At 32.0% G+C, this 115,343-nt stretch carries 122 protein-coding genes, 2 tRNA genes and 1 pseudogene (1 of these 125 running past the window's edge); 66 read left to right on the top strand and 59 right to left on the bottom strand.

Going from position 1 to position 115,343, the window contains the following annotated elements; all coding sequences use genetic code 11:
- Positions 1-414: the final stretch of a protochlorophyllide reductase gene (locus tag EV02_RS05630; protein WP_032519376.1), read on the top strand. 591 nt of this gene lie to the left of the window's left edge; the window shows 414 of its 1,005 coding nt (coding positions 592-1,005); its start codon lies beyond the left edge, outside the window; it ends in the stop codon at positions 412-414.
- A 6-nt stretch (positions 415-420) separates the two neighbouring features.
- Here EV02_RS05630 and bchL read toward each other — a convergent pair whose 3' ends face one another.
- The 4 genes from bchL to EV02_RS05650 form a co-directional block, all read right to left on the bottom strand.
- The gene (gene bchL / locus EV02_RS05635) at positions 421-1,308 is read right to left on the bottom strand and encodes a ferredoxin:protochlorophyllide reductase (ATP-dependent) iron-sulfur ATP-binding protein (protein ID WP_032519374.1); all 888 of its coding nucleotides are present in this window, start codon (positions 1,306-1,308) and stop codon (positions 421-423) included.
- A gap of 189 nt (positions 1,309-1,497) precedes the next feature.
- Positions 1,498-3,069, bottom strand: coding sequence for a ferredoxin:protochlorophyllide reductase (ATP-dependent) subunit B (locus EV02_RS05640; protein WP_032519371.1), 1,572 nt, complete (start codon positions 3,067-3,069; stop codon positions 1,498-1,500).
- A gap of 5 nt (positions 3,070-3,074) precedes the next feature.
- Positions 3,075-4,331, bottom strand: coding sequence for a ferredoxin:protochlorophyllide reductase (ATP-dependent) subunit N (locus EV02_RS05645; protein WP_032519368.1), 1,257 nt, complete (start codon positions 4,329-4,331; stop codon positions 3,075-3,077).
- A gap of 157 nt (positions 4,332-4,488) precedes the next feature.
- Positions 4,489-4,857, bottom strand: a complete 369-nt coding sequence (locus EV02_RS05650; protein ID WP_032519366.1) for a hypothetical protein — start codon at positions 4,855-4,857, stop codon at positions 4,489-4,491.
- A gap of 97 nt (positions 4,858-4,954) precedes the next feature.
- Between EV02_RS05650 and EV02_RS05655 the strand changes: the two genes are divergently transcribed.
- The gene (locus tag EV02_RS05655; RefSeq protein ID WP_025914364.1) at positions 4,955-5,725 is read left to right on the top strand and encodes a microcompartment protein; all 771 of its coding nucleotides are present in this window, start codon (positions 4,955-4,957) and stop codon (positions 5,723-5,725) included.
- Positions 5,726-5,731: 6 nt separating this feature from the next.
- On the opposite strand, the gene rdgB is transcribed toward EV02_RS05655, so the two are convergent.
- Positions 5,732-6,316, bottom strand: coding sequence for an RdgB/HAM1 family non-canonical purine NTP pyrophosphatase (gene rdgB, locus EV02_RS05660; RefSeq protein WP_025924291.1), 585 nt, complete (start codon positions 6,314-6,316; stop codon positions 5,732-5,734).
- Positions 6,317-6,643: 327 nt separating this feature from the next.
- On the opposite strand from rdgB, the gene EV02_RS05665 reads away from it, so the two are divergent.
- The 8 genes from EV02_RS05665 (at position 6,644) to EV02_RS05695 (ending at position 13,628) form a co-directional block, all read left to right on the top strand.
- Positions 6,644-6,955, top strand: a complete 312-nt coding sequence (locus EV02_RS05665; protein ID WP_002807869.1) for a BMC domain-containing protein — start codon at positions 6,644-6,646, stop codon at positions 6,953-6,955.
- A gap of 69 nt (positions 6,956-7,024) precedes the next feature.
- Positions 7,025-8,440 carry a form I ribulose bisphosphate carboxylase large subunit gene (locus EV02_RS05670; protein ID WP_011862567.1) on the top strand — a complete coding sequence of 472 codons (1,416 nt, stop codon included), beginning with the start codon at positions 7,025-7,027 and terminating at the stop codon, positions 8,438-8,440.
- Positions 8,441-8,529: 89 nt separating this feature from the next.
- Positions 8,530-8,871, top strand: a complete 342-nt coding sequence (locus tag EV02_RS0108690) for a ribulose bisphosphate carboxylase small subunit (protein ID WP_011862568.1) — start codon at positions 8,530-8,532, stop codon at positions 8,869-8,871.
- A 90-nt stretch (positions 8,872-8,961) separates the two neighbouring features.
- Positions 8,962-11,256, top strand: coding sequence for a CsoS2 family carboxysome shell protein (locus EV02_RS05675; protein ID WP_032519364.1), 2,295 nt, complete (start codon positions 8,962-8,964; stop codon positions 11,254-11,256).
- 7 nt (positions 11,257-11,263) lie between these two features.
- Positions 11,264-12,793, top strand: coding sequence for a carboxysome shell carbonic anhydrase (locus EV02_RS05680; RefSeq protein WP_032519363.1), 1,530 nt, complete (start codon positions 11,264-11,266; stop codon positions 12,791-12,793).
- A gap of 2 nt (positions 12,794-12,795) precedes the next feature.
- Positions 12,796-13,053: a carboxysome peptide A gene (locus EV02_RS05685; protein ID WP_032519361.1), complete on the top strand. Its 258-nt coding sequence runs from the start codon at positions 12,796-12,798 to the stop codon at positions 13,051-13,053.
- Positions 13,054-13,066: 13 nt separating this feature from the next.
- The gene (locus EV02_RS05690; protein ID WP_011376112.1) at positions 13,067-13,315 is read left to right on the top strand and encodes a carboxysome peptide B; all 249 of its coding nucleotides are present in this window, start codon (positions 13,067-13,069) and stop codon (positions 13,313-13,315) included.
- Between the two features lie 73 nt (positions 13,316-13,388).
- On the top strand, positions 13,389-13,628 hold the full coding sequence (locus EV02_RS05695) for a 4a-hydroxytetrahydrobiopterin dehydratase (protein ID WP_032519359.1): 240 nt from the start codon (positions 13,389-13,391) through the stop codon (positions 13,626-13,628).
- A gap of 6 nt (positions 13,629-13,634) precedes the next feature.
- Here EV02_RS05695 and EV02_RS05700 read toward each other — a convergent pair whose 3' ends face one another.
- The 3 genes from EV02_RS05700 to gloB form a co-directional block, all read right to left on the bottom strand.
- Positions 13,635-13,862: a DUF3136 domain-containing protein gene (locus EV02_RS05700; RefSeq protein ID WP_032519358.1), complete on the bottom strand. Its 228-nt coding sequence runs from the start codon at positions 13,860-13,862 to the stop codon at positions 13,635-13,637.
- An 85-nt stretch (positions 13,863-13,947) separates the two neighbouring features.
- Positions 13,948-14,340, bottom strand: coding sequence for a Rid family detoxifying hydrolase (locus EV02_RS05705; protein ID WP_032519357.1), 393 nt, complete (start codon positions 14,338-14,340; stop codon positions 13,948-13,950).
- Positions 14,341-14,364: 24 nt separating this feature from the next.
- On the bottom strand, positions 14,365-15,105 hold the full coding sequence (gene gloB, locus EV02_RS05710) for a hydroxyacylglutathione hydrolase (protein WP_032519356.1): 741 nt from the start codon (positions 15,103-15,105) through the stop codon (positions 14,365-14,367).
- A 40-nt stretch (positions 15,106-15,145) separates the two neighbouring features.
- Between gloB and hisG the strand changes: the two genes are divergently transcribed.
- Genes hisG through EV02_RS05725 form a run of 3 tightly spaced genes read left to right on the top strand, consistent with a single transcriptional unit; the run spans position 15,146 to position 18,123 of the window.
- The gene (gene hisG / locus EV02_RS05715; protein ID WP_032519354.1) at positions 15,146-15,784 is read left to right on the top strand and encodes an ATP phosphoribosyltransferase; all 639 of its coding nucleotides are present in this window, start codon (positions 15,146-15,148) and stop codon (positions 15,782-15,784) included.
- Positions 15,785-15,796: 12 nt separating this feature from the next.
- Entirely contained in the window at positions 15,797-17,593 is a 1,797-nt protein-coding gene (locus EV02_RS05720) for an ABC transporter ATP-binding protein (protein ID WP_032519353.1), read from the top strand.
- A complete protein-coding gene (locus tag EV02_RS05725) occupies positions 17,593-18,123 on the top strand; it encodes a GNAT family N-acetyltransferase (RefSeq protein WP_032519351.1) in 531 nt (176 codons plus the stop codon). Before EV02_RS05720 ends, EV02_RS05725 begins: the two co-directional genes overlap by 1 nt.
- Here the strand turns inward: EV02_RS05725 and EV02_RS05730 are convergent, their stop codons facing one another.
- Both EV02_RS05730 and EV02_RS05735 read right to left on the bottom strand, forming a co-directional pair.
- A complete protein-coding gene (locus tag EV02_RS05730; RefSeq protein ID WP_032519350.1) occupies positions 18,124-18,807 on the bottom strand; it encodes a TIGR04283 family arsenosugar biosynthesis glycosyltransferase in 684 nt (227 codons plus the stop codon).
- A 5-nt stretch (positions 18,808-18,812) separates the two neighbouring features.
- Positions 18,813-19,424, bottom strand: a complete 612-nt coding sequence (locus EV02_RS05735; protein ID WP_032520436.1) for a TIGR04282 family arsenosugar biosynthesis glycosyltransferase — start codon at positions 19,422-19,424, stop codon at positions 18,813-18,815.
- 189 nt (positions 19,425-19,613) lie between these two features.
- On the opposite strand from EV02_RS05735, the gene dnaA reads away from it, so the two are divergent.
- Complete coding sequence (dnaA, locus tag EV02_RS05740) at positions 19,614-21,008, top strand: chromosomal replication initiator protein DnaA (protein ID WP_032519349.1); 1,395 nt, start codon at positions 19,614-19,616, stop codon at positions 21,006-21,008.
- Positions 21,009-21,016: 8 nt separating this feature from the next.
- On the opposite strand, the gene EV02_RS05745 is transcribed toward dnaA, so the two are convergent.
- Entirely contained in the window at positions 21,017-22,246 is a 1,230-nt protein-coding gene (locus tag EV02_RS05745; RefSeq protein WP_032519348.1) for a glutathione S-transferase, read from the bottom strand.
- 51 nt (positions 22,247-22,297) lie between these two features.
- Between EV02_RS05745 and gorA the strand changes: the two genes are divergently transcribed.
- Complete coding sequence (gorA, locus tag EV02_RS05750; RefSeq protein WP_193742617.1) at positions 22,298-23,662, top strand: glutathione-disulfide reductase; 1,365 nt, start codon at positions 22,298-22,300, stop codon at positions 23,660-23,662.
- Positions 23,663-23,664: 2 nt separating this feature from the next.
- Here the strand turns inward: gorA and EV02_RS05755 are convergent, their stop codons facing one another.
- On the bottom strand, positions 23,665-24,744 hold the full coding sequence (locus tag EV02_RS05755) for a calcium/sodium antiporter (protein ID WP_032519346.1): 1,080 nt from the start codon (positions 24,742-24,744) through the stop codon (positions 23,665-23,667).
- A 118-nt stretch (positions 24,745-24,862) separates the two neighbouring features.
- On the opposite strand from EV02_RS05755, the gene pyrC reads away from it, so the two are divergent.
- From pyrC to trpA, 5 genes are all read left to right on the top strand, one after another.
- Positions 24,863-25,912 (top strand): dihydroorotase, encoded by a 1,050-nt coding sequence (gene pyrC / locus EV02_RS05760; RefSeq protein WP_080724844.1) that lies wholly within the window; start codon positions 24,863-24,865, stop codon positions 25,910-25,912.
- A 99-nt stretch (positions 25,913-26,011) separates the two neighbouring features.
- Positions 26,012-26,097, top strand: a tRNA-Leu gene (locus EV02_RS05765).
- A 78-nt stretch (positions 26,098-26,175) separates the two neighbouring features.
- Positions 26,176-26,409 (top strand): NAD(P)H-quinone oxidoreductase subunit L, encoded by a 234-nt coding sequence (gene ndhL / locus EV02_RS0108685; protein ID WP_032519343.1) that lies wholly within the window; start codon positions 26,176-26,178, stop codon positions 26,407-26,409.
- Between the two features lie 4 nt (positions 26,410-26,413).
- Positions 26,414-26,734 carry a DUF3007 family protein gene (locus EV02_RS05770; protein ID WP_032519342.1) on the top strand — a complete coding sequence of 107 codons (321 nt, stop codon included), beginning with the start codon at positions 26,414-26,416 and terminating at the stop codon, positions 26,732-26,734.
- 27 nt (positions 26,735-26,761) lie between these two features.
- Entirely contained in the window at positions 26,762-27,601 is an 840-nt protein-coding gene (gene trpA / locus EV02_RS05775) for a tryptophan synthase subunit alpha (RefSeq protein ID WP_032519340.1), read from the top strand.
- Positions 27,602-27,689: 88 nt separating this feature from the next.
- On the opposite strand, the gene EV02_RS05780 is transcribed toward trpA, so the two are convergent.
- Complete coding sequence (locus EV02_RS05780; RefSeq protein WP_032519338.1) at positions 27,690-28,046, bottom strand: AbrB family transcriptional regulator; 357 nt, start codon at positions 28,044-28,046, stop codon at positions 27,690-27,692.
- 97 nt (positions 28,047-28,143) lie between these two features.
- On the opposite strand from EV02_RS05780, the gene EV02_RS05785 reads away from it, so the two are divergent.
- A complete protein-coding gene (locus EV02_RS05785; RefSeq protein WP_032519337.1) occupies positions 28,144-28,413 on the top strand; it encodes a YciI family protein in 270 nt (89 codons plus the stop codon).
- Positions 28,414-28,607: 194 nt separating this feature from the next.
- On the opposite strand, the gene EV02_RS05790 is transcribed toward EV02_RS05785, so the two are convergent.
- The 4 genes from EV02_RS05790 to hisIE form a co-directional block, all read right to left on the bottom strand.
- The gene (locus EV02_RS05790) at positions 28,608-28,928 is read right to left on the bottom strand and encodes a hypothetical protein (RefSeq protein ID WP_032519335.1); all 321 of its coding nucleotides are present in this window, start codon (positions 28,926-28,928) and stop codon (positions 28,608-28,610) included.
- Positions 28,929-29,297, bottom strand: a complete 369-nt coding sequence (locus tag EV02_RS05795) for a YkvA family protein (protein WP_032519333.1) — start codon at positions 29,295-29,297, stop codon at positions 28,929-28,931.
- Positions 29,298-29,334: 37 nt separating this feature from the next.
- Positions 29,335-30,258 (bottom strand): sigma-70 family RNA polymerase sigma factor, encoded by a 924-nt coding sequence (locus tag EV02_RS05800; protein ID WP_032519332.1) that lies wholly within the window; start codon positions 30,256-30,258, stop codon positions 29,335-29,337.
- Between the two features lie 156 nt (positions 30,259-30,414).
- Complete coding sequence (hisIE, locus tag EV02_RS05805; RefSeq protein WP_032519331.1) at positions 30,415-31,077, bottom strand: bifunctional phosphoribosyl-AMP cyclohydrolase/phosphoribosyl-ATP diphosphatase HisIE; 663 nt, start codon at positions 31,075-31,077, stop codon at positions 30,415-30,417.
- Positions 31,078-31,140: 63 nt separating this feature from the next.
- Between hisIE and EV02_RS0108680 the strand changes: the two genes are divergently transcribed.
- Positions 31,141-31,611: a 6-carboxytetrahydropterin synthase gene (locus EV02_RS0108680; RefSeq protein ID WP_032519330.1), complete on the top strand. Its 471-nt coding sequence runs from the start codon at positions 31,141-31,143 to the stop codon at positions 31,609-31,611.
- A 48-nt stretch (positions 31,612-31,659) separates the two neighbouring features.
- On the opposite strand, the gene EV02_RS05810 is transcribed toward EV02_RS0108680, so the two are convergent.
- From EV02_RS05810 to EV02_RS05845, 9 genes are all read right to left on the bottom strand, one after another.
- A complete protein-coding gene (locus tag EV02_RS05810; RefSeq protein ID WP_241433723.1) occupies positions 31,660-34,194 on the bottom strand; it encodes an ATP-dependent Clp protease ATP-binding subunit in 2,535 nt (844 codons plus the stop codon).
- Positions 34,195-34,309: 115 nt separating this feature from the next.
- Complete coding sequence (gene petE, locus EV02_RS05815) at positions 34,310-34,660, bottom strand: plastocyanin (RefSeq protein WP_025894221.1); 351 nt, start codon at positions 34,658-34,660, stop codon at positions 34,310-34,312.
- 60 nt (positions 34,661-34,720) lie between these two features.
- Positions 34,721-35,704, bottom strand: coding sequence for an NAD-dependent epimerase/dehydratase family protein (locus EV02_RS05820; protein WP_032519329.1), 984 nt, complete (start codon positions 35,702-35,704; stop codon positions 34,721-34,723).
- Between the two features lie 8 nt (positions 35,705-35,712).
- Positions 35,713-36,753, bottom strand: a complete 1,041-nt coding sequence (hemE, locus tag EV02_RS05825) for a uroporphyrinogen decarboxylase (protein WP_032519328.1) — start codon at positions 36,751-36,753, stop codon at positions 35,713-35,715.
- A gap of 115 nt (positions 36,754-36,868) precedes the next feature.
- Positions 36,869-39,133 carry a 1,4-alpha-glucan branching protein GlgB gene (glgB, locus tag EV02_RS05830; RefSeq protein ID WP_032519327.1) on the bottom strand — a complete coding sequence of 755 codons (2,265 nt, stop codon included), beginning with the start codon at positions 39,131-39,133 and terminating at the stop codon, positions 36,869-36,871.
- 52 nt (positions 39,134-39,185) lie between these two features.
- Positions 39,186-40,766 (bottom strand): CocE/NonD family hydrolase, encoded by a 1,581-nt coding sequence (locus EV02_RS05835; protein WP_032519325.1) that lies wholly within the window; start codon positions 40,764-40,766, stop codon positions 39,186-39,188.
- 7 nt (positions 40,767-40,773) lie between these two features.
- The gene (locus EV02_RS09735) at positions 40,774-41,040 is read right to left on the bottom strand and encodes a hypothetical protein (protein WP_032519323.1); all 267 of its coding nucleotides are present in this window, start codon (positions 41,038-41,040) and stop codon (positions 40,774-40,776) included.
- Positions 41,041-41,092: 52 nt separating this feature from the next.
- Positions 41,093-41,500 carry a DUF4332 domain-containing protein gene (locus tag EV02_RS05840; RefSeq protein WP_032519322.1) on the bottom strand — a complete coding sequence of 136 codons (408 nt, stop codon included), beginning with the start codon at positions 41,498-41,500 and terminating at the stop codon, positions 41,093-41,095.
- An 11-nt stretch (positions 41,501-41,511) separates the two neighbouring features.
- Complete coding sequence (locus tag EV02_RS05845; protein WP_032519320.1) at positions 41,512-41,955, bottom strand: DUF2518 family protein; 444 nt, start codon at positions 41,953-41,955, stop codon at positions 41,512-41,514.
- A 115-nt stretch (positions 41,956-42,070) separates the two neighbouring features.
- Here EV02_RS05845 and EV02_RS05850 point away from each other — a divergent pair, with 115 nt between their 5' ends.
- The 4 genes from EV02_RS05850 (at position 42,071) to EV02_RS05865 (ending at position 48,317) form a co-directional block, all read left to right on the top strand.
- The gene (locus EV02_RS05850) at positions 42,071-45,967 is read left to right on the top strand and encodes a translocation/assembly module TamB domain-containing protein (protein WP_032520435.1); all 3,897 of its coding nucleotides are present in this window, start codon (positions 42,071-42,073) and stop codon (positions 45,965-45,967) included.
- A 66-nt stretch (positions 45,968-46,033) separates the two neighbouring features.
- Positions 46,034-47,344 (top strand): glutamate-5-semialdehyde dehydrogenase, encoded by a 1,311-nt coding sequence (locus EV02_RS05855; protein ID WP_032519319.1) that lies wholly within the window; start codon positions 46,034-46,036, stop codon positions 47,342-47,344.
- A gap of 11 nt (positions 47,345-47,355) precedes the next feature.
- On the top strand, positions 47,356-47,715 hold the full coding sequence (gene folB / locus EV02_RS05860; protein ID WP_032519318.1) for a dihydroneopterin aldolase: 360 nt from the start codon (positions 47,356-47,358) through the stop codon (positions 47,713-47,715).
- Positions 47,716-47,723: 8 nt separating this feature from the next.
- A complete protein-coding gene (locus EV02_RS05865) occupies positions 47,724-48,317 on the top strand; it encodes an esterase/lipase family protein (RefSeq protein ID WP_032519317.1) in 594 nt (197 codons plus the stop codon).
- Here EV02_RS05865 and EV02_RS05870 read toward each other — a convergent pair.
- From EV02_RS05870 to EV02_RS05900, 7 genes are all read right to left on the bottom strand, one after another.
- Positions 48,310-50,397, bottom strand: a complete 2,088-nt coding sequence (locus EV02_RS05870; protein WP_032519314.1) for a M3 family metallopeptidase — start codon at positions 50,395-50,397, stop codon at positions 48,310-48,312. The two genes, EV02_RS05865 and EV02_RS05870, sit on opposite strands and share 8 nt — an antisense overlap.
- A 13-nt stretch (positions 50,398-50,410) precedes the next feature.
- Positions 50,411-51,952 carry an NAD(P)H-quinone oxidoreductase subunit 4 gene (locus EV02_RS05875; RefSeq protein ID WP_032519312.1) on the bottom strand — a complete coding sequence of 514 codons (1,542 nt, stop codon included), beginning with the start codon at positions 51,950-51,952 and terminating at the stop codon, positions 50,411-50,413.
- Between the two features lie 79 nt (positions 51,953-52,031).
- The gene (gene thrB, locus EV02_RS05880; RefSeq protein ID WP_032519311.1) at positions 52,032-52,979 is read right to left on the bottom strand and encodes a homoserine kinase; all 948 of its coding nucleotides are present in this window, start codon (positions 52,977-52,979) and stop codon (positions 52,032-52,034) included.
- Between the two features lie 9 nt (positions 52,980-52,988).
- Positions 52,989-54,023 (bottom strand): glucokinase, encoded by a 1,035-nt coding sequence (locus EV02_RS05885; RefSeq protein WP_032519310.1) that lies wholly within the window; start codon positions 54,021-54,023, stop codon positions 52,989-52,991.
- 10 nt (positions 54,024-54,033) lie between these two features.
- Positions 54,034-55,950: a threonine--tRNA ligase gene (gene thrS / locus EV02_RS05890; RefSeq protein WP_032519309.1), complete on the bottom strand. Its 1,917-nt coding sequence runs from the start codon at positions 55,948-55,950 to the stop codon at positions 54,034-54,036.
- Between the two features lie 3 nt (positions 55,951-55,953).
- Positions 55,954-56,970, bottom strand: coding sequence for a tryptophan--tRNA ligase (gene trpS / locus EV02_RS05895; protein ID WP_032519308.1), 1,017 nt, complete (start codon positions 56,968-56,970; stop codon positions 55,954-55,956).
- Entirely contained in the window at positions 56,960-57,382 is a 423-nt protein-coding gene (locus EV02_RS05900; protein ID WP_032519307.1) for a hypothetical protein, read from the bottom strand. The genes trpS and EV02_RS05900 overlap by 11 nt, the downstream gene beginning before the upstream one ends.
- A 165-nt stretch (positions 57,383-57,547) precedes the next feature.
- Here EV02_RS05900 and EV02_RS05905 point away from each other — a divergent pair, with 165 nt between their 5' ends.
- From EV02_RS05905 to EV02_RS05925, 5 genes are read left to right on the top strand one after another with little or no spacing between them, the layout of a single operon-like run.
- Complete coding sequence (locus tag EV02_RS05905; protein WP_032519306.1) at positions 57,548-58,882, top strand: YcjF family protein; 1,335 nt, start codon at positions 57,548-57,550, stop codon at positions 58,880-58,882.
- Between the two features lie 20 nt (positions 58,883-58,902).
- The gene (locus tag EV02_RS05910; protein ID WP_032520434.1) at positions 58,903-59,802 is read left to right on the top strand and encodes a metal ABC transporter substrate-binding protein; all 900 of its coding nucleotides are present in this window, start codon (positions 58,903-58,905) and stop codon (positions 59,800-59,802) included.
- A gap of 3 nt (positions 59,803-59,805) precedes the next feature.
- On the top strand, positions 59,806-60,570 hold the full coding sequence (locus EV02_RS05915; protein ID WP_032519305.1) for a metal ABC transporter ATP-binding protein: 765 nt from the start codon (positions 59,806-59,808) through the stop codon (positions 60,568-60,570).
- Positions 60,571-60,582: 12 nt separating this feature from the next.
- A complete protein-coding gene (locus EV02_RS05920; protein WP_032519304.1) occupies positions 60,583-61,455 on the top strand; it encodes a metal ABC transporter permease in 873 nt (290 codons plus the stop codon).
- Positions 61,452-62,624 (top strand): DUF4336 domain-containing protein, encoded by a 1,173-nt coding sequence (locus tag EV02_RS05925; RefSeq protein WP_032519303.1) that lies wholly within the window; start codon positions 61,452-61,454, stop codon positions 62,622-62,624. Before EV02_RS05920 ends, EV02_RS05925 begins: the two co-directional genes overlap by 4 nt.
- A 6-nt stretch (positions 62,625-62,630) precedes the next feature.
- On the opposite strand, the gene EV02_RS05930 is transcribed toward EV02_RS05925, so the two are convergent.
- Both EV02_RS05930 and lepB read right to left on the bottom strand, forming a co-directional pair.
- Positions 62,631-62,966 carry a DUF760 domain-containing protein gene (locus EV02_RS05930; protein WP_012007422.1) on the bottom strand — a complete coding sequence of 112 codons (336 nt, stop codon included), beginning with the start codon at positions 62,964-62,966 and terminating at the stop codon, positions 62,631-62,633.
- Between the two features lie 45 nt (positions 62,967-63,011).
- Complete coding sequence (gene lepB, locus EV02_RS05935) at positions 63,012-63,596, bottom strand: signal peptidase I (RefSeq protein ID WP_032519301.1); 585 nt, start codon at positions 63,594-63,596, stop codon at positions 63,012-63,014.
- Positions 63,597-63,646: 50 nt separating this feature from the next.
- On the opposite strand from lepB, the gene menD reads away from it, so the two are divergent.
- Genes menD through EV02_RS05955 form a run of 4 tightly spaced genes read left to right on the top strand, consistent with a single transcriptional unit; the run spans position 63,647 to position 69,177 of the window.
- On the top strand, positions 63,647-65,410 hold the full coding sequence (gene menD / locus EV02_RS05940) for a 2-succinyl-5-enolpyruvyl-6-hydroxy-3-cyclohexene-1-carboxylic-acid synthase (protein WP_032519298.1): 1,764 nt from the start codon (positions 63,647-63,649) through the stop codon (positions 65,408-65,410).
- Positions 65,411-65,445: 35 nt separating this feature from the next.
- Positions 65,446-66,303: a 1,4-dihydroxy-2-naphthoyl-CoA synthase gene (menB, locus tag EV02_RS05945; protein ID WP_032519296.1), complete on the top strand. Its 858-nt coding sequence runs from the start codon at positions 65,446-65,448 to the stop codon at positions 66,301-66,303.
- Positions 66,304-66,339: 36 nt separating this feature from the next.
- Positions 66,340-67,791, top strand: coding sequence for a glycogen synthase GlgA (gene glgA / locus EV02_RS05950; protein ID WP_032519293.1), 1,452 nt, complete (start codon positions 66,340-66,342; stop codon positions 67,789-67,791).
- A 12-nt stretch (positions 67,792-67,803) separates the two neighbouring features.
- On the top strand, positions 67,804-69,177 hold the full coding sequence (locus tag EV02_RS05955; protein WP_032519290.1) for a UDP-N-acetylmuramoyl-tripeptide--D-alanyl-D-alanine ligase: 1,374 nt from the start codon (positions 67,804-67,806) through the stop codon (positions 69,175-69,177).
- On the opposite strand, the gene glmU is transcribed toward EV02_RS05955, so the two are convergent.
- The 3 genes from glmU to aroA are packed head-to-tail and all read right to left on the bottom strand — an operon-like array spanning position 69,166 to position 72,787.
- Positions 69,166-70,527: a bifunctional UDP-N-acetylglucosamine diphosphorylase/glucosamine-1-phosphate N-acetyltransferase GlmU gene (glmU, locus tag EV02_RS05960; RefSeq protein WP_032519286.1), complete on the bottom strand. Its 1,362-nt coding sequence runs from the start codon at positions 70,525-70,527 to the stop codon at positions 69,166-69,168. The two genes, EV02_RS05955 and glmU, sit on opposite strands and share 12 nt — an antisense overlap.
- A 25-nt stretch (positions 70,528-70,552) precedes the next feature.
- The gene (locus EV02_RS05965) at positions 70,553-71,458 is read right to left on the bottom strand and encodes a tRNA (5-methylaminomethyl-2-thiouridine)(34)-methyltransferase MnmD (protein ID WP_032519283.1); all 906 of its coding nucleotides are present in this window, start codon (positions 71,456-71,458) and stop codon (positions 70,553-70,555) included.
- Between the two features lie 12 nt (positions 71,459-71,470).
- The gene (gene aroA, locus EV02_RS05970) at positions 71,471-72,787 is read right to left on the bottom strand and encodes a 3-phosphoshikimate 1-carboxyvinyltransferase (RefSeq protein ID WP_193742616.1); all 1,317 of its coding nucleotides are present in this window, start codon (positions 72,785-72,787) and stop codon (positions 71,471-71,473) included.
- Between the two features lie 129 nt (positions 72,788-72,916).
- Here aroA and EV02_RS05975 point away from each other — a divergent pair, with 129 nt between their 5' ends.
- The 6 genes from EV02_RS05975 (at position 72,917) to acs (ending at position 79,455) form a co-directional block, all read left to right on the top strand.
- Entirely contained in the window at positions 72,917-73,645 is a 729-nt protein-coding gene (locus EV02_RS05975) for a 2-phosphosulfolactate phosphatase family protein (RefSeq protein WP_032519276.1), read from the top strand.
- Positions 73,646-73,675: 30 nt separating this feature from the next.
- A complete protein-coding gene (locus EV02_RS05980) occupies positions 73,676-74,503 on the top strand; it encodes a carbon-nitrogen hydrolase family protein (protein WP_032519273.1) in 828 nt (275 codons plus the stop codon).
- The gene (locus tag EV02_RS05985) at positions 74,503-75,588 is read left to right on the top strand and encodes an N-acetylmuramoyl-L-alanine amidase (protein ID WP_032519270.1); all 1,086 of its coding nucleotides are present in this window, start codon (positions 74,503-74,505) and stop codon (positions 75,586-75,588) included. The genes EV02_RS05980 and EV02_RS05985 overlap by 1 nt, the downstream gene beginning before the upstream one ends.
- Positions 75,585-76,379, top strand: a complete 795-nt coding sequence (murI, locus tag EV02_RS05990; RefSeq protein WP_032519269.1) for a glutamate racemase — start codon at positions 75,585-75,587, stop codon at positions 76,377-76,379. The genes EV02_RS05985 and murI overlap by 4 nt, the downstream gene beginning before the upstream one ends.
- 27 nt (positions 76,380-76,406) lie before the next feature.
- Positions 76,407-77,378: a solanesyl diphosphate synthase gene (gene sds, locus EV02_RS05995; protein WP_032519268.1), complete on the top strand. Its 972-nt coding sequence runs from the start codon at positions 76,407-76,409 to the stop codon at positions 77,376-77,378.
- A 94-nt stretch (positions 77,379-77,472) separates the two neighbouring features.
- A complete protein-coding gene (gene acs / locus EV02_RS06000; RefSeq protein WP_032519265.1) occupies positions 77,473-79,455 on the top strand; it encodes an acetate--CoA ligase in 1,983 nt (660 codons plus the stop codon).
- Here the strand turns inward: acs and EV02_RS06005 are convergent.
- Complete coding sequence (locus EV02_RS06005; RefSeq protein WP_032519263.1) at positions 79,452-80,174, bottom strand: DUF1350 family protein; 723 nt, start codon at positions 80,172-80,174, stop codon at positions 79,452-79,454. The two genes, acs and EV02_RS06005, sit on opposite strands and share 4 nt — an antisense overlap.
- Positions 80,175-80,292: 118 nt before the next feature.
- Here EV02_RS06005 and EV02_RS06010 point away from each other — a divergent pair, with 118 nt between their 5' ends.
- Complete coding sequence (locus tag EV02_RS06010; protein ID WP_032519262.1) at positions 80,293-81,072, top strand: 3'-5' exonuclease; 780 nt, start codon at positions 80,293-80,295, stop codon at positions 81,070-81,072.
- A 29-nt stretch (positions 81,073-81,101) separates the two neighbouring features.
- Here the strand turns inward: EV02_RS06010 and EV02_RS06015 are convergent, their stop codons facing one another.
- On the bottom strand, positions 81,102-81,524 hold the full coding sequence (locus EV02_RS06015) for a GLTT repeat protein (protein ID WP_032519260.1): 423 nt from the start codon (positions 81,522-81,524) through the stop codon (positions 81,102-81,104).
- A 98-nt stretch (positions 81,525-81,622) separates the two neighbouring features.
- Between EV02_RS06015 and hisS the strand changes: the two genes are divergently transcribed.
- The 4 genes from hisS to EV02_RS06035 all read left to right on the top strand — a co-directional run bounded on the left by hisS (position 81,623) and on the right by EV02_RS06035 (position 83,862).
- Positions 81,623-82,900 (top strand): histidine--tRNA ligase, encoded by a 1,278-nt coding sequence (gene hisS, locus EV02_RS06020; RefSeq protein ID WP_032519258.1) that lies wholly within the window; start codon positions 81,623-81,625, stop codon positions 82,898-82,900.
- An 89-nt stretch (positions 82,901-82,989) separates the two neighbouring features.
- A complete protein-coding gene (locus EV02_RS06025; RefSeq protein WP_241433703.1) occupies positions 82,990-83,190 on the top strand; it encodes a glycoprotein in 201 nt (66 codons plus the stop codon).
- A gap of 2 nt (positions 83,191-83,192) precedes the next feature.
- On the top strand, positions 83,193-83,492 hold the full coding sequence (locus EV02_RS06030) for a TIGR02450 family Trp-rich protein (protein ID WP_032519256.1): 300 nt from the start codon (positions 83,193-83,195) through the stop codon (positions 83,490-83,492).
- A gap of 136 nt (positions 83,493-83,628) precedes the next feature.
- Complete coding sequence (locus tag EV02_RS06035) at positions 83,629-83,862, top strand: hypothetical protein (RefSeq protein WP_032519255.1); 234 nt, start codon at positions 83,629-83,631, stop codon at positions 83,860-83,862.
- Between the two features lie 46 nt (positions 83,863-83,908).
- On the opposite strand, the gene EV02_RS09480 is transcribed toward EV02_RS06035, so the two are convergent.
- Positions 83,909-84,085: a hypothetical protein gene (locus EV02_RS09480; protein ID WP_167315821.1), complete on the bottom strand. Its 177-nt coding sequence runs from the start codon at positions 84,083-84,085 to the stop codon at positions 83,909-83,911.
- A 327-nt stretch (positions 84,086-84,412) separates the two neighbouring features.
- Here EV02_RS09480 and EV02_RS06040 point away from each other — a divergent pair, with 327 nt between their 5' ends.
- The 3 genes from EV02_RS06040 to EV02_RS06050 all read left to right on the top strand — a co-directional run bounded on the left by EV02_RS06040 (position 84,413) and on the right by EV02_RS06050 (position 87,242).
- Positions 84,413-85,471, top strand: a complete 1,059-nt coding sequence (locus EV02_RS06040) for a chlorophyll a/b binding light-harvesting protein (RefSeq protein ID WP_025924339.1) — start codon at positions 84,413-84,415, stop codon at positions 85,469-85,471.
- Positions 85,472-85,559: 88 nt separating this feature from the next.
- Positions 85,560-86,951, top strand: coding sequence for a sodium:solute symporter (locus EV02_RS06045; protein WP_032519254.1), 1,392 nt, complete (start codon positions 85,560-85,562; stop codon positions 86,949-86,951).
- A 33-nt stretch (positions 86,952-86,984) separates the two neighbouring features.
- Complete coding sequence (locus EV02_RS06050) at positions 86,985-87,242, top strand: hypothetical protein (protein WP_032519253.1); 258 nt, start codon at positions 86,985-86,987, stop codon at positions 87,240-87,242.
- Here the strand turns inward: EV02_RS06050 and EV02_RS06055 are convergent.
- A complete protein-coding gene (locus tag EV02_RS06055) occupies positions 87,239-87,898 on the bottom strand; it encodes a glutathione S-transferase (protein ID WP_032519249.1) in 660 nt (219 codons plus the stop codon). The genes EV02_RS06050 and EV02_RS06055 overlap by 4 nt on opposite strands.
- A 74-nt stretch (positions 87,899-87,972) precedes the next feature.
- Between EV02_RS06055 and EV02_RS06060 the strand changes: the two genes are divergently transcribed.
- The gene (locus EV02_RS06060) at positions 87,973-88,515 is read left to right on the top strand and encodes a GIY-YIG nuclease family protein (protein ID WP_032519246.1); all 543 of its coding nucleotides are present in this window, start codon (positions 87,973-87,975) and stop codon (positions 88,513-88,515) included.
- Here EV02_RS06060 and EV02_RS06065 read toward each other — a convergent pair.
- On the bottom strand, positions 88,512-89,219 hold the full coding sequence (locus EV02_RS06065) for an SDR family NAD(P)-dependent oxidoreductase (protein WP_032519244.1): 708 nt from the start codon (positions 89,217-89,219) through the stop codon (positions 88,512-88,514). The genes EV02_RS06060 and EV02_RS06065 overlap by 4 nt on opposite strands.
- Before the next feature lie 7 nt (positions 89,220-89,226).
- Positions 89,227-90,510, bottom strand: a complete 1,284-nt coding sequence (gene crtL / locus EV02_RS06070; protein ID WP_032519242.1) for a lycopene beta cyclase — start codon at positions 90,508-90,510, stop codon at positions 89,227-89,229.
- Between the two features lie 222 nt (positions 90,511-90,732).
- Between crtL and EV02_RS06075 the strand changes: the two genes are divergently transcribed.
- Positions 90,733-91,734: an SDR family NAD(P)-dependent oxidoreductase gene (locus tag EV02_RS06075; RefSeq protein WP_032519241.1), complete on the top strand. Its 1,002-nt coding sequence runs from the start codon at positions 90,733-90,735 to the stop codon at positions 91,732-91,734.
- On the opposite strand, the gene EV02_RS06080 is transcribed toward EV02_RS06075, so the two are convergent.
- Together EV02_RS06080 and EV02_RS06085 are read right to left on the bottom strand one after the other, a co-directional pair.
- Positions 91,705-92,736 (bottom strand): mechanosensitive ion channel family protein, encoded by a 1,032-nt coding sequence (locus EV02_RS06080; RefSeq protein ID WP_032519237.1) that lies wholly within the window; start codon positions 92,734-92,736, stop codon positions 91,705-91,707. The two genes, EV02_RS06075 and EV02_RS06080, sit on opposite strands and share 30 nt — an antisense overlap.
- Positions 92,737-92,813: 77 nt before the next feature.
- Entirely contained in the window at positions 92,814-93,380 is a 567-nt protein-coding gene (locus EV02_RS06085) for an isochorismatase family protein (RefSeq protein WP_032519236.1), read from the bottom strand.
- Between the two features lie 120 nt (positions 93,381-93,500).
- Here EV02_RS06085 and EV02_RS06090 point away from each other — a divergent pair, with 120 nt between their 5' ends.
- Positions 93,501-93,953, top strand: a complete 453-nt coding sequence (locus tag EV02_RS06090; protein WP_032519235.1) for a Fur family transcriptional regulator — start codon at positions 93,501-93,503, stop codon at positions 93,951-93,953.
- Between the two features lie 6 nt (positions 93,954-93,959).
- Here the strand turns inward: EV02_RS06090 and arsS are convergent, their stop codons facing one another.
- Positions 93,960-94,892 carry an arsenosugar biosynthesis radical SAM (seleno)protein ArsS gene (gene arsS / locus EV02_RS06095; protein ID WP_032519233.1) on the bottom strand — a complete coding sequence of 311 codons (933 nt, stop codon included), beginning with the start codon at positions 94,890-94,892 and terminating at the stop codon, positions 93,960-93,962.
- A gap of 39 nt (positions 94,893-94,931) precedes the next feature.
- The gene (gene stpA, locus EV02_RS06100; protein WP_032519231.1) at positions 94,932-96,152 is read right to left on the bottom strand and encodes a glucosylglycerol 3-phosphatase; all 1,221 of its coding nucleotides are present in this window, start codon (positions 96,150-96,152) and stop codon (positions 94,932-94,934) included.
- Between the two features lie 167 nt (positions 96,153-96,319).
- On the opposite strand from stpA, the gene EV02_RS06105 reads away from it, so the two are divergent.
- The 4 genes from EV02_RS06105 (at position 96,320) to EV02_RS06120 (ending at position 100,885) form a co-directional block, all read left to right on the top strand.
- Positions 96,320-97,828, top strand: coding sequence for a hypothetical protein (locus tag EV02_RS06105; protein ID WP_032519230.1), 1,509 nt, complete (start codon positions 96,320-96,322; stop codon positions 97,826-97,828).
- A gap of 92 nt (positions 97,829-97,920) precedes the next feature.
- Positions 97,921-98,580 (top strand): hypothetical protein, encoded by a 660-nt coding sequence (locus EV02_RS06110; RefSeq protein ID WP_032520433.1) that lies wholly within the window; start codon positions 97,921-97,923, stop codon positions 98,578-98,580.
- 72 nt (positions 98,581-98,652) lie between these two features.
- On the top strand, positions 98,653-99,981 hold the full coding sequence (locus EV02_RS06115; protein ID WP_032519228.1) for an O-acetylhomoserine aminocarboxypropyltransferase/cysteine synthase family protein: 1,329 nt from the start codon (positions 98,653-98,655) through the stop codon (positions 99,979-99,981).
- Between the two features lie 13 nt (positions 99,982-99,994).
- Positions 99,995-100,885 carry a homoserine O-succinyltransferase gene (locus EV02_RS06120; RefSeq protein WP_025955465.1) on the top strand — a complete coding sequence of 297 codons (891 nt, stop codon included), beginning with the start codon at positions 99,995-99,997 and terminating at the stop codon, positions 100,883-100,885.
- A gap of 5 nt (positions 100,886-100,890) precedes the next feature.
- On the opposite strand, the gene EV02_RS06125 is transcribed toward EV02_RS06120, so the two are convergent.
- A complete protein-coding gene (locus EV02_RS06125; RefSeq protein ID WP_032519226.1) occupies positions 100,891-102,456 on the bottom strand; it encodes a SulP family inorganic anion transporter in 1,566 nt (521 codons plus the stop codon).
- A gap of 30 nt (positions 102,457-102,486) precedes the next feature.
- Entirely contained in the window at positions 102,487-103,767 is a 1,281-nt protein-coding gene (locus EV02_RS06130) for an FAD-binding oxidoreductase (RefSeq protein WP_032519224.1), read from the bottom strand.
- Between EV02_RS06130 and EV02_RS0108670 the strand changes: the two genes are divergently transcribed.
- Both EV02_RS0108670 and EV02_RS06135 read left to right on the top strand, forming a co-directional pair.
- Positions 103,734-104,939 (top strand): sirohydrochlorin chelatase, encoded by a 1,206-nt coding sequence (locus EV02_RS0108670; RefSeq protein WP_032519223.1) that lies wholly within the window; start codon positions 103,734-103,736, stop codon positions 104,937-104,939. The two genes, EV02_RS06130 and EV02_RS0108670, sit on opposite strands and share 34 nt — an antisense overlap.
- Positions 104,940-105,320: 381 nt before the next feature.
- Positions 105,321-105,578: a DUF2811 domain-containing protein gene (locus tag EV02_RS06135; protein ID WP_032519221.1), complete on the top strand. Its 258-nt coding sequence runs from the start codon at positions 105,321-105,323 to the stop codon at positions 105,576-105,578.
- On the opposite strand, the gene EV02_RS06140 is transcribed toward EV02_RS06135, so the two are convergent.
- Positions 105,565-107,205 carry a GMC oxidoreductase gene (locus EV02_RS06140; protein ID WP_032519220.1) on the bottom strand — a complete coding sequence of 547 codons (1,641 nt, stop codon included), beginning with the start codon at positions 107,203-107,205 and terminating at the stop codon, positions 105,565-105,567. The two genes, EV02_RS06135 and EV02_RS06140, sit on opposite strands and share 14 nt — an antisense overlap.
- A 107-nt stretch (positions 107,206-107,312) precedes the next feature.
- Between EV02_RS06140 and EV02_RS06145 the strand changes: the two genes are divergently transcribed.
- Positions 107,313-107,780: a pentapeptide repeat-containing protein gene (locus EV02_RS06145; RefSeq protein WP_032519218.1), complete on the top strand. Its 468-nt coding sequence runs from the start codon at positions 107,313-107,315 to the stop codon at positions 107,778-107,780.
- 8 nt (positions 107,781-107,788) lie between these two features.
- Here the strand turns inward: EV02_RS06145 and EV02_RS06150 are convergent, their stop codons facing one another.
- The 3 genes from EV02_RS06150 to gloA form a co-directional block, all read right to left on the bottom strand.
- Positions 107,789-108,181 (bottom strand): hypothetical protein, encoded by a 393-nt coding sequence (locus tag EV02_RS06150; RefSeq protein WP_032519217.1) that lies wholly within the window; start codon positions 108,179-108,181, stop codon positions 107,789-107,791.
- A gap of 2 nt (positions 108,182-108,183) precedes the next feature.
- Entirely contained in the window at positions 108,184-108,681 is a 498-nt protein-coding gene (locus EV02_RS06155) for a VHS domain-containing protein (protein WP_032519214.1), read from the bottom strand.
- Positions 108,682-108,946: 265 nt separating this feature from the next.
- Positions 108,947-109,336 carry a lactoylglutathione lyase gene (gene gloA, locus EV02_RS06160; RefSeq protein ID WP_032519212.1) on the bottom strand — a complete coding sequence of 130 codons (390 nt, stop codon included), beginning with the start codon at positions 109,334-109,336 and terminating at the stop codon, positions 108,947-108,949.
- Positions 109,337-109,469: 133 nt separating this feature from the next.
- Here gloA and EV02_RS06165 point away from each other — a divergent pair, with 133 nt between their 5' ends.
- Positions 109,470-109,904: a Tic20 family protein gene (locus tag EV02_RS06165; RefSeq protein WP_032519210.1), complete on the top strand. Its 435-nt coding sequence runs from the start codon at positions 109,470-109,472 to the stop codon at positions 109,902-109,904.
- 27 nt (positions 109,905-109,931) lie between these two features.
- On the opposite strand, the gene EV02_RS06170 is transcribed toward EV02_RS06165, so the two are convergent.
- The 4 genes from EV02_RS06170 to EV02_RS06185 all read right to left on the bottom strand — a co-directional run bounded on the left by EV02_RS06170 (position 109,932) and on the right by EV02_RS06185 (position 111,281).
- Entirely contained in the window at positions 109,932-110,261 is a 330-nt protein-coding gene (locus tag EV02_RS06170; RefSeq protein WP_032520431.1) for a hypothetical protein, read from the bottom strand.
- Between the two features lie 7 nt (positions 110,262-110,268).
- Positions 110,269-110,853: a hypothetical protein gene (locus tag EV02_RS06175; RefSeq protein WP_032519208.1), complete on the bottom strand. Its 585-nt coding sequence runs from the start codon at positions 110,851-110,853 to the stop codon at positions 110,269-110,271.
- Between the two features lie 55 nt (positions 110,854-110,908).
- Positions 110,909-111,109, bottom strand: a complete 201-nt coding sequence (locus EV02_RS06180) for a hypothetical protein (protein WP_032519206.1) — start codon at positions 111,107-111,109, stop codon at positions 110,909-110,911.
- Between the two features lie 85 nt (positions 111,110-111,194).
- A tRNA-Ser gene (locus EV02_RS06185) sits at positions 111,195-111,281 on the bottom strand.
- 210 nt (positions 111,282-111,491) lie between these two features.
- Between EV02_RS06185 and EV02_RS06190 the strand changes: the two genes are divergently transcribed.
- From EV02_RS06190 to EV02_RS06210, 6 genes are all read left to right on the top strand, one after another.
- Positions 111,492-112,667, top strand: a complete 1,176-nt coding sequence (locus tag EV02_RS06190; RefSeq protein ID WP_032519205.1) for a hypothetical protein — start codon at positions 111,492-111,494, stop codon at positions 112,665-112,667.
- Between the two features lie 52 nt (positions 112,668-112,719).
- The gene (locus EV02_RS06195) at positions 112,720-113,025 is read left to right on the top strand and encodes a DUF3764 family protein (protein WP_032519204.1); all 306 of its coding nucleotides are present in this window, start codon (positions 112,720-112,722) and stop codon (positions 113,023-113,025) included.
- 3 nt (positions 113,026-113,028) lie between these two features.
- Complete coding sequence (locus tag EV02_RS06200; RefSeq protein WP_032519203.1) at positions 113,029-113,592, top strand: S41 family peptidase; 564 nt, start codon at positions 113,029-113,031, stop codon at positions 113,590-113,592.
- Between the two features lie 8 nt (positions 113,593-113,600).
- Complete coding sequence (locus EV02_RS09475) at positions 113,601-113,777, top strand: hypothetical protein (RefSeq protein WP_193742615.1); 177 nt, start codon at positions 113,601-113,603, stop codon at positions 113,775-113,777.
- A 49-nt stretch (positions 113,778-113,826) separates the two neighbouring features.
- The gene (locus EV02_RS06205; protein WP_032519202.1) at positions 113,827-114,246 is read left to right on the top strand and encodes a hypothetical protein; all 420 of its coding nucleotides are present in this window, start codon (positions 113,827-113,829) and stop codon (positions 114,244-114,246) included.
- A gap of 164 nt (positions 114,247-114,410) precedes the next feature.
- Positions 114,411-114,773 (top strand): hypothetical protein, encoded by a 363-nt coding sequence (locus EV02_RS06210; protein ID WP_032519201.1) that lies wholly within the window; start codon positions 114,411-114,413, stop codon positions 114,771-114,773.
- A 198-nt stretch (positions 114,774-114,971) separates the two neighbouring features.
- Here EV02_RS06210 and EV02_RS09470 read toward each other — a convergent pair.
- Positions 114,972-115,343 (bottom strand): annotated as a pseudogene (locus tag EV02_RS09470) (hypothetical protein); the annotation flags it as partial.

Genomic DNA, 115,343 nt, shown 5'->3' with positions numbered 1-115,343 from the left:
AAGAAATTTAAACCTGGTAAGGCTTATAAGGATAGTAAACTTTGCAATATGGTGACCGTTCAGGAATTATCAAAAAGATATCCTGCAGATAAAATTACTGTAAATTCTCTATATCCTGGATGTGTTGCTGATACAAAACTTTTTAGAGATACACCTTGGTTATTTAGATTCCTTTTCCCGATATTTCAAAAATTTATAACAAAAGGATATGTTTCACAAAGACTGGCAGGAGAGAGGGTCGCTCAAGTGGCAACTTATAAGGAATTTGCTAAACCATCAGTCCATTGGAGCTGGGGAAATCGTCAGAAAACTGGCAGAAAAGCTTTCTCTCAAAAATTGTCAAAAAGAATAATTGATACTAAGACCTCTCAACAAACTTATGATTTAACAAGCCAATTGGTTGGATTAGATTAATTTAGACTAATCAAATCCTAATAAATCAAAAATTTCTCTATCTTTAAGTGGATTTCCTTCTAAAGGTTCTACTTTTTCAAGCATATTTTTGGCAAGAGATAAATATTCATTCTGAACTTCAATAACATCTTCAGTTGGTTCCATTTCAAAAATGGTACATTTTTTTAGTCTTGATCTTCTAATGGCGTCGACATCTTTAAAATGGGCCATAGTTTTTAAACCTGTTCTTTCATTGAATTTATCAATTTGATCTGTTTCTTTTGATCTATTTGCTACTACCCCTCCTAATCTGACTTTATAATTTTTTGCTTTTGCTTTGATTGCAGAGACAATTCTATTCATAGCGAATATTGAATCGAAGTCATTAGCAGTAACAATTAGACAGTAATTAGCATGTTGCAATGGAGCTGCAAATCCTCCGCAAACGACGTCTCCTAGGACATCAAAAATAACAACGTCAGTATCTTCTAATAAGTGATGTTCTTTTAATAGTTTAACTGTCTGACCGGTTACATATCCACCGCACCCTGTCCCAGCAGGAGGGCCTCCACTTTCGACGCACATTACGCCATTAAAACCTTCAAACATGAAATCGGTTGGCCTCAATTCTTCGCTATGAAAATCCACTTCTTCGAGAATATCTATAACTGTAGGAACCATTTTGTGCGTCAAAGTGAAAGTGCTATCGTGTTTCGGATCACATCCAATTTGTAGAACCTTTTTACCTAATTTTGAGAATGCTGCAGAAAGGTTTGATGATGTAGTTGATTTTCCGATGCCACCCTTCCCATAGACGGCAATAACTAAAGCCCCTTCTTCAATATTTATTTTTGGATCTTGCTTTACTTGAACACTTCCTTCTCCATCAAGAGGTCTATTTATAGTACTTGTCATTTAAAACTTAAAACACATTATTATTTATATTCTTGCAGCGCAAATACACATGAAATATGTTTCTAAACAAATATGTATTTAATTGTATTAAAAGTGTGAAATATGTTCTTATAACTGAATTTTTAGGATTAAATCTATTAGACTATGAGTGAAAATACTCATGACTTAATTATATTTTATTAGTAAAAGTTAACTGAAATATGCTTTGGCATCGTAAAGAGTTTCATCACTTATCTCTGGAATTCCTCTCAAGATTGCGTATTTTTCAGTATTTGTTTTAACTTTACCTCTTACAAAAAATGGAACTTTTGTTAATTCAGCTCTACCAGATTCAGTCCAGATAATTCCCTCTTCACTATTTTTTTCTTTTTTCTTGTCAGAATTTAAAGTGTTATTTGTGTTTGTCGCTGTATGTCCTAAATGGCTTTGATGACCATCAACAAACTCAAAGTCATGTTTGAACATATCAATAAGATGCTCTTCCAAACCCATCATTAGGGGATGTACCCAGTCATCAAAAATCACATTTGCTCCTTCCCATCCCATTTGAGGGCTATATCTTGCAGGAACATCTTGAACATGCATTGGAGTACTAATTACTGAGCATGGAATGCCGAGTCTTTTTGCACTATGCCTTTCCATTTGGGTCCCTAAAACTAGTTCAGGGGCAGCCTTTTTCATGGCATCTTCCACTTCTAGATAATTGTTAGTTATCAGAGCTTCTACATTAAGATCTTTTGCAGTAGCTCTTACTTGCCTAGCCATTTCCCTGCTGTATGTTCCAAGACCCACTACTTCAAAACCCAATTCTTCCTTAGCAATTTTGGCTGCTGCAATTGCATGAGTTCCATCACCAAAAATAAAAACTCTTTTACCAGTTAGATAATTAGAGTCAACTGATTTTGAGTACCAAGGAAGTTTTGATTTATTTTCTAATTCTTCTTTATTCGTTAAAGGAAGATCTAATTTCTCATGAACTTCATTTATAAATTCAATTGTATTTTTTATTCCAATAGGAATAGTATTCGTATATTCCATTCCAAAGTTCCGTTTAAGCCACTCACATGAAGCTTCAGCAATTTCTTGATAAAGACAGATATTTATTTCAGCATCAATTAGTCTTTCAATATCATCAGGACTAGCACCTAAAGGGGCAACTACGTTTGTATCTATACCTTGTTCCGAAAGTATGCGTTGGATTTCGATTACATCATCTCTGCATCTAAATCCTAGTAATGAAGGGCCAAGTATATTAACTTTTGGCCTCCTGCCTAATTCCCTCCACCTAAGGGGATTTATTTTGTCTGAAGAACTTACTTTTTCTTTTAAAAGGGTTCTTATTAGTTGATAAAAGGTTTCTGAGGCCCCCCAATTTTCTTTCTTGCTATAAGCAGGTAATTCAAGATTAACAATCGGCATATCAAACCCCATCCCTTTCGCAAGTGCTCCAGGTTGGTCTTGGATAAGTTCTGCTGTACAACTTTCTCCGACTAAAAGAGTTTTGGGTTTGAATCGTTCAACCGCTTCCTTAATATTTTTCTTCACTAATTCTGCTGTATCGCCTCCAAGGTCTCTAGCCTGAAAAGTTGTATAAGTTACTGGAGGCCTTTGCCCCCTCCTCTCGATCATGGTAAAGAGAAGATCTGCATATGTATCTCCTTGGGGGGCATGAAGCACATAATGAATGTCTTTCATTGATGAGGCAATTCTCATAGCACCAACATGTGGTGGTCCTTCATACGTCCAAAGAGTTAATTCCATAGTTTTTAATGCGTTACTAAAGTTTTTGAAGTTAGTATTTGATTTCTTTTTAAAGGTTTGGAGAAGAGACCAGCTAAATCTGCGGCTTGATCAATTCCATGAATTGGACTGAATACCATTTCTATTGACCACTTAGTACTAATCCCCTCTGCCTCAAGTGGGTTAGCTAAACCCATGCCACAAACTACTAAGTCTGGATTAGATTCTCTCACTCGATCTAATTGTTTCTCTACATGTTGCCCTTCAACAATTTTTGTATTATCAGGTAATAAATTAATCTCCTCTTTCATTAAATCCTTATTTAGGTAAGGAGTGCCTACCTCTATAAGATCCATTTCGCATTCATTATGCAAAAATCTTGCCAAAGATATCTCTAGTTGCGATTCAGGAAGAAGAAATAATCTTTTCCCCCTAAGTATTTCTTTGTGTGAATCAAGAGCAAGTTTTGCTCTATTGATTAAAGGCGAAATAATTTCATGAACTTTAAGTTCACTAATTTTGAAAGCTTTAGCAGCAGCTAAAAACCATTTTGTACTGCCTTCGATACCTAGAGGAAATGGAGCTGAAATTATTTCACAACCCCGATGTTTGAGGTCTCGTACCGTATCACTTAAATAAGGCTGAGTTAATAATACTTTTGTATTTTTGCCAATCTTTGGTAATTCTGTTGATTGCCGTGGTGGAAAGCTCTCAATATTTGAAATTCCTAAATTTCTAAAAATCTTTTTAAACCTATCCTCTACATTATTTGCGAGAGTCCCAACTAATAATAATTTTTCCTCATTTGATGACTCCATTAATGGAATTAAAGCTTTTAAGGCGCCATCCTCTCCTTGGGTAAAAGTTGTTTCTATCCCACTGCCAGAGTAATTAACGAATCTTACTTGACCTGAAAATCTTTTATTTAATTTCTCCGCGACAGTTGCAAGATCTAATTTAATTACTTCACTTGGACAAGATCCAACTAGAAAAAGAGTTTTTATTTCGGGTCTTCTTGCAATAAGATCATTAACTACTCGATCTAATTCTTCATGAGCGTCAGCAAGACCAGCTAGATCTTTTTCTTCAAGAATAGCTGTCCCAAATCTTGGCTCAGCAAAAATCATAACTCCAGCGGCGCTTTGAATTAAATGAGCACATGTCCTCGAACCTACTACCAGAAAAAACGCATCAGGCATTCTTCTGTGGAGCCAAACTATTGAAGTTAAACCGCAAAAAACTTCCCTAGGTCCAGTTTCCTTATTAAATTCAACTTTACTCATTAAAAATTTTCAAGAGCTTATATTTCAAGCTTGCATAAACTTTTTAATTTAAGAAAGTAATTAATAAGTTCTCTTACAAAATGAACACATTTAAAAAACTTATATGAATGTTTAAATACTTAAATGGGAATTATGAAAAAAACTTTTTGGGCGTATTTTAATTCCTGTAGAAGGAATTTCCTTGACTTGTTTTTGAGATTTTCCATACATTTCTAGCTATTTTCGTTGCTAATAATCCTGCTCTTTCTAACTTAGATTTTCCGGGCTTTGCCCCAATTAAAGCTGTCACTTCTGAAGTAGTTAAAGGTGCTCCAGTATTTATAGCTAATTGGGTTAACTCCAATCTATCTCTAAGGTTCTTAAGATTTACTTTCTCAATTTTATCTTCTTCTAACCAGCTAAAAGATGGGTCTTTCTGAGATAGTTTTTGCATCAGGCTTAGGCTAACTAATCCAAGAGTTTGATCAGGAGTTAATTCTTTTTCAGTACCAGAAACAGTTGGTTCTTTTTTTTGAGAAGTTCCCATAAAAATGCATATCTTTTACTTGAAGTTATCGTTTTGTGGTAAGCATGCAAGTAAATTTAATAGAAAAAATGAACCATTATCCGTTATAGTCGCCTCAATGGAACCAACTTCTAGCTTAAACAGAGGGGAACGAAAAAAGGGGAGTTCTCTTGTCACAGGATCTGAGGTGCAATCTCAGGCCAGTGGTGCTAGCTGTTTTATTACTACTGATTCAGAAAAGTCCTTGGTATCCAGACAAGCAAGTCAAGTTGAGCAAATTGAGTTAAGAACTTATGTTTTTTTAGATTCTCTGCAACCTCAATTAGCCGCATATATGGGAACTGTTAGTAGAGGTTTTTTACCTATTCCTGGTGATTCATGTCTTTGGATGGAAGTTTCACCCGGGATGGCTGTTCATAGAGTTACTGATATTGCCCTAAAAGCAAGTAATGTGAGACTTGGTCAGATGATTGTTGAAAGGGCATTTGGATCTCTTGCTCTTTACCATAAAGATCAAAGCACCGTTTTACATTCTGGAGATGTTGTTCTAGATGCTATTGGGAGTGAAGTTAGAAAAAGAACAAAACCTGCTACGAGTTGGACTGAAGTTATTCGAGCAATTACTCCAGATCATGCAGTTTTAATAAATAGACAAAACAGAAGTGGATCAATGATTCAATCTGGAATGAGCATGTTTATTTTAGAAACTGAACCAGCTGGTTATGTTTTAAAAGCAGCTAATGAAGCTGAAAAGGCATCTAATATAACTGTTGTTGATGTTAAGGCAGTTGGGGCTTTTGGTAGATTAACTCTTGCAGGGAAAGAAGGGGATGTAGAAGAGGCTGCAGCTGCTGCCATAAGAGCAATTGAAGAAATTTCAAATTATTGAGAATTTTTAATTTAAACCAATTTCTTTTTTGAGGTAAGGTGACATAATTTTGGCGGCTTTACCTCTACTACCTAATTTATTTAGTTGTGATTGTGATAGCTCACCGTAAACACAGTTAGCCTCTTTTACCCAAAAAATAGATTCGAATTCACCATTTGGATATTTGGGGTTCTTAAGAATTTCTCCCCAGCATATTCCTGTTGTATCTTTTACTAAATTTCCTGAGGGATCGCACAAAACCATGCAACTTATAAATCTTGCACTCCTGTAAGGACTATCAGAAAGTTCATTAATTAATTTTTTAATTTTCTCATCATTATTTTTGGCATATCGAGCAGAATAAATTCCTGGTCGACCATCTAAAACATCTACTTCAAGTCCCGAGTCATCAGCTAACGCCCAAGTTTTAGTCTCTAAAGCCGCTGCTTTTGCTTTTAGAAGTGCATTCTCAAAATATGTGTTTCCAGTCTCTTCGACATTTAAATATTTTGGTTGTTTCTGAACCTTTAAAGACAAAACATCCAGCATCTCTGAAATTTCAGATACTTTTCTTTGATTGCCACTAGCAATAGTTAGAACTGGAAGGTTCAAAATAACAAATAAATTTATTGTGAATATTATCTTACTTCAAAGCTTGATACGGAGACAGGAAAGGTTGAACATTCCACACCTGTGTAGACAGGGCCTGTCTCGTACGGAAATAACATAATGTAAATTTTTTCTTAACACAACTGTATGTTTTGATGCACTAACTAATTTGCATAAGTATTGACATATCAATAGTACCAAGGGTGATAAGTTTAACTTATGAATGATAGAAAAAACATTAATGGAGATTTTGTCGAAAACGCTTGACTTATAAGTACTTAATGAAGCATTCTTCGAATTGAACATTCCACATTTAGTATTTAGTAGACAATGGCTACAGAAACAATGGGTATCGCTCTCGGCATGATCGAGACACGCGGACTTGTACCTGCAATCGAAGCAGCAGACGCAATGACAAAGGCAGCAGAAGTTCGCCTGATTGGTCGTGAATTCGTTGGTGGCGGTTATGTCACAGTATTAGTTAGAGGAGAGACAGGAGCAGTTAACGCAGCTGTAAGAGCTGGTGCTGACGCTTGTGAAAGAGTTGGTGACGGTTTAGTTGCAGCTCACATTATTGCTCGTCCTCATAGAGAAGTTGAACCTGCTCTAGGTAACGGTGAATTTCTTGGTCAAAAGGACTAATTAAGTAAAGCAAGATTTATAAATTTTGCACAATAATTATTTTCCCTACACAGACCTAAATTTATCCTTATGAGTAAGAAGTATGACGCAGGGGTAAAGGAGTACAGAGATACCTACTGGACTCCAGAATATGTACCCCTAGACACCGATTTACTAGCCTGTTTTAAATGTACAGGTCAGGAAGGTGTTCCAAGAGAAGAAGTTGCAGCAGCTGTTGCAGCTGAATCTTCAACAGGTACTTGGTCAACAGTTTGGTCCGAGTTACTTACAGACTTAGAATTTTATAAAGGACGTTGTTATCGAATCGAAGACGTTCCTGGAGATCCTGAAGCTTTCTATGCTTTTATTGCATATCCTTTAGATCTTTTTGAAGAAGGCTCAATTACAAACGTATTAACATCTCTTGTAGGAAACGTTTTTGGATTTAAAGCTCTAAGACATCTACGTCTGGAAGATATTAGATTCCCAATTGCTTTCATTAAAACTTGCGGTGGTCCACCAAACGGAATCGTAGTTGAAAGAGATCGACTTAACAAATACGGAAGACCTCTACTTGGTTGTACCATCAAACCTAAATTAGGATTATCTGGTAAAAACTATGGTCGAGTTGTATATGAATGTCTTAGAGGCGGTCTTGATTTAACGAAGGATGATGAGAATATTAATTCTCAACCATTCCAACGTTGGAGAGAAAGATTTGAGTTTGTTGCAGAAGCAGTTAAGCTTGCTCAGCGGGAAACTGGAGAAGTTAAAGGTCATTATCTAAATTGTACTGCTAACACTCCTGAAGAACTCTACGAAAGAGCTGAATTTGCAAAAGAGCTAGATATGCCAATCATCATGCATGATTATATAACTGGTGGTTTTACTGCAAATACTGGATTAGCTAATTGGTGTCGTAAAAATGGCATGCTTCTGCATATTCACAGAGCAATGCATGCTGTTATTGATAGACATCCAAAGCATGGTATTCACTTCAGAGTTCTTGCAAAATGTTTGAGACTTTCTGGAGGAGACCAATTACATACTGGAACCGTTGTTGGAAAACTAGAAGGTGATCGTCAAACAACTCTTGGTTATATTGACAACTTAAGAGAGTCATTTGTTCCTGAAGATAGATCAAGAGGTAACTTCTTTGATCAAGATTGGGGTTCAATGCCTGGAGTATTTGCAGTCGCATCAGGTGGTATCCACGTTTGGCATATGCCTGCACTTCTAGCGATCTTTGGGGATGATTCCTGCCTTCAGTTCGGTGGAGGAACACATGGTCACCCATGGGGTTCAGCTGCTGGAGCTGCAGCTAACAGAGTTGCATTAGAAGCTTGTGTAAAAGCTCGTAATGCTGGTCGCGAAATCGAAAAAGAGAGTAGAGACATTCTCATGGAAGCTGCTAAGCATAGTCCTGAATTAGCTATTGCTCTAGAAACTTGGAAGGAAATTAAGTTTGAGTTTGACACTGTCGACAAACTTGATGTTCAGGGTTAACTCAAGTTTCGAAATTGAGGAGATTTATTCTCCTCAGACTTATTAAAATCTCGTTTTTACGAGTACTTTCATTCACATTTTGATTAATTATGCCTTTCCAGAGCACAGTAAGCGACTATCAAACAGTTGCAACCCTGGAAACATTCGGTTTTTTACCACCGATGACCCAGGAAGAAATATATGACCAAATTGCGTACATAATTGCTCAAGGTTGGAGTCCAGTTATTGAGCATGTTCATCCAAGTGGATGTATGCAAACTTATTGGTCTTATTGGAAACTCCCATTCTTTGGGGAAAAAGATCTTAACTTGATCGTGAGCGAATTAGAGGCATGCCATAGAGCATACCCTGATCATCATGTAAGAATCATCGGATACGATGCTTACACTCAAAGTCAAGGAACAGCTTTTGTAGTTTTCCAGGGACGTTAAAGCTACTTTTCGTAGTTAATATCTTTCTCCAAAAATTTTTTTGGAGAAAGTTTTTCAAAAGTCTTTTTAAAGAATTTAAACTTGAAGATCATGTCAAAAAAAACCAGTAGAGAGATTGCACTTGAAAGAAGAAAGGCGATGAGTGATAGCGGTAAAAAAGCTGCTGCTTATTCTTCAACTACCAAAGATAGAGTTCGATCTTCTCAAGATATACAGATTTCTGGGACTCAGTCTTCTCCTAATAATCATAATATTTCTAAACCAGCTACAAAACATATTCCAAAAACTCAGGTAAACATAAATTCTTCAACAACTTTATCTAGTAAAGAGTTAGTAATAGAGAGAAGAAAAGCAATGTCTACCCATGGGAAATCAGCTATAACTACATCCGATAGAACCCGCACTGATGTTAAAAAAGAAAGTCCTGTAAACACAGTTAAATCAACTATAAGTAAAAATCAAGAAATTCATGATTCAACTAGTACAGAATCTAAGTCCCTAAAACCCAACGTTAAGAGAAGAATTAATCAGAAGAGAAAGCCTATTACTAATACAAGTAGAGATATTGTTTTGGCGAGAAGAGAAGCTCAATCTAAACATGGTAAATCTGCTACTAAACAAAATACTAGTGCCGCTTCATTAGCTAGAAGGGGAGACCCAGATTTAAGTAGTAGAGAAATTTCTCAGAGAGTGAGAGAGCTAAGAAGTAAAACTGGTGCTACAGGCAAAAAAGGTAATGGTAAATGTAGACCATGTGGTCCAAACAAAAATGGTGCCAAACAAAATATTGCAGATGCTAGCTGGAAAGTTGGTAAAAGTGAAACTGATTCAGGTCAAATAGTTACTGGAACTCAAGCTAATAGATCTGTAAAAACTACAGGTAATGAAGCAAGTACATGCAGAACTGTAACTGGTACCCAATATATGGGAACAGAAGTTACTGATCAATTTTGTCAAGATAGACCAAGTTACAAACAGCCACTTAGATCTACTGTTACCTCTACAACATCAGGTAATAAAGTAACTGGAAATGAAGTTGGTAGATCTGATAGGGTCACAGGCGATGAGCCAGGGACTTGTAAAAACCTTACGGGTACTGAATATGTATCTTCTAATCAATCGCAGAAGTATTGTGGTGATGTCCCAAGAAATCCTTCAAAGATTAAACACAGCACTACAACCGATGGATTAAAAGTATCTGGATCACTACCTGGTAGATCAACCCTAGTTACTGGAGATGAATCAGGTGCTGGACGTCAATTAACTGGAGATCAATATCTTGGCTCTGAGCCAAATCCAAAAGGTAAAGCATTTGAAAAAGTAGGCAGTTACAACACTCTTAATGGGAATAATGTAACTGGTACAGGGGTTGGGAGATCAGACCATATGACAGGTAATGAACATGGGAGTTGTAAGAATGTAACTGGCGATGAGTACATAGGATCTCAACAATATGAGAAGTTTTGCGGTTCAAAACCAAAACCAGAAGCTAGAAAAGTAGGTTTAAGCCTTTCTTCAAAGTCAAATTTAATAAGCGGTACTATGACAGGAAGATCAGAAATAGTAACTGGAGATGAACCAGGTTCATGCAAAGTGTTAACAGGAACACCATACGCAGGCTTAGATCAGATTAATGAAAATTGTAGTACTGAGATTTCAGAAGATATGAAATCCCGAGCAACAGTTAATTCTGGAAATAATTCAAATGCCAGACTTACAGGACAGCAACCAGGAATTGGAGGAGTAATGACAGGTGCTAAGAAAGGTGCTTGTAAAAATCTAACAGGGACTCCCTATGTTGGTGGAGATCAGCTCTCACAAGCTTGTGATAATCCTGCACATGATGCGGCTTATGCTAATCCGGAAAAGTCGGCAGGTAACTCTTGGAAGGAATTCTCTGTTAAATCACCATCAAGAGATAAATATTCTGAAAAAAATACTCAAGGTGTTACAGGTAATGAATATGAAAATGGTTCAAAGGTAACAGGACCTTTTGATATGGCAGTTGATAAGGTCACTGGCACTGAAAAATTTAGATTTGAACCGAATAAAAATATTACTTATAAACAAAAAATGGAAATTGAAGAGGTAGACCGTGCTGCAAAGACACCAGAAAAAAGAGTCGCATCAAGAATTACTGGAGAAGGCCAATCAGTTGGAAACGTAACTGGTGATGATTGGGATCGCGGTGATAAGGTAACAGGTACAGAAGGAGCTTCTTCTAGAAAACGAAATCCATCAAGAGCAGGATTCATGAGTGCAATGCCTCCTATGGAAGTTAAAAGGAATGAGGAAACAGAAAAACCAGATTTCTTGATAACTGGATCTAGTGGTAATACTCGTGAAGGACAACTTGTTACCTTTTCAGGTGGTGCAAGAGGTTAAGTAAATAATGCCTTTAAGAGGACTGGCTAAAGCCAAGAACTTCACATTGGGGCCAACAGCTCCAATGAAAACTTTTACTGAAAATATCCACATACAAACTAAAGAATCAAATAACCTCCGAAATTCTGGAAAGTCTCATATATTAACCAATAATATTCAAAATGAAAATCTGTTTAGGTATGAAAGCAAAATAAAAAGTGATTTTGACGAAATTGTTCCAACTCTCAAGGAAATTGCTCGAATTCAACATCACGAAGATTTTATAAATAAGGCTCAGAAAATATCAAGAAAAAATTTGGGAATAGATTTACCTCTCCATATATTAGATAAATCTTGGGTTAAACCTCTTGATATGAGAGCTTTATATGCATGGTGTGCTTTTAAACAGCATGATAAACTTAGCGGCAATTTTTTTAACAATGATCCACTTGAAGGTGCTGCTGGAAGTAGGGATGCGGAAGACTTTGAAAAATTTCTCTTAGATTGTGGAATACATTTACTTGATATAACTCCTTGTTCAGATGGAAGATTAGCTCATTCAGTTGCTTATGTGATGAGAATACCTTTTAGTTCAGTAAGAAGAAGATCTCATGCTGGAGCACTGTTTGATATTGAAAATACAGTTAATCGATGGGTAAAAACTGAACATAAAAGATATAGAGAGAATGTTCCTAATGAAGCGCATAAAGATACAAGGTACTTAAAAGTTGTAACTTATCATTTTAGTTCAGTAGATCCTTTGCATCAGGGATGCGCAGCTCATGGGAGTAATGACGAGTTAGCTGCAGCAGAAGGTAGAAATAAATTATATGCTTTCAAAGAGGCTGTAGAGAATAGCTTTTGCTGCGGAGCTTCTGTGGATTTAATGTTAATTGGACTTGATACAGACACTGATTCATTAAAAATACATTTATCAACTAGCGATGGCGGAATAGATTTAGAAAAAACTATTTCTACTTTAGAAATTTATAATTCAACAATGAATTTTTCAAAAGAGGATGCGGAAAGAGAAATTTGCCAGACAATTTCTAAGCAATCTTCAAAAGATAAACTAAATGGACTGGAAAAATTTACGTACAAATTAATTGTCAATAATATTTCTCAAATTGATTATGTTAAGAGTTTTCATAATGGTTCTTACAAAGATATTGGACATGCAGAGAGGTTTATTGGAGTAGGAATAGGTTTTAAAGAAGTACATCTCAGAAATTTAACTTATTTTGCTCATTTAGATACAGTCGAAGAAGGGGCTCCAGATTTAGATGTAGGAGTAAAGATTTTTACTGGATTAAATGTTTCTCAAGATCTACCTATTCCGGTAGTAATAAGATTTGATTACTCTGGGAAAGTCCCAGGCGCAAAAGAGAGGGCAATAAATGATTGTGAAAGAGTTAATAATGCGATATCAATTAGATATAAAAATTTAGTTGATCAAGGGTTGTTACACACTTGCTCTACTATTAGAGATAGGGACAACATTCATTCCGCCCAAATTATTGGAATGTCTTTAGATAAAAAAACAGAGGAGGCTCACTAGTTATGTTAATTTGTAAGGTTGTAAAACCACTTGTATCAACTAATAGGATCCCTGGTTTTGAACACAAACATCTTCAGGTTGTATTGGATGGTTCGTCAAAAAAAGTTGCTGTAGATGCTGTTGGCTGTAAACCAGGAGATTGGGTTATTTGTGTTGGAAGTTCTGCTGCTAGGGAAGCTGCAGGAAGCAAATCTTATCCAAGCGATTTAACGATTGTTGGAATAATAGATCATTGGGATCCTGATAACCCAAAAATCTAGGAGAATAGAAATTATGGAAATAATGAAGGTTCTGGGAAGGATGGTATGTACTCAAAGAGTCGCAGGCTTAGGTCACATGAATTTAAGAATTTTAGAAAATAATAAAGGAAAGAAATTAGTCGCTGTTGATCCTGTTGGTGCTAGAGAAGGGAACTGGGTTTTTACTGCTAGTGGCTCTGCGGCTCGATTTGCATGCCCTAATCCAGAAGTTCAAACCGATTTAACAATTGGCGGTATTATTGATTATTGGGAGAGTGATTAAAAATTTAACTTCAAAAATTTATTGAGAAACTTTGTTGAATGTATAGTGTAATTAGTGTTGTATAAGGAATTTAATGTGGAATGAAAGAGAATCACCTTTGAGGATTGAAAAAAGATTTGAATTTGAGCAATACTCAAAAATTAGTAAATTTATGGAGAAAATTGAGAAATTATGCAAAGAAAAGGATATTTATCCTAATATCAGCTTCGGTAAGAATTTTGTAAGTCTTTCAATATTTTTAGATAATAAAGAAATATCAGAGAGGGAAAAAGACTTTTCAAAGGATATTGATAAGTTTTATTTAGAAGATTAGTTCTTTTTAATAACTATTTGGCTTCGCAATATCTCTTTTGATTAAGGCCATTAAATATGTGGGGGCTTTATATCTACTAGGTAAACATCTATTTAAAGTTTCAAGATGACTCCAACACACTGTCTTTTCAATATCTTTAACTGAGTTACCTTTTAAAATTAATAGTCTAAGAGCTTTGCAAAATAAAGGATAACCTGCCTCTAGTTCATCTATATTAAGCTTTGCTGCTGACATAGATCAATGATGAATTGTCAACTAATAATCTATACAAATATGGTGCACAATTGGTTCATATTTCAAATTTCTCAATAATTAGAAATTAATCTAGAAATGCGACGCAATCTATCTCAACTAAAACTCCTTTTGGTAAAGATGAAACTTCCACACAGGCCCTTGCGGGAGGATTTTCAATATTAAAAAAATCACTATATATTTTATTTACAATTTGAAAATTATTTAAGTCAGTTAAGTAAATAGTTGTTTTTATTACATCCTCTTTTTTCGCTCCACCAGCTTCAAGAACTGCTGCGAGATTTTTTAAAACTTGAATAGTTTCCTTCTCTATATCACCTAAACATGTTATTTCATTTAAAGCTGGGTCCATAGCAATTTGACCAGAACAATAGATAAAATCCCCAGCTTTTATTGCTTGATTATAAGGTCCGACAGGGTCTGGAGCATTTGATGTTTTAATTACTTGTTTGGAGGACATTTGTTTATGGAGATACCTATCTATTTAAACCCATATATCTTTATTTGCTCTTAAAAAAGTAAATTCTTCTAAATTTTTTGCTCTTAAGAAAAGGTTTATTTTCATCTCTTCATCAAGTAAAAATGGAATTGTCAATTCATTAAGAGAGAGTTTTTTTTCAACTTCCGAAAGTTTATTTTTTATATCTTGATCTTTTGGCTTGAGATTCAATGCCCACAATATATTTCCCTTTGTATATTCATGTGCACAATATATGAGAGTATTTTTTGGTAAGGATTTGATTCTTTCTAGTGAAGAATACATTTGTTGATAAGTTCCCTCAAAAATTCTTCCACAGCCTCCAGAAAATAATGTGTCACCAATAAAAAGAACAGGATTTTCCCCATTCAAAAAGAAGGCAATATGTGAGCTTGTATGACCTAATACTTCAATTATTTTTACCTCTTCCCCTAAAATGTTTAAAGTTTCTCCATCTTCAACAGATACATTTTGAAAAGGGATTCGCTTTTTTTCTTTGGAGGAAGCAATCACCTTTACATTTGGCCATTTTTCAATAAGAGACTTCGTCCCTCCAATATGGTCTGAATGATGATGAGTTTGCAAAATAGCTTCTAAGTGAAAATTGTTTTCATTTATATATCTAATAACTGGTTCGTGAACAGATGGATCTACAACTACAACGGATTTATCTTTTACCAACAACCAAATGACGTTATCACTTAAAACTCTAAGTCCGATGATATTTCGAGCTTTATTAAATTCCATTGTTAAATTAGAATGAAGAATCCTAGGAAGAAATTGACCTATGATTACTATAGCTTTACCAAAAGGAGCTCTGTTAAAAGATTCAATTTCAACTTTTAAAAAAGCTGGGTTAGATTTCTCTAATGCGTTGGAAGAAAATAATAGATCATTAACCTTTGAATCAAATTGCAAACGGGCAAAAGCTCTATTAGTAAGAAATGGAGATGTGCCTGTTTATGTAAGTTATGGTCAGGCTGATTTGGGTATTGTTGGGTATGACGTTTTACGAGAATCTGAATTAAAAGTCGCAAAATTATTAGATTTAGGATTTGGAGGTTGTCATATGTCGTTGGCGGTTAAGAAAAATAGCAATTATTTTAAACCAACTGATCTTCCAGCGAATTGTAAAGTAGCAAGTAAATTTATAAAAACAGCAAGATCATATTTTGAAGAATTAAATATTCCTGTAGAAATAGTTCATTTGACAGGATCAGTCGAGCTTGGTCCAATTACAGGTATGGCAGAGGCAATAGTTGATTTGGTGGCAACCGGCAAGACTCTCAAAGAGAATGGTTTAATTAAAATAGATGATCTTTATTACTCGACTGCAAGGCTAATTGGAAATCCTTTATCTATGAGGTTAGATGATAATCATCTCAGAGATACAATTTTATCAATAGAATCAACTAATGCTTTGTAGAAGATTAGCTAAATGTTTTTTAAAGATTTTAGAAGGATTAAAAAGTTAGGTAAATATTTAACTAAAGATAAAAAAACAATCTATCTAATATTGATAGTTTTATTACCTGTTTCTTTCTCTGGAGCTATTCAACCATTATTAGTTGGTCAAGCAATTACTATTCTAAAAAAAGAAACTACAGATGTTTGGCTAAGTAAAACTTTCTTTGGACAGTCGATAAATGCCATTATCGTAACTTTATTTATAACTGTTTTATTTAGATTACTTCTGCAGGGATACCAAACTTACAATATCCAAGCAGTGGGACAACGTTTGACAGCAAGAATAAGAAAAGAACTTTTTGATCATTCAATATCTTTATCTCTTAAGTATCACGATAAAATGCCTGTGGGGAAGTTATTAACAAGATTAACAAATGATGTTGATGCTTTAGCCGAGGTTTTTGGTAGTGGGGCAGTTGGAGTAATTGCTGACTTCGTTAGTCTGATAGTAATTTCTTTGACAATGCTTTCAATTGATCGGGGGCTTGCCATTTTATTACTTTTGACTCAAATCCCAGTTTCATATTTTATTATCTGGCTTCAAAAACGTTACAGAAGAGCCAATTATCAAGTAAGGGAAGAATTGTCTCAACTAAACTCTGATTTTCAAGAGAATCTTCAAGGTTTAGAAGTCGTTCAGATGTTTAGAAGAGAGGCTTTTAATAGCAAGAAATTTTCCAAAACTGGAGTTGCTTATAAGAAAGCAGTTAATGGAACAATATTTTATGACAGTAGTATTTCGGCTTTTATAGAATGGATTTCTCTTGCTGCAGTTTCCTTGGTTTTGGCAGTTGGAGGATATCTTGTTACTTCTGGAAATATTGGTTTAGGAACATTAACAACTTTTATTTTATATTCTCAAAGACTTTTTGAGCCTTTGAGGCAACTTGCAGAAAGATTTACTCAAATACAAGGAGGTTTAACAGCTGTAGAAAGAATTAACGAATTATTGGATGAAGAAATACAGATTAAGGACTCTACATCCGCAAAACAGTTTTTAGAAAATGCTACAAATGTAAATAAAAAATTTAATGGCAAAATTGAGTTCAAGAATGTTAATTTTTTCTACAACGCAGGAGAACATATTATAAAGAATTTATCTTTCAAGATTAATCCAGGTGAGCATGTGGCTTTTGTAGGTCCAACTGGTTCAGGTAAGACAACAATAATAAGACTTTTGTGTAGATTGTATGAACCTCAATCGGGTCAAATTTTAATCGATGATATAGATATTAAAGATCTTCCTATTGCAACTCTTAGAAATATGTTGGGAGTAGTTTTGCAAGATACCTTTATCTTTAGTGGAAATGTTGCAGATAATTTAAAACTGAATTCGAATCTAGACAATCTTGAATTAGAAAATCTTTGTTATGAATTAGGGTTAGATAATTTGTTAAAAAAATTACCAAAAGGTTTGAATACTTCACTAAGAGAAAGAGGGGGAAATCTCTCTTCTGGAGAGAGACAACTTCTTTCCGTAGCTCGAGTAGCGATTAGAAATCCTGTTGTTTTAATAATGGACGAAGCAACAGCGTTTATGGATCCCTCTACAGAGGCTACTTTGCAGAAGGATCTGGAGAGAATTCTTTCAAAAAGAACAGCATTAGTAATAGCTCACAGATTAGCAACTATAGAAAGTTCTGATAAGATTTTAGTCTTGAAAGGGGGATCATTAGTTGAGGAGGGAACACATAGTGAGTTAAGACTGAAAAAGGGTTTATATTTTCAGCTCTCTGAGCTTCAACGAAAGGGATTCGTGAATTTTTAATGATTTTTAGAAACCAAGGATCGTTAATAAAAAAATCAAACAGTATATCAAAGGATGAGCTGATAGATCTCTATGGTTTAAATTCTTATGAGTTCACTCAAACAACTAAAGAAGAAATATTTGTATGTAGTAAAAATAAAGATTTAGATCTAATAGAACTAGATCAACTTTTGCAAACTGTTGGTTGGAGCAGAAGACCTATAAGGAGGGTAAAAAGAGCTTTAGATTTCAGTATTTTGGTGGTTGGGTTATGGCGTCATGATGATAAATTTCCCAGACTAGTTGGATTTGCAAGATGCACTGGCGATGGAATTCTAGAAGCAACAGTTTGGGATGTGGCTATTAACCCTGTCTATCAAGGACTTGGATTGGGGAAAGAGATAATGAGATATGTCCTAAAAGAATTGAAAAATATTGGTATTTCTAAAGTAACCCTTTTTGCTGATGCTGACGTGGTTTCATTTTACAAAAGACAAGGTTGGAGTTTAGAACCTAGAGGAACGAAATGTGCTTTTTGGTATGCAAATTAATCATTTTTTGTAGTAGTCAGAATATATTGATTTTAACGATTCGCCTTTTAACCATCTTCTTCTAAAGTGCCAGTTCTTAATTGCTTGGAGAAAAATATTAGTTCTTTCCCATTTCCTTGAACTTATAAAAATAGGAAAATTTAATTGTTTTAAATCTTTTTTTTTGTTTAATCTCATTAAAAAATCTACATCTTCCATCAAAGGTATATTTCTAAATCCATTATTCTTAAAATAGATTTTTCTATGAATTATTAAACCTTGATCACCATACGGTTGTTTAAAAAATTTACTTCTAATATTCACGAGAATTTCGAGGACTCTATAAATTATCTTTTTGTGATTAATTTTGAATTCAAAATAGTAAATAATATTCTTGTTTCCCTTTAAAAATGAGTTTATTTTTTTAAACCAATCATAAGTTAATCTTGTGTCTGCATGTAAAAATATGAGCCACTCTCCTTTTGAATTTTTAGCTCCAATATCTAATTGTAGTCCTCGATTCCTTTCTTTGGATATAAATACTTTTGCCCCATAAATATTTGCTATATCAATAGTTTTATCTTCACTTCCACAATCAACAATTATGATTTCGCCCTCTTTCTGAATACTTGACAAGTCTGAAAGCAATAATGGCAAATTATTAGCTTCATTAATAGTTGGAATAATAATTGAGATTTTTGACAAGTCGATTACTTTCTATTTTCAATATCAATAAGTGTATCTATATCAATTTTTTTATCTAAAAACTTATATCTTAATTTTGTTGAAGCAAAATTATCAATTGTATTTTGAAGAACATTTTCTGTCCCCCACTTTATGTTTATAAAAGGTAAATATATATGCGATGACATTATTTTTTCTGATAAACCAATAAGCCAATATCCTCCATCATTAGATGGTCCTAAAATAAGATCATTTTGTTGAAGTTCTTTTAGAGTATTCAATAAATCTTGATGGCATAAATCTGGAAGGTCAGTACCAATAAAAATAATATTTTTGATCTTATGTCTTGCACAAAATTTTTTGTTGATAATTATTTGCCTTTTCATTTTTTCTCCCAAGCAGCCTTTCCCCTGTAAATTAAATTTTTTGATGCCTAATTCTCTAGTCCATCTTTTACAGTTACCTACCCCCAAACCAGATATAGCAATAGAAATATCAATTAGTTTATTTTCTTGGAGAAATTTTGCAACTGAAATAGTGTGATTGGTCATTACACTTTGAACCTTCGCAGAATTACTTTTACCTATATCTTTAGATAATCTTGTTTTGCATCTTCCAAAAGCATGCCATTTTGCCATGATAATAAGTAATGCTTTATCCAAAAATTTATTGCGATTTAAAATAATTATATGCCTATAAAAAATAAAATTTTTCTTTTAAATTAACATGATGGTTTGTTAAGTAATTTTAAATTTGTCGTGATCTTGTGATTTCCTAATGGCCAATTATTAAATTCCAACTAGATTAATAATCTAGAGAATAAAATTTTGCAAGCAATTAATCCTATTTGGACGGAAGTCCAACAATCACTTCAGAAAACTTTAAGTAAGCCTTCATTTGAGACATGGATAAGGCCTGCTAAATTTAATTGTTTTGAAAATGGCTTATTAACTTTAATTGCTCCAAATACATTTTCCAGTGATTGGTTAAGAAAGAATTATTGTCAAACTATCGAAAAGGCTGCAACAGAAATATGCGGCCATGATGTAAAAGTTGTTTTTAAATCTGAAACAAATATAAGCAGCGATTCGACAAATAAAGAGAACCTAGATGAACAGATTGTGAATCATAAAACAAAATCATTTCCTAATAATAGTCAAGATATCTCTTCAAAAAATCGATCCAAAAATCCCAACGGTCTAAATTTACGCTACGTCTTTAAAAGATTTGTTGTAGGTCCAAATAGTAGGTTAGCTCATGCAGCGGCTCTAGCAGTTGCCGAATCACCCGGGAGAGAATTTAATCCATTATTTATTTGTGGTGGAGTAGGTCTCGGTAAAACTCATTTAATGCAAGCAATAGGCCATTATCGAGTAGAAATAGATCCAGAAGCAAAAGTTAAATATGTATCTACAGAAACTTTTACTAATGATGTTATTAGTGGTATTCGAAGAGATGGAATGACAGCTATTCGAGATAAATACAGAAATGTAGATTTGATTTTAATAGACGATATACAATTCTTAGAAGGTAAAGAGTATACACAGGAAGAATTTTTTCATACTTTTAATGCTCTTCACGAATCAGGAAGTCAAATAGTTATTGCAAGTGATAGGCCACCAAATCAATTGTCGGGAATTCAAGAAAGATTAATTTCTAGGTTCTCAATGGGCATGACGGCAGATATTCAACCACCTGATCTTGAGACGAGGACAGCCATCCTTCAAAAAAAAGCAGAACAAGAGAGGATGAGTCTTCCAAGAGATTTAATTCAATTTATAGCAGGTAGATTCACTTCGAATATTCGAGAATTGGAAGGAGCATTTACTAGAGCTGTTGCATTTGCATCAATAACAGGCTTGCCAATGACAGTCCAATCAATTGCTCCAATGCTTGATCCGAATAGTGTTGGAGTAGTTGTTACTCCAAAACAAGTTATTAATAAAGTGTCAGATTTCTTTAAAGTTTCTACTGATGAATTGATCAGTTCAAGTAGGAGAAAACCAGTAAGTCAAGCTAGACAAATAGGTATGTATCTTATGAGGCATGGGACGGATCTAAGCTTACCAAGAATTGGAGATGAGTTTGGGGGCAAGGACCATACAACAGTAATGTATGCTATTGAACAAGTTGAAAAAAAATTATCTATTGATCCAAATATTGCAAGTCAAGTTCAAAAAATAAGAGATTTACTTCAAATAGATTCAAGAAAAAATTTATAGTTTTACTATTAACTAGAAATGAAATTTATAGGATCTTGATCATATCTATGCCTTAAAGGTAACTTATCTATTTCATTGATATCACTGAGCGATTCAATTCTATTTAATGATTGCCTTAATAACCTTGCTGAAATGATTGGCATATCTCTTGGAACTGAGATTCTATTTTTTAAGTATCTTAAAGAGATTCCTGAAAGTTTTTTAGGGACTAATACTTCACCTGTGATCATATGGCTCAAAGCTGATCTCAATGATTCGTCAAAGGATTCTTTATTGTATGGGTTTACTTTTAGTAAATTGTCTTTATGCTTTATCACTCTTTTAAGAGCAATTGTTGCATAATATTTTGACTCATAATTTTGGTTATATTCATAATTACCTAAACCCTCCCCAGTATCTATTAGCTTTGAGAAAGTAATCTGTTGTTCATTTCTTTCTTTATAGCATCCTCCCATTTGTGGGGGTAAATCATGAGAATGAGTATGAAAATCTCCTTGAGTGCCTCTATAAGCACTTGTTCCCTCAAAAAGGGTAAGCCAGTTATCTACATGACGATAATTAGATCTTAAATTAAACCCTTTATAATAAATAAGTGATGCATTCATTCTCTCCATATAGGGAATAAAAATTATATCTCCAACACCAGGCTCTATATCACCCGTGTTAGAAACTGATGGATCAACAAACCCTGATTTTGAGCTATGTAAGATTTCATCGAGTTTAGAAATGGATTCTTTAAATCTTTTTTTTCTAAAAGAGTTATCTATAAAATTAAAGCTTTCTCGGCAGAGCCAATCACACCAGGATCTGAAAATTTCTCTTTCTAACTCTCGAATTTTGATAAGGTGAGAAGATGTAATAAAAGATCCAAGTGCTCCAAATTCATTTTCTAAAAAAGCTATGATATCGTCGCTTTCAGTTATAAATTGTCCTTTAAATTCAATTGCAGGTAATTTCCCCGATCTGACTTTTTCAAGGAACCAACTTTCTTTTTGGCCGTAACAAAACATATTTATTTTCTTGACTCTGTATGGAATTTTTCTAAATTCAAGCCATAACCATATCTTCTGACAGTAAGGACACCAAGAATGCCTATCCCTATAGAGGGTAACTAATACATCATTTTCACTATGTCCAAATAATCTTAAATTTGTGTAGGAATTATTTATACCATGGACTCTATCAAGATCTTCAACTTCAAATTTATTTAAATCATCCCATGTCAAAATCTCATTCATTATTTGAATTAAAGCTATAAACTAACGTTATAATAATTGATTAAAAAAGTCTTGGAATTTGAATTTGATTTAATTGTTGTTGGAGCTGGATCTGGAGGACTCGCGGCGGCTAAACGTGCGGCTAGTTATGGAGCAAAAGTCGCAATCATAGAAGCAAATCAAATAGGAGGAACTTGTGTGATAAGGGGATGTGTGCCTAAGAAATTAATGGTTTATGCAGCTAAAAGTAAAAAAAATATGGATTCTTCTGAAGGATATGGATTAAAAAATGAAGCTATTAATTTTGAATCAAATATTTTGTTGAAGAATATTAGAGAGGAGGTTTCTAGACTAAGTAATTTACATAGAAATTCTTTAAAAAAGTTGAACATAACTATTTTTGAAGGCTTAGGAAGATTTATTACTCAAAATGAATTAGAAATTATTTGTTCAAACACAAAGAAAATTAAAAACAAAATAAGTTCAAAAAAAATTCTTATTTCAGTTGGAGGTAAACCAAAGAAATTAAATATTCCTGGGGTAGATTTGGCATGGACTAGTGATGATATTTTTGAATTAGAAAAGTTTCCTAAATCAATATTAATAGTAGGAGGCGGATATATTGCTTGTGAATTTGCTTCTATTTTCAGAAATTTAGGTACTGAAGTAACTCAATTAATTAGAGGTCAACATTTACTTAATGGTTTTGATGAGGATCTTTCTTCATGCCTAGAGGAATCACCTACTTTTACTGAAATCAATATAATCCCCAATACTCAATTAAAATCTATCAAAAAAGTAAGTGGAAATCTGGAATCTACCCTAGACTCGGGAGATAAACTCCTAACTAATAATATTCTTATTGCTACAGGAAGAGAACCAAATCTTTTGCCTTTAAATTTAGATTTTTTAAATCTAAAGATGGATGGCCAATATTTAGATGTCGATGAACTTAATCAAACAAGCAACGCAAATATTTTTGCAGTTGGCGATATCATAAATAAGCCAAACTTAACTCCAGTAGCAATAGAACAAGGGAGAGTTTTTTCGGATAATTTTTTTAATGACCAAAAAAGAAAAGTAAATTATGAATATATCCCTAAGGCCGTTTTTACTATTCCAGAAATTTCAACAGTTGGCTTAAGTGAGAAAAGAGCTAAAGAGATTTACTCTGAAAAAAATATAAAAATTTTCAAATGCAAATTTACCCCAATGTCTAATACCTTTAAAAAGAATAAATCAAAATGTATGTTGAAGATTGTAGTTCATAAGCTAACTGGCAAAGTCCTAGGATGTCATATGTTTGGAGAAACATCTTCTGAGATTATTCAAATGGTATCAATTTCATTAAACGCAGGGATAACAAAAAAAGACTTTGATATTACTATGGCTTTGCACCCAACTATCTCAGAAGAATTTGTGACTATGTATGGATAAAATTATGAATTAGAAAATTTTAATTTTTCTTGAACAATCAGAAATACTATAAGTAATGCAAAGTAAATTAATAATCCTATCCTAAATTCAAAAAGGAAGTTGAATTCATTCAGGAAAAGTATCTTATCGAGAATGTAGAAAATATAAAGATTAAGCAAAATAAATCCTTCAATTCTTGTGATTTTCCCTTTGCTCCAGAAAATTGGTAAGCATGCAAAGGTAGTTAAAACCATAAAAGGTAAGTCAACTTTTATTAGACTCTGTTCGATTACTAAACCTTTAAATCCCGAAAAAATACTGCAACTTCCAAGGATTAAAAGTTGATTGAGTAAATTACTTCCTATTACATTCCCAATCGCAAGATCAGTTTTGCCTTTAAATGCAGCAATTATTGAAGTTACTAATTCTGGTAAAGATGTTCCAGTAGCGACGATAGTTAAACCAATAACAATTTCATTTACACCCAAAAGAGTAGCGAGCGTTTGAGAACCATTTACTAAAGTATTTGAACCAAAGCTTAAAAGAAATATTCCCAATACTAACTTTAGTAAAATATTCATTTTCCCTTTATAGTTATCTTTTAATTCTTCTATCTCTGGTTCAGCATCTTTTGTCTCCTCTCCTTTTTCATTGATGGTATTGATTTCCCACATTGTATTTAAGATTAAACAAAATATTAGAAATACCCCTGCTTGCAATGTTAGTAAGCCTGTTGATGACATGGCCCAAACTGCACAAGAAATTGCCATTAAAAGAGGCACATCTCTTCTGACTATTCTGCTTTTTACTTTAAGAGGTGTTATTAATGAGCTTATGCCTAAAACAACGAGAACATTAAAAATATTGCTTCCAATTACATTGCTTGCCGCTAGCGAATCACTGCCTTTTAAAATTGAACTCAAACTTACCAACAACTCAGGAGAGCTTGTTCCAAGTGAAACAACTGTCAAACCAATTACTATTTGAGGTATTCCTAAAATTAAAGATAAAAATATGGCTCCTTGAATAAAGAACTCTCCTCCAGCAAAAAGTAGAATTATGCCAAAAAATATTTCTATTATTGGAAATAAAAAATCACTCATATTTAGGATTTAATTTAGATAATAAAAATTTTCATAATTGGTTAATAACTATCCTCGAATATCTATAATTTATTGTCAATTTTAATTTGCTGTTAAAATTGATTAAATAGAAAAAATTTTGAAGACTTTAAACATAATAAAACCTGATGATTGGCATTTACATTTAAGAGAAGGTCTTGTATTAAAAAATATCATTCAGTTTACTTCGGAATTTTTTGGAAGAGCCATTGTTATGCCAAATACTAAAAGTCCCATAACATCAATCAATAGCGCTATTTCTTATAGGAAATCTATTGTTGAAGCGCTACCAGAAAGTTCTAAGTTTGAACCATTAATGACAATCTATCTTACAGATGACACTGATAAATGGGAACTAATTAATGGTTTTAAAAATAATGTTTTTTTTGCAGCAAAGTTATATCCTGCTAATGCCACAACAAATTCCAGTCATGGAGTTAGGAAAATAGAAAATCTATATAAGATCTTTGAATTAATGCAAGATTCTGGAATGCCTCTTTTAATTCATGGGGAAGTAACTGATTCTGAAGTAGATGTATTCGATAGAGAAGAAGTTTTTATAGATAAAGAACTTTCTCAAATAACCAAAAGATTTCCAAAATTAAAGATCGTTCTAGAACATATAACCACCTCTTACGCAGTGGATTTTGTGCAAGAAAATAATATTGGGGCTACTATTACTCCGCATCATTTGCATATAAATAGAAATGCAATGTTTTTTGGAGGCTTAAATAGTGATTTTTACTGCTTACCAGTTGCTAAGAGGGAAAGTAATAGAATCGCTTTAAGGAGAGCGGCAACAAGTGGGAAAAAATGTTTTTTCTTGGGGACTGACTCTGCTCCACACCTTAGGAAATGGAAGGCTTTTTGTGGATGTGCGGGCATTTTTAATTCGCCAGTAGCAATAGAAAGCTACTTAACAGTTTTCGAAGAGGAGGATGCTCTAGCTAATTTTGAAAAGTTTGCAAGTTTGAATGGCCCTAGTTTTTATAATGTCCCACCAAATAAAGAAAAATTAAAATTAGTTTCTAGACCTAACAAAATTAAAGAATATATTGATGTTTTTGAAGAAAAAAATATTGTCGGGCAAATAAAACCATTTCATGCAGGTGAAACTTTACAATGGCAAGTAGAAGGAGTAGTAAATTAAAAAATTAGATTTAATCTGACAATTAAAAGTGTAAATATTCCAATTTTTCTTGGTTAAATGGGTTACTTTCAGCTACGATTAGAAAGCGCAAATTCCTCTGGGAGTGTGGCGGAATTGGTAGACGCGCCGGACTTAAAATCCGTCGAGCGATTTAGCTCGTGGGGGTTCAAGTCCCCCCACTCCCATTATTTAATTATTTATTTTTAGTTCTGACGATAACTTCCAATAGTTGTTATGTTTTAACTAAGCAACCATAAATTAAAATGGAAAGTTTTTTCAATAATTCATTCGCTACTTTCATAGCTTATATCGGATTTATTTCTACCTATTTATTGGTTATCCCATTGTTACTATTTTACTGGATGAATAATAGATGGAATATTATGGGTAAATTTGAAAGATTAGGAATTTATGGCCTCGTATTTCTTTTCTTTCCAGGTTTAATTTTATTTTCTCCATTTTTAAATCTCAGACTAAAAGGAAGTGGTAAAGGGTAAATAATTGACTAAAGGAAAAGTTATACAAATAGGTTTATTTATTTCATTAATAGGATTAATTAGTTATAAATTTGCACCGCAAATTGGTATCGATAATTTTACAGCATCTATTCTATCAAGTTGCATCTTGATTTTGATTGTTATTACTTGGGTAACATCTTATGTTTATAGAGTTGTAAATGGCAAAATGACTTTTATGGAACAAAGGAAGCGTTATAGAAAAGAGTATGAAAAAGTTGTTAATGATAAACTAGAAACCAAATTCAACTCATTGTCAAAGGAAGAGCAGCAAAAACTTATGGAAGATTTAGAGAAAAATCCATAAATTTTTATAGAAAAATATCTACAAATTATGAAAGATAACAAAATGCAAATTACTAAAAATGAATCTTTATCAAAGGTAGATGAGATGTTTTGTGAGTTAAAAAATAAAAAAAAATTTGCTTTAATGCCTTTTATAATGGCTGGGGATCCCAATATTGAAATAACGTATGAGATCTTATTAAAGTTACAAGAAAATGGAGCTGACCTTATTGAATTAGGTATCCCGTATAGTGACCCACTTGCAGATGGACCTGTTATTCAAGTGGCGGCCTCTCGCGCCTTAAAGTCAGGTACTAGCTTAAAAAAAGTAATTAAACTTTTAGAGTCTTTAAAAGGTAAATTAAATATCCCCATCATCCTTTTTTCTTACTTGAATCCATTACTATGTTTTGGCTTTGAAAGGTTTTGTGAGATGGCATCTGATGCAGGAGTTTCTGGACTAATAGTTCCTGACCTCCCTTTGGAGGAAGCTTATAAATTTTCTAAAATAGTTAGTAACCATTCTATGGACTTAATTTTATTGGTAGCGCCAACCACCCCTTTTGAAAGAATGAAACAAATATCAAATCATACAAAAGGCTTTACTTATTTAGTAAGTGTTACAGGTGTCACTGGTGAGAGAAACAAAATGGAAAATAGAGTAGAAAATCTTATTGCTAAATTAAAAGATGTAAATAGCAATCCAATTGCTGTTGGTTTTGGAATATCAACTCCAGAACATGTTAATAAAGTTCGTGAGTGGGGAGCAGATGGAGTAATTATTGGCAGTGCATTTGTAAAGCGAATCTCGAGCTCATGTGAAAAAGATGTCGTCGATCAAGTTGGTGAGTTTTGTAAAGAAATGCGTTTAGCTGCTGATAAAAAATAAATACAAACATAATTTATTAATTAAAATAATTATTTATAGATATAGAAAATTAATTAAAAATGTTACGACCAATTTATTTTTGTTGTCTTTAAGATTCTTCTGTAGGTAATAATCTGATTTGTTTTCTTCCGAGCTTAATTTCGAATTCATCACCTGCTTTTAAATCAAGAAGTGCTGTATATGCTTTCCCAATAAGAAGATTTCCATTGCCTTGAACTGTAGCAATATAACTAAGTTTTCTTCCACCTTTTCCAATACCTGCAACTCCAGAATCACCAAGATTAACCCCTTTTGCTTCTAAAAGTGCTTCATAAAATGCGGTAAAGTTTAAGCGTTCAGCTCCGTTTTTTTTAGTGGAAACATATCCACAGGCGCGGACTAGGTCAGATTTGCTAACATCACCAAGTTCTTTAACTTTTGCAAGGAGATCGCTACCAGTTAGCATAATTAATTAAAAGAAAGTTGTATTAAATAACATAGCAATCTGCGTGTAATATATGCAATTATTAAGTATCTATTCATTCTTTTATTTATATTTAAAAATGGAAAAGTTTGTAGTTTTTGGACGGTACTGTAAAGATGCAATTATTAAAAGGGAACCATTTCGGGAACAACATCTTAAGAGACTTAAAAACTTAAAAGATAGTGATATTTTAGTTACATTAGGGCCAACAAAATGTACTAAATATTTGTTTGGAATTTTTAATGCTAATGATATAAACGAGTTGAAAGATCTTATTGAGGAGGATATATATTGGGAAAAAGGTATATGGATTAATTATGAAATTTATCCCTGGATTCAAGCATTTTAAATATGATTTAAGAAAAAATTTAGTAATTATTAATTATTTATTAAAAGAATTAACTTTACTTAAAAATACATATTATTTTTGCTTTAATAATTTAATTATTTATCTTATTTAGGAGTTAAAACGATATTTATTTAAACGTTAGTTTTAAAAGGTTATATCATTTTTAATTAAAAATATATTATTTTAAATAATATTTATTTACTAGTATCCTGATTTATCTGGTTTACTAATGAGTCGATATCTAATTGATTATAAGGTGGTATTTGTTTTGTTTCTAAATAATCGTTCTTGATATTGTTTAACCATTTTTGCTCAATCTTTATAAGATTTTTTGCAATATTGAACATGCCGCCTTTTTTATAAAATTCTTTCATTTTGAGAATAATCTCTGAGGTTCTACTCGATTTGATATTTAATTCATTTGCTAAGTCTTTTTGGGTAAATCCATGCGTTTTTAACCAATCTTTAATGAAGGAGACTAGTTCTTTTTCTTCCTGTATAGATAATTTACTCATTCAATAAAAAGGAAATAATTTATTAAGCTTATTCTCTGCTCTTGTTCTTATTGAAGGAGTCATGTATTTGCTCCATATACTGAGTACTGCTGTGAGGGCTACAAAATCATCACTAAAACCAACTAAAGGCATAAAGTCAGGGAAAAGATCAAATGGCATAATCAAATATGCTAGAGCAGCCATTAATGAAACTCTCACTTGTGCAGGAGTATAAGGATCTAATGCCATCTCCAAAACTTCTAAGGCAGGCTTGGCAATTGTTCTTCCCGCTTTAATGAGAATCTTGATAATGATATTTTCATCAAATGTTGAACTTTCTAAAACCTCAGCATCATAGATTTTTTCTTTAGTTTTGTAATTCTCTTTCATCCTTATAAATGAAATTTAAATATTTTTAATGGAATTTTTAGCTAATACTATCAACTAATCCATTCTGTATTCCTGCTTTTCTAAGTTTTCTTAAAGCACGTTGAACAACTTGTCGGCAATATTCCCTGCTACAACTCATATGTCTTGCAACTTCAGCTAAAGTTCTCCATTCATTTGAGCCATCTAAACCAAATCTTAAGCTTACTATCTTTCTTTCTTTATCAGTTAAATTTGCTTTATCTAATAACTTCCAAGCCGAGGCTGTCCTTTCGGCTAATTCGGCTAATTCCATTGGGGGAGTTTGATCACTTGGAAGAATATCAACTAACTCGGAAGGATCTGATTTTGATTTAACAGTACCTTGGAGACTAACAGTGATGCTTCTCAATTCACAAGAAAGGAGTTCGTCAATTTCCTCTTTGGTTATTTTCATTTCTTCAGCTAGCTCATCACTAGTAGGTGGAATACCCTTAAGTTGCATAAGCTTTGATTTTGCTGATCTTAGTTTTGTAAGTTTTTCATTAATGTTAACAGGGATCCTTATCGTTCTACTTTGAGTTGACAATGCTCTATTTAAACCTTGCCTAATCCACCAATAAGCATAGGTGGAAAATCTATGTCCTCTAGACGGATCATATTTTTCTACGGCCCTTGTAAGACCTAATGTACCCTCCTGAATTAAGTCCAGTAATTCTAATCCTTTCCCTTGGTATCTCTTGGCGAGGTTGACAACTAGTCTTAGGTTGGCTGTTATCATCTCGTTTTTAGCTTTTTCACCAATTTTTATCTTTTTTCTCTCAGCTTCGGAGTATTCACAAGCGGGGCCTTTACCTCCTGCCTCTTGACATCTATTAACAAGTACTACCATTTCTTGGACTTTTCTGCCCATTGTGAGTTCTCTTTCGGGAGTCAAAAGTTGATGACGACCTATTTCACCAAGAAAATCGCTTAATGAACTCACGATTTACCTCATTGTTGATATATTTAACTTATAGTTAATTCAGTAATAAGCCATACATGTAATAATTAATTAATAATTAATTAATAATTATTAATTGATTAATCAACATTATTTTAAAATTTTTAGGTAAAAAAAATTAAAAATTATATATTTTAATTATTTATTTTTTCTTCTTGACTCTAGAACAGCAAGTACATCTCTCCACTCAACCCCATTATGCATAAGGGCTACTTGCAGATGATAAATTAAATCAGCAGCTTCATTTGAGATTGAATTTTTATCATTATCTTTGCAAGCCATTATAAATTCTGCAGATTCCTCTCCTATTTTTTTCAAAATAGTATTACTACCTTTTGTTAATAAATGATTTGTGTAACTTTTTTCTGATGGATTTATTGATCTTTCGTTAATTGTATTGAATAATTCAGAACATATATTTGAGAAGGGAGTTGTTTTTTTCTCTTTTTTATCACTTTGATTAATTTTGATTTCGTTGAAAAAACAACTTTTTTCCCCAGTGTGACATGCTCCTGAACCATTTTGTTCAATCAAAAGTATTAGTGCATCATTATCGCAGTCGAATCTTATCTCCTTAAGTATTTGGGTACTTCCACTTGTAGCTCCTTTTCTCCAAATTTCGGATCTCGATCTACTCCAATAATGCACGTTTTTGGTTTCAAGTGTCATTGTCAAAGATTCTTTGTTCATCCAAGCAAGCATAAGAATTGATCCGTCAAGCCAATCTTGTGCTATTGCAGGGATTAATCCATAATTATCAAAGCGTAGATCCTCTATCGAAAAATTAGTTGAATAAGTCATTATGTTCGTTATGTTAAATCCTACTCAATGTGTTTTATTAAAAATTATCCTAACAGTTAATTGATGTATATTCATTCTCTGAAATTTTCATGCAGCAAAAGTTACGAGGATTTTCCCTGTTCACATAGGCAATGGCGCCATGAAGGCCACTGCAGATTTGTGCATGGATATTCAAGATCATTCACCTTTTGGTTCACTGCAAAAAAATTAGACCTAAATGGTTTTGTTGTCGATTTTTCAAGTCTAAAGCCCCTAGAAAATAGATTAAAGGAGCAATTTGACCATACTTTTCTAATAAATAAAGATGACCCTTTGCTGAATTACTGGGAAAAATTAAATGACTTAGATGCTTTAGATCTGAGAATTATGGACAATGTGGGAATGGAGTTCACCTCTGAATTAATTTGGAGATGGGCTAATGAATACTTACAGGATAAGGATAAGGGCAGAACATGTTGTTGGAAAACAGAATCAAAAGAAAATAAATCGAATAAAGCAAGTTATGAGGAAATTCCTGATTGGTTCAAATCTTAGATTAAAGTTGTTAGTTTTAAAGTCATATAGGATTCTTTAATAAGATTTTTAATCAACATTTATCTCTCCATTAACCAGATAAATATTAATCTCATCTTTATTTAGGTAATGATTATTCAATATATTATTTGAAATTTTGGTTTCAATTTGTTTTTGAATAATTCTTTTTAAAGGCCTTGCACCATAGTCATGATCGAAACTATTTTCGACAAGTTGGTTAACTGCTTCATCCGTAATTTTGAATTTTAAGTTTTTTTTGTTGAGTCTTTTTTCTAAATGTTGAAGCTGTATTTTTGCAATTTCCTTTATGTCATTTAATTCTAAATTATTAAAAATAACTATTTCATCAAGTCGATTTAAAAACTCAGGCTTGAAAAATTTTTTAATTTCATTATCTACAACTTTTTTAATTTCATTTGTATCTTCTTTTCTAACTGATAAATCATTTATTGATTGACTTCCTAAATTACTTGTGAGAACAATGATTGAATTTTTGAAATTGATTGTACGACCTTGACCATCAGTAATGATTCCATCATCAAGAACCTGTAAGAGAATATCTAAAATATCTTTGTGAGCTTTCTCTATTTCATCTAGGAGTATTAATGAATAAGGATTTTTGCGTACAGCTTCAGTTAGTTGACCGCCTGATTCGAAACCTAAATACCCAGGAGGCGCGCCTATAATTTTGCTCACTGAATGCTTTTCCATATATTCAGACATATCCAGTCTTGTAATTGAAGAATTTGAATCGAATATTATTTTGGCTGTTACTTTACTTAGCTCTGTTTTCCCAACACCAGTTGGACCTAAAAAGAGAAAACTGGCTAATGGCTTGCTTGGATCATTTAGACCAGTCCTTGATCTCTTAATGGAATCTGCAACAGCCCTTATTGCACTATCTTGACCAATAATTTTTTCTTTAAGAATTGACTCGAGGCTCAAGAGTTTATCTTTTTCTGACTGGTTTAAGTTCTGTACTGGAATAGAGGTCCACTTGGAGACAACTTCTGCAATATCATCAAAAGTCACCTCTTGTCTTAAAAGACTCGTATCTCCATTTTTTTGGGAATTTACTAGAGACTCATTTTTTTCTTTCAATTTTTTTTGCAAAGAATTTAAAGTTCCAAATTCTAATTCTGCTGCTTTGTTGAGGTCAAAACTCCTTTTGGCTTGATCTATTTGCAATTGAACAGATTCAATTTCTTCTTTTATGGTGCTAATCTCGTCAATTTCATCTTTTTCTTTTTTCCATTGAGCGCCTAATTCTGCCTGTTTATCTTTAAGGGATATAAGTTCATTATTGATTTTTTTTAATCTTTCTATAGAAAAATCATCCGTTTCTCTTTTTAAAGATAATTTTTCCATCTCAAACTGTAGAACTTTTCGATCAATTTCATCAATTTCTTCAGGTTTGGAAGTTATGACCATATTTAATCTTGAGGCTGCTTCATCGATTAGATCTATTGCTTTGTCAGGAAGAAATCTATCGTTAATATATCTTTCGCTAAGGGTTGCAGCAGCAACTAAAGCATTATCAGAAATTCTCACACCATGATGAACTTCGTATCTCTCTCTCAATCCTCTTAAAATTGATACAGTATCATTTATTGAAGGAGCATCAACTTTTATCTTTTGAAATCTTCGTTCTAAAGCAGGATCTTTTTCTATATTTTGTTTATGTTCATTAATAGTTGTAGCACCAATACATCTAAGTTCTCCTCTCGCAAGCATTGGTTTTAATAGGTTGCTTGCATCTAAAGAACCCCCACTAGCGCCTGCACCAACTACTGTATGAATTTCATCAATAAAAAGAATAATTTTACCGTCTGATTTTTTCACTTTCTTTAGAATATTTTTTATCCTTTCTTCAAATTCTCCACGGTATTTTGCTCCAGCTAAAAGTGAACCCATATCTAATGAAATTAGTTTCCTATCTTGTAGCGCAGAAGGTACATCGCCATTAATAATTCTTTGAGCTAACCCTTCTACAATGGCTGTTTTGCCAACACCAGGTTCTCCAATAAGAACGGGATTATTTTTTGTTCTTCTACTCAATATTTGAATTGTTCTTCTAATCTCTTCATCCCTACCAATAACTGGGTCTAAAATTCCATCTCGTGCAGATTTAGTTAAATCAATACCATATTTTTCCAAAGACTCATTAGAACTATTAAATTCATTTTTTACTGCCGGATCTGATTTCATTTTGTTTATAATTTCAAGAAATTCTGGAATACTTTTTTGATTTAAAATTTGAAATCCATAATTATCATCATAAGTGAAAGCGTAAATTAAGTGTTCTGTTGATATCACTACATCATTTAAAGTATTTTTAATATCATTCGACTTCAAAAATATTGTGTGAAGAGTCTCACCAATATATAAATTATTTTGTTTATTTTTCATTTTTGCCTTCGCATTTAATGAAGAAATTATTTCCCTCTCAAGATCTTTTAGATTTACATTATTTTTTTTTAAAATAATTTTTGCAATTTTGTCCTTTTTTATGAGAGCTAATAATAAATTATCAGAGTCTACGTTTTGTTGATAATTTTTATAAGCAATTTCTTTGGCAAAAATAAAAGAGTTCCAAGCGAATTCTCAAATTCTGCTTGGAACTATTTTCATCAATCAAAATTTGAATATGACCGTAATTAATATTAATTCAAAAAGGTTCTCTAACTATTTAGAAGATTTATTCAACAATAACTTTACCTACCATTCCAGCGCCTCTGTGTGGTTCGCAATAGTAATCATAAGTTCCAGCAGTATCAAATGTTTCTTCCCAAGACTCTCCTGGAGCAAAAGCTAGGTCCGCATGACTTAATTCCTCATGCCCATCAAAAACTGCGTTGTGAGGGGCAAGTTTATTATTGACGAATTTAACTGTATCACCAGCACTGATGGTTACTGTACTTGGTTCAAATGCAAGCATTCCAGCATCCGTTCCGAGTTTTACTTCAACAGTCTTAGCTGAAACTGATGAAATACCTAAACCTAGAGTTAAAACTATTGCAAATAACCCTGCAAAGATTGAACGTAACATAATAAAAATTTTGCTTATCTATATATATTACAAGGCTTTGGTAACCTAACTGCGAGAATTTTAATTGTTATTACAGCTTGGTAACTTTGATAACCTTAAAATATCATTCAGTGACTTAGCATAACTTTTAAGTTTGAAAGTCTCAGGATTAGTGATGGGGACATGATTAAAGTCATATTTTTTGATACTGAAGCTATCCCAAGGAGTAGTTTGGATGGGGAGAATTCTTAATAATATTTTTAGAATTTTTTTTGTAAGCGGTATCGCAAAAAACCTTCTCATATTATGTCTTTTTAAAAGTGTAATTATGGCATCATCAATTGAAATGAATTTTTGACCTAGCACAAATTTTCTAAAGCCTTTGTATTGCTCTTCTTTATGATTTTTAATTAGAAACCCGCAAATCTGGGCAATATCATTTGCGTGTATAAAGTGAAATTTAGAATCGAGTTTTAAAAATCTTGCTAACCAAAGCCATTTCCCAATTTCTATCAATCCACTAGTTAAATAACTCACAGGATATTTACTTTTTTTTCCAAGATTTCCTCCAAAAACCAGAGTAGGGAAAACAGCGAATGTTTTTTCTGCAAATGTGCTTTCTCTAAGTCTCTGGAAACATTTATATTTTGTTTGAATGTACTCTGTTCCATAAATCAATGATTCCCTCATTAATTCTGTTTGGGTATCAAGAATACTAGCTGTTGAAAAATAAATAATCTTTTCTAACTTTTCAATATCAAGCATTTCTAGTAACTCTTCAAAAGCTTTAATATTTACTTCATATGCTCTTTTTGGATCTCCCCAAGCTGTAGCAGTATGTATTAGGTAATTAATTTGACTAATTTCCTTTTTATATCTATTTGATTCCCTGATATCGCACACCATTAACTTGACTTTTTTATTTTCTTGAACAGAATTTGGTAACTTACTTTTGTCTCTTACCATGAGATAAAGCCTGAATTTTGTGTTTTTCAAAAACCAATCAACTAAATATTGGCCAACACATCCATTAGCGCCTGTTATTAATAAGTTTTTATATGCCAAGACTTTGACTAGTAAGTGAGTTTTTTCCCATGTTCAAAAAATGTTTGAGCATTTTCTTCTGGAGTCCCAGGTAAAATCCCATGACCTAAATTAAGAATATATTTCCTGTCTTTAATTTTATTAAAAGTATTATCTATCCTTTCTTTTATTGATTCTTTGTTTCCGAATAAAATGCCAGGGTCAACATTACCTTGAACTCCAATCTCCCTTGGGATTCTTTTACAGGCCTCTTCAATATCTACTGTCCAATCTAATGAAATTATATCTACTCCAGTTTTTGCCATTCTTTCCAGTACCCCAGCACTTCCTGAAATGTATAGAATCATTGGTGTTTCAGGGTATTCCGCTTTTACAATTTCAACAACTTTTTTTTGATACGGCCCAGCAAAGATATCATAATCTTGTGGGCTTAGTTGGCCTGCCCATGAATCAAAAATTTGTACTACTTGCGCTCCAGATTTTATTTGATATTTAAGATATTCACCTATAGATTTTGCAAAATGATCAAGAAGTTTATGAAGTAAATCTGGTTTATTAAAAGCCATTGATTTTATTAAGGAATAATTTTTACTGCTTTTACCTTCAACTACATATGCAGCAAGAGTCCAAGGTGCGCCAACAAAACCTAAAACAGTTGCCTCATTATTTACATCTTTTTTTAGTGAAGAAAGAACTTGCCCAACAAAGCTTAAACTCTCGCTTGGATTTAATTCTCTTAAATTTTCTACCTGATTAAGAGTTCTTATTGGGTCCTCAATAATTGGACCTTTACTTTCTATTATTTCAAAATTTATGCCCATCCCTGGAAGAGGTGTGAGAATATCTGAAAAAAGTATTACACCATCCGGTTTGAAAGCATGAAATGGCTGCATTGAAATCTCATATGATAATTCTGGATTTTCAGACCTCTCTCTAAAGCTTGGGTAACGTTCCCTTAAATCTCTATAGATTTTCATATATCTTCCTGCTTGCCTCATCATCCATACTGGAGGCCTATTTACTTTTTTACCTAATGCGGCAGAAAGTAGTAGTGGTAAATCTTGACCCATTTTTAAATTCGATATTTAAAAAAAATTAAAATCCAACTTAAAAATCTTACAATGTAAAGCAGAACAAAAGCGTTATATGAACATTTATATGAAGCACTAAGTTAAATGATCCTTCTTATTTTTTTGATTGATGTTTGAATATACTCACGCTTAATGGGGGCAAAGCAAGTTCTAGAGCATTTTGATAATCATGAATATTGTAATTTATAGTTTCTTTACCCCCCATATTTCCTTTGTTACTGCCCCCGTATCTAGAGCCATCTGAATTAAATATTTCTTTATAGAATCCTTCCACAGGAACTCCTACTTTGTATAACCCATGAGTATTAGGTGTAAAGTTAGCAACAACAACAAGCCACTCATTGGTATCGTTTTCTCTTCTCATGAAACTTATAACCGAATTAGATTTGTCATTACAATCAATCCATTGGAATCCATAAGGATCAAAGTCATTTTTCCATAATGCAGGTTCATTTTTATAAAGAACGTTTAGGTCATCAATCAAGTTTCTGATACCCTTATGGGGCTCAAATTCTAGTAACTCCCATTGCAGATCATCCCAAACATTCCATTCTTGTCTTTGCCCAAATTCCATTCCCATAAATATTGTTTTTTTACCAGGGTGGGTCCACATATAAGTTAGTAATGCACGAGTATTTGCATATTTCTTCCAGTCATCGCCAGGCATTTTATGCAAAAGATGACTTTTACCATGGACAACCTCATCATGACTAAGTGCAAGCATAAAGTTCTCTGTATAGTTATATGTAATTGAGAAAGTCACACTATTTTGATGGAATTGCCTAAACCAAGGATCTATTTCAAAATAATCAAGCATATCGTGCATCCATCCCATATTCCATTTCAAGTTAAACCCTAACCCTCCCATGTCAGTTGGTTTGGTTACCATTGGCCAAGTTGTTGATTCTTCAGCGATAGAAAGTGCACCTGGGAAGTGTTGGAAGAGTACATGATTAGCCTGTTGAAGAAATTTAACGGCTTCTATATTTTCATTCCCACCATTTTCATTGGGTATCCATTCTCCATCAGGACGTAGATAATCTCTGTAAAGCATAGAAGCTACAGCATCTACTCTTATGCCATCAATATGAAACTCTTCAAACCAATAAACGAGATTTGCTACTAAGAAATTTCTTACTTCGTTTCTGCTGTAATTAAATATTAGGGTTCCCCATTCTTTGTGTTCACCTATTCGTGAATCTCCATGCTCATAAAGATGGCAGCCATCAAAAAATGCTAAACCATGCTTATCTTTTGGAAAATGACCGGGCACCCAATCAAGAATTACGCCTATGCCCTCTTCATGACATTTATTTACAAACTCTCTAAATTCATTTGGAGTGCCAAATCTACTTGTTGGTGCATACCAGCCTGTAACTTGGTATCCCCATGAACCATCGAAAGGATGTTCAGATATTGGCATTAGTTCAATATGAGTGAATCCTCTTTCTTTTACGTAAGGGATTAGTTTCTTGGTTAATTCTGGATAAGTTAATAATCGTGTTCCAGGTTTTAAATCGGCTGCAGGTACTGGGTCTCTTGGTTCACCATTATCCTCCAGATATTTATTATCTGTTGATTCATGGAGCCAACTCCCTAAATGCATTTCATAAACTGAAATTGGCTTATTAATTTGACTTGAAGAATCTCTGTTTGAAATCCAAGAGCTATCATTCCAATTAAAGTTTTTCAACTTTGAAACAATTGAACCATTTTGAGGTCTAATTTCATGAAGGAATCCATATGGATCAGCTTTCTCATAAATATGACCTTGTTGTGTTCTTATTTCGTATTTATATGTGTCGCCCTCTTGCATTGATGGCATGAATAGTTCCCAAATTCCCCCTAATCTTTTTTGCATTGGATGATGTCTTCCATCCCAAGAATTTATATCTCCAATTATCGAGATTGATTTTGCATTTGGAGCCCAAATGCAAAACATGACCCCTTTTTGATTCTTTTCTTCAATGAGATGTGCTCCCATTTTTTTCCAAATATGATGATGATTACCTTCTGCAAAAAGATGTCTATCAACTTCTCCCATCCACTCTTCTTTATATGACCAAGGGTCATGTTGTGTATGTGTGATCCCTCCTCGTGAAATATTTATTTCGTAATTTTGATTTGGGTTTTCAGGCAGGATAGCTTCAAAAAGCCATTTATGGTTTATGCTTTCCGCCTTATAGGTATTGTTTTTAAAATTTATTTTAACTTCTTCGGCTTCAGGCATCCATACCCTAATTACCCATTGTTCTTCATAAAAATGAGGACCTAATATTTTTAATGGATTATCATTGCAACAATTTTCTAGGTTGATAGCTTCTGATTTAATCCAGTCTGCTTGAATTGTCTCGATCATGACTGGTAGATATTAACGATTAATAATATCAAATGATTAACCAAAAAATTAATTATTTATAAAAAAAAGGGGTCATTTTCATAAATGTTTTATCAAGGCAAAAACTTAAAGTAATAACTCTATGATTTGCCGAAGGAGATCCAATATTCCCCTCCCCAAATCCAGGATTAACTCCAATAGCGGGATAAGCTGCTGCAGATATAGATAAGCGAAGCTTGCTATCTTTAATTAAACAAATATTTGTTGGTTGCATTGTAATTTGATAAATGCATTCTTCATTTATTTTGGAGTTTTTAACCCTCAAGAATCCGGTTGAAAATTGATTCACCTTTTCACTACCTTCTTCAACTAGAGATAAAGCAAGGCAGATGTCAAAATTGGGCTGATCACTTTTTACTTGGATTTCTAATATGGGGACTCCTGTTAAATATTGATCTTCTTCAAAAGAATTGGTTTGAAAAACACCTACATCAAGTCGTTTATCAATAATGCTTCTGTTAAATTTTCCTGGATTTGGACCTAAATGTCCACCGTCAGATGGAGTAGGTCTCCATGGGTCATGAACAATTGTGAACCATCCTGATCCTTTTGAATTTATGGTCAGACTTCCATCTTCAACCTCTATATTTGCTGTACCATCGCTTTTGAGTCCATAAATAAATTCAGGATTAAATTTGTTATCTAAATCTTCCCATTTATTTAATGAAATATTCCATATTTTTTTCTCGTCTTTTAAATTTTTAGAATTAAAATCCTCATCTAATTTTAAATGTTTATCAAAAAAATTTAATAAAGATTCTTGTGATCCCTCCCACCAATTTAGATGTGTTGCATTCCCAATAATAATCTCTGGGCTCCCACCAGCTTCTTTAGATTTTTTATAAAGATCAAAGGCACCTTTTAAATGTGGATCCCATAGTCCTCCAATAATTAACATAGGTTGTTTAATCCATGTTGAGATTGGTTTAAATTCTTCAAATGGGCGAGCATTATTTAAATTTTTAAGCCATTCCAAAACAAAGCTATTAGGATCATATTTTTTTAAAATTTCAATTCCTTCAGTTAAATAACTTTTATTTTCTAAGGCTAATCTTATTTTTTCCCACTCAAACAAATTATTTTCTTTTTTCATTTTTAGTGCTGCGATTTGAAGACCCCATGCAATATTGTTATGCCACCAATATGCTCCTCCATCTGAGCACCAATGATCCTTAATATTCATCCCAGTCATTGCTGGAGATAAACAATCGGGCGGCTTTGAATTTAATTCACCGGTTAGTTGAGTAAATCCTTGATAAGAAAAACCATATAAGCCAAGTTTCCCATTACATTCTTTTAGAGACCTTACCCATTCATGAGTTTCTGAAGTATCGCTAGCTTCTTGAGAAAAACCATTAAAGACTCCTTCAGAAGAACCCATACCTCTAACGTCTTGAATTATGACCATATACCCTTTGGAAGCCCACCATTCAGGATGAGAATAGGTAATAGTTGAAGCAATTTCCCTGCCATAAGGTTGTCTCATTAATAATGCAGGCCATGGCCCATTACTATTAGGTAACCAAATCCTTGATATAAGTTTTACTCCATCTCTAAGTATTAGAGACTTGTCAAACCATCTTGAACCAGACATTTAGGCTTTAGATAATGTCTGGACAGTGCAGCCCAATGACGTAAATAGAAAAGATCTCTGCGTTAACGGGGGTTAACTTTTTTTTATTTGATACATACTGTATAGCTTTATCTGAACTAGCTGAGATACCTTTTGAATTAAACTCTCTAAACTTTTGACATAAATTCCTAGCTTCGTTTGGATTTTTTTTTACATTTTCCAGTAGGTTAGATTGACTAAAAACAGGGTATAAAGAGTTGGAAAACAAAAATAATAAAAATAGCAGAGGTTTCATTTTCACTAACTTTTCCTAAATTCTACATTAAAAAATTTTTTTAACCAAGATTTTAAATAGATTTGTAGATTTGACTAGCTTTTTTAATCCATTCTTTTAAGAGAGTAAAAGTTGTATCTGTTTCAGTTTTTACTCTAAGAATTCTTTCTAATCTACCAATTTTGCTCTCTAATTCGTAAGGAGTAGATCGTGATAATGATTTAATAGAAGATATGCCGCAATGTAAAAGAAGATATGCTTGCGGAGGAGAAATTCCAATTTCTTTTTTAAAAATAGCTATAGCTCTTATTTTCTTTAGATTATTCAATGTGCATAGTGAATATGTTCTTTGAATCTCATTTATTTCTAGGTCAGAAAGATTACTTAATTTTTCAATGTCAGTTAAATTATTTTGAACAAAAAAAGATTTCTCATGTCTAAAATTATTTGGCAAAATGTCTAAAAAGGTTTTACTTTCCATTGTTTAAGAGACTAATTCATTTTGACATTTTTCTGAACTTCTCCTATGACCACTGGTTTACTTACACCATCTGAAATTTTTTCAAGTTTTCTTATCTTTATTTTTACATTCGCACCAGATCTGCTACCTTTCATTAAGTTTTCCGATAATTGTTCTAAAGTTGGGTCAATAGATTCTTCTGGAAAGTTATCATCTGCTTTAGCAATAATCAAATCGAACCCATTGTCATAAACAATCGGAACATATTTTGCACCCTCTATCATAACCTTTTCGGAGTAACTTTGTATAAATGCCCAACTACTCAAAGAAAGCAATAATGAAAAGATAGTTGCTCCAATTATTCGAAATTTAAAACCAAAATTAAATATAAAAGCTGCTATTGTGCAAATGAAAAGAAATATTCCAAAGAATCCAAAAATTTTGGGTGTGTTCTCTAATAGTTCAAAAAAAGACATTTAGTGGCTTTGACCTGATTAATTTCTTATATTTTGTAAGCCTACTCTATTTTTGGGCTCTAACTTGAAAAAAATTAGATCTCTAAATTTAAATACTAAGATTCTTTTGGTAGGGATGCTCTTACCTTTAGGTTTTTTAGGCACTTTTTTATTAAATAATTTTTTAAAAGAAACTTATAGTTCTAGGAAATTAGAACTAGAAAAAAGTATTGAAAATCTTTTAGATAAAAATGTTGATTTAGGTGATTATGTTGGGATTAGATTTCTAGGTATTTCTTTGGGTAATTCAAAAATTAATGATAAAAACAATATAAATTCTGAAATTACAGCCAAAAATGTATATGTAGGCATTATGCCTTTTAGATCTTTTTTAAAACAAAAATGGATTGTGAAAATAAGTCCTAAGGAAGCTGCCATAAATATAGATAGAGATTTTTTTAAAAGGGACGAATCTTATAAAGATGATCGAATTGCAAAAAAATCAAAATCTAAGTATGAGTTGAACTTTAACTTAAATAAATATTCACATCTGGAGTTTAATAATGCAGGATTAAAAACAAAAGTAAAAGGTAGTGTTATTTACAAGTCAAGAAATAAACAAATCATTGCAAATGTAAAATCAAATTTTGATGAAAAGGGTTTTTTAAAATTTAAATTTAATACAAAATTAAATCAAGACTTTTTAAAACTGGATTTATTTTCTAAGGGTTTAGATCTTGATAATTCTGAATATATTATTGGTAATAGAAAAATTAGCTTTAAAAAGGGTACCTTTAAATCTAACTTTAAATTTAATAAATCATCAAAGCGCACATTTTGTGAAGGAAGATTTTCTTTTACTAATTTAAAAATAAAACCAGAAGATTTAGCAGAGAATATAAATTCAGATTTAACTAGGTTTTCTTGTAAAGATAATAATTTAATTGGTAATACAGAAAAATTAAATTATGGAACTTTGACTTCTCATTTTAATCTCAATGTACCATTTAATAAAAGTTCCAATAATATTAATCTTACAGGAAGTATTGGATACATTAATAGCCTGAATCCAGATATCAAATTATCGGGTAATATTCCCTTCTGGTTTGATAGAAGAGGTATTAATTTTGGAGATGTAGATACTAGTTTCAAAATAAATAGAACACAATTATCTAATTTAAATATTTTCCGGAAAAATGATATAAGGGGTTTCATTACTGCTAAAGGAGAATTAAAAGGAAAAATTACGGATCCTGATATTTCTATATTCTTTAATGTTGATTATCCTCACTTTAAAGGTATCCGGATTAGAGAGACATGGGAGGGAGATATTAAGTATGTAAATAATGAATTTCTGCTAAATATGAAAAATAGATATTCTCCAATCCCTTCATTTCTTTCAATTAAGTTTGATTCTGATCTTAAGCTAGATAATGCAAATTTTATAAGAGTTTTTAACTCAAATAAAGGGATTGTAGGTATTGTCAAAGAGGAAGATAGTTATAAATGGCGAGCGGATAATTTTCCTCTTGATGAACTTGAATTATCTTTATACAAAAATCAATTTGATAAAATTGATGGGATTATTAATGGTGAGGGATCAATTTCGTCAGACCAGTCATCGCTATTTGGGAGACTTGCTTGGAGTTTAGGTAAATATAGAAATATTAATCTAGCCAATTCATTATTTGATTTCAGCGTCAAAAATAATTATTTTTATATAAATTCTTCACTTTATCCAATTGATGGAGGAGTAATTGAAGTCGAATTTGATTCAAATAAAAATAATTTTATTAATTCAGAATTTACGAATGTAAGTACTAGTTGGACTATTCTTACCGCTTTTGATATTTTTAACTTTGATAATAAAAAAGTTATTCCCATCAGTAAATCGAATATTTTGGATGATTTGGAAATAAATAATTATAATAAATCATTTAAAGAGAGGATCGATTTTATAGATAACTTTATTGAAAATAGGAATGTGCTAGAGGACAAATTTAATTTGCAAAAATATTTAAATAAATTTAGAAGTAGATACAATGGGAAAATTACTATACAGGGCGATAAACCAGTTAATTATAAATTGAATGCAAAATTAAATGGCTATCTTGATATACCTAAGGATGAATACAAGAATAACAAAGAGGAATTTTCTATTGATTTGGAAGGCGGATTATTAACGGGTAAAGGTTCTTTAAGAATTAATAAATTACCATTAAGTACAGCAAATATCTTTTTAAATAAACCAAGAGATTTTCTTGGAGGGTTAGATATGAATTTATTTTATGATATTGATAAAAAATCTTTCTTTAGTGAAATTTCTTCCAATAATTCATCAATTAAAAATAACACAATAATATTTGATAAAGGACTAATTGAATTTGATAACTCTATTTTTGATATTAATTTTTCAATTCTAATAAATGATTCTGAAATCCCAATTAATATTGAAGGCTTAATACCTATAAATAAATCAGATAACTTAGATCTAAGATTGATTGGGAATGGAAAATTTGTTGAGTTAATAGATATTTTTGCTGATGAATACTTTACTTTTAAAGAAGGTGATGTGAATCTAAGAATGATTCTAAAAGGTAGGTTAAATAAACCACAATTAAATGGATTTATCGTAATTAACGATTCTGAAATTGATTTTTTTAAAAATAAAATAAAAGATATTAATAGCATAATAATTTTTGATTTTGATTCTTTAGAGATCAATAATCTAAAAGCAAAGGCTGAAGATTCTGGGGAAATTTTTATAAAAGGGTCTTTGCCTTTTTATCGTAAGAATAATTCCGACGAGGCAAAAATTAATTTGAAAACAAATAGATTTACTTTAGAAAAAGATAATTTTAATTTCTTAATAGATTCAGATATAGATTTAAGTGGATCATTTGAAAGTCCTGTTTTGGGAGGCTCTCTTTCTTTTAATAATGGATTTATTAATTTTAATAGCACCAATCAAAATATCAAAAAAGAAAAAAATCTTATACGAAAAGAGGATAAAAAAGATTGGCCAGAACTCTATTGGAATAATAAAAAAAATATTGAAATAATATCAAATGAAACAATTTTGAATTCAGTTCTTTTAGGAGAAACTTTGCCTAGCTATCTAGATAATTTGAGTTTTAATAATCTTAAATTAAAACTTGGACCAGAATTTAAACTTCAATATTCAGAGATAGTTCAAGCTTATTTAGATACCAAATTAGACCTTACTATAAATGGTGCGGTAGGAAAAGATTTAAATGCTAGGGGTCTTATTTACCTAAAGAAAGGAAGAGCAAATCTATATACTACACCGTTTAAACTTAATAAAAATAAAGATAATTATATTCTATTTGCATCAAGAAGTGGTGTGGTTCCATTTATAAATTTTTCTTTAATCAGTAAAGTTCCAGATTCTATAATACCTATAAGTGAAAACAATCAGGATTTAAATGTATCAGGTGATGTTGCTGTCGACGCTGGTTCAAGCAGTTATGGTGCATTTGGAATTGGTAATACTAGGCTTATCAAAATTGAAGCATCTTATGAAGGATTTTTAGATCAATTATCTTTCGCTGATGAAAATAGAAGAATCCAATTAAGGAGCACGCCAAGCTATAGCAGATCACAAATAATTGGTTTAATTGGAGGTAACTCTGCAAATTTAATAAATAGAGCATTTATTTCGCAACTTAATAATGCTGATGCATTTAGTGAAAGATTTCAGTTTTCTTTATATCCAGCGTTGATAGAAAATAATGATTCATTTAATAATATTTTTTCCAATGAAAATTTAGATATAGAAAATGATGATCAATCATCTTCTAATCAGGAATTGTCTTCTCAAGCTTGGGTAGCCGAAATAGGGCTTGATATTACTGATGCGATAAATTTTGCCTTTCAAACCGTTCCAGGTAGAGATGATATTTCACCTTTAGGGATTTTGACTTTTCAGGCTAATCCAAACTTAGAATTATTAGGTTCTTATGATTCCAATGGGGATTGGAAAAGTCAAGTTCAGTTATTTTTTAGATATTAATTTAGAAAAAAATTTACTTTAAAGAATCTTTAATTTGAATTATTATTAAATTAACTAAAAAATATTATGACTAATATCTTTGAAGTTCCTCAACCAGATAATGATCTTTTAGAAAAAGCTAATAAAGTTCGTTCGGCATCAATAGAAATAAGTCAGACTGAAAATCAAAATCGAATTAAAGCCTTAAATTTTATGGCTGATTATCTAGAAAAAAATTCTAATGAAATATTAGATGCTAATAATTCGGATTATTCAAGTGCACAAAAAAAGGGTATTTCTAGGGCTTTACTTTCTAGATTAAAGTTATCAAAATCAAAATTAGATTCAGGAATTGAAGGAGTAAGAAAAGTTGGAGACTTAGCTGATCCTGTAAATAAAGTTCAAATTAAAAGAGAGCTTTCAAAGGGATTGATCTTAGAAAGAAAAACTGTGCCAATCGGAGTATTGGGGGTTATTTTTGAATCAAGGCCAGATGCCGTTATGCAGATTAGTTCATTAGCAATAAGATCAGGTAATGGAGTAATGCTAAAAGGTGGTAGTGAAGCTAATTTAACAAATACAGCAATAGTAAAGGCATTGCAAGAAGGTTTAAATGAATCAGGTCTTGATAAAAATGCAATATGTTTACTAACCAGTAGAAAAGATAGCATGGCGATGTTAAATCTTGAGAAATACATAAATTTAATAATTCCAAGAGGAAGTAATGAATTAGTTAAATTTATTCAGGAGAATACAAGAATTCCTGTGTTAGGCCATGCTGATGGAATTTGTCATTTGTTTATAGATATTGAGGCAAATCTAGAGATGGCTTTATCAGTCGCTTTAGACAGCAAAATTCAATATCCTGCAGCATGTAATGCTATCGAAACTTTATTAGTCCATAAAGATATCGCACCAGCTTTTTTAGAAAAGGCCATCCCTTTATTTAATTGTAATGATGTTAAATTAATTGGAGATAAGAGATCAGTTGAATTAGGGTTAAAGTATGAGGCTAGTCTAGAAGATTGGAAAACTGAATATTTGGATTTAATTTTATCGATAAAAATTGTTGATGATCTCCAGGAGGCAGTCACACATATTCAAAAATATAGTTCAAAACATACAGATGGAATAATTACTGAAAATTCAGATACTGCCAATAAATTTATGAATGTAGTTGATAGTGCAGGTGTTTTTCATAATTGCTCTACTAGGTTTGCAGATGGCTTTAGATATGGATTCGGAGCTGAGGTTGGGATATCTACTCAAACTCTTCCACCAAGGGGACCTGTAGGTCTAGAAGGTTTGGTAACTTATAAATATTTCCTAAAAGGTGATGGGAATATAGTTGATGATTTTTCATCAGGAAAGGCTATCTATACACATCAAGATCTTTAAAACTTTTAAAGATGGAAACTTTTTTAAAAATTGAGAATATTAAACTTTGGGCTAGGGTTGGCGTTCTTGATGAAGAAAGGGAATTAGGACAACTATTTATTTTAGATATTTTTTTGTGGACTGATTTTGAAAAATGTACAGTAAATGATGATATAAAAAAAACAATTGACTATTCAAAATTAGTTCAAATTTTAAAAGATCAATCAAAGAAAATATATTGTTTCACAATCGAAAAATATTCAAATGCAATTATAGAAATCATTGATCAGGAATTTAAGCTTTCTAAAGTTAAAATTATTTTGACAAAATGTAATCCTCCAATCACAGGTTTCGATGGGAAGGTCTCAATAGTAAGAATTCTTGAAAAATAACAAAATTATTGGAAAAAAGAAATCCTATTATATTGATTCATGGTCTTTGGAATACTTCAAGTATTTTTTCTTCTATTACCTCAAAACTTGATGATATTGGCATTGAATATTTTGCCCCAACTCTTAACCATTCATACGGAATGACTTCAATCATGGAGTTGACTAATAAATTAAACGAATTAATTTTAGAGAAATATGGTTTAGAAAAAGAAATAGATATTTTGGGATTTTTTATGGGAGGAATAATTGGTAGATACTGGCTTCAAAAATTTAATGGGTATAAAAGAACAAGAAGATTAATATCTATAGGTTCCCCTCATAAAGGAACTTTGATGGCTCAATTAATACCTAAATACCCCTTTAGAGGAATATCAGAAATGAAAATAAATAGTAAGTTTTTAAGAGAACTCGCAAATAATGATTTTTTTCTTGATGATATTGAGTGTATTAATTTCTTTACTTATTGGGATATGATGGTTTTCCCTGGCTGGTGGACTAATTTAAATATTGGAAAAAAAATATCAGTAAAAGTCTATAAACATAGAAACCTTGTAAGAAATAAATCTGTGGTTAACAAAATAATCGATGAAATTATTATGTAGCTCCAGATAAACCTAAGTGTCTTATTAAAGAATCAGTTTGTGGTTCTCTTCCTCTGAATAGTTTAAATATGTCTAACGGAGGCAAGCTTCCTCCCAAGCTAAGTATTGTATCTTTGAATTTCTTTCCTATTAATTTTAAATTTTCAGAGTTTTCTAGATCAGCTTCTTCAAACATTGAAAATGCATCAGCACTTAGAACTTCAGCCCATTTATATGAGTAATATCCTGCAGAATATCCCCCTGCAAATATATGACTAAAACAACAAAGAAAGTGATCTTCTTGAATTGGTTCAATAATAGTAGTATGTTTTGCAATTTCTCTTCTTATTTCATCTGCTGTTTTACCTTCATTTTTATCAATACTACTGTGCAATCTAAGGTCTGTAATTGCAAAATGTAGTTGTCTAAGAGTAGCCATACCACAATTAAAAGTTCTATTCTTCAGGAGCTTCTCAAAATTCTCATCGGATAGTTTTTCTCCTGTTTTGTAGTGCTTAGCAATATTCAAAAGTGTATTTTTATGAAAACACCAGTTTTCCATAAATTGACTTGGAAGTTCGACTGCATCCCACTCAACATTATTAATGCCAGCTGCTTGAGGAAGATTTACAGTAGTAAGCATGTGTTGAAGACCATGACCAAATTCGTGGAAAAGAGTCTGAACTTCTTCAAAACTCATCAAACTAGGTTTATCTTTTGATGGTGGAGTCTGATTACAAACTAGATAAGCTACAGGAAGGGTCTTTTTGCCAACATTATTTTTATTCAAACATTCATCCATCCAAGCCCCTCCTCTTTTTGATTCAGGCCTTGAATATGGATCTAGGTAAAAAGATGCAATTTTTTTATTTTCATTATTGAGGATATTAAAAAATAAAACGTCATCATTCCAGAGAGGTGCCTCATCAGTTGCCTCGACTACTTTAATTTCAAAAAGCTTCTCACTTAATTTAAATAAACCTTTCAAAACATCATTTAGTGGGAACCAAGGTCTCAAAGACTCTTGATCCAAATTAAACTTTTCCTTTCTAAGAAGTTCAGACCAATAACTAATATCCCATGGTTCAATATTCTGCGATTTTGGAAATCCATTAGCTTTAGAAAACTTATCGAGTGTTTCTAATTCAATTTTTGCAGCTTTGAATGCTGGTTCTCTCAATTCTTCTAATAGGTTTTCTACATTTTTTATTTCTTTAGCCATTTTCGTTGACAAACTTAGTTCTGCCCAACTTTTATAACCAAGAAGATTTGCTTGTTTAGTCCTGAGAGATAATATATCTTCAATGATTTGAGAATTACTTTTTTCTCCTTGAGAAGCCCTACTAACGAATGCCTTGTATAGCTTTTCTCTAAGATTACGCTCGGAGGCATATGTCATGAACGAAGTATAAGTTGGAATATCTAGACTTAATTTCCAAGGACCATTTTTAATATCAACTTCTTCATCTTTTTTTAAGTGATTGTGTGCAGAAATTGCCATCAATTCTAGTACTCGTTCAGGAAGACCATCTACTTCAGATTTTTTATTTAAAATTAAAAACCATTCGTTAGTGGCATCAAGAACATTGTTACTAAATTCAGTTGATAGTTCTCCAAGCTTTTCTGAAATTTTGTTGAATTCTTCTTGATCATTCTTTTGTAGTGAAATTCCTCTATGTTGCATCTCAAGAATTTCTTTATCTAAAATTCTGTTTTTAATTTGATCAAACTTATTTGTTTCTTTAAGCTTGACTAAAGAATTGTAAATTATTTTGCTTTGCCCGAACTTATTACTCAAGCTAATAATCTCTGGAAGAAATTTTGAATAAATATCTCTTAAACTTTCAGAATTATTTACAGCATTTAGGTGGCTTATTACTCCCCAACTCCATCTAAGAATTTCATTTACTTCATTTAAAGGATTTATTACCTTATCCCAATTTAAATCATTTTGAATCAAATAATTAGATAAATTTTTTTCTATGTTTTTAAATTCTTCAGCTATCTTTTCTAGTACTGCTGGGAATTGTTTACTTATGCTTTCGGGAGTAAATTTTTTAAATTCTGGTAATTCTCCATATTTAAAAATTGAGGTATCCATTTATTAAAGTAATTTAATTTACTAAGGTTGGTATTAATCCAACTAATTTAGCTAGAGTAAGCTGCTGACTGAGAGCATTGGTTGAAGATTCGTATAAATTAATGGCGATTTTGGGCCAAAAACCAATTACTAACGTAGGCAACAATAAACTGAAACCAATAGTCAATTCTCGACCATTCATCTCTTTGACTGTAGCTAGTGCGGGAATTCTAGGGCCAAAAAATACTCTTCTACACATTGATAGTAGATATATTGGTGTAAGAACTAAACCTATAGCTGCAATAAGAATAGTGATCGATCTAAAGATAGAGCTGAAGCCTTCTTGACTTGTGATACCTAAAAATACAGTTATTTCACTTATAAAACCGCTCATCCCAGGTAGTGCTAGAGAGGCTAGTGAGCTTGCTAAGAAAAAAGCAAAAGTTATTGGCAAGACCTTTGCTAAACCGCCCATATTTGGTATAGAAAGAGTATTTGTTCTTTCATAGAATGAGCCCGTAACAAAGAACATCGCTGCAGCTATTAGTCCGTGACTGATCATTTGTAGCATTGCTCCGCTAATACCTAGAGCATCTACTGCTCCAATCCCTAACAGAACAAAACCCATATGACTCACAGAGCTACATGCAATTCTCCTTTTGACATTATCTTGTGCAAATGCATTTAGAGCTCCGTAAATTATATTTATGATTCCGAGAATAATTAACGCAGGCGCAATTTGAAGATGAACTTCAGGGAGGATTTGAACATTGAATCTTAAGAGAGCATAACCTCCCATTTTTAAGAGTATTCCAGCTAGTAACATTGAAACTGGAGCATTAGCCTCTCCATGTGCATCGGGTAACCAAGTATGTAATGGAAAGATAGGAAGTTTTACTCCAAAACCAATTAAAAATCCTAAATAAGATAATAAAGCTAGGCTGCCCGATACATGTTTATTGGTTAAATCAGTAATATTTAAAGTAAAGGTATCGCCACTCAAGGCAAGTGCTAACCCACTTATGAGAATTAATAAAGAAGCTAAAGCTGTATAAAGTATGAACTTAGTTGCAGCATATAATTTCTTTTTCCCTCCCCAAATCGCAATAAGAAGATACACCGGGACTAATTCAAGTTCCCATGCCAAGAAAAACAATAGAAAATCTTGAGAAAGGAAAACTAGTGCCTGTGCTGATGCTTGGACTAGTAAAAGAGCAAAATATAGATTAGATTTTTTCTTAATTTTCCAACTAGCTGCAGCCGATAAAAATGTAATTAACCCACTTAAAGCTACTAAAGGAGCAGATAACCCATCTACTCCAAGAGACCACTCTAAGCCTATAGATGGTAGCCAAGAAGCTCTCTCTACTAGTTGTAAAGAGCTATCTGAAGTATTGAATTTTTGAAAAAGAACGCCGATAATTAGTAAAAAATCTATAAATAAAAAACTTAATGAGATATTTCTAGGGAGTGAATTATCTTCTCCTTCTTTTGAACTCAAGAAAGGCATTATTAATGCCCCAATTAAAGGCAGTAAAACAATAGATGATAGCCAAGGAAAAGATTCTAAATTCATTTATGTAATGAATAATTTTTTTATTCTAGTTGAAGTTGTACTAGCTTGAGACTATAACATTAAAAATGCCTAAGTAAAACTACTTACCGGAGATTGTGCTAAATTGGCTGCCAGTTGTTTGAACGTTTAAGAACGGTGCTCTGCTAGCTACACCTGATTTCTCCCATGCTTTCACCATGGCTTGACTGACGTTTTTACCATTTTCTTTTTTACATAAAGCTAAGATACTTGGCCCAGCCCCACTAATTGCGCATCCTAGAGCGCCTGCATTTAGTGCGGCATCTTTAACTTCTAAGCCGCCTTTAATAAGTTTCCATCTGTAGGGTTCATGTAACTTATCAAACATTCCCTCTTTTATTAGTTCCGCATTACCTGCCTTTAAGCCGTTTAGTAACAAAGTAAGTGCCCCCATATTTGTAACTGCATCAGATATGGGTACATTCTTGGGCATAACCTTTCTTGCTTCACTTGTGCTTAGACGAATCGCAGGTATTGCGACAACAGCTTTAATTGAATCGTGCCAATCACATCTAATGATTCTCCATCTTTGAGAAGAAGACCTGGCTGTCAAGCAAAGCCCACCCAGAAGTGAGGATACTACATTATCAGGATGTCCTTCTATATCAATGGCAAGTTCAAGGAGTTTTTCTTTGGACAATGGAGAGTTCATTATTGCATTCGCTCCGATTAATCCAGCAACGATTGCTGTAGCGCTACTTCCAAGCCCGCGTGCAGGTGGTACTGCCAACTTAACTCTTGCTTCAAGTGCAAAAGGATCCATATTGGCGCTCTCCCATACTTTCTGAGCTGCTCTAAAAACTAAGTTTTCAGGTCCTCCTCTTAAATGATTACCATCTGTACTTTCCATTATTAAATCAAATCTATCTCCGCCACCTTCAATTCTCGTAAAAATAAACTCATTGTACAAATCTAATGCTGCTCCAAGGCAATCGAATCCAGGCCCTAAATTTGCAGTTGTGGAAGGCACTGTTACTCTTATTTTTTTACCTATTTCAGGAATAAACATTTTTTGTTTTTAAGTTTTTAAAAGCATTTTTGCTCTGCAGGCTGCACTAAAAAGTCCAAACTCTTCATCTAAAATTACTTTTATAGGTATTGTTTTAAGAATATCTTTTAATCTTCCCTTGTCGAAAAATTGTTTTAAAAAAAAGTCTGATTTAAAGTTTTTGAAATGTTTTGATGCTGTTCCTCCAGAAATCCACAATCCGCCAAAGCACAATTCTTGAAGAGCAACATCTCCCAATAAAGAGGCATAAGTGCCTAACCAAATTTTCTCAACTTCAATCATTATCTGATCACCTTCTTTAGAAAGATTACAAATCTTTTCAGGTAGTTCTTTTCTCCCAGCATCAGAAGTTTTAATTTTTTTTAAATATTGTTGTAGAGGATGGTTTTGGGCATCAGGTTTACTTAGTCTCCATTCGGCAATTCTTGATAAACCAGTGCCGCTAATAATTCTCTCACAAGATATCCTTTCAACTTTTAGGTAATTTTTAAGCCACATTTTTAAATCCCATTCTAATTTTGACTTTGGGGAGTACTCAACATGACCACCTTCACTAGCTAAAACTTTTACTTTTTCCCCTGAAATTATTCCTCTCGCAATCCCCAAGCCAGTCCCCGCTCCAACAATGGCATGCAAATCATTATTAGAACCTTCAGAAGCGGATCCATTTTGGATAATAGAATATTGATTTTTTTTTAAAAAAGGTATTCCATAGATTTGTACAGCGAAATCATTTATGAGTTCGCAACTTTTAAAATTAAATGTGTTCTGTAGAGCATTTCCAGAAATATTCCATGACAAGTTAATGATTTTGGCGTTGTTTTTAGATAAAGGACCAGCTACGGCGAAACATGCAGTAGAAGGATGAGTAATATTCTTACATTCTTTTTTGAGAAAATCTTCTAGGATTAATTCAAAAGAACTCCAATCAGACGATATATATTTCTTTTTGAATATTAACTTAGGCGAATTATTATTTTTTTCTTTTTCGAAAATTCCTAATAAAACCTTTGTACCTCCTAAATCACAAGCTAGAAAATTCATTTTTGAGAAATTATTCTGTTCTCCCTTTTTTTTCTATTAATTCATCCATTAATTTGAAAAGATTTGGTAAATTGAATATTCCTAAATTGCTTCCATTCAAGGCTCTTAAGGCGACTGAATCAATTTCCTCTTCTTTATCACCAATAACTGCAATTAAAGGAACTCTCCCGAGAGTTGCTTCTCGTATTTTATATCCTATTTTTTCATTCCTAATATCAACTTTTGATCGGTAACCATTATTATTTATAAATTCATTAAACTTTAAACATTTTTCAATATTTCTATCAGTAATGCTTAATAAGATTATTTGATAAGGCGCAAGCCAAATTGGGAATTTTGCCTCATATTGTTCAATTAAGATTCCTATAAATCTTTCAAAGGATCCTAAAATTGCTCTATGAAGCATAACTGGATTTCTTTTTTCATTATCAATATCCACATAAGTTGCATCCAATCTAATAGGCATTGAGAAATCAACCTGAATAGTTCCGCATTGCCAAACTCTATTAAGACAATCCTTTAAAGAGAATTCTATTTTTGGACCATAAAAAGCACCTTCTCCAGGTTGAAGTTCCCATTTCAGATTCTTATTATCGAGAGCTTTGGTAAGAGCCTCTTCCGATTTATCCCAAATATCCTCACTACCTACTCTTTTTTCAGGACGAGTTGATAATTTGATAATGATTTCATCAAAACCAAAAGTTTTATAAACCTCGAAAACAAGATCTATAAAAGTAGATACCTCTTCTTGTATTTGCTCTTCTGTGCAGAATATGTGTGCATCATCTTGAGTAAAGTTTCTTACCCTCATTAAGCCGTGCAGTGCTCCAGAGGGCTCATTTCTGTGACAAGAACCAAATTCAGCAAGACGAATAGGTAAATCCTTATAACTTTTTAAACCTTGATTAAATACTTGAATATGGCATGGACAATTCATTGGTTTAATTGCATAGGTTCGATTTTCTGATGCAGTAGTGAACATATCGTCTCTAAATTTCTCCCAATGACCAGATTTTTCCCAAAGAGATTTATCAACAGCTTGTGGGGTTTTGATTTCTAAATAATCATTTTTTTTGAGTATTTCTCTTATGTACTTTTCCAGTACTTGGTAGATTGTCCATCCATTTGGATGCCAAAAAATCATTCCTGGAGATTCCTCTTGTATATGAAATAGTGAATGTTTTTTACCAAGTTTTCTATGATCTCTTTTTTCCGCTTCTTCAATTCTTGTTAAATAATCTTTGAGTTCTTTCTCTTTTGCCCATGCAGTTCCATATATTCTCTGTAATGATTCATTCTCACTATTACCTCTCCAATATGAACCTGATAATTTAAGTAATTTAAAGTGCCTCAAATGTCTAGTGTTTGGCACGTGAGGCCCTCTACACATGTCGATGTATTCTTCGTGCTTGTATAAATTGATGAGACCTTCTTCAGGAATTTCTTCAATTATCCTTAATTTAAAAGTCTCATCTCTTTCTTTAAAAGTTTTAATTGCCTCTTCTTTAGAAACTTGTAAAATTTCAACGTCATAGTTTGTTTTTATTAATTTATTAATTCTATTTTCGATTTTTATTAAATCTTCAGGAGTAAATCTGTATTCAGAGAAAATATCGTAATAAAAACCATCTTCAATTACAGGCCCAATCGCCATTTTAATATCAGAGTAAATTTGTTTAACTGCATGACCAATAAGGTGAGCGAAAGAATGTCTTATTATTTCAATTCCTTCTTTATCTTTTGATGTGATGATTACAACTTTGGAATCTTTATTTATAGGAATTGTTGCATCAATAAGAACATCATTTACTTTCCCAGCAATTGTTGCTTTAGCTAATCCTGCGCCTATACTCTGGGCAATTTCTAGAATAGTTACAGATTTTTCGAAAACCTTTTTTGAACCATCAGGCAAGGTAATTATTGGCATAATTTATTTCTCCATTTCAAAAAATCCCAGTTTTGATTTAACTCTTTTTAAAGTCTGATTCGCTAAATCTTCAGCTTTTTCCTTCCCTTCATTAAGGATTTTATTTAGTTGATAGGGATCATTAATTAATAATTTATATTTTTTCTGAATAGGTTCTAGTGATTCAATAAGTTGTTCGGTAATTAATTTTTTAAATGTCCCCCATCCAGTCTCTGAGAATTCATTTTCACATTGAGAAATTTCTTTGCCAGATAATATTGAATAAATCATCAAAAGATTTTTAGATTCTGGTCTCTCAGGGTTGTTAAATTCAATTCCAATAGAACTGTCACTTTTTGCTTTTTTAATTTTTTTTGTGATTATTTCAGGTGGATCTAATAAGTTAATGCGACTGCCCTCATTAGGATCACTTTTGCTCATCTTTTTTGAACCATCAATTAAACTCATTATTTTTGAACCATTCTTCATGATGATTGGTTGAGGGATCTTTAAAATATTTTTATCCTTACTAAATCTGGCATTAATTCTCTGTTGTGCAATATCTCTCGCCAGTTCAAGATGTTGTTTTTGATCCTCACCTACTGGTACAAAGTCAGCATCATAAAGAAGGATATCTGCAGCCATAAGTATTGGATAGTCAAATAATCCAATAGATACATTATTACCTTGTTGTATGGATTTTTCTTTAAATTGAATCATTCTTTCCATCCAATTTATTGGGGTCATGCAATTTAATATCCAACAAAGTTCTGAATGCGCTGAAATCTGACTTTGGACAAAAATTGAGCATATATTTGGATCTATCCCACAAGCGACGTACAAAGCCGCTGTAGAGATAGTGTTATTAGATAATTCTTTGGGATTATATGAGGCTGTTATTGCGTGCAAATCAACTACACATAGAAATGTTTCATATTGCTCTTGGAGCGTAACCCAATTATTTATGGCCCCAAGCCAATTCCCAATATGTAAATCACCAGTTGGTTGAACTCCCGAAAGAATTCTTTTTTTATTTGCCATCCTCTTCTACTTCGCTAGATTGGATCTCTTCAGTTGATGTACTTTTTACAGGTCTTGCAAAAGGGTCAGGTGCTTTTTTTGTCTTTTCTTCATAAGAATTTTGTGATTGTCTACTAGGAGAAGAGTTTTTATTATTTTTTGCATATTCTTTGATTGATTCAATCAATTTTTCGTCTTTGATCATTTCGCTAAGTGTTCTAACAGAGAAACCCAGAACTGCAACGGTAGATCTTAATTGAAAGGTCTCTTGTATTGATTTAACAGCTTTCATTTCGTTATCACTCAATCTTATGCGGAATCCTCCTCCATCTCTTCTGCCGCCCGATCTATCTCTGAAATTAGATCTTTCATTGTTAGAACGACCTCTGTAATTTTCTTGTCCAGGATTATTGCTGAAATTTGAATTAGACATCTTAATGTTTCTTAAGTTATTTAAATAGTCTATTAACTTAGCATCTTGTTATGCAATAAGTCTTTTTAAAAGGCTTAAATTTTTATCTTTTGATTAACGACTTATGAAATTTTGCTTTTCTCATTCACAACTTGCATTAAAATAAAATTAGAAAAATAAAGAATTGTGTTTGATATTAGTAAAAACAACCTTTTAAAGGATTTCATAAAGTTTCCAAAAAAAAATCTTCTTATTATTTTATTATTGTTAGGTTTTGGGGAATGGTTTGTCAGTGACTTAATTCATTTTGCAGGAGGCTCAATAGGATTTTTTGCGTTGTGTTTGGGGGGATATTTTTACTTGAAGAATGATAAGCCTAAATTTAATGAGCCAAGTAATTTAGATGGTTGGATAAACCTATGTAATGAAGATTTAAATTTTTTTGAAGAACTAGAAGCAACAAATGAATTAGAAAAACAGAATTCAAAAAGACAAAAAACACTTGAATCTATTCTTAATAGATGTGAAAAAGAAAAAATAAGTTGCATTGGACAAAAAGATTATCAAAGTTTTCAATCTGTTTTGAAAAGTAATTTCAAAGCAGATAAGTTTGACTTTGATTTATACGAAAAACTGCCTAAATACAATTCTTCTCAAGTTATTCCAGAAGAAGCTTTGAAGAGTGATGCAATCTTGTATTTTATAAACTTGCCTTTGTCGGCAAATGATTTTTTGTGGCTGGAAAAGTTTCCTAAAAATATGCCAATCTGGTTGGTGGCTTTAACTTCCAACCAAATAGAATCCAAAAATCAGATAGAGGACTTAAAGTCTCAAATTTCAAGTGACTTTACAAACAAAATTATTACTTTTGATGTGAATAAGAGTGAAATAACAAATATACCTTTTTCTTTAAGGAAGTTTTTCATAAGTTCATCTAAAAATATTGAAAATACAAAAAAAAGGCTCATGAAAGAACTTCATGCTGCCTGGCAATCTGAAATTGAAGGTATAAGAAGAATGCAGTTAAAAGGTATACAAAGAAAAAATCAAATTCTTGTCGCAACAACTGTTTTCTTGTCTCCAATCCCATCAATTGATGTTATGGCAATGACAGTATTAAATTCTTTAATGATTAAAGAAATTAAGTCTATATGGGGATGTAATTGGTCCCCTGAAATTTTAGATAAAGTATCCAAAGAGATTTTAAAGACTGCAATTGCTCAGGGAGTTGTTGAATGGAGTGGGCAGACTCTAATTGGTATAACAAAATTACATGGCCCAAATTGGCTTGTCTCTGGAACATTTCAGGCGGTTAGTGCTGCTTATTTAACAAGAGTAGTGTCAAGTTCTTTGGCTGATTTTATGGCAATAACAAAAGGAGTAGAAGAACCTGATTTGGATTTTATAAAGAAAAATTCTGAGAAAATTGTTGAAGAAGCTTTTGAAAAAGAAAAAATAAATTGGAAAGGATTTATTTCTGATCTTAGAAAACCACTTATGAAACTATCTTTTAATTCATAATCTTGGGATGGATGTTAAAAATGAAAAAAAATATTTTTTTTTTAAGTTTGATACTTCTGCTTACTATTGCTTCAGGCTCATGTAAGAGAATATCAAATAAAAATGAAACTAAAGAAGTAATACTGGCAAGTTTCACTGTTTTGGCGGATATAATTAGTAATGTCGCTAAAGATGATTTTATTGTTAGATCAATAACGAAACCTGGAGTTGAAGTTCATGGCTACCAACCAACTCCAAGTGATTTGGTAAATGCCTCTAATGCTTTTGTTTTTATTGATAATGGATTTGGATTTGAATTATGGGCTGAAAAATTTGTCTCTAATTTAAAAGTTAAAAGAATTACTGTCTCGGAAGATTTGGATCCTATTTTTATCAGTGAAGATTTTTATAAAGGGAAACCCAATCCTCATGCATGGATTTCTCCAAAAAGAGGGATCCTATACGTAGATATTCTCGTGGATTCTTTATCAGAATTGAGGCCATCCAAAAGGACATTATTTGAAGAAAATGGAAAAATTTATAAAGATAAACTATCTAAAATAGATAAAGAATTCTCACTTTTTATTAATAACTTAAATAAAGACAGGAGGTATTTAGTAAGTTGTGAAGGTGCTTTTTCGTATCTGACAAATGATTATGGATTAGAGGAAGTTTATTTGTGGCCAGTTAATGCTGAGAGTCAAATTACTCCCAAAAGAATGGCAAGAACAATCTCACTAGTTAAAGAAAAAAATGTTCCATCTGTATTTTGCGAAAGTACTGTAAGTAACGAATCTCAAATGGTTGTTGCAAACGAAACTGGGGCTAATTTTGGAGGAAATCTTTTTGTTGATTCACTATCTGATGATAGTGGGCCTGCTAGTTCCTATATAAAAATGCTTGAGCATAATTTGGATTTGATTAAAAAAGGACTTTTTTGAATTATGGAAAAAATCAATTATCAAAACTTTAGGATTGAGGCAGAGAATATTTGCGTAGATTACAACGGTAAGGTGGCTTTGTATGATGCCAATTTAAGATTGAAACCTGGCCAGATTTGTGGGTTAGTAGGGATGAACGGGGCTGGTAAAACAACTTTCTTTAATGCTTTAACCGGCTTTGTAAATATTTCAAAGGGAAAAATTAGAATAAATGGAGAGTCTGTAAGATCTGCTCAAAAAGATCAGACAATTGCTTATGTTCCTCAAAATGAGGGAATTGATAGTCAATTTCCAATAAGTGTTTGGGATGTAGTGATGATGGGAAGATATGGTTCGATGAATATTTTTAGGTCTCCTAGAGAGTCTGATGTTCAGGCGGTTAAAGATGCTATTGAGAGAGTTGATCTTACTGATCATTTATCTACACCTATTGGAAACTTATCGGGAGGACAAAGAAAACGAACTTTTTTAGCTAGAGCAATTGCGCAAAGAGCATCAATACTTCTTCTTGATGAGCCTTTTTCAGGTGTTGATATAAGAACTGAAAAACTTATTTCGGAATTATTTATTCAATTTAAAAATGAGGGGAAAACCATATTATTATCAACGCACGATATGATTCATGTCCGTGAATTTTGTGATTTGGTTCTTTTAATAAATAAAACTGTTGTAGCTTATGGTGAAACCTCTGAAGTGTTTACCCCTGAAAATATTACAACTACTTTTGGAGGGATCTCACCTGATTTCTTGTTTGGACCTGAATCCTAAATTTTAATTTATATGGAGCTCTGTTCTTTTTTAACTTTAGATACATTCATCACAGATCCTTTAACTCATGACTTTATGAGAAAAGCACTTCTTATGAGTTCATTAGTTGCGGCTGTTTGTGGTTTTCTATCAAGTTATTTGACTCTTAAAGGATGGGCTTTAATGGGAGATGCAGTGTCACATTCGGTAATGCCTGGTGTTGTGGTTGCTTATGCATTAGGTCTTCCTTTCTCATTAGGGGCATTTATTTTCGGAGTTGGTTCTGTAGCGTTGATAGGGTTTATTAAGCAGAAATCTAGAGTTAAGGAAGATACTGTTATTGGGTTGGTATTTACTGGATTTTTCGCTCTTGGAATAGTATTGGTTTCTAAGATTAAAAGTAATATTGATCTGCACTCTATTCTTTTTGGTAGTCCATTAGGAATATCACTTTCAGATGTAAAACAAACTATATTCATTTCTTTATTAGTAGTAATCCTTTTATCAATTTTCAGAAAAGATTTAATGCTTTATTGTTTCGACCCTAGGCATGCAAAAACAGTTGGGATTAATGTATTTTTTCTTCATTATTTACTCCTCACATGTTTATCTTTGGCAGCTGTTGTGGGGTTGCAGTCTGTAGGAATTATTTTGGTAGTTGCAATGTTGATTACACCAGGGGCTACAGCATATTTACTTACGGATAAGTTTGATAATATGACAGTAATTTCAGTATTAAGTGCAATCATTTCAAGCCTTATAGGAATCTATGTTAGTTTTTGGTTTGATCTTGAAACAGGTGGATCAATTGTCTTGGCACAAACTTTTATATTTTTATTTGCTTTTTTATTCGCTCCAAGATACGGAATATTTAAGTTAAAGAAATTATTTGCTGGGTATAAATGATTGTGGTGGATGATACTTTAAATAAAAAGTGGAATTGGTGGCCATTATTCCCCTTATATCCTTATGGAAAAAAGAAAACAATTTTAAAAGAATTAATTCCTGATCAAATATGGTCCTTGGAACAAATACAGGGACTTTATTATGTTGCTGTTCCAATAAGAATGACGGTAATAAAGGTTGATAATGGCTTGATGATAATAAATCCACTACCTCCGACAAAAGAATTAATAAATGAGTTAGAAAAATTAATTACAATTCATGGCAAAGTAAAAACAATAATTCTACCTAGTGCTTCTGGACTAGAACATAAAATCGGACTTCCAGCTCTTTCAAGAACTTTTAAAGATGCAGAAATTTGGCTTTGTCCTGGACAATGGAGTTTCCCCATAAATCTACCACTAGATTTCTTAGGAATTCCATCAAAAAGATCAAGAATACTCTTTGAGGAAGGTACTCCACATCCAAACTTTTTTAAATGGTCTTCATTAGGCCCTCTAAATTTAGGACTTGGAAGATATCAGGAGATAAGCTGTTTCCATTATCCTACGAAAACACTTCATGTGACAGACGCAATAGTTGGAATAGACTCTACTCCCCCTGAGATATTTGATTTTGATCCAACTCCACTTCTTTTTCATTCTAGAGAAAGAGGAGATGAACCTTTGATTGACTCCATCGAAAATAGAAAAAAAGGATGGAAAAGGTTAGTCTTGTTTTCATCTTTTTTAAAACCAGGTAAATTAAATATTCCACCTTTAAAAAAAATATTTAAGTATTCATTCAAAAAAGATCTAAGGAATTGGAGATCTCATTTCGGTATTTATCCCTTTTTGTGGGACGAAGATTGGGAATCTTCCCTTGTTGAAATAATGGGTAAAGATACTCCTAAGATTCAAATTGCACCAGTTTTACAGAAATTAATTTTTCCGCGTTCAAAAGAAGTTTTACTCAAATGGTTAGAAAATATTAAGTGTTTTGAAGATATGGAATATTTAATTCCAGCTCATTTTACGGCCCCTATTAAATTTACAATAGAGGATTGTCAAAAATTAATTAATGAAATTAATTCCCAAAAGTGGGACAAACTTCCTGAGGATAATAAATTTTTGATGGGTTTATATAAAAAGTTGTTTGAACTAGGAATAATTCCTGAAGAAGTAAATCTTTAAAAACAATTATTCTTCAATAGACATGTTCTCATCATTTTTAAGAGTTTGTTCCAGCTCTTTTCTTTGCTCCATTTGTCTTAAGAAATATCCTGTCATCATTGCAGAAGATAATAAATTAGCAATGTTGTCTTTTGAAGATGTTATTTTTACATCAAATTGATCTGAAGGAAGCATTCCAAGAAGACCTTGAACATTATGTCTAATAATTTCTTGAATATCTTCACTAGCTGATTTTGCTACTCTTTGCAAAACTTCTGGAGATTGTTTTTGTAAATATTGGATTAAATCATTCTCATCGTTTGGATCATTATTTTCAGTAGCAAGAAATTCTGGATTAAACATTTCTACAACTTCAAGATATAAAAACACTACAACATCAAGTACCCATTAATCTAAATTATTAAGGGCAGGGAACCGAATAGGTCCAATTTTATTAAACGGCCAATATCTAAAAATGGCTTTACCAATAACCTTTTCATAGGGTAAAAATCCCCAAATATGTGAGTCCATACTGTTATTTCTATTATCTCCCATTACCCATAATGACTCTTCTGGGACAATAAAAGGCCCTATAGAATAATTAATATTTTTGTCAAAAACGTAATTTTTTTGAGCGATATTATTTAAGTAAAGGTTACCGTCTCTTACTTCTACTTTGTCTCCAGGTATTCCAATTACTCTTTTTATTAGTGCAGTATCTGCTTCATAACCAGCATTAATTAATTGCTCCGGAACCTTAAAAACAACTATTTTATTTTTTAATTTTGAAAGATTTGATTTGGAAGTGATTTTGGGGGTTATTTTCTCAACCAGAATTTTATCTTGTATTTGAAGAGTTGGAAGCATTGAACCGGAGGGGATCCATCTTGGCTCTATAACCTGCCATCGTATAATTAAAGCTATAGATATCCAGATTAAAAGATTTTTTAAATCCTTTATTATTGAATTTCTTTTTTCTTGAGTTGTAGACATGTTTTATTTAATTCAGTTATAAGGAAAATCCCAAAGCATTTATATAAATTATGACATCATCTATTGAATGCAAAAATTTTCTTAGAAGTTTACAACTTTTGAATCTCTTTATAAAAATAGGAGTTCAAAATTTAATACTATGTCCAGGTAGTAGATCAGCACCCCTAGCGATAGCTGCTGGAGAATTAAATAAATTAGGACTGGTAAATATTTTTAATTCAATAGATGAGAGATCTGCGGGATTCCACTCTCTTGGGATTTCTGCTGCATCAGGTAATCTTTCTTTAGTTATTACCACTTCTGGGACTGCTGTAAGTAACTTATTGCCAGCAGCAGTTGAGGCAGACCGGTCTTGTAAAGGTATTATATTTCTTACTGCTGATAGACCCTTAAGATTAAAAGATTGTGGGGCTAATCAAACAGTAAATCAAGAAGATTTTTTGACTTCAGTCTGCAGAAGGGTTTTAAGTACGAATCTAAATGGACTTCATGAAACACAAGAAAATGAAATCCTGAATTTAGTTCGAATTACTGAGAAACAAATATCAACTTTCCCTGGGCCTATTCATTTAAATATTCCTATTGATAAGCCTTTAGGTATTTCACTTTTAAATAAAAAAAATGTTTTAGAGGTTTTTGAAAGAATTTATTTAAAGAAAAAATATATATCTCAGGAAGTTGAAATAAAATCTGATAAAAACAAACTCTTAGAAATTTCAAAAAATTTAAATTTAGATGAATCTGGCATTATTTTGGTAGGTCCCTATCAAGGTTCCATAAATGATTTAATTTCTTTCAATAAATCTTTAGAAAGATTGCAAGAAATTACTGGTTGGCCAGTATTTGCTGATCCTGTTTCAGGAGTTTATTCTGATTTGAGAGGATTAGTTGTGAATTGGGAATTAGTCTTAAGAAAAAATAAAAATTCAATAAATTGTCATCAACTTTTGAGGCTTGGCCCCATGTCATCTTCAATAGATTTGGAGAAATTTTTAACAACTTTCGAAGGTATACAAATTCTTGTAAAAGAAAAAAACTATAGAAAATTGGACCCAATAAAAAAATCATTTGAATATGATTTTGGGCTTTCAAATTTTACTAATCTATTGCTAGAAGAATTATCAATTAACGAAAAAAACAAAAAATCTCTTACTCCAATGGCTTTAGATCTAATAGAGGAAGGCGAGAAGATTAGAGGTATTTTAAAAGAGAAAATTACTCAAGACAATCAAATTACTGAGTATATGCTTGCAAACCTTGTCCCAAAACTTTGGCCAGCTGAAAATCCTATAATGCTCTCCGCAAGTAGCCCAATTAGAGATTGGCTCACATTTTCTGAGAATGGTACTTTAACAAGAAACTGTTTCAGTTTTAGGGGCGCTTCTGGTATAGACGGTACTTTATCTCTTGCATTAGGTATTTCTAGAATTAAAAATCCTCTACTTCTTGTGACTGGAGATTTGGCTTTTATTCATGATATAAACGGTTGGCTGATTGAAAATTCAATCGACATGAATTTAACAATACTTTTAATAAATAATAATGGCGGAAATATATTTAATCGCATTTATAAAAATAATTTAAAAGAAGATGAATTAAAAAAACTATTTCTTATGCCTAAAGAAATAAACTGGCCAAAACTCGCAGAGGGCTTTCAAGTAAACTTTAAAAGTGTGGCAAATTTTAAAAAATTACGAGAGGCATTAGATTGGAGCATTTCTATCCAGAAATCTGTAATAATTAAAGTTGATGTTGATCCAGAAAATGAAATTTGTGAAAAAAATGCTCTGCTAGAAAAAATAATTGGCAGTTAAATTTATCATTTTCTATTTTTGAATAATTAGATTTCATGAAAGTATTACCTGGTAAAACAACTTTAAATTGGTCAGAGTGCAAATCTTATGAAGATATATTGTTTCACAAATCAGATGAGGGAATTGCGAGAATTGCAATTAATCGGCCTGAAAAAAGAAATGCATTTAGGCCTCAAACTGTAGATGAACTCATTGACGCATTTGATATCGTAAGAAATGATGAAACTATTGGCGTAGTTCTCTTTACAGGTGCGGGACCTGACAAGAAAGGCATTTATTCTTTTTGCTCTGGAGGTGACCAGAGTGTAAGGGGTAAAAATGGATATAAAAATGATGAAGGGAAGCAGAGATTAAATGTACTTGAACTTCAAAGATTAATAAGAAGTTTGCCTAAAGTAGTTATTGCCTTAGTTCCTGGTTTCGCAATTGGAGGAGGGCAGGTACTTCATCTAATTTGTGATCTCAGTATCGCCTCTGAAAATGCAATATTTGGTCAAACAGGTCCAAGAGTTGGTAGTTTTGATGCAGGTTTTGGATCTAGTTATTTAGCAAGACTTGTTGGTCAAAGAAAAGCAAAAGAAATTTGGTTTTTGTGTAGAAAATATAATTCCAAGGAAGCTCTGAAGATGGGCTTGATAAATGCAATTACAAAGATTGAAGAATTAGAAGCTGAGGGTGTAATCTGGGCAAGAGAGATTTTACGAAATAGTCCAACTGCTATTCGTATTCTTAAAGCTTCATTCAATGCAGAGAATGATGGGATTGCAGGTATTCAAGAATTATCTGGATTCACAACTCAATTATTCTATTCGACTGAAGAAGCTCAAGAAGGTAGAAATGCCTTTCTTGAAAAGCGTCCACCAGACTTTTCTGACTATAAGTGGACACCCTAGTTTATTTTTCAAAAGAACTTTTTTAAATAATTATCAATGAGAATTCTTCTTGCCGCTGCTGAATGTGCTCCAATGATCAAAGTTGGAGGTATGGGAGATGTGGTTGGTTCGTTGCCTCCATCTTTGATAAAACTTGGTCACGATGTAAGGGTAATAATTCCAGGATATGGAAAATTGTGGAGTCTTTTAGAGGTATCGAATGAACCAGTATTTAGAGCAAATACAATGGGCACTGATTTTGCCGTATATGAAGCAAAACATCCCATTCATAATTATGTAATTTACCTAGTGGGTCATCCAACATTTGACTCTGACCAAATATATGGAGGCGAAAATGAGGACTGGCGCTTTACATTTTTTGCTAGTGCCACTTCAGAATTTGCCTGGAATTGTTGGAAACCTCAAGTTCTCCATTGCCATGATTGGCACACAGGAATGATTCCTGTGTGGATGCATCAGGATCCCGAAATTAGTACTGTTTTCACAATTCATAATTTAAAGTACCAAGGCCCTTGGAGGTGGAAACTTGAAAAAATGACTTGGTGTCCTTGGTATATGCATGGAGACCACACGATGGCTGCGGCAATGTTGTACGCAGATAGGGTCAATGCTGTTTCTCCGACTTATGCAGATGAGATTAAAACCCATGAATATGGGGAAAGCCTAGAAGGATTACTTAATTACATTTCAGGTAAATTAAGGGGAATTCTTAATGGCATAGATCTTGATGAATGGAATCCAGCCAAAGATCCAGTTTTACCTGCAAAATTTAGTATTAAGAATTTAGAAAATAGGCTAGAAAATAAAAAAATTCTGCAGAGAGAAATGGGTCTCGAAGTTAATCCTAAAAAATATCTTTTAGGTATGGTCAGTAGGTTAGTTGATCAGAAAGGGGTTGACTTACTTTTACAAGTTTCAAGAAGACTATTAGCCTATACAGATTCTCAAATTGCTGTTTTAGGGACTGGAGATAGATATTTAGAGTCTGGATTATGGCAACTGGCGTTAGATTACCCAGGAAGATTCTCAGTATTTCTTACCTATGATGATTCTTTATCAAGGCTTATCTACGGTGGCTCTGATGCATTTTTAATGCCAAGTAGATTCGAACCTTGTGGAATTAGTCAACTCCTTGCTATGAGGTATGGTTCTATCCCTATAGTAAGGCGAGTTGGAGGTTTAGTTGATACAGTTTTACCTCATGACCCGGAAAATAATAATGGTACGGGATTTTGCTTTGATCGCTTTGAACCTATAGATTTTTATACTTCTTTAGTAAGGTCCTGGGAAGCCTTTAGGCATAAAGAAAGTTGGGAATTACTGCAAAAAAGAGCCATGAGCCAAGAGTTTAGTTGGCAGAGATCAGCTCTTGAATACGAAGTTATGTATAAGGATGTTTGCGGAATAAAAGAACCATCGCCAGATGTTGCTGAAGTTGAAAAATTTTCTTACGGCCAATCAGCTGATCCATCTTTAAAAAAAGTATGACTTAATTTTTAAATGGAATTCTCTTTATCAGAATTAAATAATGTTTTGGGGGATATTAGAAATCTGAGAGAGGGTAAAAAAGATTTTTTTAATTTTAAGAATATAAGTATTGATAGTAGAACTTTATTAAAAAATGATCTTTTTATCGCTATCAATGGTAAAAATTTTGACGGACATAGTTTTCTTCCAGAGGTTTTAAATAAAGGAGTTAAATCTGTTGTAATTAAAAAAGGGATGCAGAGATTACTGCCTAGTGATTTTCCTTATTGGGTTGTAAATGACACAACAGAGGCTTTTCAAAAATTAGCATTGCTAAAAAGAAAAAAATTAAATATCCCTATTGTTGCAATAACTGGCTCAGTGGGTAAAACCACAACAAAAGAAATGATTGGTGGCGTTTTAAATAAACTTGGAAGAATTAAATTATCTCATGCAAATTTCAATAATGAGATTGGAGTTGGTCTTACTATTCTTGCTACAGATGTAGAAGATAAAGTTTTAGTTCTTGAGATGGGGATGAGAGGTCTTGGACAGATCGAGAATTTATCTAAATATAGTGAACCCGATATTGCAGTTATTACTAATATTGGGACAGCTCATATTGGATTATTGGGCTCAAAAAAAAATATTACTCATGCAAAGTGTGAAATTAGTAAGTTCTTAAATCCAAAGGGAGTTGTAATAATTCCAGCGAATGATCCATTCCTAGAAAAAACTTTAAAAGAATTTTGGAAAGGTAGAGTGATAAAAGTAAAACTATTAAATATAGAAAATCAAAAGGATAGTTTTAAGAAAGATGATAATTTGCGAGGATTTTATAATCCTTCGAATAAAACAATCTTAATTGAAGAAAATACCTTTGAAATTTCATTTGAGGGATTTCACAATGCTTCGAATTTCTTATTTGCTTATGCAGTTGCAAAAGAGCTAGGCATTGATTTCGCAAGTTTTAATAAATTTGATTTTGTAAGTTTAGGTGGAAGAAATAAAATTCTTAAATCAGTAAAAACAACAATATATGATGAATCATATAATGCTTCGCCGGAGTCAGTAAAAGCATGTATTAGAAACCTGCTTGAAAAACCGAGAAATAAATTTTTCATTTTTGGAAGTATGCAAGAATTGGGGAAAAAATCTGAAAAGTATCACAAAGAAATATTCAACTTAATAAATAATTCAGATATAGAAAAGTGTTTATTTATTTGCGATAAAGAAAATGAAAAAATTTACTATAATTATTTAAAAGATATGAATAAATTCTTAGTTTTAAATAATATTAAAGACGTACCTCAAGAGATAAACAAATCTACAAAAAAAGGTGATTCTATTCTTATAAAAGGAAGCAGATGTTGGCAACTAGAAAAAATTATTGAATTAATTAACTAAATCAGGATTTCTTTTTTTCCAATTCTCTATATTTACTTGCTTAGTTCTTGAGATCGCTAATGAATTATCTTTAGAGTCTTTTGTGATCACTGAACCTGCACCTGTTGTTACTGATTCCCCTAGATTTATTGGTGCTACAAAAACTGTGTTTGCTCCAATACTGGAATTTTTGCCAATTTTTGTTTGATATTTTTTCTGTCCATCAAAATTTGCAGTAATAGTGCCTGCTCCAATATTTGTAGATCTTCCAATAATAGAATCACCAATATAACTTAGATGGTTTACTTTAGATTCTTCCTCTAATTGACTATTTTTGATCTCAACAAAATTACCTATTTTGCTATCGGAAGATATTTTGGAATTAGGTCTTATATGACTATAAGGGCCAATTTTTATATGATCCATTAACTGAGAATCATAAACAGTAGAGTTTAAAATTTCACAATTTGATCCCACATTAGAATTCTCAATAAAAGTATTTGGACCAATAATGCAATGACTATTTATTTTCGTATTTCCTCTTATATGTGTATTAGCCTCTATGATTACATCCTTACCAATTTCAGCTTCTTCACTAATTGAACAACTTGCTTTATTTGTAAAAGTTACACCATTAAGCATATGTTTTTCTTTAATTGAATTCTGAATACATTCCTCGCACTCTGATAGTTGAATTCTGTTATTAATTCCTTGAAGCTCTCCATCATCCTCTACCTCTAGACTTGAGGAATTTTTTAGCAGAGAAATTGTATCTGTTAAGTAAATTTCTTTTTGATTATTATTGCTTTGCAAGGTATTAATTATTTTTGATAAGTTACTCCAGTTAAAACAGTAAACACCTGCATTGATTAATGGATTTTCTCTTTCTAAATTATTGCAATCTTTTTCTTCAACAATTCTCTCTATAAAACTCCCCTTCAAAAAAACTCTGCCATATCCATGAGGATTTGTTTTCTTTGTGGTAATTAAAGAAACATCAGCATTTTTCGAATCGTGTAAACACAAAAGTCTTTTTAGAGTACTAGGCCTAATGAGTGGCACATCGCCGTTTAGTACCAAAAGTTTTCCTTCATGTTTTTTTACTTCTTTACAAAGTATCTGGATAGCATGACCGGTTCCTGATTGAGGTTCTTGAACAACAACATGGATTTTTTTATCGTTTGGGATTGACTTCTGTACTTCTTTAGATTTGTGTCCAGTAATTACGAAAATTTTATCGGGCTTTAATTCTACACATGAATCAATTACTCTTTGTAGAAGACTTTTGCCAGAAATTTTATGTAAAACTTTTGGCAATGAGCTTTCCATCCTAGTGCCCTTGCCTGCCGCTAATATCGCAACACTTAACATGTTTATTTGAAATCCTAACTTAAATCTAACTCTTAAAGGATAACTTCGTCATTCCCCACTTCTCTCTCCATTTTTTTGTAGATAATAGATTTGAGAATAATTGCTCATCTGATCTTCTCCTAATTATATCGTCTTTACTTGAGTTTAAATCTTGATCTCTATATGGAATGCTAGCTTTAGTTTTGAGATGTTCCTCTTCCATTAAAGATAACTTTTCAAAATTGAAATTTGGTTTCAATTTATTCTTATCAAAATTTGATATTGCGACGGTTCCCTGACTCCAAAAAGTTCTGTTTTTAAAAATTGGCTTAATATTAAAAATTTCTAATCCAAGATTTCTTAAAGTTTTTCTTACCGCCGCTGAAGAAGAATAAGTTATTAAATAACCCTGAGAATTGAGACTCTCTGACACTTTAGATAAAAATTCAATTGTCCATAATTGTGGGCATTTTTGAGGAGAAAAACCATCTAAATAAATCAGATCGAATTTAATAGATGAAGGAATAATGTTGATTCTTTCTCTAGCATCACCCCACAAAACACTGCATTTAAAAAATTGATCCTCAAAGTAATCTTTTCGATAAAGTGATTCAAATATTGTTTTGACTTTTGGAGCCCATAATTTAAGGAAAGATTCATTACTAAGCGAATATTCAAGAGGCTTTTTATCAATTTCCAACGCATACAAATTTAAATACGATTTTTGTTTAATTAATTCATCTAATAAAGAAGCGGAATTGTATCCTAAACCAAAACATATATCCAAAACATTGAGAGATTTATCCTTAAATCTTTGCAAATTAGAAGTAGATGTAAACTTTAACTTTGTTTCCTCCAATGCGCCCAATAAACTATGGAAGTTCTCTTGAAAAAGTGCACTTCTTAAAGAGTAACTACCGTCTTTAGTTAAAATTTCTGTTAATTCAGACAAAAACCTTTTTGGCTAGTTAGTTAGTTTGGCAAGGTCTTCCCAAAAAGTGGGATAAGAGACGCTAGCTGCATTTGCCCTCTTGATTTTTGAGGTGCCTTTGGCAAGAAGTGAAGCAATAGCAAGACTCATTGCCACTCGATGATCTGTCTCACTGTCTACCTCCGCAGAATGAAATTTTGATTGTCCATTAATGATTAACCCATCCTCCTTTTCTGTTATTTCAGCACCAAATTTTTGTAACTGTCGTGCCATGACTTTTAATCGATCTGTCTCCTTAACTCTTAATTCCTGTGCATCCTTAATTTCAGAAACTCCATTACAAAAACAAGCAGCCACAGTAAGGATAGGAATTTCATCAATAAGTTTTGGGAGAATATCACCTTCAATGGTGAATGATCTTAAATTATTTGAAGTCTTTACTTTAATAGATCCAATAGGTTCACCTGCAATAGTCGATTTATCTAAAATCTCGTAATTGCACCCCATTGAATCCATTACATTTAAAATCCCTGTTCTAGTGGGATTTAATCCTACATTCTGAATTAAAACCTCTGAATTAGGAACAATAGATGCAGCAATCATCCAAAAAGAAGCAGAGCTTATGTCTCCAGGAATCAATATTCTCTGGCCACTTAAGTTGCTCCCAGACTTGATAACTACATTCCTTCCTAATTCTCCTCTGATACTGACGTCTGCTCCAAATGCTTTTAACATTCTTTCAGTATGATCTCTTGAAGATGCTGGTTCAATAACAGAAGTGGTTCCAGAAGCTTTGAGACCTGCCAATAAGATTGCAGATTTAACTTGAGCACTCGCTACAGGGGTACCAATAACACATCCTTTTAGTTTATTCCCATCAATTGAGATTGGAGCTTTGTTTCCTTTTTCTCTACCAAAAATTTTGCCGCCCATTAACGATAATGGTTTGCCCACTCTCCACATTGGCCTTTCATTAAGAGAAATGTCACCTGTTAGGATAAAATTCTTTCCTTCTTGACCGGCAAGTAACCCCATTAATAATCTCATGGTGGTTCCCGAATTCCCACAATTTAGAATTTCTTTGGGCTCTTTAAATCCATCAAGACCCAATCCTGAAATCGTAAAAGGCTCATTTTTTTTTATTTCTGGTATATTTACACCTAATTTTCTAAGACAATCAGCAGTTGAAAGTGGATCTTCAGAATGCAAAAATCCCTCAATAGTCGTCTCACCCTTAGCAATACTTCCTATTATTAAAGCTCTATGAGAAATAGATTTATCTCCAGGTACTTTTACTTTTCCTTTTAATTTAACTCCACTATTTATTGTGCGGATATTATTCATTTTCAAATTAAATACTTGATAAGATTTCTGTAGAAACAAATTATTAATATATTATCAATAAGTTTGTTTTAAAAAAAAAATAATCAAATTAAGTAACTGTTTCTTATAATAAAATCAGAAAAAAAGGATTCAATTATTAATCTTACTTATTATCACGTTGCAAAGGATGTTCCAGAAATAAGTCCAGATATAGCGGTGGTCATTGATGTTTTAAGAGCTACTACCACAATTTCTTGGGCTTTAAAAAATGGTGCAGATTCAATACAAGTTTTTGCAGATTTAGATTTATTAAAAGAATCTGCAACTAAGTGGCAAGCTGAAAAGAGACTAATGCTTGGAGAGAGAGGAGGAAAGAAGATTGAGGGGTTTGATTTAGGAAATTCTCCTTTATCAGTTACAAAAAAAGTTGTTAATGGCAAAAGACTATTTATGAGTACGACGAATGGGACTAAATCATTGCAAAAAGTTCAAAATGCTAAGCATTTATTTGCTATGTGTCTCCCAAATAGAAAAGCAGTTGCCGAAAAAATCATTTCATTAAAAAATAAAAATGTTTTAATACTTGGTAGTGGTTGGGAAGGCTCTTATTCACTTGAGGATTCTTTAGCTGCTGGTGCTTTGGCCTCATACCTAGAACAGAACTGTGATTTCGAAATTAATATTCTGAATGACGAATTACAAGCTGCTTTAGCACTTTGGGATTTGTGGAAAAATGATATTTTGAAATGTTTAAAAACAGCAACCCATGGCAAAAGATTGACAAGTCTTGGAGATTATGAGGATGATTTTAAATGTTGTTCTAAACTTGATTGCTTAGATATTGTTCCAGCTCAAGTTGAAAGAGGTGTGATTCGTGCCTCATGATCTACGAATTGGTTCACAAGGAGTAAAGTCTTGACTGATTTTTTGGTAGCTGCATTGCAAATTACTAGTACTTCAAATGTTGAAGCGAATTTTATTGAAGCAGAAGAACAGATTGAATTAGCTGCAAGAAGAGGTGCAGAGTTAATAGGATTGCCTGAGAATTTTGCTTTTTTAGGAGGAGATGATGAAAAACTTAAATTAGCTTCTGAATTGTCAGTGAAGTGCGCAAATTTTCTAAAAACTATGTCACAAAGATATCAGGTTTTTCTTTTGGGAGGAGGGTATCCTGTTCCTGCTGGTGATGACAATCATACTTTTAATAGGTCAGCCTTATTTGGGAAAGATGGACAGATTTTGGCAAAATATGACAAGATTCATTTGTTTGATGTTGATTTGCCAGATGGAAATTTATACAAGGAATCATCCACTATTTTATCTGGGTCAGAGTATCCCCCCGTTGTAGATGTCCCGGGATTATGCAAAATAGGGTTATCGATTTGTTACGACGTTAGATTTCCTGAACTCTATAGATATTTGTCTTCAAATGGTGCAGAGCTAATTATGATTCCCGCAGCTTTTACAGCATTTACTGGAAAAGATCATTGGCAAATTCTACTACAAGCAAGAGCAATTGAGAATACAGCATATGTAGTTGCTCCAGCTCAAACTGGGATTCATTATGGAAGAAGGCAAAGTCATGGCCATGCAATGGTAATTGACCCTTGGGGAACAGTTTTATCTGATGCAGGAAAAACTCAGGGAGCTGCAATTGCACCTGCTGATAAAGAAAGAGTAAAGAAAATTAGGGAGCAGATGCCAAGCCTTAAACATAGAAAAAGCAAATTGTTTTCAAACTAATGATAAAGTTTTTAAACTATAAACTTTTTCGTTATTTATCCGTTTTTTTATTTTTAAATTCTTCAATCTTTCCAGTTAAATCTTCAAGTGCTCTTGCGGCATGGGCTATAAATACTAATGGGGTTTTAGAATTAAGAACTAAATCAAATACAAATTTAAGAGCATACTTTCAGAAGGCTAACCAAATATCGGGAGATAGATTCTGGGTAGATTTCCCAGGAGAATTAAAAAATCCCAGAACAATAAAAGGTAATGGCCCAATAAAAGAAATTAGATTAGGTAAACCAGATAAGGGTATAACAAGACTAGTAATTGAATTTAAGGAAGAGACTTATTTGAAACCTTTGACTTGGCAAATGGTTGGCTTAGATCAAAATAGATGGAGAATTAAACTATTTAACCCAAAATATTCATTTAAAAAGATTGGTGAAGGTTTAGTTGAAAAGAAAAGAGGAAATATCAAAGCCAACCAAAATTTAATTCATAAGAAGAAAAACTATTATGGTTACTTGAAATTACCAGAAGTAAAACGAAATAAGTTTGAAGTTGTAATCGATCCAGGGCATGGAGGACCTGACCCAGGAGCAATAGGTATTGGTGGTATTAGAGAAACAGATGTTGTTCTAGAGATTTCAAAAATAGTTAAAAAATTACTTTCTGACAAAGGGGTCAAAGTAAGGTTGACCAGAGCAAATGACGTTGATTTAGATTTACCTCCAAGAGTTTCCATTGCTAATAATACGGATGCAGATATCTTTGTAAGTATTCATGCAAATGCCTCAAGAGGTAAAAGAAGAGACATAAATGGATTGGAAACCTTTTATTACAGGGGGTGGAAAGGAAGATTACTCGCGAAAAGAATTCAAAAGCAAATTTTAAGAGTTTCCCCTGGGAGTCCTGATAGAGGAGTTAAACAAGGTCGATTTTATGTAATTAAAAATACGAGCATGCCTGCAGTCCTTGTAGAAATTGGATTTTTAACGGGAAGATTAGATGCAAGAAGATTAGAAAAAATAACCCATAGAAAAAGATTAGCCTATGCAATTGCAAAAGGCATCCTCGAATATCTAGATAAAGTAGGATGAAACTTAAAATAGGTATATTTGATAGCGGAATAGGTGGTTTTACTATCCTTAATTCTTTACTAAAAACTCGTAAAGATGTAGAAGTTTTTTATTTGGCGGATACAAAAAGAATACCTTTTGGGAACAAAAATTCTAAAGAGATAAGATTAATTGCAAAGGAGATTTGTGCTTTTTTTGTTGATAAGAATTTGGATGCACTTTTAGTTGCTTGTAACACTACAAATGCGTGTGCGCTTGATATTCTAGAAGATAATCTAAAGGTACCTTGTTTTGACCTTATAAACTCAGTATCGGAAATAGTTGATAAAAAAATAATTGGTGTCCTAGCAACACAAACAACTGTTCGATCATCGTATTACAAGAAAGCTATAAATGCTAAAAAAGAGAATACGATAATATTTCAGCAAGAATGTCCAGCATTTGTATCAGAAATTGAAAAAGAAAAATTAAATCTTGACAAGTTAAATAGTCTTTCAGAATTATACTTAAGACCACTAATAAACAAAAATATTGAAGAATTACTACTTGGATGTAGTCACTATCCTTTAATTTATGACTTTTTAAGAAAAAAATTAGATTCAAATATAAAAATCATTGATCCATCGGTAGCATTAATCAAAAAATTTAATGAATCTTTTGCTATTCCAGAAACTGACCGCTGTGAGAGTAATTCTCTCGAAAATGTAAAATTTTTTGTTACTTCAGAAAAAGATGAATTTTCAAATAAAGTAAAATTTTGGCTTGGAATTAATAAAGAAATTAGGTTGGTTAACCTCCGAAGTAATGTTTGATTCCCTAAGATATAGAAGAGGTCAATCATGAATACAGTAACAGAGCTACTACAACCAGTTGAAAATGATCTTGATGATCTTATTCTAGAACTGAAAAATCTAATAGGAGCGGGTCACCCAATTCTTCAAGCAGCAGCAGAACACCTTTTTAGTGCTGGGGGTAAAAGATTGAGACCAGGAATAGTTTTATTGATTTCAAAAGCTATATCTCCTAAATTTTGCTTGACAACCAAACATAAAAGACTTGCTGAAATAACTGAGATGATTCATACAGCCTCGTTAGTCCATGATGATGTTGTTGATGAAGCTTCTACAAGAAGAGGAGTAGACACTGTTCATAGTAGATTTAATACCAGAGTAGCTGTTTTGGCGGGTGACTTTTTATTCGCTCAAGCAAGTTGGCATTTGGCTAATCTTGACAATGTAAATGTAGTTAAATTACTTAGTAGAGTAATAATGGATTTAGCAGAGGGTGAAATTAAACAAAATTTAAATAGATTTGATTCGGCTCAATCTTTTTCTAAATACATCAATAAAAGTTATTGTAAAACAGCCTCATTAATAGCCAATAGTTGCAAAGCAGCTGGGGTTTTAAGTAAAATTGAAGATGAAAACTTAACCTCGTTGTACGATTTTGGCAAAAATATTGGTTTGGCATTCCAAGTTGTAGATGACATTCTTGACTTTACTGGAAATGATAAACAACTTGGAAAACCTGCTGTAAGTGATCTTGCTAGTGGTTATCTTACCGCCCCAGTTTTATATGCCTTAGAAGAAAATAAACATTTGTCAGTTCTCATTAATAGAGAACTTGCTGAAAAAGATGATTTAGATGATGCTCTTAATATCATCATGAACTCTAAAGCTATTGAAAGTTCCAGAAAACTAGCTGAGGATTTTGCGATGCTCTCTAAAGAAGCTATAGTCTGGCTTCCTGATTCAGAATATAAAAGAGCTTTAATGGCTCTTCCAGAATTTGTTTTAAGCCGTATTTATTAGATTTGTTAGAAATAAATCTTTGAGCTTAATTAATATTAAAATTTTTGAAAACCCTAATTTTTTCGACTAAATTTATTAAGCATAGATTTATTTAATGTCATTAGATAAAAAAAATTCAATCAATAACATACTTGAAGAAAAGAGAATTTTCTCTCCATCAAAAAAATTTGCAGAAAACTCAAATATTAGTACTCAAGAGGAATTAATAAGTTTAAAAAAACAAGCATCAGATAATCCTATTCAATTTTGGAAATCTTATGCAAAATCTGAATTAGATTGGTTTGAGCCATTTCAAACTGTATTAGATAACGAAAATGCGCCCTTTTTTAAATGGTTTAAAGAAGGAAAACTCAATATTACATATAACTGCTTAGATAGACATATTAAGAGAGGGCTTGGAGGGAAGACGGCACTTATATGGGAAGGCGAACCCGGAGATAGCAAAAAATATACTTACGAAGAACTTCTAAAAGAGGTATGTAAAGCAGCTAATGCATTAAAAGCAATTGGTGTAAAAAAAGGAGATCTGGTATGCATTTATATGCCGATGATTCCTGAAGCGATGTTTGCGATGTTAGCTTGTGCAAGAATTGGCGCGCCTCATTCAGTTGTCTTTGGAGGATTTTCTTCTGAAGCTTTAAAGGATAGGTTAATTGATGGAAACGCAAGATTTGTTGTTACTGCTGATGGTGGCTTTAGAAAAGATAAGGTTATTGAACTTAAGAAAGCAGTTGATGCGGCCATTGAAAGTGGGGCAGATAAAGTTGTTGAAAAAGTAATTGTTGTTCAACGATCCCAAAAAAATATTTCGATGGTTGATAATAGAGATTTTTGGTGGCACGAATTATTAATAGATCAAAAAGATCATTGTGAACCAGAAATAATGAATAGCGAAGATAGACTTTTTATTCTTTATACTTCAGGGTCTACTGGAAAGCCCAAAGGTGTAGTTCATACGACAGGGGGTTACAATCTTTGGTCTCATTTGACATTTAAATGGATTTTTGACTTAAAAGATGAGGATATTTACTGGTGTACTGCTGATGTTGGGTGGATTACAGGTCATAGTTACATAGTTTATGGGCCTTTATCTAATGGTGCTACAACCTTAATGTATGAGGGAGTGCCAAGACCCTCAAATTTAGGGGCTTTTTGGGAAATTGTTGAAAAATATAAGGTTTCTATTTTTTATACTGCACCGACTGCAATAAGAGCATTTATGAAGTCTGGGCGTGAAATACCTGATAAGTATAATTTGGAGAGTCTTAGACTTTTGGGCACAGTTGGTGAACCAATTAATCCTGAAGCATGGATGTGGTACAAGGATGTTATTGGTAAAGATAAATGCCCTATTGTTGATACTTGGTGGCAAACTGAGACTGGTGGTGTGATGATAAGTCCCTTGCCTGGAGTAGTTGCCACAAAGCCAGGTTCAGCTACTTTCCCTCTGCCAGGAATCGAAGTTGAAATTGTCGATAAGAATGGAGATACGGTTAAGGAGAACGAGGGTGGATATTTAATTATTAAGAAACCTTGGCCAGGAATGATGAGAACAATCCACGGAAACTCAGAAAGATACTTGGAGAGTTATTGGGAATATATTTCCTTTAAAGGAGAAAAAAATGTTTATTTCGCTGGAGATGGAGCACGCATTGATGAAGATGGATATATATGGATTATGGGAAGGGTTGATGATGTCATAAGTGTTTCAGGACATCGGTTAGGAACAATGGAAATAGAATCTGCTTTGGTAAGTCATAAATCAGTCGCAGAGTCTGCAGTCGTTGGCAAAAAAGATGATTTAAAAGGTGAAGTTATAGTTGCTTTTGTATCTCTAGAGAAAGACGTGAACGGTTCTTCAGAATTAGTAGAGGATCTAAAAGAACATGTTGTTAATGAAATTGGAATTATCGCAAAGCCTGAAAAGATTATAATTTCTGACTCTCTTCCTAAAACACGTAGTGGAAAAATTATGAGGCGAATTTTAAGATCTTTGGCTGCAGGAGAAAAAATTAGCGGTGATATAAGCACTCTTGAAGATAGTTCTGTTTTGGAAAAGCTTAAAGTATTATCCTAATCAGATTTATCAATATAATTGGAAATTTTTTTTATAGTATCTCTTTTGAATTCATCATCGGCCCAGTCTCCCAAAAAATTTTCTCTTAGTCCTGCGCTTGCAATTATAGTGTGTGTCCCTTTTAACATTATCCCCTTAGAATTATCTTCTTTTCTTGCTTTCAGACAAGAAAATAATTTATCTGTTTGATCTAATTCGTCTGAGTTGAATTTTATTAGGAAGTTATTTTTTTGATTATATGTTTTTTCAATTAATAGCAAAGTTCTTTCAGGGCTTGGGCTGAATTCACTGTTGAATTCTAATTTTTGAGAAATTTGTTTTAAAAATGGAATAGATTTGTTAGCACTGAAGTTATTAAAACTTATTGATATGAATTTTTCGCAATTTCTTCCACCATCAGGGGAAATTAGATGAAGTTTGCAGCCTAGACTATGACCAACTCTTATGGATGGAATTGATGCTCCTATTCTCTTTGATAGAGATATTCGGCAATTCTTGAAATCCCTCCATGCTTTAATAGCAAGTTGTTGGTGATCAAATTGTGGAGTGTATTTATAAGCATGTACTGCATAGTTTTTATTAATTAAACTATCGATGAATCTTCTATAAGTTAAATCTGGTTTAGAAGCTAGATAACTTCCACCAATAAATTCCACAATTTTTTTTGGATTTGAAGGCCAATAACAAAAGTTATTAAATTGATATTGTGTAAAAGTCATCTTTCATAAACTAAGAATTTTTTAAAAAATTATTTATTAATCATGTTTCTTAATTTATATTAATTTAAGAGAAATTTTTATTAAATGCGTCAAGATAAATGAAAGTGTTTTCAGCTAATTGGAACTATCTAACAAAAAAGAATTAAATCAATTGGATATTCTGCAGGATCAATTTATCAGTTATCCATCTGAAGATAGTGTTGCAAATCAGAATAAAAGAATTGAAAAAATTTTAATTCTTGATACTGAAACAACAGGTTTAGATGAAAATAAAGATGAAGTAATAGAGATAGGTTGTATTTTGTTTGATGTATCTTTTAAATGTGTACTTTCACAGGTCTCATTTTTATTCCCTGTTAATAATAATGAAGCAGAATATGTTAATGGCATATCTGCAGAAGTAACTAATATCTCTCAACCATGGGAAGATGGATTGAATTTCTTTTTAAAACTTGTTGATTGTTCGGATTTTATTGTCGCGCATAATGTAGAGTTTGATAAGAAATGGTTTGGAAAAGGAAGATTACCTAAACTTAATAAAAAATGGATATGCAGTTTAGAAGATATTAATTGGTCTTTTCAAAAATCACTAAAAAGTAGACCCTCAGTAACTGATTTAGCTTTATCTTTTTCAATACCAGTTTGGAATTTACATAGAGCTTTATCTGATTGCTTTTACCTATCTGAAGTCTTCAAAAAATGTGATAATTTAGAGGAACTTTTACTTAAAGCTACTGAACCAAGGTTTTTATACAAGGCACTGATTAGTTACGAGGATAGGTCTTTAGCTAAAAATGCTGGGTTCAGATGGAATAGTCCTGTACAAGGAGCTTGGTCAAGAAAATTAACTACTGATGAGGCAAAAAATCTTGATTTTAGAGTAGAGATTTTAAATTAATATTAAATAATTTTTGACTAAGAAAATATTTAGTGCATCTTACAAGGCATCCATTTATTACCCATTTTATGTGCTCCAAAGCATCCGTATTTTGAGGCAGCCTCTTCAGCCTCTTTTTTAGTGTTAAATAGATCTAACATCATATTTTCCTTATTTGAATTTGAAATTTGTTTGGAATGATTGTGATGATTGTTATGTGAACTAGGTGAATACTCCCATATTCCCATGGTAGTAACACCTGCAGAGATAATTCCCATTCCAACTACTGATAAATTGACTATTCCCATTGCTACTGCACCAAAAGAAAATACACCCATTGGTACTACCCCAATACTTATTACTCCCATTGGCACTATTCCTATTGAAACTATACCAAGAGGTGCTATTCCAAAAGCAATTTTTTTTGGCTTTGTACCGCAATGCTGATTTCCTTTACCTTTATTAATTCCCAATAGTTTTTCTAAATGTTAAATTAAAATTGTCTCACAGAATAACTAATCAATGATTAATTTCTAGAGGAATTAAAAATTTTGAATTATTTTTTAGAACTTTGAATAACTTAAAAAATCTAAGAGGAACAGTAGACTTGTTGCCTGATCAATTAATAAAGTGGCAAAACGTTGAGAAAATTGTATTGGAACAGCTTTCAAGAGCATCCATCAAAGAAATAAGAACACCAATACTGGAAATGACCGAGTTATTTATAAGAGGAATTGGTGAAGGAACAGATGTTGTTAGTAAGGAAATGTATACATTTCTTGATAGGGGGGAGAGATCCTGTACTCTTAGACCCGAAGGAACAGCCTCAGTCGCACGAGCGTTAATACAACATGGAATATCGTCTAATCCTCTTCAAAAACTTTGGTACATGGGTCCTATGTTTCGATACGAAAGACCTCAAGCTGGCAGGCAAAGACAGTTTCATCAGTTAGGTGTTGAGTTTATAGGGCATGAATCAGTTAGAAGTGATGTTGAAATTATTGCCATAGCTTGGGATATCTTAAGTAAATTAGGAATAAAAGAACTAAATCTTGAAATAAATACTTTAGGTGATGCTAATGATAGATCAAATTTTCAAAAATCCTTTTTAAAATGGCTAGAAATAAATAAAGATTCTCTAGATTTAGATTCTCAGAATAGAATTACTAAAAACCCTTTGAGGATTTTGGACTCAAAGAATATTCAAACAAAAAAATCTCTTAAAAATGCACCAAAATTATTTAATTTTTTATCTGAAAAAAGTCAGAATAGATATTCAGACTTAAAAAAACAATTAGAGGCTTTAAAAATACCTTACGTGGAAAATTTTAATTTAGTAAGAGGTTTAGATTATTACACTCATACTGCCTTTGAAATCACAAGTGGGGACTTAGGTTCCCAAGCTACAGTTTGCGGAGGAGGAAGATACGACGATTTAATAAAACAAATGGGAGGTCCAAATACCCCGGCAATTGGATTCGCTATTGGTCTAGAAAGATTAATTTTACTAGCAGGAAAAGAGCTTGATGTTCCAAGAAATACTGATATTTATATTGTTAATCAAGGCTTAATTGCTGAATCATTAGCAATGGAATTATCTAGAAAATTAAGAAATTATGATTTGATAGTTGAGTTAGATTTAAGTGGGGCCTCATTTTCTAAACAATTTAAAAAGGCAAATAAACTAAAATCTAAAAGTATTATTGTCATTGGGGATGATGAGGCAGTTAAAAGAGAATTTTTAATAAGACTCTTTGATCAATTAGGTAATGAAAATAAAGAAGAGCTTATATCTTTTGAGAATGATATTAAATTAAAAAGTTGGATTAATAAAAACTTGCTCGAGTAATGCTATTGATATTGGTAATAATTTTTCTTTTGATAATCATTTTATTTAGTTTAAGAAATTTTCTTAAATTAAATAAAAAAGAAAAAGGCTTGAAGGCTAAGAATTTAACAACTTTCAATAAGAAGAATCTTGATAATTGGATGAATTTAACCAAAAAAGAACGATATAACTTATTAAAAAAAGACTCATTTAACTATATGGATAGAAGAAAACTTCTATTAGAGGAAATTAGAAAAGAGTATAAAGAAATATCTAGAGAAAATTCGAAGAAAAACATCAAGAAAAAATAATTATGGAAAATTTCTGGACTTCAAATAAACCCATAAAAGGATTAAGACATTTTGTTTTAGTAAATGAGACTAGAGAACAAGGAAATATTATTTTTTTAATGGTTTCAGTACTTGACTCTGAAATTAATTTAAAAACTACTTACGAAGAATTAATTAATAGTGGAAATTGGTACATGGGTTGGCTCAATCTTCCAAAGCTTCAATCGATTACAGAAGAATACGTTATTTATAAATCCATTAATAAAGGAGCAGGTAGCGATGAGATATTTATAAATGAAGATTCTTTATTAAATATTTCTTAATTTTACATAAATCATTCAAATCTCTTTTCTTTATCAAAACTAAGTTTTTTGTTACTTAATAATTATTTAAAAGTTTTACCCCTTTCAAAAAAATAAAATTAACGTTATCAAGGATTAATAATATTAACTTAATCCAATGTTAGGGGATATATGGAGCTCATCAGAGTTGACGGCGAAAAAACTAGGAATAACTGAAATTAAACTTTCTTTTTTACGTGAAAATGGAATACTCAAGCCTGGGATTCATTGGAAAAGCTCTCCACTCGGTCAGAAAAAGCCTTGGAAACCCAAAGCGCTTTACAATATAAAAATGTGCAAAAAAATAATTAATAAATTTTATTCTGAAGAAAACTATAATATTGCAGCATAAAAGCAAATGTATATATTTCATTGATTTGGAAATATATATAAATTATCTATTCTATTAAATTCTCATCCTTACACTCAATTAGAGTGTTTTGCAAAGTTGGATATAAGTTAATCATATTTATATATTGTTTTGATTTTCTATATGATTTTGCGGCCTTTTTGTAATGAACTTCAGATTTCATTTCTAGTGAAAATTTTCTAGAAGACTCTTGAGAAGTAGTCATAATATTAGATGTCTTATTTCATATTTAATAATTGTTTGAGAATGAGGCAATAAATAGGATGGTTTAATGAAACAAAACATCGTTTAATGTCAGCAAAAAGAAATTTAATAAAAATAAATTAAACTTAAAACTCTTTTTTTTGAGATGAAATCTATTGTCTAGCAATAAATTTACTGATGAAATCTAACTTCTTTTGTACTAAATCGTTTTGGTAAATTGATTGATTATTTTTTCTTAGGATTACTAATTTTTACAATTTTGTTGTGAATTCAACTGTTTGATGAAAATTAAAGTATTCTCAAAACGTTTAAGCTAATCATTTCCTAAATGCAAACCTACGGTAATCCAGATACCACTTACGGGTGGTGGGCTGGAAATTCAGGTGTAGCTAATCGCTCAGGAAAATTTATCGCTGCTCATGTAGCTCATGCAGGATTAATTGTTTTCTGGGCTGGTGCTTTCACCCTTTTTGAACTGTCACGATTTGATCCTAGTGTTCCTATGGGTCATCAACCTTTAATTGTTCTTCCACACTTAGCAACTCTAGGAATAGGGTTTGACGCCAATGGCGTTGCAATGGGAGATACTAAACCTGTACTTGCGATAGCAATTGTACACTTAGTCTCTTCTATGGTTTTAGCTGCTGGAGGACTTTTACACTCTCTACTTCTTCCTGGAAATTTAGAAGATTCAGATATTGCTAGAGCAAGAAAATTCAATATTGAATGGGATAATCCTGACAAATTGACATTTATTCTTGGACATCATCTCCTCTTCTTAGGATTTGCGGTTATTGCTTTCGTTGAATGGGCCAGAGTCCATGGGATTTATGATCCAGCTATTGGTGCTGTAAGACAAGTTGAATACGAATTAAACTTAGCAAAAATTTGGAACCATCAAACAGATTTTTTGACTATCGATAGTCTGGAAGAGGTTATGGGTGGTCATGCATTCTTAGCTTTTGTCGAGATAACAGGCGGTGCATGGCATATTGCTACTAAACAAGTAGGAGAATTCACCAAGTTCAAAGGTAAAGGTCTTTTATCAGCTGAAGCTGTTCTTTCTTGGTCCTTAGCAGGTATAGGCTGGATGGCTATTATTGCAGCTTTCTGGAGTGCAGCAAATACAACTGTATATCCTGTTGAATATTTTGGTGAACCACTAGAGTTGAAGTTTAGTATTTCTCCATATTGGATTGATACTGTTGATCTTCCTGATGGTGAGTTTACATCAAGGGCATGGTTAGCAAATGTTCACTACTACTTTGGTTTCTTCTTTATTCAAGGTCACCTTTGGCATGCTCTAAGAGCATTAGGCTTTGATTTCAAGAGAGTTACTAATGCTATTAGTAATATTGATAGTGCCACAATTACTCTAAAGGATTAAATTCTTAATTTAATCTTTTAATTAAAGGCCCTCTACAGGGCCTTTTTTATTTGAAAAATTTTGTTTATTAATCTAGATTGATAATTATATGTTTTTGAAATCATTGAATATTTTGTCTCTACAGAATAAAGATATTTTTTCAAATTCTCTCTTGATAAGTTTTTGGGGATTATTAATTATATTTTTTTTCTTGATTTTTGGGAGGAAATTTAAATTGGCTGTTCAACTTGAGAGATTTGGATTGCCGATTGCAGTTATATCAGGAATTTTAGGTATATCTATAGGCCCATTTGGAGCAATACACTTTTTACCAAAAGAAACAATCAATGTTTGGAGTAATTTTCCTACTCCTCTTTTATCATTAGTCTTCGCAACTTTAATGATGGGAAGACCTATCCCTAATATAAATGGTTTAGTTAAACCAATTTTTAATCAATTTCTATTAGCTCTTTCACTAGGTTTCGGACAATTTTTTGTCGGTGGTCTTGTTGTTAAATATTTTCTGCCTCCATCTATGGATGCAAATCCTCTAATGGGTTGTTTAATTGAAGTAGGTTTTGAGGGTGGTCATGGAGCCGCATCAATAATCGGTGAAAGTTTTAATAAACTAGGTTTCCCAAATGGTTTAGATCTTGGTTTGGCTATGGCAACAATGGGTCTTTTATCCTCTTCAATATTGGGAAGCATATTTATCTTTCTTGGTAGAACTTTAGGTCTTTCAGATACTGAGGAAATTTTTGAACAAAAAGATACTCTAAAGGGAAAAAATAATACAGGAATTTTTGCAGATTTAAGAATTTTTATAATAAATCTTGGATTCTCTGGTTTGGCAATTTCTTTTGGTGTTTTGCTACTTAAATTTCTAAGGTATATTTCAAGTTCTTTTGGTGATTTTTCGAAGGAAATTATTTTTTCACTTCCAGTATTCCCTTTTATCCTTATAGGTTCGCTCCTTATAAGATATATTTTGGAGAAAACCAAAAATACAGAATTCATTTCAAATATTCTGCAAAGGGAGATTGGTATTTTATCCACAGACTTATTAATTTTTACAGCTATGGCGAGTTTAGATATTGCAGTTGTTTTTGATAATTGGCTACTTATTTTAGTGTTTACTATTTTCGGTTTATTTTGGAATTTAATCTGCATTGCTTATTTCGCATTCTTTATTTTTGATGATTATTGGTTTGAAAAAAGTTTGATAGAGTTTGGAAATTCTACAGGTGTAGTGGCTTCTGGGTTACTTCTTTTAAGGCTTGCAGATCCTAAAAATATTTCTAAGACTTTACCAATTTTTACGTCAAAACAGCTATTCGCTCAGTTAATTCTTTCTGGGGGACTATTCACAGTTCTTGCACCATTAATGATTTCTAAAATTGGGTTAGATTATTGGACAGAAATTTGTGCCCTAATTACATTCGTAATTCTTTTTATTGCATTGATTTTTAATAAAGTAGAGATGAAAAAGTTTCAAAGATAACACTAGAATGGTGAAAAATTAAATTTTATATTAATGTCATTTACTCCCTACGATATTCCACCTCAAGAAAATAAAGGGAAGTGGTTTAGGAGTCATTTACTCGGAAGGGAAATCGAACTTGGTGAACTGTATAGTCTTGGATCAAATGAATTAGATTTGCTTATGGCGGAGACTGCAGAAATTAGAAGCGATCTTGATTTTAAGGAAAAAAATATAGGCAAATTTAGGACTGCAGGATATTTTTTGGAGTTAGCAAGAATAATTGAGAAAAGGAAGTTGTTGGAAAGTTAATTATATGGGAAAAAATTCTTTCTAGAAGATCGTTCCCATAATTCGTATTTATACATTAAGGATTGAAATCCTCTATTTTTCTCAAATGAATCTAACCATTTTTTTATTGAGGATTCAAAATAATTTGTTCTTTTTTGACTTTCACAAGCGATTCTAAATTGTCTAACAAAAGGCCAAATAGACCAATCAGCGATCGTGGGGCTATCTCCAAAAAAGTATTTGTTTTCTGAAAGAAGTTCGTTCCATCTCTTTATAAATTTAATCGCATTTGTGAAATGAAATTCTTCATCACTATTGTTATATCTTGTGGCATATTTAAATCGATCTAAATGATATTTGAATTTGTTATCATTTTCATTAATTATTTTAAAAATAGCTTCCTTTTTGTTTTCAGGAAAATAAATTAATTTGATGTTTTTCTTTTTTGATTCTGAGAGAGCCCAAAGGATGATTTCAAGACTTTCTTCAATAACTTCACTATTTTTTTTTATAAGTATTGGAACCGTTTTCGTCTTTGAATTATTTAAAAAATCTAGAGGTTTATTTTTTAAATCAATTTCTCTTATCTCTACTTTTATTTCACAAATTAACAGGGCCCATCTTGCACGAATTGCATATGGACATCTTCGAAATGAATATAAAATATCGTTTTTCATATTGTAAAAACTTTAAATTTCCTTGATTCTTTTAGTATTATTTAAGAAGTAACAGAATTAATTTTACAACGCAAATGTCGGGATATGTTTACCTCATTAGAGTAGGAGACCTTTATAGGATTGGGAAAGCAGATAATCTTGAAAAGAAAATTAAGAAATTAAAGCCAGATGAATTATTAACATCAATTATGACGAAAGAGCCAGAAACTCTCGAAGCAAGATTACTAAGAAAATATAAGTCGCAAAGAATTCCTGAAACTGGTTATTTAAAGCTTTCTAAAAGACAAATTAGAGAATGTATAAAGCAATTTGAATTAAAGGGTAGCTTACCTCATACTTTAGAAGCTGAAGTTTCCATAACTCTATTTGCATCTTTTTTATTTTTTTCATCAAGTACCTTTATTTTTAATTATTTAAATTTTGGAATTGTAAAATCTATATCTTATTCTTTCGGAATGGCTTCGCTACCAATGGTTATATTATTCATTACAGGTAGTTTTGGAGGATACTTTTCTGAAGATTTATCTCTTTTTTCATTGTTAACTAATCGAATAAAAGGTTTATTCATTGCAATTGCAATGCTCTCTATAGCTTACTTAATTTTCAATTTAGGTTAAATTTCATAATTACAATTTAGGGCAATTTCAAATGGAACTGATTGGTTAGGTAACTTCAGAATCGTTGAGCATATTTCAGCAATATCTTCAGGTTGTGTCATGCTTGATTTGTCCAGGGAAGAGATATTTTGAGCCATTTCTGTATTAACCCAACTTGGGCAAATTGCTGAAACCCTTATATTTTTATCCCAACCTTTATTTTTCATCGTTTGGCATAATCCCATCAAAGCAAACTTTGAAGAAGAGTAAGCGGCTAAATCACCTTTAGATCTTTTCCCACTCATTGAAACTAAAACGATAATTCTTCCTCTGCCTGAGGCGCATAAATTATCCCAAGAAAGCCTACATAAATTCCAAATTGCCAAAAAATTGATATTTATTGTATTTAAAATATCTTCTTCGTCACCATCCTTGAATAAGAAAGGAACTCTCGATAATACTCCAGAACAATTTATTACTGAATCAAATCCTCCAAATTCATCTTCGGTATTCTTTATCCAATTTTCGGCTGTAATTTTTTTTAATGCATCATAGTGGTTGATTATAATTTTCCCTTCTGGCCATTTTTTGGGATCAATAGCGCTTCCTTTTAATGATTCTAAATCTCTTATGCCAACACTAATTCTATTGCCTTCTTTTAATTCTTTATGCGCAATATTTAGTCCAATACCTCTACTGGCTCCACTTATTAGTATGGTTCTCATTTTTAAACTATATGTTTGGAAATATTATCCTAAGTAACATTTTAAATTCTCTACCATGCATAACCATAAGACCTTTTTTCACACTCCATGGAGCCTTTATAAACATTACGCACATCGCATATACAATCTCTTTTAAAGAAAGAGTATCAGTTAGAAAACCATACCATTGATTTTTAGGTAGTTGGAAAAAACTACCAAAAAATTCTCTCAATAGTTTCTCGTCAAACCGCATAAGTTTTTCTAATCCAAATTGGTAAAGTGATTTCTTCCTAATTAATTCTTTTGACCATAAAGTTTCCCAACCTTTTCTAGAAATATGATAGGTACTTAGATTTTTATTTTTAATTGCTTCTGAGACTGCCTTAGCGACAAGTGGAGCTCTTCTTAAAACATTACCAATTAAATATCCAGATGCAGGATGTACCATTGAAGCAGCACCACCATATCCAAGTATTGGTTGTTTGAAATCTGGGATTGGCATATTCATAGGGAGAAATAAGCCAAGCTCTTCGTGCTGCATGCTCGTGATTGATATATTTCGATAAGAAAGCCTCTTCTCTAGTCTCTCTTTTAAATTTTCCATTGTTAGAGGATTTACTAAACCAAGAGATGTCTCTTCAAGAAAATATTTACCATCCCCCATATCCATTGCATAAAGAAAAGTGGGCGGTTCTTTTTTTTGCTCATCGTTAAGATGGTCATTTCTATAGTCCATCAATACAAACTGCCCTTTCTTAAGTGGAGGTTTACTAAAATTACCTACTATTCCATAACAAGTTTGGACTGCTAAGGGACCACACGATTTTAATTTAAGAAAAATAGGATCATATCCTGTTGCATCTACTACTAATCTTGCAGAGTAAGTCTTGCCATCTTTTGTGGTTACTGTACTTTTGTTTTTTTCAAAATGTATTTTGTTTGCAAAGCCTTTATGCCATTTAATAAAAGACTTATTGCATTCATTAAACCAATAATTGTGGAGTTTCTTCTTATCAAATAGTCCATAATCTAGTGAATGTTCCGTGGCTTTATTCTCATCGTCCTGTTCTTCTAAAGCGCCATGCCCAAAAAAACTTACAGTATTCTTCCATCTATATTCAAGTAAATCCTGAAGCCCGAGTTGATCAACTTCTTTCCCCCAAATGCCATATGTGTTTGGCCAAGGTTCATCTGGTCCATTTGGAGAAAGCACTCCAACATCTAATTTTTCCTTTCCTAAAGCTGAGGCAATTGCCATACCTGCAGGCCCTGCACCCAAAACAAGAACATCTGGCATATTTTCTTTTGACATTAAATATAAATCTTATGATTAAAGAAATTTATGGAACAAATTATTACTTCTGCGACTAGGGTTATATATTTCATCCAATATTTATAATGAAAGTAGATTAATAATAATCAAATTACTCAAATACTAGTGACTAAGTTTTCGGTGTTTTAACAATAATTTATAAGATTACAAAATAAAAAAAACTTTATTTATTTTTTTATGATAAAAAAAATAGGAATTTAAATGATTAAAAATAAACATATTTTAATTACTGGAGGTAATTCAGGAATAGGTTTTTTTGCCATTATTAATTTACTAAAGACGAAAAATATTTTATATGTTGTAATAAAAAACGAATTAAGAAAGAATCAATTTCTCAAAAAAATTGAGAAATATTTTGATAAAAATTACCTTATTAAATTTTTAAATATTATTGAAAATTGTGATCTTTCAGATCTAGAGAATATTAACAAAATTAAAGATTACTTTATTAGTAAAAAAAATTTTTTAGATGTTGTTGTTTTAAATGCAGGATTGCAATATACAGGCTCTTTTTACCCTAAAGTATCAAAACAAGGCATAGAACTAACATTTGCGGTAAATCATCTTGCACATTTTTACTTGGTCAATGTACTGAAAGATTTTATTAGAGATGAAGAAGAATCTAGAATCATTATTACATCATCAGATGTTCACGATCCGAAAAGTTCAGGTGGCAATATAGGAAAGAAAGCGGGACTTAATAACCTAGTTGATTTTAGAAAAAAAGTAACTGGGCAATTTTTAAATTTTAATGCTGATGAAGCTTATAAAAATAGTAAGTTATGTAATATTTTGTTTGCTAAAGAACTTGAAAAAAAATTAAAAATGTCCTCCAGTAAAATTTCTGTAATAACTTGGGCTCCCGGTCTCGTAATACCAAATGATGATTCTGGTTTTTTTAGATACAGTAAACGTTTTAATCTCTTTGGATATTTAATTTTTTCTAAAGCTGCAAAAAATATTTTAGGAATTTCTGAAAGTATAGAAAATGCAGGAAAGATTCTTTCTGAAATTGTTCTTGATTCAAATTTAAATAATGTTGGTTTCATATATTTAAGTAATAAACTTATAGCTAGAAAAAAACATAAATTAGTTGAAAGTAACGCTAGTGATGAAGCAAATAGTGATGAGTTGGCTTCAAAACTTTGGATTTTAAGTAAAGATATTTGTAGATCATTTGGATTTGTTACTTTCAATATTTAAGGTTTGTGTTGGGAATGCAAAATCTATATTATTAATTGCAAATTCCTCAATAATTCTTAAATTTATAGATTGTTGAGCTTCCATTGCAGCAAGATAATTATTAGTTGGTATGTAATAAACAAGTTCGAAATTAAGACTGAAGTCACCAAAATCTGTAAAATGACACCTATCAAAAGAAGCATCTTTTGTCTCTTCAACTATTTTTTTTATTATTATTGGAATCGATTTCATAAGTTTTGGAGAGGTTTCATAAACAACTCCTAATTTATGCACTAACCTTCTTTTTTCCATTTGTGCGTAATTTGAAATTATTCCATTTGTAAGGGCGCTGTTGCTCATTACTATTACTTCTCCATTGATACTTCTTATTCTTGAGGATCTTACTCCGACCCTCTCAACCATTCCAAGGACGCCATCAGATTTTATAAACTCACCTTTTTGAAAAGGTTTATCAAGCAAAATTGTTATGTATTCAAAAAACTCCTGAACTGGATCTTTCAAAGCTAATCCTGCACCAATACCCCCAGCACTGAGAAGAGCCCAAATAGCAGTCATTTGAACACCTATATTTTGTAAGTAAAAGATTGAACCAATAGTCCATGTTAATGCTTTTATTAAGGGAGTAAGTGAAGATATCATTGAACTAATTGAGGAATCATTAATTTTCGATGTCGATTCTGTTAAAGATCTTATTAAAACTTTGTTGAGAGCTTTTATAATTATTATCAATATAAATAATTTCAGAATATTTAATAATACAGAGATAAAAGTTATTTCATCAGCAACAAAATAGTCAATTGAAAAATAAAATGAGAGGAGAAAACCTATAGGTCTAATAATTCCAGAGATTACCTCAAAAATAAAATCATCAAAATTTGTTTTTGTACGTTTGGAAATCTTTTTGAAGAATATTTTTGAAAGTTTAGAGATTAATAGCGACAATAAAATTCCAATAAAAAAAATAGATATTGCCAGAAGGAAGTTTTCACTAACTAATTTCATATTCAAATAGAACTTAAAATTTATCTTTAATAAAATTTTAAATTATCTCTAGATAACAAACCAGTCTTAATTTTTCTTTATCTAATTATTATATTCCTAATTTCTTTAAATTCTTTTCTATCCGCAGTTTTGCATAATTCAAAAATTATTGATTCAGTAGTAGTTAAGATCGCCCCCTTTTGAATCATTCTCTGCAATGCTATTTCATGATCTACCCTATTTCGACTGCTCATAGCATCTGATACGAGAATAACTTCAAATCCTTTTTGTAAAAAATCTAAGGCTGTTTGTTGAATACAAATATGCGTTTCGACACCACAAACTATCAAATTTGTAATTTTCTTATTTTTAAGTTCTTCTAAAAATTCTTGAATGTTAGCTAAGCTGAATTCCATTTTCTCAATTTTTTTAAATCCATTTTTGGGCAATAATTCAGGTATCGTTGCACCCAATTTGAATGGGTTCTGTTCAGATAAAAAAATGTTTTCTTCTAAAATTTGGTAGGCATCTATAAGCTTTTTGATGTTTTTAGTTATTGAATCCTTTTTAAATATTGCTCTTAAAATTTTTTCCTGAACATCTACGATTAGTAAAGCATTCACTTTTGGTGATAGTTTGTCAGAAGATTTTTCATGACCCTTCATCATTTGTATTTAAAGATATATTCAACATAGTATTTTGAACAACTTTAGTAAACATTTTTAATCAAAAAGTTGTTTTACTCTCATCTAGAGCTATTATTGAGAATAGCCTTGGGTTAATTGTTGTCATTATCTTCTCAATACAATGTCATCACATCTCCTCTTGGAGACGGCTTACATAAAGATGGGAAGAGGTTAACTCCTCAAAGGCTTAAGGTTCTTAATTTATTTGAAAATATTGGTTCTGGAAAGCATCTTAGTGCTGAAGAAGTACATGAAAAGTTAGTTAAATCAAGCTCCAAAGTTTCACTTGCAACAATTTATAGAACTTTAAGACTTTTAGTGCAAATGGGTTTGCTTCATGAATTAGAACTCAGTGAGGGCGGACACAGATATGAGTTGCTTAGTAATGAAACTCCTGATCATCATCATTTAATTTGTATTAGGTGTGGTAGAACAGAAGAATTCGAAAATGAAGAAGTTTTAGAAGCAGGTAAAGTTGCAGCAAAAATTAATGGGTTTAAACTAATTGAATCCTCTTTAAACGTAAGAGCTATATGTCCTAATTGCATCTAGCAGATTTTAACTTAAAGTACCTCCGCAACTTGATCCTGCTCCTGCAGTACAGGCAAAACAATGTTCTTTTACAGCTACCCTGTAGTCAAAAGTAAATGACTCATCCAATAGATCAAAAAGTGATTTTGGTCCTTTATTCTCTCGGAAATTTATCTGTTGATTAAAGTCACAATCATAAATTTCTCCAAGCCAATTTACACTAATAGTTTTTTTGCACATTAGATTTTCTAAATTATTTTCATTAAAATTTTCTTTTAGTAATTTGTAATAACTATTTAGTTTCCCTTCTCTTCTTAGAAATTCTTCATATCTATTTATTGGCATATTAGTTATTGTGAATAAATTATTAAAAACAATATTATATTTTTCGAATAGTATTTTTTTGTAATCTTTTTCCAATATTTTCTGAGAAGGTGGAAGAATTGGGCTTACAGGATTGTAAACAAGATTTAATTGCAATCCATTTTCCTTCTTTCCATAGCCTAGATCATTAAGAATTTTTATAGCATTAATACTTTTTTCAAAAACCCCAAGACCCCTTTGAAACTCAACATTATCTTTTTCATAACATGGTAGCGAAGCAGTAACTATTACTTTATTCTTTGCAAGAAATTGAGGAAGATCTTCATAACCTTCTTCAAAGAAAATTGTTAAATTGCATCTATCAATAATATCAATTTGTTTTGTGCTCAAACTAGCTATAAGGTTTTTAAATTCTGGGTGAAGTTCTGGCGCACCACCTGTTATATCTAAAGTCTTGATTTTGTACTTATCAATTATTTTTGGAATGAGAGATATTATTTCATTGGACATCTTTTCAGTCCTTAGAGGACTTGAATTAACATGACAATGCTTACAAGCCTGATTGCATTTATAACCTATATTGATTTGCAATGTTTCTATAGGTTCTTTATATATTGAGGGGAATTTTTCTTTCATAAATCTATTATTTATAAATTGTCATTAAAAATTCAAAAGTCAACTAATTTTTTTAAAGTTTGATCTCTTATTAGCAAGTTCAATAAACCAACTTATATATTCTTTGGGACCATTTTGAAAAACCAAGTCAAACTTTAAGTTGTCATAAAGATCACTGATCCCTGTTAAACCAGTTTTTTTTGTAGAAGGTCTTTCAACTTCACCAGAACTACTATCTACAAAAATTATTTTATTATTAATACCAAATTCATTCCCTAATATTTGTATAAATTCTAAAAAAGATCTGTCACTTCCTCCTCTCAAATAACTTTTTTCACCATTATTTTTTTTTGATGTTATTGTGTCACCAACTCCTACAATCAAAGGCATATCTTCTGTATGAATAGTACTTTTGCATAAATCAATTTTTCCTGTAATAGAATTTGGAGAGTTTCTAAAATTAAAATCTCTTCCAAAAGGAGCTTTACCTGTTTTTTTCTCAATAAATTTATTTAAAAGAAATAAGACTCCAGAATCTTTAACTGCTCCTTTAATAAGTAATTGTATGTCTGTTGATCCGATATCATCTTTAGAAGAAAGTTTAATTCTTTCTTTACCATTTTTATTTCCTAAATTTGGTGAAATATGCAGGAAAAATGAGTTTTTGAGGCCTTCGGATTCAGCTTTAAAGATGATTTCATTCATCATTTTTTCAAAACTAATTTGAATAAGCTTTCTTCTATCAGAATCATTGTTAACTAAATCAAATAGACTATTGAAATTAATTGTTGGCGAGAAGCGTGTTTCGCATATTGATTTTAATGCGTGAAAATTGATATCTTCTTGGCTAAGTTCAGGAAAAATATTCTTAACTATAAAATTAAACTTTGGTCTTATTAGACTAGGAACTTTATATAAAAAATTTAGTTCTTTTTGTGAGACTCCTTCAAAACTTATTTCACCATTGTTGTCTTGATACTCTACGCCACAGGCTGCTAAACCTCTTAAATATAGTTCTTTTTTTTTTGGCTCAGTAGTGCTTCTTAAACTCCTTTCTATTATTCTATTAACCCCTCTTGGACCTTCATGTTCCCCGCAAGTTAATACAAAGAATTCCTCTGCAAATTTTTTTACTGCATAGATATATTTTGATTCTAATTCTCTAGTCATTGGATCTTTAACTAAAGGTATACAAACTCCGTCAATGTCTTGAATAATTAAAATATTTTTAGAAGAAATTAATTGTTTTTGTGCCTTTAAATTACTTGCCAAATATTCCATATTTATAATTATTTCTTTTTTTAATTTAATTTCTATATCTCAGTAAAATTATAAATTAAAAAATTCAATATTTATAATAAATAATTTGCTATGGTCAAAAATTGCTTTAATGTAGAAAAATGTTGGTATTGGTAAGAAATTAAAAAAAATTATAAAGAATTTCCAAAATGCAGAATAATTTTATAGAAAACATAAATGATAAAAAATATTTTTATTCATTGATTGAAGATATAGAGAAGATGAAAGTTGGATTTTACAGTGTCGGTTTATATCCTGCATCGTTAGCATACAACTGTGCCATGCATGGAAGATCAAATAATATTCTATTAGCTCCTAGGGAAGATAGAGATTTGTTAGGTGCATTTTCAAAAGATGTTATTAACAATATGGATAATGAGATTCTTGAAAAGATTAAGAGAATGGGACATTATTCTTCGGAGGGAAAAAGAAAGTCTTTTGATCTAGAAGATCTTCTCTTGAAATGTAAGATAGTTATTCTTGCTTCAAATAGTAATCATATACAAGATGATGTTAAACATGCTTTAGAACTCAGAAAAACTTTAAAAAGAGAAAATGTGGTTCTTGGTTGTCTTGTCGGTTCCTTTTGCATTGATAAAAAAAATAAAAACCCTTTTATTATCTGTAATAAATATCCAAATTTAGCTTTTTTTACAGGATTTCACCGTCATGGAGCTTTACGAAATCCTAATGATAGTTTTACTGCAAATTTCTGTCATCCTGATGCACTAACAGCATTAATAGGAGCTCGCATTTTAAATCAATTATCGCCGAAAATTCAAGTTTCTCCTGGAGTTCATAATATTGAATGTCAATATATAAAATCAATAAAAAATATATCATCCATATTTGCAGGTTTTGTAAATAACTTTCATTCTGATAAGCCTGGAATGCTACCTACTATTAATACGATTTTGTTAACTCAATGTTTAGATCAGGCCGCATCAGTATCATTACAAGTTAGAAAAGAAAATAAATTAGAGAATAAATATCTTTCATTAAAAGAACTTGGTTATGGTGAAGAAATAATTAGTGCAAAGGAAATAATTAATGATGAATTTTGTGAAAAAGGAGATTATACTTTTTCTCAATTAAATGCTGTTAAGGCTGATGTCTTAGGGAGTATGACTCTTCCAAGTGAAGGGAAACCAACACGGAATTTTCAAGCAGGACAAGTTTTATCAGATATGCTTTTGCAACTCAATAGATGTCCAAAAGAGGTATCAGAATTCGTAAATTGGTGTGATAAATACTCTCTAAGTCAAGGAGGTTTAGAAGGTCTAAAATCTTTAAAATTTTGGCCAGAAATTTATAAAGAATTCAAAATCAATAATAATAATTGTTCTATGATAAATCTGATTTATTTATGCTTTAATGCAAATTCAGAAGAAAAAAAAGAAATTTATAAGGTTTTAATTAGTTCAGAAGAAATCACTAATTTTTGCCAAGAATCTGTGAAATCTGAATCATCTTTAGAACTAAATGAAAAATTAAAAGGAGATTATCTTTTTAACGATATTGAAAACTTTTATAAGAAATTATTTATTGACAAAGAGCAAAACGCCCTTAAAACAAATCAATATAATAATCAAATTTCTAAAAAAAATCCTAGTTATATCAATGTATTGAAAATTATTAATAAATATTTTAATAATTGATTATTTTTCTAATTTGCTAGAAAGTAAAGTTCTTAATTTATTTACTAATTTTGATTGCAGGGTTAGAATTATTATGGTTTAAAAGGATTTTTTTGAAAAAGGAATTAACTCATCGTTCTCATGAACTTAAAGCTCTTGGTTGGAATCAAGAAGACTTAACAAGATACGAAGATTTATGGGACTACAGTCAAAGATGGGGATTAATAAATTTAGAAAGAGAAGACAGAAAGTTTTTAAAGAAGGCAGAAAAGTTACTCCCAAAGATCCAAAATAAAAAGATATCCGTTAAAAAAACTATTGAAGAAAAAGCTTATTATCTATGGTTAAATTTTTACCTCGATGAAATTAATATTTTTAGTAAATCTAATCTTCCAAAAAATAAATATGGTGTTTGGACACTCTTAATTGAAGAGGAAATAAAACTTCTTAAAGAATTAAAACCAGTTATGGGTCTTCCAGATACTTTAAAAGCTAAGAATCTATTCGAAAATAGAAAAGAGCTTATAAATAAAGCTTTTAACGAATTTGATGCTAACAACAATGATAAGTGTTTCAATTTTGATGAGGTACTTAACAATTCTGAAAAAAATGTAGGTAAGAATTGGAAATCAATTACTGAAAAAGATCCTGAAGCTAATAAAACTTTTCCAATAATTGATTCTGCAAATATTGAGAAACTCAGATCTGCGATAAAAGAAGATTTGAGTTTATATATGAAAGATAATTACCCCTCATTAAAAAAGGATTTATAAATATTTATCTTTTTTTTGTTTTTTTTTGGGACTTTTTTAAGTTAAATAGATAATAGGATTATTAAAAAAATTTTGAGCAACCAAAAGTTCGAGACACTTCAGTTACATGCAGGCCAAGTGCCTGATCCAACTACAAATTCTAGAGCAGTTCCCATTTATCAAACTAGTTCCTATGTTTTTGATAATGCCGAGCATGGCGCGAATCTTTTTGGATTAAAAGAATTTGGAAATATTTATACCCGACTTATGAATCCCACCACAGATGTCTTTGAAAAAAGGATGGCAGCTTTGGAGGGAGGGATGGCAGCACTTGCAACATCCTCAGGTCAAGCTGCTCAATTCTTGGCAATCGTGAACTGCATGACAGCAGGGGATAATTTTGTCTCTACATCTTTTTTATATGGCGGGACCTACAATCAATTCAAAGTACAATTTCCAAGATTAGGAATACAAGTTAAATTTGCAGATGGTGATAGTATCGATAGTTTTAGAAATAAAATTGATGATAAAACAAAAGCAATATATGTCGAATCAATGGGAAATCCTAGGTTCAACATTCCAGATTTTGAGGGACTCTCTGCTTTGGCGAAGGAAAATGGAATTCCTCTAATAGTGGATAATACCCTTGGTGCGGGTGGTGCTTTAATAAGGCCAATTGATTTCGGAGCCGATATTGTTGTAGAAAGTGCAACGAAATGGATCGGTGGACATGGAACAAGCATCGGTGGGGTTATTGTTGATGCTGGAACCTTTGATTGGGGAAATGGTAAATTCCCACTAATGAGTCAGCCAAGCGCTGCTTATCATGGGCTCGTTCATTGGGACGCTTTTGGTTTCGGTAGTGATATCTGCAAATCTTTGGGAGTACCAAATAACAGAAATATAGCTTTTGCGTTAAGAGCAAGACTTGAATGCCTTAGAGACTGGGGATCAGCTCAAAGTCCCTTTAATTCTTTCTTGCTATTGCAGGGTTTGGAAACTCTAAGTTTAAGAATAGAGAGACAAACTTCTAATGCGCTTGAACTAGCAAAATGGTTAGATTCTAATTCTAATGTAAGCAGTGTTAATTATCCTGGCCTAGAATCTGATCCATATTACTCTAGTGCCAAAAAATATACTACTGGAAGGGGAATGGGTTGCATGCTTATGTTCTCTCTTAATGGGGGTTATGAAAATGCAGTAAAATTTATTGATTCCTTAAAATTAGCTAGCCATCTTGCAAACGTTGGCGATTCAAAAACATTAGTAATTCATCCTGCTTCAACAACTCATCAGCAATTATCTGAAGAAGAACAATTATCTGCAGGTGTTACTCCCACTATGGTAAGAGTTTCTGTAGGAATTGAGCATATTGACGACATAAAAGCAGATTTCGAACAAGCACTTTCACAAATTACATAGGAAAGGAGATTTATTGGCTTTAATAATTCCTAGTAACTATCACAAGATTAGTGATGTTGAGAAAAATCATATATCTTGGATCGAACCAGAATTGGCAAAAAGACAGGATATACGTCCTCTTAGGATTGGTATTTTAAATATCATGCCTCTAGGCAAGCAGTATGAATTTAACTTGCTACATCCACTTGGTTTATCTCCCCTTCAAATTGAGCCAGTTTGGATAAAGCTTAAAACTCACTCTTATAAAACATGGGATCTTAATCATCTGAATAATCTATATATTACTTGGGAAGAAGCAAATAATCCAGAACCGTTAGATGGAATCATTATTACTGGAGCACCTATTGAACACCTAGCCTTTGAGGAGGTTAAGTATTGGGATGAATTTGTAAAAATTGTAAATGAAGCCAGAAATTCTTGTGCGAGTACTCTTGGATTATGTTGGGCTGGCTTTGCGCTAGCTTATTTGGCAGGGGTTGATAAGAAAGTTTTTGATAGGAAATTATTTGGGGTATTCCCTTTAAAAAGTCTTGTTCCTGGACACCCTTTGATGGGTACACAAGATGATGAATTTATTTGTCCTCAAAGTAGATTTGCGGGATTACCAGATTTGGAAATGGAGAAAGCCCAAAAAGAGGGGAAATTGAATTTGTTGGCTTATGGAGAAAACGTTGGATATACAATATTTGAATCTAATGATCAAAAACAACTTATGCATTTAGGTCATCCTGAATATACGGTGCATAGAATTATTAGTGAAATTGAAAGAGACAAAGAAAAGGGAGATGTTCCTCCTCCTAAAAATTTTGATCCAAATAGTTCAAAAACCGCTTGGAGGTCTCATAGGAATTTGCTTTTTCAACAATGGCTTTGGTTCTGTTATCAACAAGTTAGTCTTAATTAACTTTTTTAATGAGCGCTTTCCATACCACCTAGTCTTTCAAATAAGTTAAGACTTTCTTTATTTAATCCTACAATTTCAACTTTAGAACCCCCATTCTGGAACTTTCTAATAATTTGCTCAAGAGCAACAACGCCACTTTGATCCCAAATATGAGCTAAAGACATATCAATTAAAATATTTTCTGGATGTTCATGAATATCAAATCCTTGTAAGAAATAAATTTTACTTACAAAAAATAATTGTCCTTTTACTTTGTAGGTAGTCAGATTATTTTCTTTAGCTCTTGAGACAGTTATAACTTTTGCGACTTTTCTGCTGAAAAGAATTGCAGCTAATGAAACTCCAGCAATAACTCCAAGTGCAAGATTATGAGGTTTTGTCAGCATTGTAACCGCAAAAGTCATAAGCATTACTGCAGTATCACTTTTAGGTATCTTTCTAATATTTTTTAATCCATTTATATCTGCTGTACTTATTGCGATAGTTATCATGATTGCTACTAAAGCAGCCATTGGTATTGCTCCAATCCAAGACTTCAAGAGGATAATCATAATTAGTAGAGATATACCTGAGGAGAGAGTTGATAATCTGGATTTACCTCCATTTTCAGTATTCATAACAGATTGCCCAACTAAGGCACATCCTGCCATTCCACCAAATAAGGATGCGACAATATTTGATATTCCCTGCCCTCTTGCTTCTTTATTTTTATTAGAATTTGTATCAGTTACATCGTCTAAAATGTCTTGAGTTAAAAAGGTTTCCATTAAACCTACGAGAGATATTGCGAGTGAAGTCGGTAAAATAATTCCTAATGTTTCTAGACTAAAAGGTACTTTTCCATTTTCTATTGATCCAAAAGGAAGAGAAATACTTGGTAATCCATCAGGTAACTTACCCAAATCGCTAACTGTTGGGACATCTAGATTCAAGAATATGCTTATGAGAGTAATTACTACTATCGCGATAAGTTGAGATGGGACTACTTTTGTGATTTTTGGAAGCCCATAGATAATTATTAATCCTAGGATTACAAGAATCCAAACTACTGGGATCTGAGAGTTAACTGGATACTGACTCAAAGTTTGTTCAATTAATCCATTTGATTCTTTAATACCTATTCCTAACTGAGGTAGTTGTGCCTGAAATATTAAAAGCGCTAGTGCATTTACAAATCCACTTAATACTCCCGTAGGCACGAATCGCATTTGGTAGGCAAGTCTTAAATACCCCCAAATAATTTGGAAAATTCCAGTTAATATTCCAGCTGCAATAAGATATGGGACTCCTAATCCAGGAGCTTGTGATTCTCCATAAGCAACAAGTCCAGTCATCAAAAGAGCTGTTGAACCTGTAGCTGAAGTGATCATCCCCCTTCTCCCTCCAACAATCGCAATTGTTATGGATAAGCAAAATGCACCAAAAAGGCCAACTTTAGGATCTACACCAGCTATACCTGAAAAAGCAATTGCTTCTGGGATCATTGCAAAAGCAACAACTAAGCCTGAGAGAATATTTGACTTTGGATCATCTAACCAATTTTTAGATAAATATCTTGAGAAATTTGACATTTTAAGTTTCTTTATAATTAAGAAGTTACCTCATAAAGGAGGCAAAATACCTTGTGGGTCAAAAATATTCTTTAAAGTTTTTAATTCATTCATTCTATCTCCAAAGGCTAATGTAATTTCTTCATCATGAGAATTCAAATGATTATGCAATTGGGCTAAGTGAATATTTGGATAAAACTTTTTTAGCTTGCTCCACGATTTATAAATCCATTCCAAAGCGACCTCTTTTTCTTGAAGATCATTTTTTTTCCATGATGCATATATCCATGGTTTCCAAGTGCTTTTTCTATGAACAAAAAAGCTTGAGCCATGATTTAACTTTTTAGTTTTGCAACCTAATTGTTGAGAAGCAATGTAACAGGAATTATTAGGTTTATTATCCATTATTTCATCCAAACATTTTATGAAAATTGGGATATCATTTTTTAAATCTTCTCCAAGAAGACTAATTACCTCAGAATGGTTATTTGCATTCAGCTCATATAAATTCAATTCCTTAGGGAAGAAATTTATTTTGTTAAAGTTTTCATAAAATTGTTTTTCTAGACTAGGGAATTTGTCTAGAAGCATCAGACATTCTTCTGTTCTTTTATCCTCTAAATTATTTTTGAGTTCAGCAAAAATATATATGTAAATTTTTTGGGCATAAATCCATTGAAGACTAATATTTTCTGGAAATTCCTCTGATAGTTTTATTATTTCTGTAAGTTCATTTAGATTTACAAATCCTTCAATAACCTTAATTGAATTAGATTGGATAGTCTTAAGTTCTATTTCGGTAATAATTGAAAAGAAGGGTGCTGCGCCTTTAATTCCTTCCCAAATTAATTGTTCTTCGGTATTTATTTGATTTTTTTTTAAAGAAATAAATGTGCCATTACCCAAGAAACCTTTTATTGATTCAATATTATCAATGGCTAATCCATAGGTTCTACTGAGCGGACTTACTCCACCAGTTAGTATATAGCCTGCTCCGGGAAGTTTAGAAAGTCCGATTGGAAAACTTCGATTATATTTTTGTAAATGATTTAATAGATCCCCCATTATTACTCCACCTCCAATTGTTACTAAATTGGTTTTTCTATCTAGATGAATTTTGCTGTGATTTTTTCTTAGATCAAGAGTTGTAAAACCATTTTTTGCACAGCTAGAAGTTGTACCTCCACTACACACGCAAAGGTGCTCGAATTTTTCGCAAGAATAGTTATCCTCATTAAATAATGATTCGTCGACGTCATAAATTAATTTCTTAAATTTTGCATCCTTTGAGTTGATATTTGGAACTTCAAGCAAGTTATTATTATTTTTCACTACATGATATTGTTCTTTACTATTATGGTATAAGTAATAATTTGAATTTGGATAATTTAGATTTGAAGTTAAATAATCAAGTCGCGATACTTATCTGTGGACATGGGAGTAGAAATAAACTAGCCATTACTGAATTTCAAGAATTAACTAATTTCATCCAAAAAAGATATCCAAACTTTTTAGTTGAATATGGTTTCTTGGAATTTGCTAAACCTTCGATTGTTGATGCTTTAGATAAGTTAAAAGATCTTTCTATAAAAAAAGTAATTGCAATACCTGCAATGCTTTTTGCTGCTGGCCATGTAAAAAATGATATACCTAGCCTGCTTATGAATTATTCAAGTAAAACAGGAATTGAAATAATTTATGGAAGAGAATTAGGTATTAATAATTTAATGATTAGTGCAGCTTGTGAAAGAGTAAAAGATGTATTTAAACAAAATAATAATCTCAAACCTGAAGAATCATTATTAGTTGTTGTGGGAAGAGGCTCTTCTGATCCAGATGCGAATTCCAATGTTTCAAAAATTACGAGAATGATCGTAGAGGGTATTGGTTTAGGGTGGGGGGAAACAGTTTTTTCTGGAGTAACTTTCCCCCTTGTTGAACCTGGCTTGAAAAATGTTGTGAGACTTGGTTATAAAAATATAATTGTTTTCCCTTATTTCCTTTTTTCAGGTGTCCTTGTTACAAGAATAAAAAGGCAAAGTGATTTAGTTGCGATTAATAATCCAAATATTTCATTTATACATGCAAAATATCTTTCGTCACAGTCTTATGTGGTCGACACTTTTGTAGAAAGGATTGAAGAGATTCTTAATAACGAAGGTAATAATTTTATGAATTGCTCAACTTGTAAATATAGATCAAATTTATTTGGCTTTGAAAAAGAAGTTGGAATGGTCCAAGAAAGTCATCATGACCATGTAGAGGGCTTGGGTATCAGCTGTGATTTATGTGATCCTGAATGTAATGGTGCTTGTGAAATGCAAAATCAAATCCCAACTCATAATCAAGAAAAATCAGACACAGGAGGGGGTAATTACTTAGAACATGAACATGTAGAGGCCCATCAACATGAACATAATCACCATCACCATCACCATAGTATTTATCCAAATTCAAAACACCCTTTAGGACCTGTCACGCTTCGCTTGCCTAATAAAGACTAAATCTTAAGAAAATCCGTTGAAATCAATGAATCACCTGTCTCTTTCTCGACTTAGTCTTAATAGACTCAGTATATATAAGTATTCTTAATATAAAATCGTGAAAATATTTTGAGCTAGATTTTCCACAATATGCAGGTTGTTTTCCACGTCCAAATCCACACTGGATTAGAAATGGCAGTATTTTTCAAAAAAAACAGGACTTCAACATTATTGTTGACTTTTTTTTAAGATCTATTCAATTTCCTTATTTGAAAAAGAAGTTTTTTAAAAACCGACTTATAACGTGAGTCTTATTTGATAATGTGAAAAGTTTATCAGAAGATTATTCTTGATATTTTTAGAGAAAAATATCATTATTGTTGAGGTAAAAAAAATAAATTTATGGATCAAATCAGCCAAACAAATTTAACTGATAAGAAACTCGTAGAGTGCTCTTCAGATAAAGTCTCATTAGAAACAGAGCTTTCAGAAACTCTTTATAACACTATGAAAGATTTCGTATTAAGTAACCCGACTTGGGATCAATACAAGCTTATAAATTCAGCATTAGCTACTTTTCTCGTTCAAAACGGATGTACAGATAATTCTGTCTCAGAGATTTATTTAAATCAATTATTTAAACCTTCTAAGTCTTTTTAATATTTAAACAGGCTCTTCTACTCAAGGCCATCATTGTAAGTGTGGGACTTTGCCAAGATGATGTGGGCCAGCATGCTCCATCTAGTACAAGTACATTCTTACATCTCCATAATCTATTAAATTTATCAACTACGCTATTTTCTTCATTTGTTCCCATTGGTGCGCCTCCTACTTCATGTATGTAATATCCTGGTGGAGGAGGACTATCTGAAAGTGCGGTCAAATTTTTTGTAAATAAACTCACTAATGGAATATTCATTAGTTCATCAATATTTTTTATTTCTCCATTTGCAGCTTTGACTGATTTTTGTATTGTTTTTTCCATATGTTTTGCCATATTTAACTCATTCTCGCTCCATTCGAATTCAATGTATGGAATTGGGATGCCCCATTCATCTGTTTTTTTTGATAGAGAAACTGAGTTTTTCTCTCTAGGAAGGACTTCGCCATGGGCGATAAGAAAGCCAATGGATTTGTTTGCGTCTTTTTGTAAAAATTTAGGTATCCCTAATCTATCAATTGCCCCCCAGATTCCATAACCTCTATGGAAATATATGCCGTCAATTTCTGGTAAATTTGAACCAAATGGAATAAAGAAGCTGCCTGCTCCAGAAAGATCGGGAGTATTATCTAATGATTTATCTGAGTTTTTTGCTTTTGGGACTGAAAAAAATCTACAGATAGATATGTGATCCATTAGGTATTTACCTAATTTCCCAGAATTATCCTTAAACCCTGAGGAATTTGATTTGTATTCTGAGTTCAGTAGTATTCTCAGTGTTGAAATTGTTGATGCGCAAAGAAGAACCAAATCACAATCCAATACTTCTTTGTGTCCATTTTCTAGGTTTACAATCGTTAGTTTTGAGGCAAGCTCTGTTATCTTGTTAATCTCAAAAGACTCCACTAGGTAATTAGAGATTATTTGTACATTTCCAGTATCTAAAGCTTTTTTTAAAGAGCTTCCTACGCTAGAGGATTTGGGCCAGTTTTTTTCTTTTACAGATGAATTACGGTCAAATCCTCTTGATTGGATAAATGGATAGTTTAATTTTGATTTAACTTTGCTGCCAAAAACATTTTCGTTTTCTGTAAGAGGAATTTCACCAATATACTTACCGTTTGGGACCTCCTTGATATCATCTTTTCGTCCATAAATTCCGCAGAAATTTTCAATAAAATCGTAGTGCGGGGAAATTTCTTCGTATGAAATAGGCCAGTTTGGTCCGAATCCGTCATTTTTAGCCGGATGAAAGTCGTCTGAGGAAAGTCTTAATGTTATACCTCCCCAAGTTAATGATCTCCCCCCATATTGTTTACCTTGTGTCCAAAGAAATGGCTTTTTTTTTGGGAAGTCATAAGGATGCTTCAATTCATTTGAATATAAGTCAGGATTATTTTTCCAATAACCAGGATGTTGGCACTGATTGGCATGTTTTTTTGTTATGAGTCCTGATAATCTTTTTAATGTACTTTTTGGCTCATGATTACTAGCTTCATGCCTTTTAATTTGATGCCCTGCTTCTATTACTAAAACTTTGATCCCTTGTTCTGCCAATGTAAGTGCTGCTATTCCGCCTGTAGCTCCAGAACCAACAACAATTGCATCATAAGGACTTATATCCAAAACCTATTTCGTGATTTGCTATTTCAATAAATATAGCATTCAGTAAATAATTAATTTTTAGATTTCAGCTTAAGAAGTTAGAATTTATTGAAATATTACTCAACCAAATGAGATTTATAATTTTAACTTTTTTAATAGTTGTTTTAACCCTCCCTTCTAGAAGCTTCGCAGCTTTGGATTATGGTAAACAATCTTTGGTAGGGGCTGATTTTTCTGGATCTGATTTAAAAGGAGCAACTTTCTATTTAACTGATTTACAAGACGCAAATTTGTCAGGTTGTGAGCTCCAAAATGCGACTCTTTATGGAGCAAAATTGAAAGATACTAATTTAAGTAACTCCAACTTAAGAGAAGTAACTTTAGACTCGGCTGTTTTAGATGGAACAGATTTATCAAATACTAACTTGGAGGATTCTTTTGCTTATAGTACCCAGTTTGAAAATGTAAAAATACAAGGCGCAGATTTCACAAATGTTTTTTTGCCAAAAGATATTATTAGGAAATTTTGTGAAAGTGCTACTGGAACTAATCCAATTACAAATAGAGAAACCAGAGAAACTTTAGAGTGTGATTAAATTTAAATTTATGCACATACAAGTTCTTTTTTAATATTTCTTTGTTTATAAAGTGATCTTCCAACAGGCCAACCTAAAGTAGATAAATGTTTCATTAAAGAACCTGAGTACTTGAAATAATAATTGTCTGAATATTTGATGCCAAGTTCTTTTAGAGTGGTTATTAATAAAAATAGATCTTTCTTTTTGCCTTTTTTCATATCCAAAAATATCAATGCTTCACTTGATAATTTTTTTTCTAGTACCTTATCATTTTCAGCAAAACCAACTTTAAGTGAATTAAATGCATCAGAATAAAGAGTATAAATTATTCCATCTTTAGATTTATCTACAGAATTATCTACATTAAATCTTGATGATGTTAATGTTTTGTATCCTTTAATGATTTTTCTGTTATTCATAATTATTTGATTTCATCCTGAGCTAATTCGTATTTCTCCAATAGATTGTTTACTTCTGCTAGTGCAATCCTCTTTTGACAGGCCGAGTCATATCTATTTACTGCTATTGAAGGTATTGAACCTTTGCTTTTCATTTCCCTTATACCAGTTTCTAAACATTGAAAAGCAACACTTGATAGATCTCTTCCTTCTGCTGCTGCCCAAACTTTCAAAAGATAAGTAAGATTTGATGGCACTGAGATCTGTACTTTGTTTGAATTTGAAGTATTTAATGCAATATCATCGAGACTAATTTCTTTAGAGGAAATAGTTTCTTTAACCTTTTTCTTCAAAAATTTTACTTTGCTTACAGCGTCCTCTTTATTCTTTATTTTTTGTTCTATTTCAAATAACTCTTCTTCAGAATTAATTAAAGCTTCTAATGCCCATTTAGCATCATCTTTAGCAACCGCGGTTCTATCAAGCCATTCATCTCTTATTTTTGACCAATTACTAGGCATAAGCTTTAAAAGATAATTCTATAATATATAAATCTATATAGATTGTCTATAAATTCTAAATAGATTTAATATAGATTGTTTAAAGTTTAATTTTATTTTTAATAATTCCTTGTCTTAGAAATAATCTTTTACAATATTGAGACAGCAGAATCCATCGAATATGATCTTAGAGGTATTTTTTTCGCTTATTGAAAACGATATATACAATACTTCAATCTTTTTAAATTTTAGTTATTTGTTTATTTAATTAAAAATTTCTGAGTTTTTAATCTCTTTCAATAAGTTCAATTTTATAACCATCAGGATCCTCAACAAAAGCCAAGACAGTAGCACTGTTTTTCATTGTTTTAGGTTTGGTTGTTATTTTACAGCCATTATTTTCTAATCCTTGGCAAATTAGATGAATATCTTTTACTCCAATAGCTATATGACCATATTTATCTCCAAGCTCATAGTCTTCAGACTTTTTGCCCCAGTTATAAGTTAATTCAATTACGGTGTTTTCTTTTTCTGAGCCGTAACCAACAAATGCCAATGTGAATTTTCCATGAGGGTAATCCTTTTTTCTTAATAAATTCATTCCTAATCTATTGACGTAGAAATCAATGGATTTATCTAAATCTCCAACTCTCAACATTGTATGTAGAATACGCATTTTGAATTATAAACATTAATCAATTATCTTATATTTAATAACCATCTGCCAAAGTTGATTTTTTGGAGGCTAAGTCTTTTATTAAGTTCAGAAAAATTAGGTTAAGATGTAAATACGAAATTCCAATAATATATTGAATAAGATATTCCAGAGACTCTCATCAGTATTTTTGTATACTTTGCCATTAAAGGCATCAATACCTTTTGGATATTATTTGTTCTATAAATATTCTTTTTTAAAAATACTATTATTAATAACTTTCCCGATAGCAATAATTGAAAAATCTTTGCCTTTTGGAAGTTTTTTATTATTTATAATTTTGTTTGCTGGATTAGCAAGAAACTCAAAAGTACCTTATTTTGTTAGATATAACGCATGCCAAGCATTGCTTATTGATATTGCTTTGATAATAATTTCATATCTATTGAGAATATTTCCCATAGTTGAATTGGGCTCAATTATTTTTATATTTACATTATGTATTTTTATTTATTCGATTTCTAAATGTATTTATGGAGTTGAACCTGAAATACCCTTAATTAGTAAATCTGTGAGAATGCAAATTTAAGAAGATTTATAGATTTACTGACTTTCTTCAGCACTCATTCAGAATAGATTCCCATCTTTGTTGACTTGCCATTATTGCTTGCATTGGTGGATTAGCCCCCTCAATTTCAAAGGCTTTGATTAATGATTTATTAGCTAATAGGCCTAATCTTGCAGCCTCTCTTTGCCTAGAGCATACTTTTTTTCTTGACCCCTCTTTTAGACTATTTTCGATTTCTTTGAGAATCTGGCTAGCTTCATTCGATTTAGAATAAAAATCATTCATGTAAACATCAAGTGCCGTATCAGCAAGGATTCGAACTGGAGAAATTATTGTGACTAAGCACACTATAAAACTTGCAAATACAAATTTTTTCATAAGAATCTTAGGCAAATTTTTTATTCGATCTCTTTAAAACTAAATAAAAGGTAATTACGCTAATTGTTCCAGATGGGCCTATTAAAACATGCCAAAATTGATCGCCACTTATGGAGAGCTTTGTTCCAAAGAAAGTCGTAAAAAAAATGCCAAATATTGGGTAGAGGATGAAAAGCCAATCTTTAAAAACTCTTTGCCAATAAATAATTAGAAGGATACTTATAATTACTTGAAAAAGAAGAGCAATTGTTTTACCAAATAAAAAATATGAGATTATTGAACATAGAGAAATGTAAAAATTAGTTTTTTGAACAAATCTATTTTTTATTACTGATATTGATAAACATGTTAAACCTAAAGATAGGAAAGAATAAAATAACCAATTAAATAAAGAGGAATGATCTACATAAATCCAAGATGTTTGGGTATGATCGATCATTTCAGAAATCGATGCCAATCCTAAAAAAATAAAACCAAAAGGAATAAATTCGTTCTTGCTAATGTGTTTGAATTTTTTGATCGATCTAATTCCTAATAATATTGGGATGATTGCCGCTTGAAAATGGGCTAATAATAAAATTGAAAAAAACAAAATAAATTCTCAAACTCAATTCATCTGAAATTCAAAAACTAAAATCATTTTCAGGTTATCTTAGTAGAGTTAGATACCATTGCCCGATTACTACTATTAATATAGTAAGAACAAAAGGGAAAGCAGGATATCTGGTCTGAAAATTAGCTGGTGGCCAAGGGGACCAAGATATTAATCTTCCTTGAGGTTCATTTGGAATAACTTTTTTTTTCGTTTTTTTGGATATTAAAGTATCTGTGGCGAATCCTTTACTCATAGACCAAATAAAAATATACTTTAACAAAAACGGACCAAAAAGGCGTTAATATTATTTTGTTAAACTTCACTTGATTTTTTTAGAACGGAGGGGGTGGGATTCGAACCCACGGTACCCTTGCAGATACGCTAGTTTTCAAGACTAGAGCCTTAAACCACTCGACCACCCCTCCAACGGGTTATTCAGTTGTATCCGAACCATTAATATATATCATAAGAAGTCAGTCATAGTCAAGTAATTTACCTTACTGCAGGGGTTCTCAGGAGTTATAAAATGAAAACATTTTTTGGTTGACAGAATATAGGTGTACTTGCACCGATTAGTACATAATAGTTAGAATTAGTCCACCGAGGTTAGTCCTCCAATAAAAACCATCCGAACAATGGCTAATCCGTTTGAACTTTTAAAGGCAAAAGTTTCAGCAACCAATGATGTATTAAAAAGAAAAAAAGTTGGGGTAACTATATATATAAAGAAAGATGCTTTTGCTTTAAGGGCATCATTACCTTCAAAAGATGGTCAATCTAATCAGAATATTCAACAATGGGTATCCATTGGATTAAAGGCTGACCAAAAAAATATCAAAGAGGCAGTAAGGTTATCTGAAAAATTAGGGGAGGAAAAAAGGGCTGGATTATTTAAATGGAGTGATTGGGAGAAAAAGAATGAAGAGCCTGTTGAGTTAATCAAAGAAAGTAGAAAAGTAGGAGATATTATCAAAAGATTTGAAAAGGATTTCTGGAGTGCTGAAAATAAGGACAAAAACAATAACCAAAACATGGCTGGGTGGAAACAGATTGAAGGTTATTTATTGAAAATGGAAAAACATAAAATTCTTAATTATGAAAATATTGTTGAACTTGCCAATAAAGCACCAGCCGGATCAAAGAAGAAGGCGGATACTGCAAAGCATTTTCTGCGATTAGCTAAGTTTGCAGAAATACCAAATCTGAAAAAACTCCAGGAGTGGTCAACAGCTACTCAAAAGGCTTATAAGGATGATGCTAAGAAAAGATCCAGAAAAAGATTGAAAGATGAGGAATATTTATATCATGTTCGTTTGTTGAGAGAAGACCCAGTTTGGGGTTGGGCATTAGCTGCTCAATTTGTATTCGGTACTAGGACTTCTGAAATATGGAGCATCAAACCATTTGAAGAATCTGGAAAGATTATGGCTGAAGTTTTGACAGTGCCCAAGAGTGAAGAACCATCAGAATGGAGAATCACTCCAGCATTAAAACAGGAATGGGCAAGAACTTTAGATATTTTGAATATATATAAGGAATTTAGTATTGATAAAACTGAAGATTATGATTCTGCATTTTTAAAGTCATTAAATAGAAGATATACCAAATGGCTTGCTAAAAAAACCAATCAATCATTTCAGGCATATGACCTTAGACACGCTTATGGTTATCGCACTGAAAACATGAATATCAATACAGCATCAGCATCAAAATTTATGGGTCATAGTGAAGCTGTTCATACCGCAACTTATCAAAAGGGATATGTCAAACAAGATGTTTTGCAGACGTTAAATTTATTAGACCAACAATAATAGTTAGTAATTGACAGTCGATCTAAAATAAGGGGCAATTAGCTCCTTTTTTATGTCTTGTTTAGTTACCTCCGTGTTTACTTTTAAAATTGAAAGTACTTTCGATGAATGGGCTGCAATATTTGATAGTGCAGAAGCAGATAAAAGGCATTCAGAATTTGATATTAAGCCGCTTTTCAGAGGAGTAAGCAAGGATGATCCTCAAAGAATAATTGTTATTCATCAAGCTCCAGAAGGTAATGTTCAAAAGTTTGTTGAAGCAAATGGTGACTGGATGGCAACTCATAGAGTTGACTTATCAACAATGGAGGAATCCTCTTGGACTGCTTCATTAACAAAGGAAGATTGTTGTGATTAACAAATGAAAAGACTGCTATTCCCACTAATATCGGCACTAACCTTATCTACTGCTGTTCATGCTGGAATATCTGATGAATTACATAAAAAATGTTTAGAAGCACGAGATTATGCAGGTTGTGTGACAACCAATAAAAATCTATCTCACAGAAAAGATAAGGAAATAACAGGGATTGGAATAAGGCTCTTTCTTAATAGTGATACTGCTGAATTAACTATTCAATCTGTAATAAATGATTCTCCTGCTGCCTCCGCTGACATTAAACCAAATGATGTAATTATCAAAATAGATGGGAAATCTACGAGAGGAATGGGTATAACAGAAGCAGTTTCTCTCATAAAAGGACCAAAAGATAAGCCAATTAAGTTAGTCTTATTAAGAGTAAATGAGGCAGGTAAAAAGGAAAAAATAAATGTTCAATTAGTAAGAGATACTTTTAAAGTTCCAAACAAATTTTATGAAGGTAATTTAAGGAGACAATTGGAGTTTTTCTTTCCAGAAAATTTAAAAGAAATTTTTCCAGAAAATGAACTTTCCCCAAATCAAAAAAAAGGAACCTCAATTTAAATTACTGAATGAAACGCTTACTACTCCCACTACTAGCAGCACTCGCTTTAACTATTGCTGTTAATGCTGAGACATCTGATATAAATGCTGGATTCATAGACTTAGCAGATTCTCCTGCGCAAGATATTTCTGAAGAAGAAAGTGAAGAAGACACAGAAACTACATCTAAAAATACAGAAGACTAAAACTAATGATGATGTAATTAATGAAACGCTTACTACTCGTAATTAATTAATGAATAAAACTAACACTTGGTTAATTGGAGTATTTGCTGTTGTTCTTATTTGTGTTTCCCTTTTCTCATATCTAAATGCACAAGCATACCAATCCTTACTGCGACCTAGTATTGAGGATTTTGACTATAAAGCATTCTTGCTCCGCCCAAAACCTAGTATCGAGGATTTGGAATATAAAGCATTAGATAAGAAAAGGGCAAATGCTGAATATGCAGCGAATAGGGATTTTACTGACTATGAAAAATTTGGAAGTATTCTTTTTTGTAATTCTTCATTCAATAGTCGGATTGAATCAGCAACCTATTCGGCACAAATGGAATTATATATTTCTAGAAAAGAAGCAGATTTATCAAAATGGGATACTGCTATCAAAGATTATGAAAACGAAAGATCAAAATGTAGAGACTTTAATCCTTAAATGAAACGCTTACTACTTGCACCAAAATTATTTAAATCATGGCTTAACATCTTAGTTATATTTGTATAAGTTTATTTGCACATATTAGTAGATAAAAGTTAACTGAAAATATAGTTAAAACTAATCAATTACATTCTAAGAAATAAAACTATCCATACTTATTTATGGCTTTAGTCAGTAGAGCTGAAAGGAAAAAACGCAGATGTGTCGCTCTAGAAAGATTAAACTCTGGAATGGGAGTGTCTGAAGTGAACAGAACTCTTGTGAGGGACTACGGAATTACTCGCAGAAGTGCGAATCTGGATATTAATTGGGCTAGTGCTCAAATAGTACAGAACTTAGATAAGTATGAACGAAAAGACCTAATGGCATGGCTTATTACACAGACAGAAAGGGTATATTTAAAAGCTCTGGAATCTAACCAATTAAGTGCAGCAATTGGAAGTTTAAATTTAATGCACCGAATAACAATAGAAGCTGCCGAAAAAAAAGCTAACAAACCTTATCACGGCAACTGTAAGTTTTAGTATGTCTCATCGGTCTTGGACATGGCTTTTCAAATTATTGGACGAAATATTGGTTATTTTCTAAAATCTGGTCTCAGTCTAAGACGCTAAAAGCATTGGGAATAGGTTGGCCAGTCTCATTAATTAGTGGGTGTACTGTCATGCAAACAGTAGTGAAGCCCAGCTCTTTTTTATCCTACATAACTCCTAAACTTTAATTTAAACAAGAATATCTGTTATTCCTACACCATTTAAATCCGATAAATTGTAGCCATAAATTATTGCCAGCAAATCACTTTTATTTTCATCTAGATAGACCTTCATATTTTTGCCACTGTCAAATACTCCGAGTTGATTATTATCAATACCATTTAAATTTACTTTATCTCCTTCTTCAAAATCTCTTATTCTGTCATAACCACTTCCTGCAGTTAATCTAAATACATCATTACCACTTCCACCATATAAATCATCTTTACCTAAACCTCCAACTAAAATATCATCGCCATCTTCTCCTTTTAATAAATCATCTCCACTTTCTCCATATAATTCATCTCCATCATCTCCACCTCTAAGATAATCATCGTCTTC

It is taken from the genome of Prochlorococcus marinus str. SB, from assembly GCF_000760115.1.
Classification (GTDB): Bacteria; Cyanobacteriota; Cyanobacteriia; order PCC-6307; family Cyanobiaceae; genus Prochlorococcus_A; species Prochlorococcus_A marinus_D.
Note: the sequence above shows the minus strand (reverse complement) of the source record. Positions and strands in the feature narration are given on the sequence as shown.

What these genes read in the sequence shown, in the direction of transcription:
- EV02_RS06200 (WP_032519203.1), top strand. Translation starts at nt 113,029, where the DNA reads ATGAAAAGACTGCTATTCCCACTAATATCGGCACTAACCTTATCTACT.
- trpS (WP_032519308.1), bottom strand. Translation starts at nt 56,970, where the DNA reads ATGGCAAATAAAAAAAGAATTCTTTCGGGAGTTCAACCAACTGGTGAT.
- hemE (WP_032519328.1), bottom strand. Translation starts at nt 36,753, where the DNA reads ATGGGTCAAGATTTACCACTACTACTTTCTGCCGCATTAGGTAAAAAA.
- EV02_RS06170 (WP_032520431.1), bottom strand. Translation starts at nt 110,261, where the DNA reads ATGAAAAAATTTGTATTTGCAAGTTTTATAGTGTGCTTAGTCACAATA.
- EV02_RS05875 (WP_032519312.1), bottom strand. Translation starts at nt 51,952, where the DNA reads ATGAATTTAGAATCTTTTCCTTGGCTATCATCTATTGTTTTACTGCCT.
- EV02_RS05735 (WP_032520436.1), bottom strand. Translation starts at nt 19,424, where the DNA reads ATGGCAAAATGGCATGCTTTTGGAAGATGCAAAACAAGATTATCTAAA.
- EV02_RS05900 (WP_032519307.1), bottom strand. Translation starts at nt 57,382, where the DNA reads ATGTCTAATTCAAATTTCAGCAATAATCCTGGACAAGAAAATTACAGA.
- menB (WP_032519296.1), top strand. Translation starts at nt 65,446, where the DNA reads ATGAAAGTATTACCTGGTAAAACAACTTTAAATTGGTCAGAGTGCAAA.
- EV02_RS06195 (WP_032519204.1), top strand. Translation starts at nt 112,720, where the DNA reads ATGTCTTGTTTAGTTACCTCCGTGTTTACTTTTAAAATTGAAAGTACT.
- EV02_RS05640 (WP_032519371.1), bottom strand. Translation starts at nt 3,069, where the DNA reads ATGGAATTAACTCTTTGGACGTATGAAGGACCACCACATGTTGGTGCT.
- EV02_RS05720 (WP_032519353.1), top strand. Translation starts at nt 15,797, where the DNA reads ATGTTTTTTAAAGATTTTAGAAGGATTAAAAAGTTAGGTAAATATTTA.
- hisIE (WP_032519331.1), bottom strand. Translation starts at nt 31,077, where the DNA reads ATGACTTATTCAACTAATTTTTCGATAGAGGATCTACGCTTTGATAAT.
- EV02_RS05645 (WP_032519368.1), bottom strand. Translation starts at nt 4,331, where the DNA reads ATGAGTAAAGTTGAATTTAATAAGGAAACTGGACCTAGGGAAGTTTTT.
- EV02_RS06205 (WP_032519202.1), top strand. Translation starts at nt 113,827, where the DNA reads ATGAATAAAACTAACACTTGGTTAATTGGAGTATTTGCTGTTGTTCTT.
- EV02_RS05910 (WP_032520434.1), top strand. Translation starts at nt 58,903, where the DNA reads ATGAAAAAAAATATTTTTTTTTTAAGTTTGATACTTCTGCTTACTATT.
- EV02_RS06080 (WP_032519237.1), bottom strand. Translation starts at nt 92,736, where the DNA reads ATGAAATTAGTTAGTGAAAACTTCCTTCTGGCAATATCTATTTTTTTT.
- EV02_RS06155 (WP_032519214.1), bottom strand. Translation starts at nt 108,681, where the DNA reads ATGCCTAGTAATTGGTCAAAAATAAGAGATGAATGGCTTGATAGAACC.
- EV02_RS0108690 (WP_011862568.1), top strand. Translation starts at nt 8,530, where the DNA reads ATGCCTTTCCAGAGCACAGTAAGCGACTATCAAACAGTTGCAACCCTG.
- EV02_RS06035 (WP_032519255.1), top strand. Translation starts at nt 83,629, where the DNA reads ATGTTAGGGGATATATGGAGCTCATCAGAGTTGACGGCGAAAAAACTA.
- petE (WP_025894221.1), bottom strand. Translation starts at nt 34,660, where the DNA reads ATGTTACGTTCAATCTTTGCAGGGTTATTTGCAATAGTTTTAACTCTA.
- EV02_RS06030 (WP_032519256.1), top strand. Translation starts at nt 83,193, where the DNA reads ATGGAAAATTTCTGGACTTCAAATAAACCCATAAAAGGATTAAGACAT.
- EV02_RS05695 (WP_032519359.1), top strand. Translation starts at nt 13,389, where the DNA reads ATGTGGAATGAAAGAGAATCACCTTTGAGGATTGAAAAAAGATTTGAA.
- EV02_RS05955 (WP_032519290.1), top strand. Translation starts at nt 67,804, where the DNA reads ATGGAATTCTCTTTATCAGAATTAAATAATGTTTTGGGGGATATTAGA.
- EV02_RS05790 (WP_032519335.1), bottom strand. Translation starts at nt 28,928, where the DNA reads ATGAGTAAATTATCTATACAGGAAGAAAAAGAACTAGTCTCCTTCATT.
- EV02_RS05870 (WP_032519314.1), bottom strand. Translation starts at nt 50,397, where the DNA reads ATGGATACCTCAATTTTTAAATATGGAGAATTACCAGAATTTAAAAAA.
- menD (WP_032519298.1), top strand. Translation starts at nt 63,647, where the DNA reads ATGACATCATCTATTGAATGCAAAAATTTTCTTAGAAGTTTACAACTT.
- crtL (WP_032519242.1), bottom strand. Translation starts at nt 90,510, where the DNA reads ATGTCAAAAGAAAATATGCCAGATGTTCTTGTTTTGGGTGCAGGGCCT.
- EV02_RS05690 (WP_011376112.1), top strand. Translation starts at nt 13,067, where the DNA reads ATGGAAATAATGAAGGTTCTGGGAAGGATGGTATGTACTCAAAGAGTC.
- EV02_RS09475 (WP_193742615.1), top strand. Translation starts at nt 113,601, where the DNA reads ATGAAACGCTTACTACTCCCACTACTAGCAGCACTCGCTTTAACTATT.
- arsS (WP_032519233.1), bottom strand. Translation starts at nt 94,892, where the DNA reads ATGAAAGAAAAATTCCCCTCAATATATAAAGAACCTATAGAAACATTG.
- EV02_RS05985 (WP_032519270.1), top strand. Translation starts at nt 74,503, where the DNA reads ATGATAAAGTTTTTAAACTATAAACTTTTTCGTTATTTATCCGTTTTT.
- EV02_RS05745 (WP_032519348.1), bottom strand. Translation starts at nt 22,246, where the DNA reads ATGAATGAGATTTTGACATGGGATGATTTAAATAAATTTGAAGTTGAA.
- EV02_RS05915 (WP_032519305.1), top strand. Translation starts at nt 59,806, where the DNA reads ATGGAAAAAATCAATTATCAAAACTTTAGGATTGAGGCAGAGAATATT.
- EV02_RS05855 (WP_032519319.1), top strand. Translation starts at nt 46,034, where the DNA reads ATGACTAATATCTTTGAAGTTCCTCAACCAGATAATGATCTTTTAGAA.
- EV02_RS05780 (WP_032519338.1), bottom strand. Translation starts at nt 28,046, where the DNA reads ATGCTAACTGGTAGCGATCTCCTTGCAAAAGTTAAAGAACTTGGTGAT.
- EV02_RS06085 (WP_032519236.1), bottom strand. Translation starts at nt 93,380, where the DNA reads ATGAAGGGTCATGAAAAATCTTCTGACAAACTATCACCAAAAGTGAAT.
- folB (WP_032519318.1), top strand. Translation starts at nt 47,356, where the DNA reads ATGGAAACTTTTTTAAAAATTGAGAATATTAAACTTTGGGCTAGGGTT.
- acs (WP_032519265.1), top strand. Translation starts at nt 77,473, where the DNA reads ATGTCATTAGATAAAAAAAATTCAATCAATAACATACTTGAAGAAAAG.
- sds (WP_032519268.1), top strand. Translation starts at nt 76,407, where the DNA reads ATGAATACAGTAACAGAGCTACTACAACCAGTTGAAAATGATCTTGAT.
- lepB (WP_032519301.1), bottom strand. Translation starts at nt 63,596, where the DNA reads ATGTCTACAACTCAAGAAAAAAGAAATTCAATAATAAAGGATTTAAAA.
- trpA (WP_032519340.1), top strand. Translation starts at nt 26,762, where the DNA reads ATGAAAGATAACAAAATGCAAATTACTAAAAATGAATCTTTATCAAAG.
- glmU (WP_032519286.1), bottom strand. Translation starts at nt 70,527, where the DNA reads ATGTTAAGTGTTGCGATATTAGCGGCAGGCAAGGGCACTAGGATGGAA.
- bchL (WP_032519374.1), bottom strand. Translation starts at nt 1,308, where the DNA reads ATGACAAGTACTATAAATAGACCTCTTGATGGAGAAGGAAGTGTTCAA.
- EV02_RS05930 (WP_012007422.1), bottom strand. Translation starts at nt 62,966, where the DNA reads ATGTTTAATCCAGAATTTCTTGCTACTGAAAATAATGATCCAAACGAT.
- EV02_RS06125 (WP_032519226.1), bottom strand. Translation starts at nt 102,456, where the DNA reads ATGTCAAATTTCTCAAGATATTTATCTAAAAATTGGTTAGATGATCCA.
- EV02_RS05840 (WP_032519322.1), bottom strand. Translation starts at nt 41,500, where the DNA reads ATGGAAAGTAAAACCTTTTTAGACATTTTGCCAAATAATTTTAGACAT.
- EV02_RS05650 (WP_032519366.1), bottom strand. Translation starts at nt 4,857, where the DNA reads ATGGGAACTTCTCAAAAAAAAGAACCAACTGTTTCTGGTACTGAAAAA.
- gloA (WP_032519212.1), bottom strand. Translation starts at nt 109,336, where the DNA reads ATGCGTATTCTACATACAATGTTGAGAGTTGGAGATTTAGATAAATCC.
- EV02_RS05655 (WP_025914364.1), top strand. Translation starts at nt 4,955, where the DNA reads ATGGAACCAACTTCTAGCTTAAACAGAGGGGAACGAAAAAAGGGGAGT.
- glgA (WP_032519293.1), top strand. Translation starts at nt 66,340, where the DNA reads ATGAGAATTCTTCTTGCCGCTGCTGAATGTGCTCCAATGATCAAAGTT.
- EV02_RS05665 (WP_002807869.1), top strand. Translation starts at nt 6,644, where the DNA reads ATGGCTACAGAAACAATGGGTATCGCTCTCGGCATGATCGAGACACGC.
- EV02_RS05885 (WP_032519310.1), bottom strand. Translation starts at nt 54,023, where the DNA reads ATGAATTTTCTAGCTTGTGATTTAGGAGGTACAAAGGTTTTATTAGGA.
- ndhL (WP_032519343.1), top strand. Translation starts at nt 26,176, where the DNA reads ATGGAAAGTTTTTTCAATAATTCATTCGCTACTTTCATAGCTTATATC.
- EV02_RS05795 (WP_032519333.1), bottom strand. Translation starts at nt 29,297, where the DNA reads ATGAAAGAGAATTACAAAACTAAAGAAAAAATCTATGATGCTGAGGTT.
- EV02_RS06045 (WP_032519254.1), top strand. Translation starts at nt 85,560, where the DNA reads ATGTTTTTGAAATCATTGAATATTTTGTCTCTACAGAATAAAGATATT.
- EV02_RS05925 (WP_032519303.1), top strand. Translation starts at nt 61,452, where the DNA reads ATGATTGTGGTGGATGATACTTTAAATAAAAAGTGGAATTGGTGGCCA.
- EV02_RS05785 (WP_032519337.1), top strand. Translation starts at nt 28,144, where the DNA reads ATGGAAAAGTTTGTAGTTTTTGGACGGTACTGTAAAGATGCAATTATT.
- EV02_RS05850 (WP_032520435.1), top strand. Translation starts at nt 42,071, where the DNA reads ATGCTCTTACCTTTAGGTTTTTTAGGCACTTTTTTATTAAATAATTTT.
- EV02_RS05920 (WP_032519304.1), top strand. Translation starts at nt 60,583, where the DNA reads ATGGAGCTCTGTTCTTTTTTAACTTTAGATACATTCATCACAGATCCT.
- hisG (WP_032519354.1), top strand. Translation starts at nt 15,146, where the DNA reads ATGATTACTATAGCTTTACCAAAAGGAGCTCTGTTAAAAGATTCAATT.
- EV02_RS06150 (WP_032519217.1), bottom strand. Translation starts at nt 108,181, where the DNA reads ATGAATAACAGAAAAATCATTAAAGGATACAAAACATTAACATCATCA.
- EV02_RS05685 (WP_032519361.1), top strand. Translation starts at nt 12,796, where the DNA reads ATGTTAATTTGTAAGGTTGTAAAACCACTTGTATCAACTAATAGGATC.
- EV02_RS05675 (WP_032519364.1), top strand. Translation starts at nt 8,962, where the DNA reads ATGTCAAAAAAAACCAGTAGAGAGATTGCACTTGAAAGAAGAAAGGCG.
- EV02_RS06180 (WP_032519206.1), bottom strand. Translation starts at nt 111,109, where the DNA reads ATGAGTAAAGGATTCGCCACAGATACTTTAATATCCAAAAAAACGAAA.
- EV02_RS06050 (WP_032519253.1), top strand. Translation starts at nt 86,985, where the DNA reads ATGTCATTTACTCCCTACGATATTCCACCTCAAGAAAATAAAGGGAAG.
- EV02_RS06190 (WP_032519205.1), top strand. Translation starts at nt 111,492, where the DNA reads ATGGCTAATCCGTTTGAACTTTTAAAGGCAAAAGTTTCAGCAACCAAT.
- EV02_RS06210 (WP_032519201.1), top strand. Translation starts at nt 114,411, where the DNA reads ATGGCTTTAGTCAGTAGAGCTGAAAGGAAAAAACGCAGATGTGTCGCT.
- EV02_RS06065 (WP_032519244.1), bottom strand. Translation starts at nt 89,219, where the DNA reads ATGAGAACCATACTAATAAGTGGAGCCAGTAGAGGTATTGGACTAAAT.
- EV02_RS06040 (WP_025924339.1), top strand. Translation starts at nt 84,413, where the DNA reads ATGCAAACCTACGGTAATCCAGATACCACTTACGGGTGGTGGGCTGGA.
- thrS (WP_032519309.1), bottom strand. Translation starts at nt 55,950, where the DNA reads ATGCCAATAATTACCTTGCCTGATGGTTCAAAAAAGGTTTTCGAAAAA.
- stpA (WP_032519231.1), bottom strand. Translation starts at nt 96,152, where the DNA reads ATGGAATATTTGGCAAGTAATTTAAAGGCACAAAAACAATTAATTTCT.
- EV02_RS05700 (WP_032519358.1), bottom strand. Translation starts at nt 13,862, where the DNA reads ATGTCAGCAGCAAAGCTTAATATAGATGAACTAGAGGCAGGTTATCCT.
- thrB (WP_032519311.1), bottom strand. Translation starts at nt 52,979, where the DNA reads ATGTTTATTCCTGAAATAGGTAAAAAAATAAGAGTAACAGTGCCTTCC.
- EV02_RS05845 (WP_032519320.1), bottom strand. Translation starts at nt 41,955, where the DNA reads ATGTCTTTTTTTGAACTATTAGAGAACACACCCAAAATTTTTGGATTC.
- EV02_RS06135 (WP_032519221.1), top strand. Translation starts at nt 105,321, where the DNA reads ATGGATCAAATCAGCCAAACAAATTTAACTGATAAGAAACTCGTAGAG.
- EV02_RS06075 (WP_032519241.1), top strand. Translation starts at nt 90,733, where the DNA reads ATGATTAAAAATAAACATATTTTAATTACTGGAGGTAATTCAGGAATA.
- EV02_RS05670 (WP_011862567.1), top strand. Translation starts at nt 7,025, where the DNA reads ATGAGTAAGAAGTATGACGCAGGGGTAAAGGAGTACAGAGATACCTAC.
- glgB (WP_032519327.1), bottom strand. Translation starts at nt 39,133, where the DNA reads ATGATCGAGACAATTCAAGCAGACTGGATTAAATCAGAAGCTATCAAC.
- EV02_RS06105 (WP_032519230.1), top strand. Translation starts at nt 96,320, where the DNA reads ATGCAGAATAATTTTATAGAAAACATAAATGATAAAAAATATTTTTAT.
- EV02_RS05705 (WP_032519357.1), bottom strand. Translation starts at nt 14,340, where the DNA reads ATGTCCTCCAAACAAGTAATTAAAACATCAAATGCTCCAGACCCTGTC.
- EV02_RS09480 (WP_167315821.1), bottom strand. Translation starts at nt 84,085, where the DNA reads ATGACTACTTCTCAAGAGTCTTCTAGAAAATTTTCACTAGAAATGAAA.
- EV02_RS0108680 (WP_032519330.1), top strand. Translation starts at nt 31,141, where the DNA reads ATGTATATTCATTCTCTGAAATTTTCATGCAGCAAAAGTTACGAGGAT.
- EV02_RS09735 (WP_032519323.1), bottom strand. Translation starts at nt 41,040, where the DNA reads ATGAAACCTCTGCTATTTTTATTATTTTTGTTTTCCAACTCTTTATAC.
- EV02_RS05835 (WP_032519325.1), bottom strand. Translation starts at nt 40,766, where the DNA reads ATGTCTGGTTCAAGATGGTTTGACAAGTCTCTAATACTTAGAGATGGA.
- EV02_RS06005 (WP_032519263.1), bottom strand. Translation starts at nt 80,174, where the DNA reads ATGACTTTTACACAATATCAATTTAATAACTTTTGTTATTGGCCTTCA.
- EV02_RS06060 (WP_032519246.1), top strand. Translation starts at nt 87,973, where the DNA reads ATGTCGGGATATGTTTACCTCATTAGAGTAGGAGACCTTTATAGGATT.
- gloB (WP_032519356.1), bottom strand. Translation starts at nt 15,105, where the DNA reads ATGGAATTTAATAAAGCTCGAAATATCATCGGACTTAGAGTTTTAAGT.
- EV02_RS05680 (WP_032519363.1), top strand. Translation starts at nt 11,264, where the DNA reads ATGCCTTTAAGAGGACTGGCTAAAGCCAAGAACTTCACATTGGGGCCA.
- EV02_RS06145 (WP_032519218.1), top strand. Translation starts at nt 107,313, where the DNA reads ATGAGATTTATAATTTTAACTTTTTTAATAGTTGTTTTAACCCTCCCT.
- murI (WP_032519269.1), top strand. Translation starts at nt 75,585, where the DNA reads ATGAAACTTAAAATAGGTATATTTGATAGCGGAATAGGTGGTTTTACT.
- EV02_RS06055 (WP_032519249.1), bottom strand. Translation starts at nt 87,898, where the DNA reads ATGAAAAACGATATTTTATATTCATTTCGAAGATGTCCATATGCAATT.
- EV02_RS05755 (WP_032519346.1), bottom strand. Translation starts at nt 24,744, where the DNA reads ATGAGTGATTTTTTATTTCCAATAATAGAAATATTTTTTGGCATAATT.
- EV02_RS05725 (WP_032519351.1), top strand. Translation starts at nt 17,593, where the DNA reads ATGATTTTTAGAAACCAAGGATCGTTAATAAAAAAATCAAACAGTATA.